This window comes from Wolbachia endosymbiont (group A) of Dendrolimus pini, from assembly GCF_964026835.1.
In the GTDB taxonomy this organism is placed as follows: domain Bacteria; phylum Pseudomonadota; class Alphaproteobacteria; order Rickettsiales; family Anaplasmataceae; genus Wolbachia; species Wolbachia pipientis.
On the sequence record NZ_OZ034702.1, the window covers coordinates 346029 to 461371 of the forward strand.

Here is a 115343-nt window from a genome sequence, read left to right on the forward strand (position 1 = left end):
CTATAATTCCACACCTTGCGTAAGTTGATTTACCAACACAAATGACCAGTACATTCCTTGGTATACGAAAATATTCCACTGTACTTGCAAGTACGAAACTATTTGGTGGAATTATGCATACATCTGTTTCCTTATCTATAAAACTATTCTCAGAAAAATTTTTAGGGTCCACGATAGCTGAATTAACGTTAGTAAAAATTTTAAATTTATTATCCACTCTTGCATCGTAACCATAAGATGATAGTCCGAAAGATATAACACCTTTGCTGCTTTTGTGATTCACAAAAGGCTCTATCATTCCAAAATTTTCAGCTTTTTCTCTTATCCATTTATCTGGCATAACTGCCATAATTGCCCCTTAAAGTTGTGTAATACTTACAATAATATAAAATAAAATTTAAATGTAAACTGTAGCTTTTGTCATGCAATTAAAGCTTTTCAGTTTGATTTTTGTTATAATAATTAGATTTATGTTCTTAACTAAAAATAATGCTTAGAAACTTTCTCCTGATTTTTGTATTCGTATTATTCACGCCGCTATCAAATGCTGATGCCAGGAAATACATCAGAATTGTTGGATCTTCAACTGTTTTTCCTTTTATCTCGTTTATAGCCGAAGAGTTCAACCGTGTATTCTCCTTTAAGACTCCAGTTGTGGAATCAATAGGAAGTGGATCAGGGTTCAAAATGTTTTGCTCAGGAATAGGGGAAGACACGCCAGACATCACCACTTCATCTCGCCCTATGAAGGAAGTAGAAAGAGAACTATGTAAAAGAAATAAAATTAATGAAGTGATAGAGATCATCATTGGCTATGATGGAATTGTCATTGCAAATTCAAATCAAAGCCATAGATTTGATTTCACAAAGAAGGACTTATTTGAAACTTTATCTGCATATTCTCAAGAAAATGATAAATTAGTAAAAAATAATAAGAAGTTTTGGTCTGATGTAAATCAAGCCTTACCAAAAACAGAAATTGAAATTTATGGTCCACATCAAAATACAGGCACATACGAAACTTTGGTTAATTCTATTATGCTTGATCAATATTCATGCATGAACTCGAGAATTTTCAAAGAGAATTATAAAGATCAGGAAGAAAGAAAGCAAGCATGTGGTAATATAAGGGATGACGGAAGGTATATAGAAGTTGGAATTAATGAAAACATAATAATACAAAAATTGAAAAGTAACAAGAACGCCTTAGGGATATTTAGTTTTAGCTTTTTAATGAGAAATCAAGATAAAATACAAGGGAGCACAATTGCAGGAATTGAGCCAACTTACGAAAATATATCATCGGGAAAATATATATTAGCAAGACCTCTATACCTTTATATAAAGAAAGAACACCTGGATACTGTTGATGGATTAAGAGAATTCATAAAAGAAATTATAGATTCGATCGGCATTGAAGATGGGTACCTATCTAGGCTTGGTCTAATTCCACTTTCAAGTGAAGATATAAAGAAAGCTTCAGCAAAGGTTTATGATATAACGTGACGGCAACGTTTCTTTTATATTCTTTGTTCTAGCGTAGTCAGACCCAGCGCGGCGCGCTGGGATGACAATGGATTACTAATTAGACAGTTCTGCGTTGTTGCAACACCCCAGAAACAACCGGGTCCGAGCTTTTCGTATTTGGGCTTTCTGATTTCTCACAAACTCCTCCAATATAAGCTAGTACAGCCAATGCTGAAACTGCTAAAACTTCTAAAACTAATGCAACTACAGGATATGCCAGCACATAGGCTGCAATAGCACCAACTACGCATAGTCCAACAACGCCCAGAGCGATCTTCCCTTTGTGTTCACTCCAGAAGTTTGTATCGTTTTTTTCTGGGGTTTTGTTGTCTGCAGTTGGTGCAGAGTTTACGGTGTTTTGATCTAGATCAGTGTCATCTATAAAGTTAAGATCATCATTCTCAGACGGATCCTGATTGATTTCTTGTGAAAATCGAGTCGCATACTCTTTATCCCATGCTATCTGATCATTAATCTTGGCATTATCTAGTTCATTTTTACTAAGTTTTTCCTCAAATTCTTGAATCAAATCTTGAAAGCATTGCTCACCTACTCCAGGTATTTTAGCAAAACGTTTTTGTGCACATGTAAGTTTATCCATTACATAGTTATTTCCATTGGGCTCGAACCCAAGGAGCCCTGGAGAAGCAGCATCAAACATTAATTTAAAGCTTTCTTTTATCTTTTTCACATCTTCTTGGTTCAATTCTCTATCATAGTTAACCAGCAGAGGATAAACTAAAAGGGCATCTACGCTTCCATCATCCCAATATACACATCGCTCTAAAACCCTTGCTGCATTTTCACCACAATTCTCTAATGCTGCTTTAACTTGATTAACATCAAGGCTTTTTATTGCATGTCTTAGTGCCATATCAAGAATTCCCATCTTGCACTCTTCCATTTCTTGAATAACTGTTTTAAGAGCAGGTATGTTATAAAGGCCAAATCCTTGAAAACTATCTATTGCACGACAACACAAAAAATCACGAGTTTCTTTATTAGCTTTCTGCCAAATTAGTTCAATGATCCCTACTTTAGTGCTAACGCTAGCATTAGAACAGTCAATAACATCATTTAAAATGGTACCTTTGTCACTAGTCAGAGTCCCCTCGTGGCTCAAAACTGCTTGTATATCCTTATGTTCCTTATGTTCCTTATTGTCGAGTACGTTCTGGACTTCTTGAAAATTGTCATTCCTGACTGCCTGTCTTAATGAACCTAGAATTTCTTCTTGTGCATCAGTTAATTCAACCATATCTTACCTCTAATAAAAATTTAATTATCACACATATTTACAAGTAAATCAAGTATATTGTTAATAACTGTTAATAAAGGCCAACAAAATGCTTGACGTTAGAGTAGCTTTTATGGCTTTGTATAGCGAGGAAGTAACTCTATGAAAAATCATCAACGTTTACAAAATTTGCGTTCAATTGTATTTATTGTGGGAATATTCCTATTGCTGTTTAGCTTAGCAATGCTTATTCCTGCTATTACCAATAAGTATCTCAGCTACGAATGGAAAAATTTCCTCGCTGGATTCATAATTACCTGCACATCTGGCGCAATTTTTATTTTACTCGGTAAATTAAGTAGATTGCATGGAATGCCAGCAATTTTTGCGATTACTAGTTGCACCTGGATTGCCTTGTCTCTGTTTGCAGCTATTCCTTTCTATTTTGATAATCTGAGCTATGTTGATGCATTGTTTGAAACGATATCTGGCATCACAACCACAGGAGCAACTATATTTAATGATATTGAAAAACAATCTCCAGGAATACTGCTATGGAGAGCAATGCTACATGGCATGGGGGGTTTTGGTGTAATCACTTTAGGAATTGCAGTTTTTTCCATGTTTAAGGTTCTCAGCCTAAATAATTTACTTTATTCTGAATATTCAGATGCTACCAAAAGGAAGTTGCCGAATACGCGAAGCGTAGTAATTCATGTTACGGCAATATATTATGGCCTAATTTTGTTATGTATATCTTCCTATTATCTAGCTGGTATGCCACTGTTTGATGCAATATGTCACGGAATGTCCGCTGTATCAACTGGCGGATTTGCTAACTATAATGATTCTATAGGGCACTACAATAACCCTATGTTAGAAGTCATAACGATCATTTTTATGATTTTGGGTTCTCTGCCTTTTCTTAGCTATTTAAAAATTATAAGACGATTAGACATTTGCTATGATGAGCAAGTCTCTTACTTTGTTAAGATAGCTACTATCTCATCTTTATTTGCTTGTTTTTGGTTGTATAAAAATGTTGATTTAGGAGTGTCATTATCATTTAGATGCAGCACATTTACCATCACTTCCTTGATTACGTCAACTGGTTATGCAATCTGTAATCATATAGATTGGAGTTTCATTTCAGTCTTAGCTTTTTTTCTCACCTTTGTTGGTGGATGTAGTGGTTCTTCAAGTGGTGGTGTCAAAATCTTCCGCTTGATTGTTCTTTTAAGGTCTATAAGAAATTACTTTTACCTTTTATTAAACCCTGATGCAGACAATGGAGTAAAATTCAATGGAAAAACCCTGGAGAATGATGAAGTTCACTCTGTCTTTATATTTTTTGCAATTTTCATGTTAACGTTTACCATTTCATCAATAGTGATGTCTTACTTAAGCAATGCAGACTTTATAACTAGCATCAGTTCAGTCTCTGCAACGCTTACAAACTCTGGCCCGGGATTTAGTAATTTAATAGGTCCTTCGGGTAATTATTCCTCTTTCAGTAATGAAGTAAAATTATTTCTATCGTTTTTAATGCTGCTTGGCAGACTTGAAATATTGCCAATCTATTTTTGTATAGGCAATTTATTCTTATTTAATAGAAAGAAATAGTTGGTAAAATTTGATATTATAGCTAAACTGACTTACGACAATTTGAAAAACCGTCATTCCGCTACTCGTTAGCGGAATCTATACCGCGAATAAATCCACAGATGTACGAACATTGTGATTTGGGCACACCAGGAAGAATGTCATCCAAGTAGCCCCTTTCTCGTCATCCCGCTACTTGTTAGCGGGATCTATGCTAAGAGATACCGCGAATGAATCGCGGCATGACGGTTCGCGGCGGTATAGCTATAGATAGTATTAGCTATTTAATAAAAAGATCGTAGCTAAACCAAGAAATATAAAAGCTGAGAGAATATCAGTTGTTGCCGATGTTAGGATTGAAGAAGAAACTGCAGGGTCAGACTTTAAACGGTGAAGCATTATAGGAATGAAAGTTCCGATGAACGTTGCAATAATTGACATCATAATCATGGAGACCACAAAAATCATCTCCACTTTGAAGTTGTGAAACCTTATTGCTAACACTACTAATGAAATAGTAGATAAGATCACCCCGTTTATAAGACCTATTAAAAATTCTTTCATCAGTATTCTTTTTGCATTTTGCTCAGTTAGATATTTTGTTGCGATTGCCCGGATGGTTAGCGTTACTGTTTGGGATCCTGCATTTCCGCTCATTGATGCAATTATCGGCATGATTATTGGCAGCACTATAAAACTTTTTATTACATCATCGAAAAAGCCAACTACTATGGAACACATTGTTGCAGCTAAGAGGTTAAACAGTAACCAAGGTAGCCTTTTAATTATAGTTTTATGTATAGGGGCATTTATATCGGCTTTAGAAGATACACCGCTTATTTTGAGTACATCCTCTTCTGTTTCTTGTTGAACAACTTTTATCACATCTTCAATTAAGATCACACCAATAATTTTACCATTCTTATTTACTACCGGAGCCGATAATAGAGAGTAATCTTTAAATATTCTTGCTACTTCCTCTTGGTCTATTCCAGTTTTAATGATTTTTATGTCATGATCCATTATCTCTTTTATTATTGTGTCTCCTGAGTGAGATATTACCTTATTTAAATTAACACTGCCTATAGGCTCTAATTTTGAGTTGATAATGAATATCTGGTGAAATTTTTCTGGTATTTTTTTATAGTTGCACACAAATTCTGTCAGTTGATTTATTGTCCAATAATATGGAGCTATAACCATATCTTTATGTATTAACCTTCCTGCACTTTCTTCTGGATATGATAGCAACTCCTCTACCGATTTCTGAGTTTTGCTGGGCAAATAGTAAAGTATATTTTCTACAGACTTTCTATCTAAATCTTTCACTATGGTTACTATATCTTCTACATCAAGGAGCATTAGTAACTTTGCTGTATTTTCTATTCCCAATGTTTCTATGATCTCTATTTGTAAATCTGGCACTACATGCACTAGGGCATCACTTAACAAATGTTGATCGAGGATATTAACTAATTTCTCCCTGTGATCACTGATCGAAGTAGATAAAAAATAAGCTAACTGAACACTGTCTATCGTTTTTACAATATTACGAACATTCTCTAGCTCCTCGTTATCAAGTGACTCTATTAAGTCATCAATAGCCTTTTTGTCTAAACCATAATGGGAACTTATTTCAATATTCATTACTTTACCTTGTTTTTTAATAAATATACGCGCTTGATTTCCTTAAACATTAAAGTATAATGAAATTATTTAAATTAACTATCATATGGTTAAATTTCTATTTTGTTTACTGTTATTGTTATTGATAGTAAATATATTAAAATCTAAAGTATAATGAAAACTTATCCAGAAATTCTTGAACACTTTCAAAGCTTAAATAAAAGTATTTCTCTTATCAGGAGGTGTCTTTGACATAGAAAAATTAAAGTTGCGTCTTGAAGAGCTTGACTCCCAAGCGTCGAATGATGACCTATGGCAAGATAACCAAAAAGCACAAGAAGTTTTAAAAGAACGTTCTAAAATTAAGAATGACGTAGAGTCGTTTTTAAAGCTGGAAAGCGATTACAACGATGCCATCAGCTTAATGAAGTCTGCTATTGATGAAAATGATGAAGAATTTTTCTCTGAAGTTGAAAATGAATTAGCTAAGCTAGAGAAATTAATCAAGTATAAAGAAACAGAGTCCTTATTTACTGGTGAAGCAGATAATAATAACTGCTTTTTAGAAATCCACTCAGGAGCTGGCGGAACCGAGAGCAATGATTGGGCTGAAATGCTGATGCGCATGTATATAAGGTGGGCAGAAATTTATCACAACTTTAAAGTTGAAGTTGTAGAAAAATTAGAAGGAGAGTCAGTTGGTATAAAGTCTGCAATGATAAAAATCGTTGGAGAAAAAGCTTATGGGTGGGCAAAAAGTGAAAGTGGAATTCACAGGCTGGTTAGAATATCGCCATTTGATGCAAATGGTAAACGTCATACCAGTTTTGCAAGTGTAGGAGTAACTCCAGTGATCGAAGATTCAATTGATATTGCTGTGGATGAAAAGGATCTAAAGATCGACACCTACCGAGCTTCTGGAGCAGGCGGTCAGCATGTGAACAAAACTGAAAGTGCAGTACGCATTACGCATATTCCAACTGGTGTTGTAGTTCAATGCCAAAATGGTCGTTCTCAACATAGAAATAAAGATGAGGCGTTAAAATTACTTAAAGGACGTTTATACCAAATTGAACTGGAAAAAAAAGAACAGAAAATGGCTGAAGAGTATGGTAAAAAATGCGATATAGGCTGGGGTAATCAGATCAGATCGTACGTTATGCATCCATATCAAATGGTGAAGGATTTAAGAACCGGACATGAAGTGGGCAATATAAATTCTGTTTTTGATGGTAATATAGATTGTTTCATAGTTAGTGTGCTTACTAAGCAAAATTAGGTAGGGTTGACTTTCTTGCCATAATATATGATAATTAAAATATTGTTAAAGTAGGAGTAAAGTTATGGCGATTAAATATGATCAGTGGAAAAGTGACCTTACCCAGAAAAAGTGGAGAGAAAGTTTGGAATGTTTTTTACAAAAAGAATGATGCATCAAATTGTTCTGGAATGCAATAGTTAATAGTGACGTTGTTTGTTATAAAAAATTTCTATGTATTCAAATATTGCAGTTCTAGTTTGTTGAGCAGAGTGTTGTGAAGTATCAATAAGTATTTCTCTTTTCAATGAGCTAAAGAAGCTTTCTGCAACAGAATTGTCGTAACAACAGCCTTTATTACTCATCTATATTCTTTACAGCTAAGAGATATTGATACCCTTGCGCAGTATATTGTGAACCTTGGTCACTGTGCAGCAGTAGATTTTTAACAGGTTTACGCCTATTAATGGCCATTAATAAAGAGTTCATAACCAATTGTTTATTTATTGCACTACTCATTAACTACCATACGTGAGAATTATTGCTGCCAAATATAGCCATCCCTCCTTGGTTTTGATGTAAGTAATCCCATACTTTATTTGGTTGATCAACAATAAAGTTTTGATCTAGTATATTGGGAGCTACAGCTCTATTATCTGTTTGTTGTTTTTTAATTTTAAACTTTCTTCTCAGTATAGCCCTGATGTCATTTTTCTGCATAATACTTTGCACCGTTTTCAAATTGCAACTTTTACCCAAAGCCTTCAATTCAGCATGAATTTTAGGAGCTCCATATCTACATTTAGAAACTTGATATATTTTTTGAATAGCTTCGAGTAGCTCTTTATTTGCTGATTCTCTACTGCTTATTTTTCTTGTGGTCCACTTATAGTAGCCACTAGCAGAAAATCCTACATAATTCCTGTACTTTATAGCAGTTACTATATAAAAAAATATTTTACTCCTTTTGACTGGCCAGGGCTTTTTTTTAAATGTCTCTTTCCCTTGTTACTCTTGCTTTGTAAATCAAACCTCTCTTTGTCATAAGGTGCTACATCTGGAAATGCATTTGCCGCTGACTTTTTTTCGTTATATTTCTTCATCCATTTTCCTAATACACTATCCCTTATTCCTAGATCTCTTGCTACTTTTGCAACTGGTTGACCTACCTTTCTTTGTTCATTTGCCAGCTTAACAGCTTCCAATTTGAATTCTGCCGTATATTCTCTTACCATTTCTAATCCTCCAAAATTTTATTTTACCCGAAAAAACTCCTTTCTTTCTCTCCACTTTTTCTGGGTAAGGTCAGAAATTTAATGATCCAGGATATACTCCTTTGTTAAGGGAGATTGAGCATTTTCGAATATTTCTTGAGTGCTTCCAGACTCAACAATTCTGCCATTATGAAAGAAAATCACACTATCAGATAACTTCTTAGCTTGCTTCATTGAATGAGTTACCATAATTATAGTAAATCTTAATTTCAGCTCTTGTATAAGATTTTCGATTGCATTGGTTGCCATTGGATCAAGAGCGGAGCACGGTTCATCCATTAATAAAATAGTTGGCTTCACTGCAATTGCGCGAGCAATGCATAGTCTCTGTTGTTGGCCACCGGATAAATTGAGTGCGCTATCTTGCAATCTGTCCTTCAATTCTTCCCATAAACCAACCTTGGTTAAACTATTTTCCACCATCTCATTCAATTTTTGCTTATCCTTCGCCATACCATGCAATTTTGGCCCACAAGCAACATTATCATATATTGATTTTGGAAAAGGATTTGGCTTTTGAAATACCATACCAACTTTTGCTCTAAGTAGTACAACATCCATATCGCGTGAATATATATCACCCAGCCCATCGATATCTAATTCACCAACAGTTTTGCAACCTGGTACATAGTCATTCATACGATTAAAACAACGCAAAAATGTTGATTTACCGCACCCGGATGGTCCGATAAAAGTAGTAACTTTTCTTTTATAAATATTCAAATTTATATCGAATAAAACTTGCTTAGAGCCGTACCAGAGATTTAAATCTTTAACAGAGGCACGTGTATTGCTCATATCACATCCTGCATTGAATAGAGCCCCGGAATTTCTCTTTTATTTTCGTATAGCCATACTGCTGCTTGAACAGCTCCTCTAGCAAATGTTGTGCGATCAATTGCTTTGTGGTTTAGTTCTATCCGTTCATCAGAATTAACAAACATCACGCTGTGATCTCCTATTACTCCACCTCCACGAGATACTGCAAAACCTATTCCCCCCTTTTTCCTTATGTTTGAACCACTATGTAAATATTGATTGGACTGAAAATCCACTTTTGAAGCGTTAGCAATTGTTTTGCCAAGTTCTATAGCTGTTCCAGATGGTGAATCCTTTTTTAAGTTATGATGCATTTCCCAAATCTCAACGTCATATTCATTACCTAAAAGCTCAGCAGCTTTTTTTACCAATTTCAGCAACACATTAACCCCAACACTCATATTTGCTGACCATAATATTGGAACTTCAGCAGCATATTCTTTCAAATCGACACCTTCTATTCCAGTTGTGCCACTAACCAGCGGTGTTTTAAATTTTACAGCTGCTTTAAGGCAGTCTAACATACATTCTTTAGTTGTAAAATCTATTACAACGTCAGATGACTCAAATATGCCACTAATAGAACTTGTAACTTTAATTCCTAGATTGGCTATAATTGGTCCAATATCTGAATCTATGTACTTACTGCCTGAACGGGCAACAGCACCTGCTATTTCCACTTTGGTATTTGTAATTAATTCATTGAGTATTTTTTTGCCCATTCTGCCTAAGCAGCCTATTACTCCAACTCTGATTTTCATAAAGCTTTTTACGTTTATTAAGAATGTTAGGCCTTTTTTTAAGCTCTGTCACTTCTGATCTATATTCTATAGCTGTACGAACACTGCAATTTCAGATCCCAGTGCCTTGACCACAACTATTGCAATATGGTACATAGTGAACGATGTCATTCCAGTCTGGAATCTAGCCTTTCTGCAATCTCATCGAAAACGTTTTTCTATGCTAGTTTGCTTGCTTACAAGCAAACTTTTCTGGATCCCAGTGTCTGGGCACTGGGATGACAGGAGAAGGCACTGGGATCTAGTGGGCTCAAACTACAATGTTTGTACAGTTGTGATCTATATTCTATAGCTGAATAATTTAACAATTCAAAATGAATACATATCCTATTGAGCTCTATATTACATACCAGGTTGCTTTGCCTTTTCCATGCTGAGTGATGTGATTACTCTTTACGAGATTAGATACGTGCTTCTTTAAGGTATTGCAGTTTGCTTTAGTAATATTTTCCAAATCCTTAATTGTAAGACGTCCATGTTTGCTGAGTAGTGCTAATACTTTAGCAGAAAGTGGTGGTAAATAGAGATTTAACACTTTTTCATGTGACACCTTTTGTTCAAGATGAAATTTTTGCTTTTGTAGTGACCTTAAAAAGAATATAAGCCATGGATTAAAATCATAGCTGCTCGTCTTCAAGGATTGTTGAGTACGACGCAAAGCTAAGTAGTAACTCTCCTTATTACTTTCAAGGGAACTGTAAGGTACATAGATATACCCTAACTTTAGTAACAAGAAAGTTGTGAGAATGCGTGATAATCTGCCATTTCCATCCTGGAAGGGATGAATAGCTAAAAAAGTAACTATAAAAATGCCAATAATTAATAGAGGGTGTAACGATTTCACCTCTAATTGCTGGCTAGTCCAATAAATAAGTTCTTGCATTTGTGTTGCTGTCTCAAATGGAGAGGCTGTTTCAAAAACTATGCCCAAGCTTTTTCCAGATTCATCAAACGCTTCAACATGATTGGGGAATTTTTTATATTCTCCCATGTGCCTTTGATCTTTATATGAAAATTGTAAAAGCCAGATGTGAAACTGTTTTATAGTGTTTTCTGTAAATGGCATCTTGTTAAAGTTTTGAAATACTTCTTCACACACATACGCATATCCGGCTATTTCTCGTTCATCTAGAGAACGAAATGAGCGTGTATCAAGTTTGGATAGTAATTGCTCAACTTCACGGTCTGATAATCTTGCCCCTTCAATACGAGTAGAAGAACCAATACTTTCAATTGTTGCAATTTTCTTGAGCATTTGTAAACGTTCTGGAGCTAAATTACCAAACAATTGCCATGTTCCTTTAAATTCATCAATTTCAGCAACTAATTTTAACATTTCAGGTGTTATTACAATTTTTGAAATGTCAAACATATCTGTATTTTTATCTAGTTATATTCAATTATATTCGAAAATATCCTATTAGCAAAGAATACTTGTGAGACACACACTAAAGAATGAATTTTGGTAGGCATAAAAGCAGCTATTTTATGTTAAAATACAACATTTTGATGAAATTATAAGAAAGGCTGGATCCGAGTAGTCAGCTACCCGTCAGTGCATGTTGAAAAATCATTTTATGATCTAAATCAGTTTTTTTACAGGTAACTTCTAAGCTTATCAATTTTTCCAAGATCTTCTTAAGTTCTGAAAGTTGCAAACTTTTCAAATGAGATTTAAAACTCTGCAATTGTTTAAAAAACAATGGAGGGCTTAGCTGATCAATCGCAGCCTGCTCACTCATTCCACCTTGCACTGACAGCAAAACGTTTTCAAGGCGTAGGAAATAATTTGATATAATGCGAATTAGCGCTATCGGTGAAAAATTTTCTTGCGATATCAATGCATCAGAAATTCTAATGAAGCGCGACATATCTTTACTTGCTATGGCAGAGCATAGATCATCAAGTGTAGCATAGTCGTTGCCGGAAGTTGAAAAGCATAATTCTATATCAGTAAGTTTTAGGTCTTTTCTCTCCCCTAAGTACAAAACTAACTTCTCAAGTTCTGAACATATAGGCAGCTTGCTATGATTAAAGTAAGATTGCAAATGGTAGATTATCTCATTTGTGCATTTTATATCATTTTGTTTTAAGTAACTTGATATAATATCATAAAGATTGCTGTTGCTGTCTTTATAGCAAGCAATCACACCAAAAATTTTTGAACTCTCCATATAACTTTTAGTCGCAGAATTATATGGAAGATCATTTGCTACCATCATTACATAATGACCACTTGCGTTATAATCCAATACATTTTTTAACTCCTTGGATATACCTCCACTCACATTTATCAGCTTAATTAATTTTTTGCTGGTAAACATCGAAACGTTTGCCAATTCAGAAAACAGTAAACTGGGTGACTTATTCACTATTGCAAAACCCATCACCTGAACTGAATACTCACCCAAATTAGCAATTATTTCTTGTACATAAAAATCAACCCTACTGTTATCACTTCCATGAATTAACACACCACGTAAAGCATCAGGTTTCTCTAGGAATTTTTTAACTTTGGATGGTGTGACCCTCATGCTATCTATATGATATCATTCTCATTTGACTGTACATGAGTATCCAAAGACTCTGAGTCTCCTTGTGCAATATTATGCACATCACCTGCTACATCATCTGACTCTTCTGTTTTTCCTGTAATATAATTATAAAATTTTTTCACAGGTTGAGATATATATTTGGAAAAAAATCCTTCTTCGCTCATATTGCTTACTCCATAAAATTAACAACTTATCATTAGCATATAAATAATAGTATAGCAAAAACTATTTTGTGCTAAGATAGTGATGTTTTATAATGAGTATATTACAAAATTATTAACATTCGAGATCAAAATTAAGCCAACCTGCTTAATACTAGCCTTATAAAATAAGCGATAATTAAATATACCGCTGCAACAAGTATAATTGCAGGTCCAGTTAACAAATCAAAACTTGCAGATAACATGAGACCTGATATCCCAGAGATCACAGAAAAAACTGTTGCAACAATAATCATCTGCATTGGAGTTTTCGAAATGAGCCTTGCAGATGCTGCTGGTATTAGCAAAAATGCAGCAATGAGTAATATTCCTATTAGTTGGGCAGCAATTGCTATAAATATAGCAAGAGTGATTAAAAATTCTAGTCTAACAAAGGTAACATTAATTTTTTCAACTACTGCTAAATCTTGATTAATTGAAATCATTAACCAATAACGCCATCTAAATATTAATATCAAAGTAACTACTGCAGAGGTTAAAAAAATCAATACTATATCACTTTGATCGAGCGTTAATATATCACCAAACAGTGAGCTAATAATACTATTATTGCCAGATGGAAGAAAAGACATAAGTATTAAACTCGATGATAAAACTACATTGGTAACAATGTTCAATATCGTATCAGCAGAATATAATCTGTTAAAATTAAGAGAAAGTAGTATAGCAAATGTAATTGCAATGAGCATTATGCTAAGCGATGGGCTAATCTTAAAGATTAAAGCAAGTGCAACACCAAGCAACGAAGAATGGGACAAACTATCACCAAGATAAGATAACCTTTGCCATATCATAAACGATCCTAAAGCGCCTGTTACTAGGCTAATTACAACTACTGCAACTAGACTATTGATGAAAAAGTCCTGGGTAAACATTTCAAACATGCTATATGGCTATTAGATAACTGACAACAAATCTATCTTCGGATATTAAAACGTTATGGGTTCTGCATGCAGAACCTGTTGTCATAAATTCAAAATTTAAACCTTTTTGTTCCATAAGATAGGACTTCACTGAAGAACTTGGTATATTGCGTGTTTTACCAGTACCTATTAACAAAATTTCTATTTCCTCTGTTAAAAAAGATTCAAAATACTCCTTGCTGTTTATATCACTTTCTTTCAATTTTATCACCTTTTCAGGAAAAATTATAATTGAGCCATAATATTCTTGATTGTTTACCAAAAATTTTCCTTCCCTGTAACCATTTATAAGATTTTTATTCTCGGAAATTAAGGGCATAAGTCAAACTATTAATTGAGTGTCACATACCCACCATTCTGGTTGCTTTTTTCCGATATTAACTGCAGCAGCTTTTGCATTTTCCTCACTATCGAATATTCCAAAACATGATACACCACTGCCTGACATGCGAGAAAGTATAGAGCCTTCTTGTGACTCAAGTGTTGATATCACATCCTTAATTTCAGGTACAAAGCTTATTGCTATTTCTTGAAGATCGTTTCTCGTCTCTTTAAGAAGCTTCAACAAATCCTTTTCAGCGTCATCGCTCCATTTAATTGGCTCAGAAAATTTTCCTTCATGTTTGGAAAATACCTCTGGTGTACTCAAAAACCTTTTTTTCGGTTTCACAAGCACCACATTTGTAGGTAAAGAGAATTTTTTAATGTGGCATAATTCTTCGCCAATACCTCTAACAAAAACTGGCTTGCTATCTACGCTTGCGGGAACATCAGCACCAACGTTTAAGGCTATTTCATTTAAAATCGTCCTATCAATCTCCCACAGCTTCCCTAGCGTACGTACCACAGCTCCAGCATCTGAGGATCCGCTACCAAGTCCTGCAGCAATTGGTATGTTTTTTACAACCTTTACAGTGACTTTAGTGCGTACAGGAGCATGCCTAAGCAGCAGATTAACCGCTTTCATTACAGTGTTATATTGGTTATTTATTTTAGACTCGGAGTTTATAAATTCAACTGTAGAGTTATCGTATCTAGAATCCTTCTCACCTACTTTTATTTCCAAAAAATTAGAGAGATTAGCAAAGACAAATAAACCTTCAATCAAGTGATACCCTGTTTCTTTTTTGTCTACAACATGCAAAAAAAGATTGATTTTTGCAGGCGCCTTTACACAAAAACTTTTCATTATATATCTTCACTAACACTATTTTTACATTATATGTATAATGCTATTCTAGTCAACTTTTATAAGGTTCTCGCACTTCTGATGAGATCAAATGCCATAAATCCTAATTTCTCTGTGTGGGTAAATGCGTCCGCTGGTACAGGCAAAACAAAAATCTTAATAGACAGAGTATTGAGACTTTTATTAGAAAACAAAAGAAATATTCTTTGCTTAACATTCACCAATGCTGCAGCAAACGAAATGGAGAATCGCATTCACAGCATACTCAGTAAGTGGGCAATATGTTCAGAGAGTGAATTAATAATGGATCTGGAACAACTAGACCTATTGCAAATCAGAAAAAAAGAAACCTGGATCCCAGTGTCACGCACTGGGATGACAGGGGATGGCGCAGAAATAACGGAGAATGATGCTGAGGTGATAGCACCACATAACCACGATTTAAGTGAAAATCCAGTAGCCCACCCTTCGATGTCATCCCAGCATCCCTACTTGTCATCCCAGTGCGTGACACTGGGATCCAGAAAAAATAAAGATTATTTAACCAAAGCAAGAAGGCTTTTCTCTGAACTGGAAAATCTTGGTCTAACTATACAAACCATACACGCTTTCTGTTACAAATTAATCTCCAGCTTTCCTATAGAAGCTGGCATTGCTCCAAATTGCACGCTGAGTGAATGTAAAGAATTACATTCCATCATATTCAATAAAGTGCTTCATAACGAAACTGTGCAGGATGATCTCAACCTTATTGCAACTGAAATTGATGAAAATAAACTACGCGATTTGCTTTATACTTTATGTATAAAAAGATCGATATCAGCAAATGATTCGAAATATATCAAAGATAAATTGAGCGCCCCAGATGAAATTCATGACTTACAGAGTGAAACAATCGAGCACGTGGAAAGACTAGCCGAGATATTAAGTGAAGGCAGTAAAAGAGATCAGAGTTATAGTGAAATACTTTATTCTACTGTCATCCCAGCTGGGATCCAGAAAAAAAGAACCAGTGTCAGCTACTCGGATGATACCGGAATAAAGTGGAATGACACCAAAATAGAAAACCTAGCCAAGGTATTTCTAAAATCAGAATCGCACGAAAAAAAGAGCATATCATCCATTGCAACAAAAAGTATTTTGGAGAAATTCAAAGATGCAGAGCAAATAATAGAGAGCGTTCAGAATGTAGTATTTACCCATATAAGAGACATGAACTCTTATCAAATATTCAAGAGAACCAGTAGCTTACTTGGTATATTTAAAGTATATGTTGATCTATACAGTAGCGAAAAATCAAAAAATGCACTGCTTGATTACAATGATATAATTGACTTAGCAACAAATCTTCTCAGCAACCCAGATCATAAAGATTGGGTATTGTTTAACTTAGATCAAAAAATAGATCACATCCTTGTTGACGAGGCACAAGACAATAGCATCAGTCAGTGGAAAATTATAACAAATCTCTGCGATGAATTTTTTGCCGGTAATGATGAAAAGCGAACCTTATTTGTTGTTGGTGACGTAAAACAATCCATATACAGATTTCAAGGAGCAAATCCCCATCTATTCAACTATATGCAACAATACTTTCATACGAAAACTGGTGGTAGAGATTGGATATCATGCCAACTTGAAAAGTCATTTCGTTCAACTCCAGAAGTTTTGATGCTTGTAGATAGAATATTTAATAACTTCCGCGCAGAAATATCTTTTAATGATAATGAAATAAAACATGTTCCACATAGAGAAAATGACCAAGGATATATTGAAATTTGGCCAGCGTTACCAAGGCGCAAAGAGAAAGAACAGCAAGCTTTACAAATTCCTCTGACATGCAGGGAAAATTATATAATAGCAGACCGATTACTTGCTCAAACAATAGCCAACAGAATTCACAATTGGTTAAATGAAGGGCGAATTTTAGTCGCTAAAGATCGCCATATAGAACCAAGAGACATTATGGTTCTGGTACGACAACGAAACGTGTTAGTTGATTACATAATAAGCGAACTTAAAAAAGCAAACGTGCCAGTTGTAGGCCGAGATTATTTTAGAATTATGGACTATATAGCCGTGCAGGACTTAATAGCTTTGGCCGAATTTTTACTCCTCCAGGCAAATGATTTAGCTCTTGCAAATGCTTTAAAATCACCGCTATTTAATTTCACCGAGGATGATTTATTTAACATTGCATACGACCGTAAAGAGCATTCACTATGGGAAAGAATTCAGGATTATTGTGTGGTTATCTATAGTGAATTAAACTATCTCATTAACTTATCTCGCACAGAATCCCCTCTCGCATTATTCACGCATATACTGCGCACAGGTAAGAAGAAATTTGCTGCAAGGCTAGGTCTTGAGTGCTTCGAGGTTCTAGACGAATTTATGAACCTTGTGTTGCAATTTGAGAACCCATCTCTTCAAGCATTTGTTCAATGGATCAAGGAGAATAACCCAGAGATTAAGAATGATATGCAATCAGAACGCAATGCTGTGCGAATAATGACAATTCACAAATCAAAAGGTCTGCAAGCTCCAATAGTATTTTTGGTTGATACAAACACAGTGCCAAGAAACAGTGAAAGCATTATCTTTGATGGAACGGAAGCACCATTTTGGTGTGGAAAAAACAACAACGCTTATTGTGATCAAGTAAAAAGAGAGAAAAAACTAGAGGATTATAATGAATATTTGCGTTTATTATACGTAGCACTCACACGTGCTGAAGATGAGTTATACATCTTAAGTAAAGAGCCAGTGCAAAAGGGCTCTTGGTATGATCTAATCACTAAGTACGGAGAGCCATATGAAAAGAAACAAAGGAGTTTACAGCCAATATTTAAAGAAAAAGTTGAAGTGCTATGTGTGAACGCAAACTACCCTTACATTTATAAAAAACGTGATTACTTTGACGTTCCGGTCATTTCCCTTCCACCAGCTTTAGCCTACTCTTCGGTGTCATCCCAGCGCGTGACGCTGGAATCCAGTGAAAAAGAAGGAGCAGAATGGATCCCAGTGTCAGCTACTTGGATGACAGATGGTTATACAAGAGGCCTAATAATTCACAGCATATTGCAGTATATGCCCAAGATAGAAAAAGAAAGGAGAAAAAACTGGGTCAGAAAATACCTTGATAACATCAGTGAAGATAAGGATGAAATTTACAGTAAAATATTAGCCTTTAATGAAAAATATGGCTATTTGTTTGACTTGGAAGGCAAATCAGAGATTACACTGAGTGGAACAATTGATGGCAAGTCAGTATTAGTACGACTAGATAGGCTATGCATAACGCAAGATAAAGCAATCATAATTGACTACAAATCACACCGTAACGTTTCTGTTTCCTTATTAAATGAAATAAAAAAACAGATGTTAATCTATAAAACCTTAGTACAAGAAATATATCCAAACAAGCAAGTAGAGTGCGTGGTTATTTGGGTGGAAGATTTAACCATTCAATCTGACTTTTAACGAAACTTGATTGCAAGAAATAGCTACTACGTCATACCACCGCGAACCGTCATACCGCCACTCCTTTCTCGTCATCCCGCTACGTGTTAGCGGGATCTCAGCATAGCTATCTTAAAGCTAAGTAATATAAGTCAACCCAGCTAGGATTCTTTTGATTGATCAAATTAATTTTCCACTGCCTTGGCCATTCTTTCAGGCGCCTTTCTCTTGCAATAGCTAAACTTATATCTTCAAACTCTTCAAAATATACAAGTTTATTTACATTATATCTTGATGTAAAACCTGAAACAATTTTGTTTTTGTGTTCCCAAATCCTCTTGATCAAATTTGCAGTTACACCAATATATAATGTGCTATTAGCTTTATTTGTAAGTATATAGATATATGATAACTTCATCTTAATCGTTTATAGCTAAAGTAACTGAGGTTTACCAACATTATACTACACCATCATACCACAATAAAACTTACCGTCATGCCGCCGCAGATAGATCCCGCTAACACGTAGCGGAATGACGATTGTCGGTAAATCTAAGTTACTGTAGCTATAAAGGCTTTCACAACAACCTATTTTCCTTGAAACTAAAATAGCTACTGAATGTAATAATAATGTGATCTATTAATTCTATTCCTATACTTTGGCAAGCTTCTGCTAGTTGTCTAGTGAGAGATATATCGCTATTTGAAGGTTGTGTATCTCTGCTTGGATGATTGTGAGATATTACAATGGATGTTGAACCAATCAAAAGTGCGCGCTTGATGATCTCTCTGACATAAAGAGGAGTTTGATCTACTGTACCAATATTTTGCAGGTCTTCCGCTATTAGACGATACTTTTTATTCATATAGATGACGCGAAAATTTTCCTTATTGAGGCTTCCTATACTTATTCTTAAATAATCAAGCAATTTTTCCCAGTTATCGATTATAGGCAGGTCTTTTATTTCTTCTCTTGCAGAACGAACAAAGGCTTGTTTTACACAAAAGATGGCAGATATCGCTGCATTGCTGACACCATCAACGTTTTGCAGCGCTTCCAGGTCAGCATTAAAAACTTTATTCAAACTGCCAAAATTTTCTATCAAACTCTTTGCTATCGGCTTTACATCAATTCTACTGTATGCTGAATATAAAATGTGCTCTAAAACCTCATAATCAAGTAATGATTGTCCATTATCTAAAATAATTTTCTCCCTTAGGCGCTTTCTATGCCCCTTTTTGTAATTTTTCATCATCAATGAATTGCTTATCTCTTGTATAATAAGAAATTAGATTTTTAAGTAAAATATTTAATAAAGCGCATGACGCACAATTGTAAGAACATTCATTTTTAAAGACAGCAAATGGTGTCATGAAAGTAGCTGAGACACTGTCCTCCTTTGTCATCCGAGTAGCTGACACTGGTTCCTTTACGACGGCAGTGCCCAGAGGTGTCATCCCAGTGCGTGCACATAGTGCAAAAAATTAAAAATAAGACGCCAATACGTAATACTGTTGTCGTTTAATCTGCACAGATTGAAGATAAATGAATACCTTCAGTATCATGATAAAGGGGCTGGCGAAGGGTGTCAAGTAGTTTTTAGCTCTGCCTTCTAAGGCTTTTACTCGTGACAACCACTGTGCCTGCGATCTTATCGTGCCAAGTTTGACAGCGTTTGTTGAAATTTGACCATAAAAAGCCCAAGAATAATGGTGCAACTGACAATATAAAGGAAAAAAATCTCTTTGTTGCTTGTCTTAAAGTTATCTTTTCGAAAGTTTGTGCATCCACAACTCTAAGCCCAAGTAATAGTTTTCCAGGTGTAGCAGCAAACCTTACCCACATATATATTACATAGCAAAAGAGCATAATAAACTGGACTATTTGATTTAGGATTAGTAATTTTATAAGTCTACTCTGCGTTGTCTTTTCTTCCGCAGACAGTGGTGCTTGCATTGGGGATTTTGCAGCAATTTGACTTAATATTTTGCTATCCTCTGAGTTCATAAAGAGCTGATTTAAGGCTTGGCTGCAAAACTGCAAGAACAAAACGATAATAATTAAATCAAGCAATACTGATATATAGCGCCTGAGGCCCGTTACATAACATATCCCATTTTCATCTTTCTTTACCTTTTGAATAACATTTATAGAAGAAAAAATAGAAAATAAACGATCAAAAAATTTATGTAACATATATACACTTTCCAATATTTAACCTGCCCCTGGCCGGACTTGAACCAGCATGCTTTTGCAAGCAACAGATTTTGAGTCTGCCGTGTCTACCATTCCACCACAGGGGCATTAAGTTTTAATGCTATAGGCAACACGGAATTAGTCAAATTTTTTTGCCTTTACATCTTTCAAATGAGGACTAAATATTCTACAATAATCAACAGTTACTCTCAAAACTTAAAATGAATGAATTAGCTAGTCTCTTGGGTTCAAGAAGTGTAGACAAGGAAATATGTAAATTACCGCATAATCTAGAAGCTGAACAGATGCTTATTGGTGCAATGATTCGTGATAATAGAATCTGTGATGCAGTTGAAGACACAATTACAGCAGAAAATTTCTATGATCCACTGCATCAAAGTATTTTTACGCAAATATCTAAAACCAGGAAACACGGTATAGTTGCCAATGAACTGAGCCTTAAAATGTTTTTTGAAAACGACCAAGCATTTACCGAGTGTGGTGGGGTAGAGTACTTAGCAAAGCTTGCAGCGAAGGCAAGTATTGCACTTGATATTTATAGTTTGACTAGAATAATCCGTGATACTTACTTAAGGAGATGTTTAATCAAGCTCGGGCAAGAAATAGTTGGTGATAGCTACAACTACGATATTGAAAATCCTGCACAGGCGCAAATTGAACAAGCAATGACAAAATTGTTCAATTTGGCAGTAAAAAAACAAGGTGAGAAAACATATATAAAACTTGCAAGTTCAATTAAAGATGTAGTTGAGAAGATCAGCACACTGAAAAATAATCCAGAAGCGCTAGGCGTTACAACCGGACTTCAAGATCTAAATCAGCTTCTTGGTGGTCTACAAAAATCTGATTTATTAATTTTAGCTGCAAGGCCTTCTATGGGTAAAACAGCATTGGCGCTAAACATCGCACTTAATGCTTGTAAGATGTTGCAAAAAAGAGCAGATAAGCAACACCATGTAGCGTTTTTCTCACTTGAAATGTCAGCAGAACAATTAACGGCAAGATTGATTACTATAGATTCAGGAATTAGTTATTATAAGGCATTAACCGGGAGAATTAGTGATTTTGAATTGCATGAGTTTATCAATACTAGTACAGAATTATCTGAACTGCCTTTCCTCATAGATGACACCCCTGCACTATCAATTAGCGCACTTCGCACCAGAATACGTTTGTTATATCAATTATATAATGTAGAAGTGGTATTCATTGATTATCTGCAGCTAATCAGAGGAACAACAAAAAGGAGTAATGAAAATAGAGTGCAAGAAATCTCGGAAGTGACGCAGGGTTTGAAAGCAATTGCAAAGGAGCTAAATATTCCCATTGTTGCACTATCTCAGCTCTCTCGTTCTGTTGAGCAGAGGGATGATAAAAAACCACAACTTTCTGATTTACGTGATTCAGGGAGCATAGAGCAAGACGCAGATATAGTAATGTTTCTCTATAGAGAAGAGTATTATGAACTAAGAAAACAGCCAAATGAAGGAAACAATAAACATCGGGAATGGCAAGAGAAAATGGAAAAAATTAGAAACATTGCAGAGCTCATTATTGCAAAGCAGAGAAATGGACCAATTGGCAGTATGAAGCTATATTTTGACTCTAACAGAGGTGCATTTAAAGATTACACGGAAAGGCATAGTTCATAGCTTGACAGCAATCTTCTTGTTCCCAAGTTTATCAATTATTTTTTTTATGTAAAGATAGCTTGACAACTTCTTAAAAATCCTTTTATAATGGTATTATATTTTATAATACGTGAGATGATGAATAAAAACAATGTACCCTATTATATAGCTGGAACTCTGGCTGCTTTAACTTTATTAGCATCTGGAGTGTTTGCTGCAGCTCCTTATATTGGTTTCTTAGCTCCAGTTGCAGCATTAAGTGTTGGCCTTCCATTTATTATTGGTGGTGCTGTATTTTCTGCTGTAGCTATTGCACTTTCGTATGCAGCAGTTAGTAAGAACAAAACTATTTCTGAGAAGGAAGCTCAGCTTTCTGATGAAAAAAGTAAAGTAGAAGCTAAAGGTAAAATAATTTCTGAGAAAGTAAAAGAAATATCCGAAAAAAATACTCAACTGGCTAATCAAGCAAAAGAGATAGAAGATAAAGATAAAACTATTTCTGAGAAAGATCGGGAGATTTTTAGAATGAAAAATGAGTTGGCTGCAACCAGAAGGATTAATGCTTCTCAGCCAGGTGATGCGGTAGAAATTGGTAGCGTAAACCAGCAGCTTACTAGGAAAGAGGTCGGAGTACAAGCTCAAGAGCAAAAAACTTCTGAGAAAAATACTCAACTACCTGAGAAAGAAAAAGAAATAGAAGAACTTAAACGAGGAAATGCTTTTGTTCCGCAAGCAAAGGATATCAAAGAAGTATTTACATCTGTAGCAGAAGCGTACAATAGTGGGCGCATTTCTGGTATTGTTAAGCGGCGCTGTAGTGATGTTGCGAATGACTTAAAAAATATCGTAGGTAGTGCGAAAAATGCTTATGGCACATCAATTGAGTATGTAAAAGGGAAATTTAATAATGCTGGAAATAAATTAAAAAATTTTTATGATACATCAGTTGAGTATACAAAAGGAGCACTTAACAGCGTTGGAAGCAGCTTGTACAGTAGGATTTATGGTACTAAGGTTTCTAGTCCGGAAGAGCAGTTTAAGCGTGAAGATGGATCTAAACCTAGCATGCAAGAACTAACTCGTTTGGATTATTTAAATCTTGAGGTTCTTTCCAGTGAGCAAAAGCAACGAGCTAATAGTTTGGATTATTTAAATATTGATAACGTTCCTAAGCAACCTGATCATTTAAATGTTGATGCTGCTAAAAGTTATTTAATGAGTCTTTCTGAGGATCAGGATGTATTTTATGATGCAGAATCTGGTGATGAAAAAGGTACTGAGATTTCTAGCCCAGAAAGTCAGCCAACTAAAGAAGAAAATGGTCAAGGCTGGTTTGCATGGAGCCTAGGAAAGGTTAAGTCGGCAATGACTGAAGTAGTAGTGATAGGTGCTGATGTTACTAAACCATATTGTGCTAAAGTAACTAAGGCACTTGCCACCTAACTTGAATATGTAGACAGCGGTGTGCACCGTCGTTAACTAAAGATAATCCCATCCAGGAGAAATAGTTTTTACACTATTTCTCCTCTTTAGCATCAACCCTCAAAAAAACCGGCGTAGGTTTAGGCAGCGTAATGCCTAAGCTTACGCATGCGTTGCACAGAGATTTTAAATCTCGTTGTTCTTTCGGAATTTGCAGTTGATTTAGTATCATCTCTGCTGACTTGGGAACGATTGGCTGCAATAAAATGCCTATTATCCTGATATATTCCAGTAACTTGTAAATTACTAAATTCATGCGCTCTCTGTCAGTTTTGCTTAGTGTCCAGGGTGCACTTTTGTCTATGTAGGCATTTGCTTCAGAAGAGATGTTGATGATTAGAAGTATGATATGGTTAAATTCATACTTTGATAGGTGATTCATCACTTGATCGAGTATAGCTTTGCAACCTGGAAGACTTTCTTCACCTTTAAGTAGGCTTTGATCGATTGTTGGTACAATTCCAGAACATTGCTTGTGTAAAAATGAAATTGTTCTTTGCACTAAATTGCCTATGTTGTTTGCCAGTTCTGAATTTATCCGGCTGATCATATTTTTCTTACTAAAGTTGCCATCTTGGCCGAAGCTTGCTTCCCTGAGGAGAAAATAGCGTAGCTGATCAACACCAAACTCTTGAGCGAGGCCAATTGGATCTATGACATTACCAAGGGACTTGGATATTTTCTCTCCCTCGTTCAACCACCAACCATGAACTGCAATTTGTTTTGGCAGTGGCAGGTCTGCTGCAAGGAGAATCGCTGGCCAATATACAGCATGAAAGCGCAATATGTCTTTACCGATTACATGAACGTTGAAAGAGTTGTCAGCTAGGTTTGCAGCGCTTGACACTGGAATCTGCGTTTTCCCTTGGTTTGGTGTCATTCCAGCGCGTGACGCTGGAATCTGCGTTTTGGATTCTGCCCAAAATCTTTTATATTCCTCACCTTCAGTACTAGGGAAACCTATTGATGTAAGATAATTGGTTAATGCATCTATCCAGACATAGATTACGTGTTTGTCATTACCTGGTACTTTTATTCCCCAGTTAAAACTAGTACGAGAGATTGAGAGGTCAATGAGCCCTGATCTTACAAACGATATCACTTCATTTCTTCTGCTCTCAGGAAAGATAAAACTTGGCTGATTTTTATAGAGTTCCAGTAATTTGTCTTGCCAGTTTGACAAGCGAAAAAAGTAGCTCTCTTCTTTTATCCACTGAACTTCTGCGCCTGTTGGTGCTTTGCCATCTATCAGCTCTGATTCCTGATAAAATGCTTCATCACGAACTGAATACCAACCCGAATAGGAATCCAAATATATTTGCCCTCTCTCTTCAAGTCTATTCCATAAAGCTATAACTGCTTTTTTGTGACGTTCCTCCGTAGTGCGAATAAAATCGTCATACTCAAAATTCATGAACTTAGCCAATTCTTTAAATGAAACGCTCACATCATCTGTAAATTCTTTTGGCTGCATTTCCTTTGCTTTAGCTGCTTTTTCTATTTTTTGTCCATGTTCATCTGTACCGGTGGTAAATTTGACATTTTTCCCAGCTAGTTTCATGAACCTTGCCACCACGTCACACAAGAGAGAAGTGTATGCATGACCAATATGCGGCTTATCGTTTACGTAATATACTGGCGTGGTGATGTAAAAGTTCTCGAATTGTTCCATGGTTTCGCATTTTGATAAAAATCAACTGAGTTAATTATAGTATTAAAAAGGCAGTAATAAATAAATATTGATTGGGTTAAGCATAATTTTTGAAAAAAGCTATTTACTGAAATTTTATTAAAATAAGAAACAATCAGGCATGATTATTGAAAGAACAATGAGAAATTTTCTTGTAATTCTATTTATAGTTTTCTATGCATTTGATGCACACGCTGATGGAGCAACAGATGTAATGTGTAATGTAATAGGTTACGTTCATGGAATAGGTGGACCAATGATTACAGTGGTAATAATTGGTTCAAGCTTACTTGCAATATTTGGCAGAATGCCTTGGCCTGCACTTTTCGCACTGGGTATGTTTGTTGCTATGTTTTTTGGTGCTCCTCAAATTGTAACAAAGGTAACAGAAAAAGAAGTTTGTTGTCTTTTTAAAGGTCAAACCTTGGAGAATGGAAAGTGTGTTGCTGCTCCTGGATATGAACGTGTAGGTACAGGTTATGCTTGTCGTTCCGGTTGGGCGCTAACTAATAAAGGCTACTGTATAAAAGCTGGCCAAGATCCTTCAAAGTATTGGAAGTGAAAATGGTGCTTTTATAGAGTTAAATCTAACAAACCGCAGAGTATATAATTAACATCCACGCCTTTAGTTAGATTCCACTCACGCTTTATTACGTTGTACTCCATGCCAGCCATGTTTTGCAGCGTTACATTATTTTCTCTTAAGTGATTTGCAATTTCTGACGGCTTGAGAAATTTATTCCAGTTATGTGTACCTTTTGGCAGCCAATTTAATATGTACTCTGCACCAATTATTGCAAGACAAAAGGATTTAATAGTTCTATTTATTGTGGATATAAAGATTAACCCCTCCGGTTTTAGCAGTTCTATCGCTTTTTTCATGAAAAGCTCTAAATTATCCACATGTTCAACTACTTCCATCAACAGAACCACGTCGTACTTCTTGTCATTGCTTAGCTCTTCAATGCTGGTGTGTATATATTCTATATTTAACCCTACTTTTTTTGCATGTGAATGAGCTACTTTTATGTTTTCTTCACATACATCTATTCCCACAACGTTAATGCCAACGCGTGCCATTGACTCTGACAAAATGCCACCACCACACCCGACATCAAGCAATGATAATTCTTTTAAATTGCATTTTTTTAACTCTTTTATTTTCTCAATAATGTAAGATACTCTAACAGGATTCATCATGTGCAATGGTTTGAATTTGCCGTTCTCATCCCACCACTGGCCTGCCATTTTAGCGAATTTTGATATTTCATCTTCGTTATAAGTTTTTGTTTTTTTTTTCTTAGAGGTTATATTGCTGAGTTTATCAAGGCGTTTTTTATGTCTGCTTTCTTTTGAAAATTCTGTTTCGAGGAATTGTTTGACTATGTCTTTTGCTAATCCACTCGCAGTAAACCCTGCACCAAGACACAGTACATTTGCGTTGCCATGCTCGCGAGCTAATTTTGCGATCTCAACACTGTTACATAAAGCAGCGTAGATTCCTTCAAAACGATTTGCCACAGTACTCATGCCCAAACCTGTACCACAAATTAATATCCCATAATTTGCTTTTTTGCTTGTTATATCTTCTACAACTTTAACAGCATAGTTTGGGTAATCTACACACTTTTGCTTAGCAGTGCAGCCTTGATCTACTACTCTGTAACCTAGGGCTTCCAGGTAAGGTTTTATTTCTGATTTTAATTCATAACCAGCATGATCTGAGGCAATTGATACTATACCTAACATATAAGAAATAAGGACATTTTATATGGGTTTGAACTTTCTGTCAAGTCATTCAATGCTTCTGACCTTTTGGGAGTTCTAAAGCTATAGCTAAGGTTTTCCTACGTCATACCGCAATTCATTCCACAACTGTACGAACATTGTGATTTGAGAATAATCTCCGCCAGGAAGGGTGTCATCCCAGTGCTTTGGCACTGAGATCCAGAAAACTTAATTTTAAATAAGTACACCAGATAGCTGTATAATAAGAACTGGATTCCAGTGTCAAGCACTGGAATGACACCTTCTGTATAAATATTAAGAAATTTACCAAACGAAAAAAAAGGCAAAAGAAGCCCCGTGGTTGGCTAATTACTTACATTATACTTTCAAGTATGGCGTTTTTTTATTCTAAACACTTAATAACCGCGATTTAGCTGCTTTTAAGCCGCAACTAATCTAAATTATAAACGTTAAGAAATTTACTAAACAGAAAAAAAGGCAAAAGAAACCCTAGGGTAGCTAGTTATTCACTATCCATTTTTTAAGTTGGCGTTTTTTAATGTTTTAAATGCTTTATAAGCGTATTTCAGCTTGTGTAGGTCAAAACCCGGAAATTTGATAAAGACATAAGGTGCACATAGTGCAAAAAATTAAACATGAGACGCCAGATACGTTGAGTTTTTTTGTCATTTAATCTGTACAGAGAAGATAAATAAATAGCTTCAGTTTCATGATAAGGGCGCTGGCGAGGTTTGTCAAGGAAGTTTTTTGTTTCTGTGGGCTACCTGGATGACAGGATTGCTCTTGAATTTGTATAGCTACATTGTCGGTAAATCTAAATTGCTTTAGTTATAGAAATAAATTTCGAGTCAGATGTGTATAAATTCTATATAATTTTTATCCTACTACTAATTTAACAAGATGGATCATATAGATATTATAAAATCAAAATTATTATTATCCGACATAGTAGGTAAAAAAGTCAGATTAATAAAAAGAGGAGATAGTTTTGTTGGGCTCTGTCCATTTCATAACGAAAAAACCCCATCTTTTTCGGTGAGCAATACTAAGGGGTTATATTACTGTTTTGGTTGTTCAGCTAGTGGTGATGCATTTGAATTTATTTCACAAACTGAAGGATTAAGCTTTAAAGAAGCATTGGAAAAATTAGCATCGGTTACAGGTGTTGAACTGCCCAAAAATCTTAGTATTACAAAAGAGAACAATAAACTATTTTTAGTGCTTGATTTAGCTGCAAATTGGTTTGCACAAAAAAATCAGGGCGTTGTAGATTATTTAAAGCAGCGTAAGATTTCACCTAAAATCATAGATAAATTTAAGATAGGTTATGCACCAAGCTCTGGTTTGAAAGAGTATTTAAACTCTTCAGGTATTGAAGACAGAATTTTGATTGATATTGGATTAGTAAACAAAAATTTTCGTGATTATTTTTATGACCGGCTGATATTTCCTATACAGAGCATTGCAGGGAGAGTTATTGGTTTTGGCGGACGTGCGCTAAGTTCTGAGCAACAGCCGAAATATTTAAACAGTCCAGAGAGTCAGCTCTTCAAGAAGAGGGAGAATTTATACGGATTAAACTTTGCTTTAAGCGAAATACGTAAAAAACAGCACATACTCGTTGTTGAAGGATATATGGACGCTATAGCGCTACATCAAGCAGGAATTAGTAATGCAGTTGCTCCGCTTGGTACCGCAATTTCTGCAGAGCAGATAAAAAATCTATGGAGATTTGCTAAAGAAATCTCCATCTGTATGGATGGCGATAGTGCTGGACGTCATGCTGCTACTCGAGTTGCAGAACTTGCTCTGCCAATATTAGAGCCTGGATACACGTTAAAATTTGTGACTTTGCCGAGTAATAAAGATCCATACGATATATGTAACGAACTGGAATACAAGAAAGAAGACGTATTGATTGCGCTTGATCACTCAACAAAACTTCATTCTGAATATTTATGGCATCACATAATCGATAGCAATTTGCAAAATTATGAAAAACTTGCTCCGGAAAAATATTCAATTCTTGAGCACAAGTTCATGGAATATGTAAATACTATTAGCAACAGCAGTATTAGAAGGTATTACAGAGATTATTTTTACAATAAGGCTAGTGAACTAAGAAGTAGCTTCAAAAAACAGATTTTTAATAGTAAAACTAGAGCAACAAAAGGTGAGTATCTTCATAACAAATCTCCAGAGCTAATTGAAGCAGAGCAAAATCAGGCCGTAATTTTGCGTATAGCCGTAGAATTTCCTGAAATCTTGAACCGTCCTATATTTTTTGAGCAATTTTCTCATTTTGAATTTACTAATGAGATGAAAAGATTACAACAGCGTATAATTGATGTAATAAGTAACAAAAGCAAACTCGATAAAGAGGCTTTGTTACAAGAATTGAAACAGTTTAACGTTATAAAGTATGTATTTGAAAAAACTAGTGTACTAAATAGCCAACTGAACGAGAGAAAATCTGCAGAAATTGTGTGGAATAATATAGTGTTACTAAAAGAGTTAAATGCATTACGAAAAGAAAGAACCGAAGCGAGGCTGAGCGGTAATCTTGACTTAGAGGAAAGGTTGATAGAACAAATAAAGCAAATAGAAAGCAGTATACAAGAAATGCAAATGGAGTTTATTGAAAAGTAGATATCGTCTCGTTAGTCAACAAGAAAATTACAAAATAAGACAATATTTTACATAAGATTGAAATTTTTAACTAATTAAGCCTTCCTCTAACAGCTTTGCCCTGTAGTTTTTGATATGGTTAGGATCACTTGAAAATGTATAATTTTTGTAGTTAGCTCTGCTGTGCATATAAAGTTTACTATTGACTTTTATCACATTATCTCACATTATCTCACATAATATGCATGTGAGAAGAATATGAACTGGAAGAATTTTCGTCTTAGTACGCGTCTCAACCTAGAAGGGCCTGTAATTGAGCAAGTGTACGAGTTAATTACTGCAGTTGATAGTGTTAAAAATAGCTGGCAGATAACGAAAAAACTACTACCACAAACAATTGAAAGATTAACTCATTCAGTTATTGTTACATCTTCTGGCGCTTCTAACCGTATTGAAGGAAATCGTCTAACCGATAAAGAAGTTGAGGATCTATATAAAAACCTACGTGTCAAAAAATTTAAAAATAGAGATGAGCAAGAAATTGCTGGCTACTTAGAAATGCTTAAACTAATATTTCATGATTATACGGATATTCCAATTAGTGAGTCATCAATATTGCACATTAACAACCAGATGCTACTTTATAGTGAAAAAGATTTGTATCATAGAGGAAAATACAAAGCAAGTTCTAATAGAGTTGAGGCAAAAGATCAGAATGGAAAAGTTGTTGGTATAATTTTTGATCCCACACCACCTTACCTTGTTAGAAAGGAAGTACAAGAGCTTATTGATTGGTATCACTGGTCCTTAAATAATAAATTTAAGCATCCTCTTATTATTGTTGCTAACTTTGTTTTTGAGTATTTGGCAATACACCCTTTTCAAGATGGAAATGGCAGAACTAGTAGATTGATAACTAATTTAATGCTGTTGCAGCAGGGTTATGATTTTGTATCTATTGTATCACATGAAAAGATAATTGAAACTAACAAACTTGATTACTATTTAGCGCTTAATAAAACACAAAGTAGCTGGAAAAGTGGCAAAGAAGATATTTCCCCATGGTTAATATTTTTTCTTAATGTGCTCAAAACGCAAGCAAATGAGGCGCATTATATTCTTGAGAGGGAGAATACTGAATATTTATTATCAAGAAAACAATTATTCTTCTGGGAGTGGGCACTTAGCCTTGCAGATAAAGAATTTAGTAGAAAAGATGCTATAGAAGCTCTAGGATTTCCTCCAAGAACAGTAGAGGCAATTACAAAGAAACTGCTAGGGATGAAATACTTACAGCGTCTTGGAGAAGGCAAAGCCACTAGATATAAAGTTATTATTTAAAAGTTTTAGTATGTTTTTCGAGATTTTTTTAAATCCAGTCTTATGCACAACTTTGTTTGCAATTTTATTCGATTAAAAATTGCATTTTAGCAATAAAAAACTTACTTATTATAGGAAAATCTTGTGTTTGTTCTCATATAAAACTATTTATGGAGTGACAATGGTACATGTATTATACTTACATTTCTGATTCGAAAATTTATGCAGTTGTTTCTAACAAGATTGGTCAACAAATTCTATTGTTTAAAGATGAGAAATAAAGTAATCATCATTTCCAGTATTGCTTTTATTCTACTGTTTTTTATCAGCAGTGCATTTTTAAAAAAAGATCAGGCGGTTCATAGCGATAATGCAACTAGTAGCTTTTCAGTAAAAACTCAAGAATGTGCGCCGCAAAACCGCACTATATATTTAAATTTTTCTGGTACAGTAAATCCCTTACATAGAGCTAGCCTTGTCTCAAAAATAAGTGGTAAGATTATTGCTATTTATTTACCTGATGGTGAAAAGGTAAAAAGAGATGATGTAGTGTTAAAGATAGAAGATTATGACAGGATTGAGCAAGCTCAGAAAGCCAAAGCTTTATTAAAGCAGCGTGAAATTGAGTATGATTCCTCTCACAAACTGAATAAAAAAGGCTATGGGGCACAAATACAAGTAGAAGCAGCTTTTACTGCGTTACAAAGTGCAAAAGCTGACCTAAAAAGGCTAGAATTGGATTTAGAAAATACTGCAGTCACATCTCCTATAGATGGTTATATTGATAAAATCAATGCAAACGAAGGGGATTTTGTTAATGCTGGGCAAAAAATAGCTGACGTGGTTAATTTCGATCAAATTCTTGTAGTGTTATACGTTTCGGAAAATGAAGTAAATAAAATAGAGCTAGGCAGCACAGCTCAAATTAATTTGCTGGACGGAAAAGAATTGGCAGGTGAAGTAAGTTTTATTAGTAAAATTGCTGAGCCTAAAACTGGGTCTTATAGGGTAGAAGTAAAGGTAACTAATAATAAAATGATATCCTTGCAGGGACTAACTGCCAACGTAAGGCTACCTTCAGGCGAAAGATTTGCATATACAGTTCCTTCTTCAGCCCTGAGCTTAAGTGACGAAGGTGCTCTTGGAATAAAGATTGTTGATGATAATAATTATGTAGTATTTGCACCAATAGAAATTGTTGATCATGAGAGCGATGGGGTTTGGATAGTAGCAAATAACGAAGGTAAACCCATAAAGTTAATAGTATTGGGCCACCTATTTGTTAAGCCTGGTGATAAGGTTTAAGACATAAGATCCTTTGACCTTACCCAGAAAAAGTGGAGAGAAAGTTTGGAATGTTTTTCACAAAGAGAATGATGAATCAAAATGCTCAGGAATGCAATAGTTATAGCTCTTTTTACAATAATCCGAACAGATCATAATATGCTACTGCTCTACTATAGCCATAAGCACATATCTTATCCTATTCGGACTATTGCGAGAAGTGCTATAATAGTGACGTTGTTTGTTATAAAAAATTTCTATATATTCAAATATAGCAGTTTTGATATGCTGTTTAGAGTGCCGAGAGGTGTCTATTGGTAACTCCCTTTTTAGAGAACTGAAGAAGCTTTCCACAACAGAATTGTCGTAACAACAGCCTTTATTACTCATCTATATTCTTTACAGCTAAGAGATATTGATACCCTTGCGCAGTATATTGTGAACCTTGGTCACTGTGCAGCAGTAGATTTTTAACAGGTTTACGCCTATTAATGGCCATTAATAAAGAGTTCATAACCAATTGTTTATTTATTGCACTACTCATTAACTACCATACGTGAGAATTATTGCTGCCAAATATAGCCATCCCTCCTTGGTTTTGATGTAAGTAATCCCATACTTTATTTGGTTGATCAACAATAAAGTTTTGATCTAGTATATTGGGAGCTACAGCTCTATTATCTGTTTGTTGTTTTTTAATTTTAAACTTTCTTCTCAGTATAGCCCTGATGTCATTTTTCTGCATAATACTTTGCACCGTTTTCAAATTGCAACTTTTACCCAAAGCCTTCAATTCAGCATGAATTTTAGGAGCTCCATATCTACATTTAGAAACTTGATATATTTTTTGAATAGCTTCGAGTAGCTCTTTATTTGCTGATTCTCTACTGCTTATTTTTCTTGTGGTCCACTTATAGTAGCCACTAGCAGAAAATCCTACATAATTCCTGTACTTTATAGCAGTTACTATATAAAAAAATATTTTACTCCTTTTGACTGGCCAGGGCTTTTTTTTAAATGTCTCTTTCCCTTGTTACTCTTGCTTTGTAAATCAAACCTCTCTTTGTCATAAGGTGCTACATCTGGAAATGCATTTGCCGCTGACTTTTTTTCGTTATATTTCTTCATCCATTTTCCTAATACACTATCCCTTATTCCTAGATCTCTTGCTACTTTTGCAACTGGTTGACCTACCTTTCTTTGTTCATTTGCCAGCTTAACAGCTTCCAATTTGAATTCTGCCGTATATTCTCTTACCATTTCTAATCCTCCAAAATTTTATTTTACCCAAAAAAACTCTTTTCTTTCTCTCCACTTTTTCTGGGTAAGGTCACTACTGCTATTCCACGTCAAGAACAACCATAAGTTCATTAGGGTTCACATAACCTAAAGCATTTTTTGCTTGCTCATCAAGCAGATCTAAATCTAAGCTTTTTTCATATAAGCCAAATACTTTGTTGTCCAACTTTTCCTTTTCAGAAGAGACATCCTTTAGCAAAAGTTTATTGTACTCGATTTCTTTTTTTAAATCGATTAACTTCAATAAGCCACGTTTACCTGTAATTGTGCTAATGCTGAAATATAATGTAAGGGAAGAAATGAGTAAGGCTGCGCTTAAACACAGTAACTTTTGCTTCTTTTTAGATATAAGCACCGTACTTTCACATATAAAAAATATATAACATGAAAAGGTGAACAAAAAGCTAAGAACCTTGACGCGCTTTACACCTTGGCTTTACCTTATTTATAATGTAAATCTTACCACCCCTTTTCACAACTTTACAATTTTTATCTCTGTTACGATGAGATTTTAGCGACCCTTTGACTTTCATATCTATAGTAAGAATTAAATTACTTTACATTATAATCACTTATCAAGAGTTAGTCAATTGATAACATTTTATTAAAATATTGTATAATTGTTGCTGATACTTCTTCGATCGACTTTTGCGTGACATCGATAATTGGCCAGTTATTCTGTTTAAAGAGCTCCTCTGCTTCTTTAATTTCCTTTTCTACTTTCTCAGGGTTAGCATATATATTATTATCTTCGTTGTTAATTGAAGTAAGTCTATTTTTGCGTATTTCTATTAGCCTACTTACGTCTATTGTTACCCCTATCGTTAGTTTATTTTTTAATTTTGCCAAGTCGACATAAAAGGGTACCCCACTAACAAAAGGAATATTTGCAACCTTATAGCCTCGGTAAGCTAAATACGTACTGGTGGGAGATTTTGATGTACGTGAAACTCCAACCAAAATTATATCTGCTTTATCAATATCTTGAATATTTTGTCCATCATCATGATTAATAGTGTAGTTTATTGCCTCAATGCGCTGAAAATATTCGTTATTTATCTCAGTATGCAAGTCAAGCTTTTCGTCTTTTTCAATTTCAAGATAAGACGAAATTTCTCTAATAATATGTGATAATATTGCTCTATAGGGAATTTTCAACTTTATACAGTTATCTTTTAGATATTTTCTTAGCTCATCATCAGTAATAGTGCATATAACAAAATTATGCTCATCATTTTTCCTATTAATTTCCTCCAGAATTTTGTCAATCTGCTCTTCTCCTTTTACAAAAGACCAAACATATTCGATCGTTTCTACAGAACGAAAGTGTTTCAGAGCTGATTTTGCAACTGATATAACAGTTTCACCACTTGAATCTGATACTAAGTGTAGATTAAGCTTTTTAAGGGTCATATACTAAAAATAATAGCTAGCAATCTGCTACTGAAATTATGCTAATTTGTTGACCTACGTAAATATAGAAAAACTATCCTGTTGATAAAACTCAAACTAATTGGTAAATTCTTAACACAATTATTCTCAAAACGAATGTTTTTATTAAAGCCTACAAATTTCTCTTATTTTTCTAAGAAAGCTCTACCTTGGCTTGGGGTTATTTGTTTCGCATGTTTTTTAATTGGAATGTCTTTGGCGTTATTCTTCTCTCCAGAAGATTATAAACAAGGAGAAATTGTACGAATCATGTACATTCATGTGCCTTCTGCATGGCTTGCTCTTGGAATATATGGATTAATTGCATCACTTGGTTTCATTTCATTGGTATGGAACAATAGCATTGCTAGTGTCTTGGCACATGCTGCTGCTCCTGCAGGGACAGTCTTTTCGGCAATATGCTTAATCACAGGCAGCATCTGGGGAAAAGGAACCTGGGGCACTTGGTGGGTATGGGATGCAAGGCTTACTTCAATGCTGATTTTATTTTTCCTATATGTTGGCTACCTTTCATTGTGGAGCGCTTTTGATAATGAAGCGAGGGCAGAAAAATCAGCAGCAGTATTTGCCATCTTTAGTGCTATAAATATTCCTATAGTAAAATTTTCCGTGAATTTATGGTCCACTCTCCATCAGCCAGCAAGCATTTTGAGAAAAGGTGGAATAGCAATAGAAAGTTCCCTGCTGTTGCCACTGGTTGCAATGTTTATGTTTTGTGCCACATTTTTTTTAGTAGTGTGGATACTGTATTCACTTTACTTAATTAATTTATATAAGATAAAGAGAGAAATCAGTATGCGGTATTAGGCCGAGAGATGAAAATAGAACACACCACATCACCAAGTAGCAAAGACATTGAATTCCTACTCAAAAAGATTAATGAAGAAACCGTTGATAAAGGTACGTGTAACCCATTTGCTTTTTTTATTCGCGATGATACTGAACAAATTATTGTAGGTTGTAGCGGTTTTGTTATCTATGGTTCAATTTACACTGACTTGCTTTGGGTGCACTCTGATTATAGAAGAAAAGGTATGGGAAAGCAGCTAATGGAAGAAGTTCATGATTATGGTCGTGAGATGCACTGTAAAATAGCAACCGTTGCAACCATGAATTTTCAAAAAGCGAAAGTATTTTATGAAAAGCTTGGGTATAAGTGTGATCTTGTACGTCCAGGGTATGTTAACATGTATATTTTTGAAGAAAGTGTTGTGAGATGCACTGTAAAATAGCAACCGTTGTAACCATGAACTCTAAAATATTTAAAGAGCCTACTAATATCTTTAAGGTAAATGTTCATGTGATTCCGCAGAATAATTCTGTTTTTTGATTCTATCTGTCCATTTATCATTTTCTATATCTTGTTTGTTGGTTGCTTTTTTTTCTTGCTCAACAATTGCCTTATCTATCTCCTTATGAATTGCATCAATTGCATTAATCGCACCTCCTTTTTTGTATACTTCGCTTTTCCCTTCAATAATTAACTTAATAAAAGTATTTACAACAGACTGCACTTGATTATGATTAACCTGACCTTTTGTCAAAGAAGGTAAAGAGCCTAATTCCATCAATACTTCTGGTGCTGTTTTATCTTGAGTGGAAAGTCCTAAATTATCTGCTACTTTACTTATTAATAACTCTCTGTGTTCTTTATTATCTTCCAATTTAGCATAATCACTCAATAGATCTATAACGGTAGATACTCTGACTTCAACAACATCATCAACATCTTCATCTTCTAGAGCAACTCCTGACCCCAATAACCTCTCTCTGAGATTTTCGCTTAAAAGATTGATAAATTCTTCATTTGCATCTGATCCTGTGGTTGATATTGTACCATCTAAATAGTTACTTTGAGCACCGAAGCCATGCTCTATTTGTATTTTTGTCTCAGGTTTAAATCCTAATTTTGCACAGAATTTCTGAAAATATTCTTTAATAATGTCAAACAAGCTCTTGCCATTATCTTTATAATTTTTTAACTCTTTAGGAATAGTAAGTGACAATTTACCATCTCTGTATGTTACAAAGTCTTCACCATTGTGAGATTCAATTGTAAATTCCAATGAACTAGACAGATTACATATCTTATCGCCATGCATAACTTGATTTTTAACAGAGAGTATTGGTAGCCTCATATCAGATCTAATTCTCACATTATTTTGGTTAGCACAATCAATGTTTATTACTTTTTTAGGATTTTCTACTATGAACGACTGTCCAAGTGCAAGTTGGGTTTGTATAAATGGAGCAGCCTCATACCCTGCTTGATTACAATTGGTAACTAGCTCTTCTAAAATAGCATCACTTGGAACTTCTGCCCCAGCGTATCTGAACATTTTTTTGAAAACTTCTTTTGCAAAGGAACGGTAATCCTTGTTTTCATCTTTCTCTGTTGGTAATAGATGGATATACCTTTGGCCAGCATTGTAAAATTCTTCAAATTCTTTCTTATATGAATCGGTTTTTTGATGATTGGCAGTTTTGGAATTTTCACAGTGATTTTTCCATAGCTCACCCAATGCATTACTTACAAGCTCTTTCTCAATATCTTCGAGTACTGAAGCAACAAAAGCTTTGCCATGATCCGTATCTATTTCTCTTGTTCCTTTTTTGTTAAATATTTCGTCATTATATATATCATCACTATTAAAAAGTTCGCTTTTGCGGTGCTTAGCTCCTTCCTTAAATGCAATAATAAGATTTTTATCTATTTCTTTTCCGTTAATAATAAAATTCATCCTTTGAAAATCTAAGAACATTGTTTCACCGGAATTCGCTAATTTATTATCTTGATCTGCTCTTAATTTACTAAAATTGAACTCTTTAGCTGTGGCCTTTAATCTAACTACTGGACTCTTATTATTTTTTCCTTTTGTCTCTTTCATAAATAACACCTTACTGTAAATATGCTGTAAGTTATATCATATAATGATGAATAATTTGGTAATATATTAAGAAAATCGACAGTATATTTCTTTATTTAAGGGGTGTAGGAAAGGCGTAGATTTCTCTTTCCATTTGTAGCGTACTGCATTAATATTTATGTATTAATCTAGAAAATAATGATGAATAACATTGTAATTGTTGGTCTGCAATGGGGTGACGAAGGCAAGGGTAAAATAGTAGATTATCTTTCTGAGAATGCAGATGTAGTTGTGAGATTTCAGGGAGGAAATAATGCAGGGCACACTATAGTAGTAGATGATGAGGTTTATAAATTAAATTTACTGCCCTCTGCTGTTTTGAGGCCAGGCAAAATATCTATCATAGGAAATGGCGTTGCTCTTGATCCACACGCTCTAATCTCAGAAATAGAGTCATTGAAAGTTAAAGGAGTAGACGTAAACTATAACAACTTGATGGTATCCGAGAGCTGTCCATTAATACTTAGCATACATAAGGACAAGGAAAAGCTATTTGAAGATTTAAATGGAAATCACAAAATTGGTACAACAAACAAAGGGATAGGGCCATGTTATGAAGATAAAGTTGGAAGGAGAGCTATACGCCTTTGTGACTTAGAAAACGCAGATGAGCTCAATAAAAGAGTGGATACTCTTTTGAATTACCACAATGCTATCAGGAAAGGCCTTAACTACCAGGTGGTTAAAAAAGAAGAAATATTAAAGGAAATTCAAGAGATTTCAGAAAAAATTCTTTCATATAAAAAACCTGTGTGGAAGATATTAAATGACTTGATGAAAGAAGGTAAGAAAATAATATTTGAAGGTGCCCAAGGCGCATTTTTAGATATCGACCACGGAACTTACCCTTTTGTTACTTCAAGTAATACTGTAGCATCGCAAGCAATAACAGGCTCAGGGTTATCCTCCAATGCTTACATTATTGGTGTGGTAAAAGCTTATACAACAAGAGTGGGCAATGGCCCATTTCCTACTGAGCAGAAAAATGAAGTAGGAGATAGCTTGTTTACTATAGGTAAGGAACTTGGAACAGTGAGCAATAGAAGAAGGCGTTGCGGATGGTTCGATGCAGTTTTAGTGCGCCAGGCCGTACAACTCTCTGGAGTTTCAAGCATTGTATTAACCAAATTAGATGTGCTTAATTCTTTTGATACAATTAAAATATGCACTGGTTACAAGTATAGCGGAAAAATGTATGATTATTTACCCGCATCGCATTCAATACAAGGGGAATTAGAGCCAATATATGAAGAGTTTCCTGGCTGGAAAGAAAACACTCAAGGTAAAAGGTCGATTGAAACATTGCCTATCAATTTAATAAAATATATAGAAGGGTTAGAAAAATTAATAGGTGTACCAATTCATCTAATCTCAACTAGTCCAAAGAGAGAGGATGTTATTAAGCTTAAAGATTTCTGAAAACGTCTTTGTATCTTAGAGCCTGTACGTAATCTCAAAAAAGAGATAAAGTGAGAGGATAAAGTATATAAAGTAGGATATGCGAAGTTTATAACCAAGTGACATAAGTCGAGAAAAGTTTGAGATTATTGTAGCAGATCTGGAATCTTGCAGAAAGAAGACAAAACCAAGAACACTTGATTTACATGATATATTTTGTGGAGTGTTATACGTGTTAAAAAGTGGTTGCCAGTGGAGAATGGTATCAAAAGAGTTCCCAAAATGGCGCAATTGTTACGACTATTTTAAGAAGTGGAGTGAAAAACCAGATGTAAATAAAGAAAGTGTTCTGGAGCTGGTATTAAAAAAAAATAATTGCGACAAAACAATGGTCGGAAAAGCTTCTGCATAATTGATGCACAGAGTATAAAAAATGCAGATACTGCTGAAGCTATGATGCAGGCAAGAAGATTTCAGGGCCGTATTGCAGTAGATACGCAAGCATGCAATTTATACAACAACAGCAGAGATAACTGACCGTAGCAGTGCTGTGAGAATGGTCGAAAATGCAAAAGAAAACCTCTCGGGAGTTAAAAATGTACTGGTTGATGCAGGCTATACTGGAGAGAATTTTGTAACTCAAATAAAAACGATTATTGGTGCAACCGTTGAAGTGATCAAAAGAAATGAATTACGTTCCTTTGTTGTATTGCCCAAAAGATGGGTTGTGGAGCGATCTTTTGCTTGGTTAGAAAAATGTAGAAGATTGTGGAAAAATTGTGAGCGAAAACTCAATACTAGCCTACAAATGGTAGTTCTGGCTTTCACTGCCTTACTTCTGAAAAAATTATGAACAGGCTCTTACTAACTCTTATCTAATAAAAAAAATACTTGTGTAACTTCGAATAGTCTATTATGCAAGACAGCAGTATAAACATGTAGTAAGAAATGTATAATGAAAAATAAAAGCTCAAGTTTAACACTTGCAGTTATTTTTACACAATTAAGTAATCATAAAAGTTAGTGTAGGGCGAGGTTATACAGTTTGATTTCTTTTAATATATGTTAATTGGTATAATATAAATATAGTTAAGGAGGTGTATTATGATTGGAAGTTTGGCTAAAGAAGAAAAAACAGCAGAGGCAGGAAAAACAGGTGATCAACTTGAAAAGTGTATTGGACCAACTTCACTGAATGGGGAGGTTTATTACTCTACGCTTATCTACTATACATTAAAAGAGTTATATTCACAATTAGGTGATATCTCTTATGCTAATAAAACAAGATCAGAAAAAGAAATAATCAATTTTTATGTTCTACCTCAATTTGCACGCTTTAAAGAAATTATTGATGAAGATATAAAAAAAGATCCTTCGTTTGCAAATTCTGCTATTGTAAAGTTTTGCTCCTCAATTATAAAAAATAACAAATTACTTAAAGAATTAGAAGAAGTTAGTATTCCTGCCAAAAACTCTAGTGTAAAGGCAAGGGTAAGCTTTCAACTGAAAAATCTGAAAGAAAAGGTGTGGTTCTTAGGAAAACTAAAGGAAAAAAAGAATTTCACTTACGTGCAGAGGGCTTTTGGGGATAAGTGGAGTTTTTATGACCTAATAAATGATGGAGATTTTAAAAAAACGTACATAGATAAAGCAGTAACAGAGTCTGCTAATAAGAGCTTTAAGGAAGATATAGATAAATGCATAAAGTGGGCAGAGCAGGGAAAAGAAGCTGCAAGTAAATATCTTGGAGAGAAAGGCGTAGAGTTTCGAGCTTATTACACAGAAACTGATAACACTCATAGAGTTTTGAATATCAATCTTATTAATTACAATAGAAGTGAGCAAACCAGGATTAGTGACATTTTACAGCAAGAGAAAGATATTAAAGAGCTGAATATCTATTGCAATAAAAAACATGAAATACACGCTCATCGGAAAGGTAAGGAAAGATATTATGAATTTAAAGAGGGCGCATATTATGAAATGAAAAGCACTTGGCCTGTAAAGGATGGATCCGAAATGTGTACCATGATTATGAATGTGAGTAGCGATGGCATAACTGAAGTACTAAAATTTAATGATGAAGATTTTGTGCTATCGGATGAGATCTTAGAATTAATAAAGCAAAACGATGAATTATATATTCAAGGTCTCTCCTTATATGATGCTGTACTAGAAAAAGGTAAGGCTGCTGATGTTGTACCTACTGCTAATAATAATTTTCAAAATGAGTCTATAGCGGCCTATCGCGAGGAACCAGAGGGGGAATTAGACCCTAAAGTTGATGCTGACAATAGCCTTCCTCCTTCTATTAATAGCAATGCATCAACTCAAACGGAAGTCAATTTACAACACACTGAAACTCAAACAGAAGTTGCTTCACAACAAATCGAAACTAAAACGGAAGTCAATTTACAGCACACTGGAACTCAGACAGAATTTGCTTCACAACAAATGGATGAATTGATTTTAAATAATCAGATGCTGTCCGAAAAAAACGTTGAATTGAAGCAAGAAATGTCAAATTTGAAAAAAGAAGCTGTTGAATTGAAGCAAGAAATAGAAGCAGGGTTGCAAGTGATAAATAAAAAGCACCATGAATTAATACAAGAAAATCAGCGACTACAGGAGAAACTAGAAACAACCCAAGCAGAAGCTAATCAAACAATTGTAAAGTTAGAGAAGCAGAATAGCAATTTACAAGACAGGTTTGAAAAAGAGGAGCAAAAAAACACGGAATTGCAAACTGAACTGGCACAAAAAAATGAAGAATTAGCAGGTGTGTTAAAAGAGCTACAAGGGAAAGCACAAGAACTTAAAGGTGTATATGAAGAAAAAAGAAAGCTAAAGGAAGAGCTGAAAATTGTTAATGCAGGAAAGAAGAATTTGGAAAAAGAGCTAAATCAAGCACGAGAAGATGCGGAACAGATAATGGTTGAACGACGCCAGCAGAAAGAGCGCTTGAAAGATCAGCTAAGAGAATTAGATCAGGAATATAAGGTACAAGTAGAAATTGAGCAAAAGATTAAAGAATCAGATAGGCAGGATAGCGATTTACAAGATACACTTGGAGAAGAGAGACTAAAACTCAACATTGAAGAACTAGAAAACGAGTACGAGGAATTTCCAGGAGATAAGGTGCTTACACTTGAACTCACTAAAGATGAAGATAAAGTCGAAGAGTTAAGAAACGAGCTAGGCAGTGTCGACATTTATTTTAACCAAAGATAAATGCCAGCAATGTGAACAAAAGACAGAAAAGCTATAGCCAATTTGTCGTAGCGTGTAGCAACTCTGCGGAAGTGCTTGATTTTGTTGAACATCCTTTCGATTAAGTTTCTCTCTTTATACAATTCTTTGTCATATTCTCTTGGTGTTTTTCTGTTGGAACGCGGTGGGATTACTGGCTCAGCATTTACAGCTTCTGCAGCCTCAATCATATAATTTGCGTCATACCCTTTATCGGCAATAAGTGCCTCCATGTTCTTGCCTTCTATCAGGTCTAAAGCTTTTACGTAATCCGATCTTTGCCCTGCAGTAACAAAGAATCTCAGTGGGTTGCCCAAAGCATCACAAGCAGCGTGTAATTTGCTTGAAAATCCTCCTTTGCACCGTCCCAGCTCTTGTTCTTGTCTACCAGTTTCCACATTTTTTTCTTGCACCAGCAGCATGTTGATGTGCCCTGATTATTGTTGAGTCTATCATGAGCCACTCTGTGTCTCCATTAACAGCTAATGTGTTGAAAATCATCTGCCAAACACCAGATTTTGCCCACCTTATAAAACGTTTATGTACACTTGACCATTTTCCATACTCAGCCGGCAATGCTCTCCATGTTGCTCCTGTTCTACCTATCCACATTATTGCAGCTACGAATCTCCTGTTATCTTTTGCGCTTCTTCCTCTATCTCCTTCCTTACCTGGCAGACTGTTTTTTATTCCATACGCGTCAAGTTAAGAGATTGTGAGCAAATTTAGAGAGGTTAAAGTGGATACTCTAGCCCTTCTACGTTTGTCTTTTAATGAAAATCGCGACCAAGTTATAGTGAGTTTTTTAAGAAATGCTTTTAAACTATTAATTTTGGTTAATACTAAAAATAACTCTCTAACCCGCCTTTTTAGCTCAATAAATGCCTTTGTTAAGCTAAGTTCTGTATTCTTTTTCACTTCTGTGCAACCAACTATGCCGTGAAATATAAGAATTGCGCACAATTTAGCATATAGTTCACATAATACTCTGCATGGCTTTCCTTTTAGCTTATCAAGCCTGATATGGCTTTTATACAATTTAAATAATAACTCAATTTGCCACCTTACTCTGTAAATCGTTAATACTTGCTCAGCACTAATTTTATTTTCTGGAACATTAGTTATAAATATTGACCAGTTCAACAATTTTTGATTTCTTTTAGAGGATGTATATCCCTGCGATCTTGCTAATCTATTAGCTTTCCTTCTTCTGGCCATAGACTGTTCTTCAGTTAGTTTCTGACATATAATTCTTACTCTAATTTTTGCTTCTTTTCCTAACAATACCTCGTTTTCTAAAAATAACTTATCCTCTAAACATTCTAATAACTCCATTTTTTGATTTGTTTCTACATCATATATGTTGGTATCGGATTTATAACGACTTATGAAATAAGCTCCTATTTCATTGATTTGTTTAAAAGAACTTGGCACAAAATAACCGAGATCAGATATTAGCAAATCATTGCTTAATATATTACTTAAATGTTTCCTATATCCCTGGTCTGATCTTACCCCCTCCGTTAAATTAAGTTGGTCTATTATCTGATTCATGTAGTCGAAAACTAATTGTAACTTTATTCCAGACTTAGTATTGCTTTCATAGCCACTGTAGCTAGTACCATAACCTTTATACATCTCTTCCATACTGTTAGGTAGAGTAATATAGCTACTGTCCAATAATTTAACACTATTAAATTGCTGTAAGATTTTGCAATCAACTTGCAAGATATTTTTAAAGAGAATCACAGATTCATTATACATCCTTTTCATAAATTCCACTGCTTCTTCAGTAAATCTAAAATCCAAACCTTGTTTTGTTATATCTATCGAGTCCTCGTTTAGTAATTGACACATTGTTTCTACGCTACAATTATCAACTCCTATATTACCCAAGACCATGGCTTTTACGAATGATGAACCTTTTAGCTTTCTCTTTCTTTTTATAAACCTTGTTGTAATTGAGATTTTCTCTGCTTTTTCATTAAAAAATTCTTTGAGCTTTTTTGATAAGCAAGTTATTTTATTCATTGGTTCTCTCACTAAAAGTATATCTGGGAGAACTTATACCTTATTATTCTATCTCTTTCATACCTTTATTTCCTTAACTTGACGCGTATGGTTTTTTATTCTCTCCCATTGCTCATCTTTTAAATCATATAGCATTCTCTTTACCTATTAATAAAGAGTACTCTATATCACTATTTTTTTATGTCGACAAGACCTAGAGCGTGAGAAAGAAAAGTGTAAACAATTATTAGAAGAAGAAAATGAATGGGGTGATGAATTGGTAGGAATGCTTGATGGACTGGAAGAAAAAATTCGTGCTGATGAACAAAGGAGCTCCAACAATCAATTAACGGGAGAAATTTCTAATGAGTCTGGTAATGCTCCACGACAGAAGAAAAGGTTATCCAAATCTTCAAGCGTTGATAATGAGTCTTATGTTCCACTGAGAGAGAAGACAACATTACTCAGATCTTTAAGCGTTGATAGTGGACTTGATAGCGATGAAGAAAATTGTGATAATGATTTATCTTTCAACATAAGTCCTATAAGTTCTATTGAGAAGGTGGCAGAGAGTAGAAACGTAGGTAGGGTATCATTGTGAAGATGGTTGGGGTTAAGTTGCAACTTAAGTGGGGCGCAAAAGGTCTTTTGTGTTGATAATAATTTAAAATCTATAGTAGACTAAAAAAGATTATTAAATTATAATATAACATATGATAAAAGACGAGAAATCGAAAACAATTTTTGAAGTGGAAGGGGCAGTAACTGCTTTACTACCTGCAGCAGAATTTAGAGTGAAACTGGACAATGAACATGAGATTATCTGTCATGTATCAGGGAAAGTGAGAAGAAGTAAAATACGCATCATTATAGGGGATAGGGTGTTAGTTGAGATGAGCATTTACGATAGGAATGCGAGAAAGGGTAGGATCATTAGAAGGCTTAAAGGTACAAGTGACAGAACGATCTCTAAATAATCTTATTCTTGCTTCATCATCGAAAAGGCGTATAGCTTTACTAAAACAAATAAACATTGAGCCAGGTTTAATTTTGCCAGCAGATATAGATGAAGCCCCTTTAAAAAAGGAACTTCCGAAGGATTACTCAATCCGTATGGCAAAAAGTAAAGCTGAGAAAATACAAAGTTTAAATCCAAATTATTTTGTGCTTGGTGTTGATACAGTTGTTGCTTGTGGTAGAAGGATATTGCTCAAAGCTGAAAACGTTGAGCAAGCAGAAAAATGTATCCGCTTGTTATCAGGAAGAAGGCATAGAGTATACACCAGTGTATGTCTATTAACTCCCGATCAATCTAAACAACATATCAGGACTGTGGTTACAATAGTGAAATTTAAACGTCTCAGTGAACAAGAAATTAAGTATTATTTAGCATCAGAAGAGTGGAAAAATAGGGCGGGGGGATGCAATATACAAGGCCTAGCTGGAGTGTTCGTATTGTTCTTACGCGGCTCCTACTCTTCCGTTATAGGGTTACCATTACATGAAACCTATTGTTTGCTAAGCAATTATTTTAACTTCAATTTATATTGAAATACCTTTATTAGTATCTTTTTTTTGTTGTGACTCAGCAACCTGTTTAGCCCAATCTAGTGGTCTTTTATTTCTGTTAGCTAATGCAATTCTATTGCGATCATAACCATCAGTGTGTTCTGTTAAAGTATCTCCTCTTTCTTCTTCTATTACTCCAGCTTTCAGTTGTGCTTCATCTTTCTCTAGTAATTTATATAGTTCGCTATTTTTATCTACAGTTGGATTAGTGTCATTATTTTCTCGTTCTGCCACTGTTTTTTCTAACCACTTACGTATAGGGTCATATTGTTTACCTTCTCCTATCTTTTCTAAAATGTTTTCTGAGAATGAATCTTTAGGAATATTTTCTTTAGTAGCCTGTTGTGCCGGTTCTCTTAACCCTTTATCCGGGTTTCCCAATGCTCCTTTTAACTCACTCGTATCTCCGATTTCTTTTGGTTCAATGTTTTCTAAGCTCTTCTTTAACTGTTCAGGATTTACTTGAGATTGTTCATTATTGTCATGAGTTGGAGATGAATAGCCCGAATCGTTTGCTTTTATGTCTGTTGAGCTGTCTTTTAGCAACCCAACTTCTCTCAAGCGTTTTTTAGTTTCTTCGCTAATCTGACTCTGATCAGCTGGTTTTAACCCGAGATTTTCTTGACCTAATGTATTTTTAAGTTCTTCAAATAGAGTTAGATTACTTTGTCTAATATGTTCTTCTAATTTCCTTCCTACCTGTTTTAAATCTGTTTGAGATTTACTATCACTATTAGTTGGAGATATATAGCCTGAATCACTTATACTATTTGGTGTTGAAGCAGAGACACTAATAGTTGGACCTTCCACTATTTTTACATCTGCTAAATCGTCTTTTTGCAATCCATCTTCTTTATCTTGTGACAGTTTATCAGTAGGATCAACTTGCCTTAATCCTCTATTATCCTGCTGTGATCTATCTCTGATTTCTTTAAGAAGATTTTCAGGTGGAGTTTGATCACTTTGTTCAATGTTCTCTAAGCTCTTCTTTAACTGTTCAGGATTTACTTGAGATTGTTCATTATTGTCATGAGTTGGAGATGAATAGCCCGAGTCACTTTTATTATTGAGTGCTGTAGCAGAGAGCGGCTGTTCACTTTCTTTCCACTTAGCATCACTAGCATCTTGGTTATCACTGTTATCTGGAGAAGATGAATAAGGAATTATGTCCTTTAATGTCTCTAACGGTGATGGGTTATTTTTTCTACTTCCTGCAATTGATGCTTTTCTATCATCAACATCAATGTGCCGTAAGTTGTTTTTCTTGAAATTTCTGATGTCTTGTAACAGATCGCCTTTGCTATTTCCTTCTTGTTGCTGGGTTTTAGGTTGTTGCTGATCATTAGGTGTTTGCTCACTTCTATCTGGTTTTTGGCTTCCAGGTACAGCATGTCCAAATGTAGGATTGTCATACCGTTCATCTTCTTGCCTATTATCTTGATTGTGGCTTACAGACTTGGTGAAAGTAGAACTATCTGAAGAATCAGAAGTTGCACCTTTTTGCTGATTATTAGGTGTTTGCTCATTTTCGCGCAAGTCATCTGGTTTTTGGCTTCCAGATTTGGCTCCCCCTTGCTCATCGAAAACACCTTTTTTAGGTGGTAGTGAACTAGTTCTAGGTGGAAGTGGCGGAGGAGTTTTTTTGTTCTGAGGATTCTCCTCAAAAAGCGATTGTAGGTTATAAACTTGACCTCCCGAATTTGCTTCTCGTGCTGCTTGTCTAAGCTCACGCTTTTCTTTAGCCTCCTGAGAATTAATTTTATCGTCAAAATCTTTTCCAATTCCGCTATCGTAAGACTGCCTTCTGCTGTTAGATTGTAGTCCAAAATGTGAATGGTGGTCTTCTTTTTTTTGAGTTATATCAGTAGCTTGAACGCTAACACCTCTATTAACATCAATTCTTGTTGTAGTTTCAGATGATAGCTCGTTACTGTCTTTATTATGTTGCATCTCATTCGCTTTTCCTTGTCCTTTCTCCCTGAATTGTATTTCATGCAAGAATAAACCACCTATTTTTACATCTCTGTTTACTTCTAACCGTTCTAGAGAAAAATCATCACCTTTAACAAGGTCTACACCGTTAGCATCAATCTTAATTTTGATCTTACATTCCTTCCCCTCCGCATACCACTTTAAAGTCATTTCATATGAACCATCAGTTACGACATAATGTCTTATTTTTTTCCCTTCTTCCTCGGCAACAAAACCATGCATTCCGCTCTTTCCATCACTATGCAATGTTGAAAATCCCGAGATTTCATTCTTCTCACAAAAATCACTGTTTAAAAATTCGCTGATTTTAAACTCTTTTTTGTTATTTCCCAGCGTAATACTTGCGTGATTACCGTATATTGAAACTCCTGCAACATCATCAACATACTCTTTCAACCTTTCTTTAACTTCACTTTCAAGGTCTTGTCCAGCTTTCTTTGTCTTGTCGCATTTCTGAAGAATAACTCCATATGCTTTATCTTTGTTTTCTTCTTCGTCCCAATTCCAGTTGGCGCGTTTTGTTAAAAACTTTACTGTGTTAAAATCAACTCTAGCATTATAAATTGGGTCGTCTTCCTTTTTTATTTTATCAAATAAAGGAAAATTTTCTTGAATGCGCTCATTATAAATGTGTTCTTGTTGTGTATCGTTAGTGCCCATATATCCCTCACTAATAACCCTCTGCCTTTAGTTCTAGCTAATACTAGCTAATATAATTATCACAAGCATTGGTTGAATTTTTATTAAGGAAGGTTGTGTTACTAATGTGATGACACAAGCTATTTTATGGTAACATCAAACGATTTAAGTTGTCATTCCAGTCTGGAATCCAGCCTTTCACGAACCCCATCAAAAATGTTGTGTTTTAACATAAGATTAGCTACTTTTATGCTCACTAACTTAGTGCCAATCAAGATTCCTGGATCCCAGTGTCTGGGCACTGGGATGACATCCTTCTTGGCGGAAATCACTCTTATATCACAACAGCTGCATAGCCTAAATTGCTTTAGCTATAGCTCTGTTTTTGCAACTTCAAATATCTGCTACTCATAGTAAACACTTCTGGATCTTGAGAGGTTAGCTTGAGTATAGCGAGTATGTTGATAAACAACAAAGCAGCAATCGAGATATCAGCAACATCCCATAGCAACCGGACTTTACCTATCGCAGCAAGCGGAATGATCATGGTAAAAATTACAATCCAGATTTTAGTGTATTTATTATCCATAGACACATAGCGTATTGTCTGTTTTGAGCAAAAAAACCAAGTAAAAATAGTAGTAAAGGCAAAACAAAACATTATGGCCATAATTAAATAGTCAATATAGGGCCAATTCATAGCTTTTCTAAAAGCAAATATGCACATGTTAGTACTCTCTAAATCAGTGACCCAAGAATCTGTGACAAGCAGTACCATTGTTGTAATAAACACTATGAATGCAACTATAAAAGGCGATATTATTGTGATTAGGCTCTGTTCAATAATAAATTTATTATTATTTTTCTTAGGAACAATTGAAGAATGTACGATTCCTTCGAGGCCAAGCCCTATATCTGTTGCAAAAATACCTCGCAAAGTTCCAACTTGAATAATAGTCAACATTTCTAAAATCAAACCTAGAGATAAACCAGAGTTAAAGCTACTAGTTGTAAAAAAACTGCTTGTTATTAGTTTTAGAGAAGGAAGAATATTTTCACTAAATTTAAATAATATGATACCGCAAAGTGTGAGGTAACTTACCGTCATTATCGGTATCATAGCCGATATAAAAATTTTAATTTTTTTTAAGCTGAGAGCTGCAACAACAAAAAATATTATGGCCATTACAATGCCACCAATGACTACAGGCACATCTATCATGTTAAGTGGTATTGATAGAGAATTTACCTGAACAAGGTTACCAACTGTTATTGAAACCATTATCATAACAACTAGAAACACAATTGTAGCTTTTCTAGAGTTAAATGCATCAGCCATGTAGGCTACAGGACCACCTATAAACCGTCCGTTCTTTTCCTTTCTGGTTTTTATACTTAGATAACAAGTGACATATTTTATCACAGAAGTGATAACAATAATTATTGCCATCCATAAAATAGAGCCCGGTCCTCCGGTTTTTAGAGCAACAGCAGTTCCTGAAATATTTCCTACTCCTAAATTTCCCCCTAAAATTGTAAACAGAGCGGCTATAGAAGAAAATTTATTTTCTCCTTTTTTAGCTCCAAGGAGTGAAAGGGCGTATGGTAATCTAAATACCTGTAGCCATTTTAGTTTAATCGATAGGTAAACACCAGCAACTAGCATGAGTAATATTGTTGGCAGTAATAAAACAAACTTTACTGTATCCATCTGTAAAAGTGAGATTTTTATTTGAGTATACAACAAAAATTGAAAATACCTAACCTATTTTCTATGTATGACTTCGTTTCCGTCATTCTAGAAACCTTTTCTTGTCATCCAAGTAGCATGACACATAACTGTACGAACATTGTAATATGGTACAATGTTAAGACGATGTCATTCCAGTGCTTGACACTGGAATCCAGCTTTTAATGCAACCCCTCACCAAAAATATTGTGTTTTAACATAAGGTTAGCTACTTTTATACTCACCAACTTAGTGTCCAATCTGGATCCCAGTGTCTGGGCACTGGGATGACATCTTTTTTCTTGGTACAAATTACTCTTATATCTCAATGTTCGTACAGTTAGTGCGTGACACTGGGATCTAAATTTTTTATGCGAAACCATTATGTTTATATACTTGTAGGCCCAAGTTCCTCACATAGTGAACAAAAAAGTAAATGAGATTCCAGTGTCACGCGCTGGAATGACACCTACCCCATGAGAACTCTATTTTTCATACCACTCATTTATAAGTTTATTGATATCAGAATCTATAAAATCCTTTAATGGTTGCCTGATTTTTATCTCAACATTTTTAGGGATGCACCTATCTTTACATATCGCATAATTTATATGGAAGTTAAGGTCAATATACCCTTGATTTAAAAATATATTCATCTTAAAGGGAAATAATACCATATCCTCATATACGTTACTTACAAACGTCTCTCTCCCTACTTTATCTTTATGTTCCTTTGGAATAGGCCAGTGAATATTTATATCTGATGCATTACCTTTGTAACTAATAGACGTGGGAAGGCCAAAATCTCCAGGATCTTTATAATACATGTGCCAGCCTGGTTCTACTGTAACCTTTATTGCACCTTTAAGAGTGAAGCTTGCTTCATTTATCTCGCCAATAAGTAAATCAAATTTTGCAATTTCCTCGTCAGCATATAGTTGAGTGCAAGAAAAAAATAAAAACAATATTAAATATATATGTATTTTCATTAAGGTAAATTTCTCCTTTTATAGAGAAAGTAATTTAGATTTTAATTATTATATTTAATAGTATTATATAGATTATTTATTAATATAGCATTATGCTATAGCTAAACTGACTTACGACAATCTGAAAAACGACAAATTCGTCATTCCGCTACTTGTTAGCGGAATCTATGCCGAGATACCGCGAATGAATCCACAACTGTACGAACATTGTGATTTTGGCCCATAAGGAGGGTGTCATCCCAGTGCTTGACACTGGGATGGCTTTGTTGCATCACACTTTATGAGATGGTGATTTATGGTAAATTCATGTAACTATCTCAAATTTAGCCATACCAATATCAGTGAATTTATTAAGCAAATAGCATTTGATTAGCAGTTCTTTTTCTCGATTTATCTCAGATTTATTCCTAAAACTAAATCCGAATATTTGCTTTAATCTTGAGAAAAACCCTTCAATATAAGATCTTTTCCCATAATTTACTTCTTTTTTCCATTCTTTCATGCCATCTTCACCGTATAATTTTATTAACCTAATAGCAGCATTCCTGTCAGACATATAATCTATTTCTGGATGTTCTGCCGCATTGTTTATTGGTGGAATTTTTGTCTTTATATCATATTCGTTACACAACTTATAAAACTTGTGCCTATCACATGCCCTATCTGCATATAGTACTTTTATGGCATGCTGAAAATCAACTTCTTTTAGCAAATCACAAGCTCCATAGTGATCAGAGTAGACACCGTTACTGTATTTTACAGCTATGGCTTTTTTGTTGTTTATATTCAACATTACGTGCAATTTTCTCGTTTGCTCATAGCCACGATATTTTCTGTCAGTGCTATTTTCCTTGCTGTGTGTTGTTGTATATACTAATTCCTGTACTGTCTATAGCAATTTCGATATCTTCCATATTATTTTTATCAATTCTGCAATCATTTATCTTAATATTAAGTTTCTTAAACCTTCTTGATGCTTGTGAATAGCTGATAACTGCCAAATCTCTTCCTATTTGTTGCAAATACCCTTTTATAAACCCGACTGTTTGTCTTAAACCAATTCTAAAGAAACTGACGATTATATGCACCAAAATCACAACTTTATCACTATAAATATAGTTGCCGCCCTGCATTTTTGGACAATTCTCGTACCAATTTTCTATGGCGTCATTGATATAACAAAAAATGCTTCCTCTTTCTTGGAGAAATTTGTTATATTCATGGCAGTTACTGACTCTCATTTTTTGTGGCATATTTTTTCTTCAACAGTTAAATGGCTATTTATAATGAATTTTGTCAGTAACTGCCAGTTCTTTTCACTTGAGCGATGCAACAAAGCCCACTGGGATCCAGGAATTTTATTAAGTTGGCAAGCATAAAAATAGCTGTTTTTTGTTAAAATACAATGTTTTGATGATTATGGAAATGCTGGATTCCAGTGTCAAGCACTGGAATGACATCACAGGGGCACTGGAATTTTTGTTTCAATATTTGTACATTAGCCATGCATCTGAACAGATACTGTAAATTAGCTATATTACATTAGCCCATCAGATGAGTTGTAATGGTTATAATTGTCTGATAAGTGATCTCTAACATCGTGACCTAACTCATTGGCATCAGGCTTAACTTCGTGATCTAACTCATTAGCATCGAGCTTAAACAAAGAAGGATTATCATCAGATTGTTGATTAGACTCTTTCTCTTTCGACCCAAATAACCATGAAAAGAGTGATGAGATAGAATCAATAATGGATTTAATTGCTGAAAAAATATTGGATAAGAAATTACTGGGTTGCTGAGTATCCTCTTCGGCTGATTCTGGTTCAGGCTCTTTTCCTGCTGTGTCATCCACATCTTGTTCAGGCTTACTTCTGCTTATGAGTGTCTTATCTAACCATTTGGACATATTCTTGTCTGGATTATGAAAATACATTTTCTCTATGTCCTTGTTTTCATCAACAAAAATTACTACAGTTGCATTCTGACTTAATGACCCTTCATTTAATCTATAACGTTCACTAACGAGCGATTCATGAGAGTTCTTTATATCTTGAATCAATCGAAGTTTTTCTTCTTCTACTAAAAGGTAACCTCTGTGTTGTATAGCATAATTGGTCCCTTTGTACTTAAATTGCAACATTCCTGTAACCTCTGTGTAGTCATCACCTTTTTGTTCTTCTTCTGGCTCTGGATTCGTGCGGTTTTCATTTACCTCTTCTTCAGACTTACTTCTGCTTATAAGTGTCTTATCTAGCTGTTTGAATATATTTTTGTCGGAGTTTCGAAAATACATTCGACTTATCTCCTTATTTTCATCAACGTGAATCGATAAAACTGTATTCTCATTCCCCAATCCATCACATTCACTAACGAGCGATTCATGAGAGTTCTTAATGTCTTTGATAAATTGAAATTTTTCTTCTTCTGAAAAGTACTTGCATCTTACGTTATAAGTGGTGCCTTTGTATTTAAAACTAAATATCCATCCATGGTCTTTATATTCATCTACTAGTTCATGAATATTCTTGACATTTTGTATAGCTTTAAATTTTTCATCTTCTGAAAAGTCCTTGTATCTTACGTTATAAGTGGTGCCTTTGTATTTAAAACTAAATATCCATCCATGGTCTTCATATTCATCTAGTCCAGAATTCTTGACACGTTGTATAATTTGAAATTTTTCATCTTCTGAAAGGTCCTTGAGGTATATACTACCAGTTGTATCTTTATATTTAAATTTAAACATCCATCCATGATCTTCATATTCATCTACTAGTTCACGAATATTCTTGACATTTTGTATAGCTTTAAATTTTTCTTCTTCTGAAAGGTTCTTGTGATATTTATAAAGTGTACCTTTATATTTAAATTTAAACATCCATCCATGGCCTTCATATTCATCTACACCCATCTGCTTGCAAATAGCTTTATAATTTTTTTCTTCTACCTCTCGTCCAATGACATTCGCTATGAGTTCAGTATCCAGAATATTCAAAGTTTGGACTGTTGCCGATGGTGAAAAACGCAATTGAAATATGTGGCCTAGCTCATGACCTAGAACAAAATCCATGGCACTTTGCTTATATGTCAGAATATTCTGACAATCTGTTACTCCTCGTGTAATATATCCTGGACCACCATCTTCATCTATGCCGAGAAGATTGTTATACTTTGTATAATCGCTTCTATTATTAAAAATGTGAACCGTTATATTGTAACTTGCATTACTATTTTTCAAGCAAAACTTTTCTTTAAATGCTTCATAGGCAGTTTTAATGTCTGTTTCTATTTGGTTTTGTTCCTGCTCAGATAAGTTGTCGTATTTTATAGTACAATTTATATACCCGTATTTAACGGTAAAGCTGTTAGACAAAACATCATGTATATTTGTGGAAAAATAATTGAACTGCTTTGACTCAGCTTCCTTATACAATTGATGCCCATATTTATCCCTAGAATACTTTGGTAGTTTAGGTACTTTGGCAATTAAGTTTTTGTTACTATCAAAAAAAGAAATATCAGAATTACCAATCCTAAAATCCTTTATAGATTGCCCGCAAGTGCCATCATTTGCACAATCATGATTATCTTTCTTATTAAACCATGCGTTGGTGTATTTTTCCATTTTGATACCTCACTACCAAACCTTACTATATTATTATCTTGGTAAAAATCATAATAATTCGTTAACTTGTATTTTAAATCTGTATCAAATGTGCTTTTCTCGTAAGGTATCAATTGTGAAGTAATTAACTTTATTTGTTTAAAATTTTGCTAAAATAGCTCTTTTTATACTATGTTTTATATAGCTAAACTGACTTAGATTTACTGACAATTTGAAAAACAAAAATTCGTCATTCCGCTACTATAGTATTTTCTAAAACGAATGATAAACGTCTAAAATGGTATTACCAACTAAAAGGTGTAAGTTTGTACATTAATGCATTAGAGGTCTGAGGCGACTTTTGATGGTGTGCCAACAATGCTCTATCGGATTTAGATCTTACTATTACCCACAAATATAAATGTTTGTTGCATAGCTCTTAATGGCATAACTTTTGCTTGAAATAACTGTTTATATGGTGCAATTTACAGCTTTTAGTTGCTAAAATTATAACTCTTAGTTTAATAATTTTAATCTAATAAGCTTTCAGGTTAATAAAATTAAATTATTTGAGTAAATACAATACTATGTTTTTATTTGTGGGTAATAGTAAGGCTTAAAGCAAAATGTAGTACGAACGGTAGGTGGATCTAAAAGATCGAATTACAATCCTGTATACAGCATTTTGCATTATTGTTTGATTATATTTATAGGTACAAAAATGGCTAGAATAATTTTCATGGGAGTAGATGTTTCCAAGGAAGCATTGGACATCTCAATTAATGGCAAGCATAAGCGCATAGCAAACGTGAGTGATGCTATATCTAAGTTTATAGAAACAAATATAGTCGATTTACCCATCAAGTTATGTGTAAGCTGGTGGCTATGAAAAGCTCATTATAAAATTGTTGCAAGATAACTGTCCATAAAGCTCACCCGAATCGGGTATATGCATTTGCCAAAGCTTGCAATCATTTTGCAAAAACTGACAAGTTAGATGCTAAATTACTGGAAAAATACGCTGAATTTGTCAGTAAAGACGGTGAAGTAAAAGGATGTATAATTTCACAAAAGCAAGAGGAATTAAAGGAGCTGGGGGCAGTTGAGCGTAATTTAAATGATGCAATTCATGCAAACAAGTGTCGCCTGCAAAGTGCGACGGGAAAAGCTAGAGAATACATAGAAAGACAGATAGGGTTTGCTGAAAAACAATTGAAAGAAATTAGGCAAGACATAGAAGACGCAATAGCTGAATTGAAAGGAAAAAATGAGCTTTTAATCAGCTATAAAGGTATTGGATCAAAGACGGCGAGCGTTCTACTGACAGAGGTGCCTGAGCTTGGTAGATTAGAGAATAGAGAAATTGCATGCTTAGTTGGAGTTGCACCTAAAACTAGTGAAAGTGGAAGAAAAGTTGGCAAAGCTCAAATCAAAGGAGGCAGGTTTTATGCAAGGAAAGCACTATACATGTCAGCTCTTGTTGCTATGCGCCACAACAGAAAAATGAAAGCGTTTTATCAGCGTTTGGTTGATTCTGGCAAAGCTGCTAAGGTTGCATTAGTTGCTGTCATGAGAAAAATTATCGTTTGTTTAAATGCCATGATAAAAAATAACAACTTTTATCTTGACTCTTAAGACGGTAGATGACAGACCATTGATTGTATGGGTTCCATCTGTTATATATAATCTTTTTGAATACGAAGAAAACTGATGAATGAGTATGATATTACGGTTATAGGTAGCGGTCCTGGTGGTTATATAGCGGCAATTAGGGCGGCACAGCTTGGGTTTAAAACTGCAATTGTGGAAAAAGAAAAAAATTTAGGCGGTATATGCTTAAATTGGGGATGTATACCAACAAAATCACTGCTTAGAGCATCTGAGGTTTATAGGCTAATAAAAAGATCAAAAGAGTTTGGTATAGAAGTAAAGGGAGCGAATTTTGATATACAATCAATAGTGAAATACTCAAGAAACGTTGTTGATAAATTGTCAAGCGGTGTTGCATATTTGATGAAAAAAAATAATATCAAAGTTCATCAAGGTTTTGGTAAACTTGCAGGCAATGGTACTATAAAAGTCGTTAGCGATAAGGAAGAACAAGAAATTGTTTCCAAGCATATCATTTTAGCAACAGGCGTGAGGGCACGGAATCTGCCTGGAATAGAGGCAGATGGAGATTTAATATGGAATGCGCAGCACGCTATGACTCCAGAGAGATTACCAAAATCGCTACTAATTATAGGGTCTGGTGCAATTGGAATAGAATTTGCAAGTTTTTATAGTACTTTGGGTGTTGATGTAACAATCATAGAGATAAAGAGCACTATTTTGCCGCTGGAGGATAAGGACATTTCAGATTTAGCACAAGAAATATTCACAAAACAGGGGATAGAAATATATACAAGCAGTAGCGTAAAAGCTCTTACTAAAAGTAAAGACTCTGCTCAAGTGCTACTAAGTAGTGGTGAGAGCAAAGAATTTGAGAGGGTGATTGTTGCGGTTGGAATTCAAGCAAATATTGAAAATATAGGTTTAGAAAATACAAAAATTAAATTAAGCCCTTCTGGCTTTATTGAAACGAATGAATGGTATGAAACTAGTGAATCAAATGTGTATGCAATAGGTGATGTAGCTGGCCCACCATGTTTAGCACATAAAGCGAGCCATGAAGCCGTGATCTGCATTGAAAAGATTGCTGGTAAAAATGCTCATGCGTTAAAAAAAGAATGCATACCAAATTGCACTTATTCTCATCCACAAATAGCGAGCATCGGCCTTACTGAGGAACAGGCAATAAAAGGTGGGTATGATATAAAAATAGGAAAATTTCACTCTAACTTTAATGGTAAGTCTGTTGCACTCAGTGAAACTGAAGGGTTAGTGAAAACGATTATAGATAAAAAAACCGGAGAAATTCTGGGTAGCCACATGATAGGTGCAGAAGTAACGGAGTTAATTAGCAATTTTGCTCTTGCAAAGCAACTAGAAGGAACAGACTTCGACATAAAATCTACGATTTTTCCTCATCCAACCATTTCAGAGATGATACATGAATCAGTGCTTGCTGCAGATGTTAAATAGTTGAACTAACGTTCCATCGTTTTAGAGTTGTCAATGTCTTGAGTAGTAGTTTGATTAGGCACTTTAGTTTCAATAGATTGATTACCACCAGCATCAGAATTCTGTAACTCTTCTTTCAATCCCTTAGCTGCTTCTTTAACTTCAAGCTTTGCCTTTGGATGAAGATCTTCTGGGCCTTTTCCTTTAGTATCCAAACCTTGTTGTAGATTAGTGCTTTTCATTTTATTATGCTGCTCGTGCTCAGGTAGGTCAACGACCGAATTGAAAAGAATTTTTATTATATTTTTTAGCAGTTCTAAAAAACCTCCGCTTCTGCCTTCTCTTTGTTCTTGAGGTTTATTTTTCTCATTAGGTTCTTTTTTACTATTACTTTTAGGCATTTTTAACTCAACTATCATAACGCTTAATAAAATTCTACGTGCAAATTGTTAAATAACAGTTAACAATCTAGGATTTATTATTTACAGATGGATATTATTTTAGCAACAGGTGGCACAGGCGGACACATTTTTCCAGCTATAACTTTAGCAAGAGCACTAAAGGCACAAGGATATAGTTGCATAGTATTTACTGATAAAAAAACAAATAAAAATACTGACGTGGGAAACTACACCTTGCCATTATGTAAACCAAGCAGCAACAAATTTAAGTTTTTCCTTTTCTTGATATACAGCTCTATGTTAGCACTGTATCAAGTAAGAAAATTAAAACCAAAATCGGTCATTGGTTTTGGTAGCTATGCTTCTTTTCCAACTCTTCTTGCAGCAAGAGTTCTTTCTATACCTATAATTTTACATGAACAAAACACAGTTTTAGGGAGAGTAAATAGATTCTTTTTCAAGAGTGCAAAATTAATTGCAACCAGCTTTCCGGAGACTAAATATGCAGAGGGCAATAAATGTATTTTTACAGGAAATTTTGTTGATATAAAAGCACAGAGCCATTCTAGCACTGAGAAAATCCTAAATATATTGGTCATAGCAGGCAGCCAAGGTGCAAATTTTTTTGATGATGTAGTAAGCAGCGTAATTTGTGATTTACCTATTAAAATGAAAAAGAAAATTAGAGTGACGCAGCAATGTACGAAGAAAAATGTAAACAAGGTCAAAAGTCTATACAAAAGTGAAAAGATCGATTGTGAATTGAGTGAATTTTTTGATGATATGGAGAATAGACTGGCCAATGCTCACTTGGTAATTAGCAGAGCAGGAGCAACTTCAATAGCAGAGATCACTCTTGCTAGGCGTTCTGCTATATATATTCCTTACCCTTACTCAAAAGATAATCACCAATTTTATAACGCAAAATATATTGAAGACTCGAGAGCAGCTATAATAGTTAAGCAGAATAGTGAAGCAAAAAAAAATCTAACAGAGGTACTATTTGATCTATTAAATAATTCTCAAAAATTGCGTGATATGACCAATAGTACAGAAAAAACAGGGATAAAGAATGGGACTACTGAGTTTGTTAAGGTGATTGTTCACAGGTTTAGTTGATGGCTGCTTGCTTTTTCTTCAAACACGTCCCAAAGATCCTTTTCTAGCGATATATTATACAATTTATTGATATAAACTACTCCCGTGGGTGAAGTTGTGTTAATTTCGAGCAGGAAGTCATCTATAATATCAATACCAACAAATATTAGCCCTCTTTTCTTTAATTCAGGACCAATTTTGTTACATATTTCATTGTTTCTATCGTTCATTTGAGCGGGCTCAAAACTTGCTCCAAGTCGCATGTTTGTTCTGATCTCTCCACTGATTTTTGGAATTCGTTTCATTACACCAATTGGTTGGCCATAAAGTAGCAATATTCTTTTATCTTTATCTATGTTTTTACAAAATGATTGTGCAATCACAGGGCATTCGTATTTTGCTATCATGAGATCCACTACTACTTGAATACTATTCTCATCTTGTATTCTTATCACATCGTTTCCTCCATAACTATACAATGGCTTCAGAATAATATCTTGATAGTTGTAGTAGAAATCTCTAATCATTGATATATTTTCAGTAATCAAAGTTGGCGGAATTAGCTCTGGAAATAATGAAGTTATCAATTTTTCAGGACAATTTCTTATTTCTGTTGGATTGTTAATTACCAATGCGCTGGTTTTTTCTAAGATATATGTTGTTGTAATATAACGCATATCAAAGGGTGGATCCTGTCTGATAAATATGATGTCCATTTCATTCAAGTTGATTGCTACATCATCTTTAGAGATAAAACTAAAATCATCAACGCTGACTTTCTGAGCCAGAGCAATTGGATGGTTTAGCTTTAGTGCTAAATTGTTAGGAGCATAGACAAAAACTTCGTGCTTCCTCCTTTGTGCTTCCTTTATTAGCACGAATGTAGTGTCAGTTTCAAAATTTATATTTTCATCCATCTGAAAGGCAACTTTCATTTATGTTCTCTACCTATTGTCACAATTGTACAAATGTTATAATTTGAAAGCGATTTTTGCCTAATGGCGTAACTTACTGTACCTATATCGTACATAACTTACAACTTGTTTTACTCCCTTTACTTTTCTTGCAATTGCTATTACAGCTTTTAATTCCGCTTTATTTTGGGCTATACCCATCAAATAAACAACTCTATCAACCGTATTAACGCTATAATTAATTGACTTAATATTTCTTTTTCCCAGGAGTCTTGTTCTTATTTCCGCTGTTATCATGCCATCTACAGTGGTGTCTAGCATGGAAGCCATTTGAATTGGTATTACTCTTATTTCATTTATCACTTCTTTAATTTCTTTTTGCTGCCAAGCTATTTTTTCTGCTGTAAGTTGTTTTTCAGGAGTGTCAACACTTCCAATGAGCAATACTCTTCCTTCACTTACTTTAACCTTTATGGATGAAAATAGCCCATGTTTTAAGAGCCCCTTATTAATTCTGATGACCATAGTCGTATCATCAATGATATTTCCCAAGGATTTGTCCTGCATTGTTATTGCTGTTGCTGTCGCTGTAGCCACCACACCACCTATTATAAGGGTTGTGCAACCACTTTGTGTAATCAAAAAAATTGCGAGTAAGAAGCTTGTTATTAATCTCATTATTGATTTTCAGGGTTTAGAGCTTTCATTAAGAAATGTTAATAAGCTTTTTTGATTGTGTAAATACCATAAATTAAGTAAGACTTTAAACCTTGAATATTTTTAATGGAATACCTATAATAGGGTACTGAAAATTTCTTGCGGATATGGCGGAATTGGTAGACGTGCCAGGTTTAGGTCCTGGTGAGCTTGCTCGTGGGGGTTCAAGTCCCTCTATCCGCACTTTAAAGTCATGTAACTTAGGTTTTAAGGGAAAATTTATAATCACTAAATACACTTTTGTTTGTGTAAAAACCTGTTCTTAAGGATTGTGTTTAACTTAAATTCTGGTAAAATGACTCTATTAAGATATGAATTAAAATGTTAATAAATGAATTATGATGTCTAATAATATACCTCAAAATACAGTCGAAGTAAGTAGCGTATATACCTACAAAGAGCTTAGTATAGATAAACTAAAGTATGAGTATGAAATCACAGTTGGTAGTGATTATATAAAACAAAAGGTAAATTCCAGGTTGCAAGAGATAGCAGAAAATGCAAAATCACCTGGATTTAGGGCTGGAAAGATGCCCTATGACCTTGTTGTTGCAAATTATAAAAACGAGGCTTTGGAATATGTGATAAATAATACAATTGATTATTGCTCAAGTGATTTGATGAAAAAAATTGAAGTCAAGTCTCACATTTATCCTAAGGTTGATGTTATATCATTACCAGATCTGGGCAAAGAAAATGAGGAGGGCAATTTTGTATACAAGCTATCTTTTGAGTCGATGCCTGAAGTACCGATGATAGATCTTGACAAAATAAACTTAAAGAAAATTGAAGCAAAGATTGAAGAGGAAGATATAAAAGAATTTATTGATTCTATCAAAACAAAGTTCCCCAATTTTGCCTCTGTTGATGATGCTTCTTATCAAGCGAAAGATGGGGATAAATTGATAATTGATTTTGAAGGGCGGATTAGGAATAAGCTCTTTCAAGGTGGAAGTAGCAAAGATTTTGCCGTTAATTTAGGGTCTGGCACATTTATTAATGGTTTTGAAGATCAATTAACTGGTATGAAAAAGGGAGAAACAAAGAACTTTAAGTTGAAATTTCCTGAAAATTACCAAGCCATTTCCCTTGCAGGACAGGAAGCTGATTTTTCTGTGCGAGTTAATGAGATTCAAATTGCCAAAGATTTTGAAAATGATGATGAAATAGCTAAGAGTATTGGGTTTAAAGATTATTCTTTGCTAATAAATCATGCAAAAAAAATGATTGGTGATCAGTGCACCGAAATGAGAAATCTCTTAATTAAAAAGGAGCTGTTTGATTATTTGGATGCTAATTATAGTTTTGATTTACCCACAGACATAGTAAAACAGGAGCAACAAAGAATGGAAGGAGAATTGGGTGCTCAAAATGATTCTCGTAAAGAAGCTGAAAAACGTGTAAAGCTTGCTATGTTATTTATGAAATTTAGTGCAGAACATAAAATATCATTAACTCAAAATGATGTTTTGAGTGTTATTGTAAATCAATATGTCAGTAAAGATGTGCAATTTGACAGAGTACTTAAGCATTTTGAATCAAATAAACAATTTCAAGAATTAGTTAGAGGGCAAGCGCTTGAGTATAAAGTGACAGATTATATAATAGAAAAAGTTAGTAAAGAAGAGCAGATTGTTTCTGTGAAAGAATTAAAGGAATTATTTGATAATATTTAATAGGAAAAGGTATGACTCTTATACCAATTGTAGTTGAACAAACTAGTCGCGGTGAGCGCGCTTATGACATATATTCAAGACTAGTGAAAGAAAGAATAATTTTTGTAACAGGTCCTATTGAAGACAATATGGCCAGTGTAATAGTAGCACAGCTTTTATTTTTAGAATCGGAAAATCCCGATAAAGACATTTGTATGTACATCAACTCACCAGGTGGTGTTGTAACTGCTGGTTTGTCGATCTACGATACAATGCAGTATATAAACCCAGACGTTTCAACTTTATGTATAGGTCAAGCTGCATCTATGGGTTCTTTATTGCTTGCAGCTGGTACAAAAGGTAAGCGCTACTCTCTACCTCATTCAAGAATTATGATACATCAGCCATCTGGTGGTTATCATGGTCAAGCAACTGATATAGAAATACATGCTAATGAAATTTTGCGGGTTAAGAAAAAACTAAATCAAATTTATGAAAAACATACTGGAAATTCACTGAAGAAAATTGAAGGAATGATGGAAAGAGATAAATTCATGGATCCTGAAGAAGCAAGGAAAATTGGCTTAATTGACAGGGTGATAGCTGAGCGTACAGATATTGAAATTGAAAATATTAAAGTTAAACAAAAGGTGGGTTAATGGATAACAATAATGATTTACACTACTGTTCTTTTTGCAACAAGGCGCAAGATGAAGTAGATAAATTGATTACTAACTCTTCGGATGGTTTAAAGGTGTTTATTTGTAATGAGTGCATAGAATTATCCCATAAAGCAATAAGTCAAAAGAAAGATAGATCTTTTAATTCAGATCGTATATCTGATATGAAGCTATTACTAAAGAAACCTGAGGATATAAAAAACTTTCTCAGCAAGCATGTTGTAGGTCAAGAACACGCGCAACACGTTTTATCTGTAGCTATGTATAACCATTGTCAATCCATGGTACAATTTCATGCTATAAGTGATATTGAAATCGAGAAGTCAAATATAATGCTTATTGGTCCCACTGGTTCTGGTAAGACTTTGCTAGCCAAAACACTTGCTAAAGTTTCAGATGTGCCATTTGCTATGGCTGATGCGACAACTTTAACTGAGGCAGGTTATGTGGGTGATGATGTAGAAAGCGTGTTGTCGCGTTTATTACAAGCTGCAAATTATGACGTTGTAAAAGCACAGCGTGGTATAGTGTTTATAGATGAAATAGACAAGATTACAAGAAAATCTGAAAGCACTTCAATAACCCGTGACGTTTCAGGTGAAGGGGTCCAGCAAGCTCTGCTTAAGATTATGGAGGGTACAGTTGCTTATGTTCCGCCACAAGGAGGGCGAAAACACCCACAACAAGAGTTTATACAAGTGGATACTAGTAACATACTGTTTATTTGTGGAGGAGCTTTTGAAGGCCTCGATAAAATTATTGAAGCGAGAAAAAAGGGAACGTCAGTTGGCTTTGGAGCAGATATAAGTCAGTCTAAAGAGCAAAAGAAAAAGAATGCTTTACATGATGTTCAACCTGAAGATTTAATCAAATTCGGTTTAATACCCGAATTTGTAGGGCGGGTTCCAATAACTGCTGTTTTAGATGAGCTGGATCATGAAGATTTAATACATGTGTTGACAGAGCCAAGGAATGCACTAATAAAACAGTACAAAGCATTGCTTGCGTTTAGCAAAGTAAACCTTGAGTTTTCAGATGAAGCAATATCAGCTATTGCTAAAAAGGCTATAAGCTACAAAACAGGTGCAAGAATGTTACGTGCTATCTTGGAGTCACTTTTGCTTGACATTATGTATACATCTGGAAACGGAGGCTTTGAAGGTAGCACTATAGTAATCACTAAGAAAATGGTAGAATTAGGAAAAGCAACGGTTAATCATAATAACAATGGCAATGTTATAACGGTTAATGATTAATTTGAGGCATATATTATGAACATTGAACGTGCTGTAAGCTCTAGTTTTACTGCATTGCCAGTATTACCTTTAAGAGATGTAGTAATTTTTCCAAATATAATGGTGCCTTTATTCATAGGCAGAGAAAAATCTGTTAATGCACTAGAGTATGCAATAAGTAGTAGTAATCACCAAAATGAGATTTTTCTTGTAGCACAGAAAGATGGCTCTGTTGATAATCCAGAGCCTGAAGATCTTTATGAAGTAGGTGTGTTAGCAAGCATTGTACAACCGTTAATAAAATTACCTGACAATGCAGTAAAAGTTATAATCCGGGGGATAAGAAGGGGAAGAGTTGTAGAATATATTAGCTCTCATACTTTATTACAAGCCAGGGTAGAGTTAGACAGTCATTATAAAGAAGATGAAGACAATATTGACTTAGAAGCTTTAAGGCGATCTGTTGTAGACGCGTTCGATAGCTGGTGTAAGCTAAACAAGAAAAATCAGCCCGAGGTTGCCATTAACTCCATTGATCAAATCAAAGAAGTTGATCAACTTGTAGACACGGTAGCTTCACATTTAAATATAAAAGTATCAGATAAACAAAGCATACTTGAGGCTTATGACCCAGAAGAGCGTTTAAAAAAAGCTTTTGCTTTTATTGAGAGAGAAATGAGTATTTTGAACGCACAAAACCGTTTATATAAGACAATTAAATCGCAAGTTGAAAGCACTCAGAAAGTTTACTACCTTAACGAGCAATTGAAAGCTATACAGAAAGAATTAGGCGAATTTGAGAATGGTGATGAAGGGAATATACTCAATGAATTTGAAAAAAAGATAAATGAAACAAAGCTTTCTCAGGAAGCAAGAGAGAAAGCTATAACTGATTTGAAGAGATACAAGAAAATGAATCCCATTTCTCCTGAAGCTACAGTTATATCTAGTTACTTGCATTGGTTGCTTGAGTTGCCATGGGGAAAGTACAAAGATGCAAAAATTAACTTAAATGCAGCTAAGAAAATCTTAGATGAAAATCATTATGGCATAGAGAAAGTAAAAGATAGAATAATAGAATTTTTAGCGGTATTAAAAAGAGTAAAAGAGATAAAAGGTCCTATACTTTGCTTAGTTGGACCGCCAGGTGTTGGTAAAACTTCTTTAGCTAAGTCTATGGCAAGAGCAGTAGGAAGAGATTTTGTTCGCATAGCTCTTGGTGGTGTGCGTGATGAGTCTGAGATACGAGGGCATAGGAAAACTTATATTGGCTCAATGCCTGGTAAAATCATTCAACACATGAAAAAAGCTAATTCATGCAACCCGCTTTTTCTGCTTGATGAAATAGATAAGATGGGTTCTGATTCGCGTGGCGATCCTGCGTCTGCATTACTTGAGGTTTTAGATACTGAGCACAATAAACACTTTACGGATCATTACTTGGAAGTTGAGTTTGATCTTTCAAGTGTAATGTTTGTAGCTACGGCAAACAGCTTAAATTTACCACATCCTTTGCGTGATAGGATGGAAATTATACAATTGTCCGGGTATACTGAAGATGAAAAAATCAGTATTGCTACACACCACCTTATTCCGAAGTTAAAGAAGGAGCATGGTTTGTATCAGAAGGAATGGGACATAACTAATGAGGCGTTATACGAGTTGATACGTTTATATACACGTGAAAGTGGTGTGCGAAGTATGGAAAGGGAGCTTGCAAAGCTCATGAGAAAGGCAGTTAAAGAAATATTGACTGATAAAAATAAGAAAATATCCGTAGGGGTTGACAATTTACAAGATTATTTAGGGGTACGTAAATATACCTTTGGCATTGCGGAAAATGAGAGTTTAGTAGGAATAGTAACTGGGCTCGCCTATACTGAAACAGGTGGTGATATTTTGATGATAGAATCAGTCCTAATTCCGGGCAAGGGAGAAATAAAATACACAGGAAAGCTTGGAGAGGTTATGCAAGAATCTATAAAAGCTGCGTATAGTTATATTCGATCAAATTGTTTGTTTTTTGGTATAAAGCCCGAAAAATTCCAAAATAATGATATACATTTACATGTACCTGAGGGTGCAGTACCAAAAGATGGCCCTTCTGCTGGCGGCGCGGTATGTACGTCTATTGTTTCTCTTATGACGAATATACCAGTTAACAAAAATGTTGCTATGACAGGCGAAGTGACATTGCGTGGTAGAGTTTTAGCTATTGGGGGCTTAAGAGAAAAATTGCTTGCAGCGCTCAGAGGATCAATCAAAACTGTGATTATACCAAGTGAAAATGAGAAAGATATGCAAGAGATTCCGGCAAGCATCAAAGAGGGGATCAACGTAGTTTTTGCTAAGAATATTGATGAAGTTATGAAAGTTGCTTTAATGCACCCTACTACTCCAATTGATGGTGATGATAATCAAAATAGTGTGCCTTCCTCTATAGAAAGTAAAGATGATACTTTTCCTATGTCGGAAACATTGAAGCATTAGATTAAAAAAATATTATCAATCTCCATTTCTCTTTTATCCGGCAAAAATCCACCAACTTGTGCATCCCATAAGGATATGACTTGCTTTGTTGTTATGTCATTCATATTTTTTACTTATTCTATCTCCCAGTTTAATTCAAGTAGATGATATATTATAATAGTCCTTTTCATGGAAACCTTTTCTGGTAGATTGCTTTCTAGAAAAACATTGGTCAAGGTGCCAACTGTGGTTTATAATAATATAAATTATATCATAGTTGATTTGCGTTTATCAGAGCTGAGGTATGTTTTATTTTACAAATTTTTTGCCTATTTTACTGTTCCTATTTCTTTTTGTAGGAAGCGGCATATATTTTACTGTTCTTGGCGTGTCAAATGCTTTTTATCAGTTATCTCCACTGGTAGCCATTGTTCCTGCCATAGCTCTGGGTTGGGTTTTATACAAGGGCAATACTGAAGAAAAAATGTATGCCTTTCTAGATGGGGTAAGAGATCGTAATATTATCACTATGTGCATCATTTTTTTACTTGCAGGTGCATTCAGTGAAGTAACTAAAGCAATCGGTAGTGCTGATGCCACAGTTAATTTGGCTCTTTCATTTATACCAACACAATTTTTACTCATAGGATTATTTTTTGTAGCAGCTTTCATCTCCACTGCTATTGGTACATCAATGGGCACCATTGCAACAATTGCTCCTGTTGCAGTTGAACTGACACAAGCTGGGATTTCTCCTTCCTTAGGAGTTGCAACTGTTGTAGGAGGAGCAATGTTTGGCGACAATTTATCTATTATCTCTGATACTACAATTGCATCTGTGATGTCTCAAAAGGCTGATATAAAGAAAAAATTAAAACTGAATGCAAAAGTGGCACTAATTGCTTCTATATTCACAATAATTATATTATTTTATAGCTCAAGCAATAGTGCTGCTATTTCAGTTAAGGAGTATTCTTTATTGCTTGTGGCTCCTTACATCATACTTATATTGCTTGCAAACTTTGGAATAAATGTATTTACGGCATTGGTTTTAAGCATAACTTTTGCTGGAATCATTGGATTTATAAATAACAACAATTATGGTTTATTGTTTTTAAGCCAAAACATCACTAAGGGGTTTATGAGTATGCATGAAATTATGCTACTGTCATTGATGGTTGGCGGACTTTCAGGACTGGTAGGTAAAAATTCTAAGGAGTTTGCAGATAAACTTTCATCTTGGGTTATGATACAACGTGGTGGACAAAAAACTGCGCAGTTATTTATTGCAAAAATAGTCAGTATATTTGATATTTTACTTGCAAATAACACCATCGCTATAATTTTTAGTGGTGAAATTGCTAGAGATATTGCTAAGAAATATGAAATACCGCCTCACTATAGTGCAGCATGGCTAGGCATATTTTCTTGTGTATTTCAAGGATTAATACCGTATGGCGCTCAATTGCTTTTGGCTAGCACTATTGCTGGAGTTTCACCTTTGGCAGTCGTGCCACACGTATACTATTGCTATGTTTTAGGTATTATTGCAGTGTTATATATTGTATTGAACAAAATTGAGAAAAAAGATTGTGCTTAACATACAAGACAATGCTTCACTTTGTAAAAGATGGATATTCCTAGCAGTATGTGCCCTTGCTTGCTCTGGGTTACTGTCAATAATTGTTATTTTTCTACGATTGCCTTTTATCTCCTCTCTTGTTCCTTCTGCACAATATATTTTTGATAATGCGCTGGTGATACACGTGAACTTGTCAATTTTAGTGTGGATGTGCTCTATAATATCTCTGCTCTTTATCATAAACCTACAAAATACCAATAGTTGGTTTAACTTTTCATGGGTTCTATCAACCCTTTCGATGCTGCTCATGTTTATATCCGCATTCGTTCCAAACACTGAAGTTATCAAAAGTAACTATATTCCCGTATTACAAAACAAATTATTTTTACTTGGACTCAGTTTATTTATTGCCAGTATATTAGTAAATACAATGCTAGCATACACATCAAAAAAAGAGGTTTCATTTCTCTCTGTTGGGCAAATTGGGCTAGTTATTATACTTGTATCGTCATTTCTTTGCTTTGTTTTAGCATATAATAATATGCCTCCAGGTCTATATCACTCAGATAAGAATTTGTTTTACGAATATCTCTTTTGGGGAGGCGGACATTTATTGCAGTTTGCTTTTACTCAAGGAATGTTTTTAGTCTATTTAATAATGCTAAGTTCCAATGATATTAGTTTAGCTTCAAGCAATAAAATTACTATTTTACCACTATTTATAAACACGATTTTAGCTGTAGGCGCACCGTTTGTATATTTTGTTTATCCAGTTGATAGTGCCAAGTTAATACAGTTTTTTACTTGGCATATGAGGATTGCTGGAGCAGTTTTGCCGTGCTTTTTGATAATATTAGTGTGCTGCAACATCAGAACTTTTATTAATAATAAAAGCAACTATTTATTACATTCATTCTTGTTGTTCATTTATGGAGATGTGCTTGGAGTGCTGGCTATTGAAGGAAATGTCACCATTCCCGCTCATTACCATGGTTCTGTAGTTGGTATCACTATAGCTTTTATGAATTTTGTCTACTGGATGTTACCTAAATTAAACTTTAAAGAGATAAAAAGTTCCATGGTAAGATTACAGATTTATGCCTACAGTATAGGGCATTTTCTCCATATCACTGGCCTTGTGTGGCTTGGTGGATATGGTGCTTTAAGGAAGGTTGCAGATCTGCCAAGTATTTCGTCAATGTTAGCACGCACGTGCTTCATTATAGGTGGCGCTATATCAGTTGTTGGTGGAATGTTGTTCGTAATAATTGTGCTTTTACATCTGTTAAAAGGCAAAGCGCGTACCAACTGACCCATAGAAACGAAAAAACTTCCTTGACAAACTCCGCCAGCCCCCTTATCATGGTACTGAAGCTATTTATTTATCTTCTCTGTACAGATTAAATGACAAAAAAACTCACGTATCTGGCGTCTCATGTTTAATTTTTTGCACTATGTGCACTCTATGTCTTTATCAAATTTCTGGGTTTTTACCTACACAAGCTGAAATACGCTTATAAAGCATTTAAAACATTAAAAAACGCCAACTTAAAAAATGGATAGTGAATAATTAGCTACCTTAGGGTTTCTTTTGCCTTTTTTTCTGTTTAGTAAATTTCTTAACGTTTATAATTTAGATTAGTTGCGATTTAAAAGCAGCTGAGTCGTGGTTATTAAACGTTTAGAATAAAAAAACGCCATACTTGAAAGTATAATGTAAGTAATTAGCCAACCATGGGGCTTCTTTTGCCTTTTTTTTCGTTTGGTAAATTTCTTAATGTTTATGGCTAAAGATTGCACGAATGTTGCAATTACAAAAGCGTTTCTACTAGGAGGGTGTCATCCCAGTGCTTGACACTGGGATCCAGCCTTTCTGCAATCTCATCGGAAACGTTGTAACCACTTTCTATACTAGTTTGCTTGTGAGCAACCTGGATCCTAGTGTCAGCTACTCGGATGACAAAAAAAGGAGCACTGGGATGACAGGAGAGGGAGGCTACTTGGATGACATCATAGGGGCACTGGAATGACAAAAAAAGGAGGCACTGGAACGACAAAGTGGAGTGTCTGCTTCTGTCATCCTATGATAGCTAAAAAGACCTGGTCACGCGCTGGAATGACACCGAAGGGGCTACTGCCCTCTTGGATGGAGACCAGTGTCAGCTACTTAGATGATACCTTTTTTCTACTTAGTTTAGGTTATGCAGAAGTCTAATACAATTATAGAACAAGCTTAAAAATTCTGGTAAAGTAGTTTTATTTACAAAGAAAGAATATGCTACTTGAAATTGAAAAGCGCAGCATAACAAATGCATTGTGGAAGTTGCAAGAAGCAGATCAAAGGCAAATCTTAACTCTTACACAGAGATTTGAGTTACCAGAAATATTAGCAAGAATATTGGTTACTCGTGGTGTTAACATAGAAAATGCAAGCGACTTCTTATATCCACTAATCAGATCGCTATTACCAGATCCCTTTCACCTTCTTGATATGGATAAAGCTGTTTCTCGTATAATACGGGCAATAAAAAATGATGAAAACCTTGCAATATTTGGTGACTATGATGTTGATGGTGCAACATCGTCAGCATTGATTAACAGGTACCTAAGAGCAATCGGTATACACTCTATAATCTACATTCCAGATCGTGTTGATGAGGGTTATGGATTAAACACAGATGCTTTATTACAACTTAAAAAGAATGGAATTGATTTATGTATTTCCGTTGATTGTGGTACGCTTGCATATCAACCAATAGAAGATGCAAAGGCTTTTGGTCTTGATATTATAGTTGTTGACCATCACCTTGGTACGGAAAAATTACCAAGCGCCGTAGCAGTTGTGAATCCAAACCGCCTTGATGAGAGCTCTCCTTATAATAACCTAGCAGCAGTTGGAGTGTCATTTCTGCTAATTGTTGCTCTTAATAAAAGCCTACGTGAGCAAGGATTTTTTACCAATAAAAAAGAACCAGATTTATTTGATCTATTGGATTTGGTTGCTCTGGGAACTGTCTGTGATGTTATGCAGATCACAGGCCTCAATAGAGCACTTGTCTCACAAGGATTAAAAGTTATGTCAACAAGAAAAAACGTTGGCTTGCGTGTTTTATTTGATGCTTTGGGAATCCTTGAAAAACCAAGTGTTTCGCGGTTGGGGTTTAGCATTGGACCGTGCATAAATGCTGGAGGAAGAATTGGAGAAGCATCGCTCGGTGCAAGGTTGCTTTCCACCGATGATGAAGAAGAGGCACATTCAATCGCGCTAAAATTAATAGATTTGAATAATGCAAGAAAAGTGTTAGAAAATGAGGCTCTCTTGGAAGCTACAGCACAAGCGGAAGAGTCTACCCAATCAGGTGCGAATTTTATAATGATAAGTGGCAATTGGCACCAGGGAATAATTGGTATAATTGCATCAAGGCTAAAGGAGCAGTTTCACTTGCCAACAGTAGTGATATCTTTAAATAATGGAATAGGAAAAGCAAGCTGTAGATCAATTTTGGGAGTTGATATCGGTGCTGCAGTCCTTTCCGCAAAGTTTATAAATTTGATTATTGAAGGTGGTGGCCATAGTATGGCGGCAGGATTTTCAATTAAAGAAGACAAAATAAATGATTTGCATGATTTTTTTACTGAAAGATTTTCAAACTCTATAAATGAGAAAACTTTAAAAGCTGATAGTATAGTAACTGCTAAAGCAATAAATTTGTCTTTATGGAATCAATTGCAACGCTTGGGACCATTTGGAGTTGGAAATCCTGAACCAAGGTTTATTATCCAAGGAGCAAAGATAAGAAAGCCTGAAGTTATAGGAGTTGACCATATAAAATGTTTTATTGCTGATGATAATGTTATGGTAAAAGCTATTGCATTTCGTTCTGCAAATACTCATCTTGGCTCTGCTATCATGCAGGGTAATGTTAAAGCTATTTTGGGTAAAATCTCTATGAATTACTGGAATGGCAATGAATTTGTACAATTTTTAATAGAAGATGTATTGACCATTAGTTGAGTGTATCTGTTCAGCAGAGTGGCAAAATAGGTAGACAAGATAAACCAAAAAATCGAGAAAAAGTGAGTTTACAACAACTGGTGTCATGAAATTATCTGACACTGATTTCCATCCAAGAGGGTGTCATCCCAGTGCTCCTATAATGTCATCCCAGTGCGTGACACTGGGATGACACCCTACTTAACCGTCATACCGCGATTCATTCGCGGTATCTCTTAGCCGCTAACAAGTAGCGGGATGACGAGCTTATCGTCATGCCACTGCGAACCGTCATACCGCCGCGAACCGTCATACCGCGATTCATTCGCGGTATCTCTAGATCCCGCTAACAAGCAGTGGGATGACGAGCTTATCGTCACGCCGCCACGAACCGTCATACCTCCGCGAACCGTCATACCGCGATTCATTCGCGGTATCTCTAGATCCCGCTAACAAGCAGCGGGATGACGAGCTTATCGTCACGCCGCCACGAACCGTCATACCTCCGCGGCGCTAACAAGAGATCCCGCTAACAAGCAGCGGGATGACGGTTGTCGTTTAGCCATAAACATTAAAAAATTTACCAAATGAAAAAAAAGGCAAAAGAAACCCTAGTCATTGTCTATTTTCAGTATTGGCGTTTTTAAGTCTTAAACACTGCAATTTAGCTGCTTTTGAATGCAACTAACCTACGCTGCAAATGTTTAAGAAATTTACTAAGCAGAAAAAAAGGCAAAAGAAACCCCGTGTTAGCTAGTTGTCACTCTCTAATCCTGCAAATTGGCGTACTATACTGTCTTAAACGACTTATAAGCGCGTTTCAGCTTATATAGGTAAAAACCCAGAAATGTTGTGAAGACATAAGGTGCACATAGTGCAAAAAATTAAAAATAAGACGCCAACTACGTTGTTTTCTTGCTGTTTAATCTGCACAGATGAAGATAACTGAATACCTTCAATACCATGATAAGGGCGCTGGCGAAGGATGTCAAGCAAGTTTTTCGTTTCTATATGTGCTACCTTAAGACTTCAACGTCTTAACGCACCTAACTCCATCTGCATATAAATTTGCATGGCTCTTTCCAGTATTAAGCAATGCAAATCCAATGTTGTCTACACTAGAGCGCAGTTCCCCTATTTCTTCATTATTTTCATTTGTCATTTTAGTGCCAATATCTGGAAGTGCGTTATCCCCCTCAACAAGGTAAAGTTTTCTTCTGAATATTTCTTGTCTGCTCATTCGATTTACAACTTCCTGACCTATATAACACCCCTTATTAAAGCTTATACCGTTTACTTTATCGATTAAAAATTGCAGCGGAAACGATGAATTCTGCACCATATCTTTCGCTCCATCTGGAACGAGATTTTGAATTCTGACTTTTTCATACTGAGTAAAATCCCCAACCGGCTCTTTTATTTCATCTTTATGTATGATCCTCATTCCTAGCAGCTTGTGCCTTGGATCTTGAAAAATAACTTGTGACTTACCACTACACTCCGCCAACTTAGTATTAAACAAAACTCCAACCTTATATAGTGCGCTAATGTCTTTAATCTTCACTCTCAAGTAAGTTTTAAGCAAATCCAGTTTCTCGATTATTTGCTGCAAGTGCATGTTTTCGCACTCTAAGAGGGTGTATTTACCATATTCAATAAGAAAAAAATCATATAGATATTTTCCCTGAGGGCTAAGCAATAAAGAGTAAATGGCTTTTTGGCTATCCAACTTATTAATATCATTGGTTATAATACCCTGCAGAAAATCTCTAGTGTCAGGCCCATATAGCACTATCACACCACGACTTAAAAATGGTATATAACTCATGAAATCTCTATAAATAAATCTAAATTTTATTATATAACATTAGGCTCTTTTAGAAACTGCTTTTGGCGTGCATATTTTACAAGCTCCAGCCCTTGAAATCTAACTTACGAGTATATATATATAAACTTATAAGTTAATTTGTTGATGAGGAAAAACAAATGTCAAGTATAAGTTTAAATGTATTAGATGATAGCGTGCTGATCAAGCCTATTAGCGAAGAAAAGCAAGGTGGAATTGTGCTTCCATCAAGTGCTGAAAAGAAACCTACTAAAGGTGAAGTTATAGCAATTGGTGAAGGTTCACGCAATTCAAGTGGCGAACGCGTAACTTTAACTGTGAAAGCTGGTGATAAAGTGTTCTATCGCCAATGGGCTGGTACAGAAATAGAACATAATAATGAGAAGCTTATCGTGATGAAGGAATCCGATATACTTGCTGTCATTAAGTAGCAGTCTTTATTTTACTAAACTGAAACAAAGCGCAACATAGCGCATTGTAAATGGTTTTATTATAGTTTTCTAAATTTTTTATTAACAAGAGGTGATAAAAATGACTAATGTAGTAGTATCAGGTGAGCAGTTGCAAGAAGCCTTTCGTGAGGTCGCAGCAATAGTGGATTCAACGGTAGCAATAACTGCGGGACCTAGAGGAAAAACAGTAGGGATTAATAAGCCCTATGGAGCACCAGAAATTACAAAAGATGGTTATAAGGTGATGAAGGGTATCAAGCCTGAAAAACCATTAAACGCTGTAATAGCAAGCATCTTTGCACAAAGTTGTTCTCAATGTAACGATAAAGTTGGTGATGGTACAACAACGTGCTCAATACTAACTAGCAACATGATAATGGAAGCTTCAAAATCAATTGCTGCTGGAAACGATCGTGTTGGTATTAAAAACGGAATACAGAAGGCAAAAGATGTAATATTAAAGGAAATTGCGTCAATGTCTCGTACAATTTCTCTAGAGAAAATAGACGAAGTGGCACAAGTTGCAATAATCTCTGCAAATGGTGATAAGGATATAGGTAATAGTATCGCTGATTCCGTGAAAAAAGTTGGAAAAGAGGGTGTAATAACTGTTGAAGAGAGTAAAGGTTCAAAAGAGTTAGAAGTTGAGCTGACTACTGGCATGCAATTTGATCGCGGTTATCTCTCTCCGTATTTTATTACAAATAATGAAAAAATGATCGTGGAGCTTGATAATCCTTATCTATTAATTACAGAGAAAAAATTAAATATTATTCAACCTTTACTTCCTATTCTTGAAGCTATTGTTAAATCTGGTAAACCTTTGGTTATTATTGCAGAGGATATCGAAGGTGAAGCATTAAGCACTTTAGTTATCAATAAATTGCGTGGTGGTTTAAAAGTTGCTGCAGTAAAAGCTCCAGGTTTTGGTGACAGAAGAAAGGAGATGCTCGAAGACATAGCAACTTTAACTGGTGCTAAGTACGTCATAAAAGATGAACTTGGAATCAAGATGGAAGATCTCACGCTTGATGATCTTGGTACGGCTAAAAATGTTAAAATTACTAAAGATAATACCACAGTTGTCAGCGAAAATAGCGATTCTGACAGTGTGAAAGCTAGAATCGAGCAGATTAAATCTCAAATTGAAACTTCAACTTCTGATTATGATAAAGAAAAGCTAAGAGAACGTTTAGCGAAATTATCAGGTGGCGTTGCTGTGCTCAAAGTTGGTGGAGCAACTGAAGTGGAAGTTAAAGAACGTAGAGATAGAGTCGAAGATGCGCTGCATGCAACAAGAGCTGCAATTGAAGAAGGCATAGTTCCAGGTGGTGGAGTTGCGCTTCTTTATGCTTCATCTGTTCTCGACAAATTAAAAGGTGCAAGTGACGAAGAGCAAATAGGCATAAACATTATCAAGAAAGTTCTCAGTGCTCCAATTAGAAGGTTAGTTAAAAATGCTGGTCTTGAATCTGCTGTTATAATTGACTATTTGATTAAGCAGAATGATAAAGAGCTTATATACAACGTTGAGGCTATGAATTACGCTAATGCATTTACAGCTGGTGTGATTGATCCAGCAAAAGTGGTGCGTATTGCTTTTGAAACAGCGGTATCTGTTGCGAGTGTGCTGATAACTACTGAATCTATGATAGTTGATGTACCAAGCAAAGAAAATGCTTCATCTCCTATGGGTGCAGGAGAAATGAGTGGCATGGGTGGATTCTAAGTAGAATGAAACCGTGGAGCAATTGCTCCACGGTAGTTCCAAAAAATCTCACATTTTACTATTCGTTAAAGGTAATACGTTTGGTGCAGAAATGCACTACTGTTTGCATCCGTTTCACTCCTTTATATTGTGGTTGTCTAATAACAAAAAGGCAGCATAAGAAAACTATAACCCCTAGTATATTTATACTATAGCTGACCCAAGCAACACGTCATACCGCGATTCATTCCACAACTGTACGAACATTACAATATGGCACATAGTAAACGATGTCATGAAAGTAGCTGACACTGGAATGACACCCTTTTGGATGGAAACCAGTGTCACGCACTGGCATGACACCCATTTGTTCCTATAGTTGTCCTTTCTCGTCTACCTTATTTTGCCACTCTGCTGAACAGATACAATTTACAACCACCCCCCTACCCTTTTTAGTTGTTCAGCAAATATAGAGAGGTTAAAGGGAGTGGTATTACTTAAACAACTAAATAAAAAACCAGGTAGATCATTCTGAAATTCTTGCATTTTTGTCCATAATTTTGTTAAATAACTTCCCTTTTGGTCATATCGAACCAAATTTCTTTTTCACACCACCTTTTAAGCCACTTTCGTTAGTTTTTGTCATAATGCGATCAAACACTCCCAATAACCTCTTTAATAGGTTTGGAGTTAGCGAAGAGATAAGATCAACAGATACGTTATTGTTTTTGTCATCACCACTTGCTTTATAGTCTATTGAAACGATTCCCCTACTTTTCCCACCAGTAAGAAGTTTTCCAATTATAGGAATTTTTAACAAAGATTTATTAATTGAATATGCTGGTATTACTTGTCCTGCAACCTGGAATTTATAATCTTTAATATCGAGCTTACCACCAGTGCTAATACCTAACTCCGCCCCTTCAAGCCAAGATTCTTCAATTTCAATAGTGCCATCTTTGTATGAAAAAGGTGCATTACATTTGTAAAAGTATACACCTTCATTTTTTATGGCATTTACAATGCCAGGCAATGAAGACATCGACAATAAAGTAGTAAGTAGTGGAGCATCTTTGATGTAGAAATTGCTAATGGATAACGTACCATAATGTTCTCCACTTTCTCTCTGAGGAGAGAGATAAAAAGACAATTTGCCGTTTTTAATTGATTTACTAATGCCTAAGGAACGCAAAAGCATACCTGAATTATCCGCATATATTTCGAGCCCTATTCCACTGTATTCTGCTAGTATGTTGCTGCTATCTTCCAGAAACTGCCCTGTAAATTGACTTCCATTGCAATTACCTTTAGTACAGGTTACATTCAGCTTAGCATTTTTGATAACGATGCCTTCTTTCATAATTACATTGTCAACATTCATACTAATCTCTATATCTTTATTTAATCCATTACTGTTTTTGCCAAGCAAGCCTAAAATATCACTTAAGTTAATTTCCTCACCATAAATAGTTATGGCATTTTTCTCCTTACCTGATTCAATTTCTATACTAAAATCATTATCAGGCAATTTAAAGCTACTAGAATTTAAATATAAATTTCCATTTTCTACTCTTCCGCTGAATTTTATATCTAGGTCATTTCCTACAATGTCTAATTTATCTACTAACAATTCACCTGCTCCTTTTAACCTTGTAGAAAACAAAATTTTATTGTGATCTTCAAAGCGATTTTTCCACCCTAAGTAGCTTGAATGTGATTCAAATTCTGATAAATCTATATCACCATTAACATACCCCGTCTTATCTTGATTTATCACTGACTCTAAATTTGCACTGACATAGCCACTATCAAAATTAAATATTTGAGCGGGTAAATCTCCGGTCAAATTCCAGGCGAAACTTTCATTCCTATTGCTACTTTTCAGGTCAAATAATAGCTGTGTGTTATTCACCATACCACTACCATTTAAATCTATAAAGTCACTGCCAAAACTAAGCTTAATATCATATTTACCAAGACTTGCATTATAGACGGCCAAATTGTCAATTTCAGAATGAAAATTTGCTGAGAAGTCTACTTTTTTGTCATCAGCATTTAGATTAAAAATGCGAAAATTAAATACGGATTTTGCCATTCCACTTACTTTATCCCTTTCAACCTTCACCACATCATCCAGCTTAAATCTTATAGGCTCATATAAACCATACGCATCACTTACAGCTTTGCCATTAATGGTTAGAACTGAATCTTCCTTATTTAGAGATTTCATTTCAATATCACCACCATTAACAGTGAAATTCTGAAACTTAGCGCTATTTACAGTAATTTCAAGATCGTTATTCTTGATGATCAAATCACCCTTTAATTCCTTTACTTGCTCAAAATCTTCATCAAATTTTACGCTACCGTTTTCTATATCAGCAACAATTACAATGTCTGACAGATCGTCATCAACCAATTTGCCATTGAAACTTACAATGGTATTTAAAACATCCCCATCAATATTATTACAATACCAGCTTTTAAATTTACTATTTACTACACTATCTGGTATATAAGTACATAAATCCTTTGCAGCAAACTTACTAATATTAATTCTAAGCAAAGCATGACTTGTACCAAAGTTCATTTTGCCTATTAAAGAGAGATACGTGTCATTTAACTTAAAATGGAAGTTTTTTACACTAATAATTCCACTACTATATGTTAAATTTATATTTACATTAGTTAAGGCCAAATTTTTGTTCAAATAATTTTCTGTATTTAATACGTATATATTTCCATCTACAATTTCATCCTTTTTATTAATTTTCACTGAGAAGCTTCCTTTGAATCCTATATTTTTGTCCAAATTGTAGCTTTTAACTAATGTAGAAAACTTGCTCAATAGTCCCAATTTTAGATCATAAAATGTCCCGTACACATTTAGCAAATTGTTGCGATTTTTTATCGTAATTGATAAATCATCCAAAAATCCCTTTCCATCTTTTGTATTCACATGAATATCTAAAACATTAAAATCTTCCCCCTTCCCTATATATAATTTATCAATAAAAAATTCATCTTCTGTGCTTTTATCAATAGCGATGTTAGTAAATTCAATTTTTGAATCCGCATTTAAGTCAAAAAAAAATTCCCTTATTGTTTTTAATAGATTTTTTGCACTACTTTCTGTCATCTTGAAATTCTTCCCTGTCATCCCAGTATCTTTTTTTCCTGTCATCCCAGCACTCGTCCTTGTCATCCAAGTAGCTTGACTACTTGTTTCTTTTTTTCTAGATTCCAGCGTCACGCGCTGGAATGACACCGAAGGAAGGCGGTTACTACTTAAATAATGATTATCCAAAAGGTCTAATGAGTTTTGCGGATTAACATTAGTTTCTTCTCTCTTGATACATACATGCACATTATCAGCTGAAACCTGAGAGAGATTTGTGCTAGCTTTAAATAAGGAACTTAACTTAAAATGTACAAAAAGCTCAGGAACTTTTATAGTAAAATTAGGGTTTGCTATTGCCAAATCCGTAATGACTAAATACGGATCTTTGCCATCTTTCTGCCAAACAACTGAGGTATTCTCCATATTAACGCTTGAGCCAACAAATATTTTTGATATTTTATGTTTAACATAAAAATCAATATAATTAATATTGATTTCTAAAGGCTTAAAAAAAATAAAGAAGCACAATATGAATAATAAAGCTACGGAAAATAATATAGTAATTTTTTTAAGCATCGATTATTGCTTTTCTTGCTAAACTATCAGCCTCCTCATTATATTTATCGCCACTGTGTGCTTTAACCCACTTCCAATCAATTTCGTGTTGTGAAGCAACGTTGTCTAGCTCTTTCCACAATTCCATATTTTTTACTGATTTTTTATTACTTGTTTTCCAGCCATTCATTTTCCACTTATTTATCCATTCTGTTATGCCATGCTTAACATAAAGACTATCCGTATATAAATTAATATTACAAGAAAATTTCAATACTTTCAGCCCATTGATCACCGCTGTTAACTCCATTTTATTGTTTGTGGTATTTTCTTCTCTACCATAAATGTCTTTTCTGTAATCTTGAAATAATATGATAGCTGCCCATCCTCCCGCTCCAGGATTACCAGAACACGCCCCATCCGTATATATTGTCACTTCTTTTTTACTCATCTTTGTTTATATCGGTTAACAAAGTATATAGTTGCTTTTATGAAAGCACAATTTCTAAAGGTAGTTTAAGCTGCACCTTTAAATTTTATTATAGAAACAAAAAAAAGTGTGACAACGAGCATTACCAAAAGGAAAAGTAAAAAATAGTTTTTATGCTTCTGCCGTTCTTTCATAACTAAAATAAATCAATAGAACAAAAAATAATACTGGCGAATAGGGAAAATAGATAAGAAATTGAATAAGAAAACATTTTTTTCTGTGAGCTGTGATTCTTGAACTTCATAACAGATACAGCGTACCAAATAAAAACGCAACCTTCAAAGGTTGCCATGCTTAGATAAAGTAAAGCCTTTTTCAAAAATAGAGCCGGAAGCAAGCTAGTTAGCACCAGCAAAACACTATAAATTAATATATATTTTCTTGTTTTTTCCGGACCATAAACAATATTGAACATTGGAATTGATGCCTTTGCATAGTCTTCAGACTTATTTAAAGATAGGGCCCAAAAGTGTGGTGGAGTCCACATAAAAATTACTAAAAATAAAATGAAACTTTCCCAACTTACAGAATTAGTCACAACTGCCCAGCCAATCATTGGAGGGAAAGCACCTGCTGCACCACCGATAACGATATTCTGCGGAGTACGCCTTTTTAGCCAAATTGTATATATGAAAACGTAAAATAATATGCTAACAGCAAGCAAAGCAGCAGAAATATAGTTTACTGCTATTGCCATGATAAATACTGACAATATTCCAAGAGTTATACCAAATTCAAGCGCACTTTCTGCAGAAACTCTACCTGAGGGTATAGGGCGGTTTTTTGTCCTTTCCATGAGCAGATCTATGTCTCTGTCATACCACATATTTATAGCACCTGCAGATCCTGAGCCAAGAGCAACACATATAAGAGATATTAGTGCTAGAAAAGGGTGCATACTACCTGGTGCAGTAACCATACCAGCAACTGCAGTAAATACCACAAGATACATTATCCTTGGCTTCAGCAAACGCCAAAAATCCAGTATTGTTGATTCAACATTTAGCAAAACACTTGTGTACATTCTATTTTACCACTTGTGGTTTTTCGAAAGTATGAAAAGGCGGTGGTGAAGATACCGTCCATTCCAAGGTGTCACCTCCCCAAGGATTATCTCCAGCTTTCTTGCCCCATTTAAAAAGATGTATAACTATAAACACAAAAAACATAACTGAAACAAAGGACATATACGAACCAATTGAGGATATATAATTCCAAGGGATAAACGCATCAGGATAATCAGGTATACGCCTTGGCATACCAGCTAATCCTAAGAAATGTTGAGGTAAAAAAGTGATATTGGTGCTAATAAAAGTAAGCCAAAAGTGGATTTGACCTAAGCGCTCATTATATTGTTTACCCGACATTTTACCAATCCAATAATAAAAGCCAGCAAAAGCTCCAAATAATGCAGCAAGTGACATGACATAATGGAAGTGAGCAACAACATAATAGGTGTCGTGCAAGAGCTTATCTATTCCACCATGAGAAAGAATTATTCCCGTTATGCCACCGCCAACAAACATGAAAATAAAACCTAGTGCAAATAGCATAGGGGTCTTAAACTCAATTGCTCCACCCCACATAGTTGCAATCCAGCTAAAGACTTTTACACCAGTTATAACACCGATAAAAATTGTGGTAGTGCTAAAAAATGCAGCAGCGTCAGCACTAAGCCCAACAGTGAACATATGGTGAACCCAAACCATAAAGCCAAATACTGCTATACCTATCATTGCATAAACCATCCCTATGTAACCAAATACAGGTCTGTGAGAAAAAGTTGATACAACCTGACTTATGATGCCAAATGCAGGAAAAATAATTACGTAAACTTCTGGATGACCAAAAAACCAAAATAAATGTTGAAATAACACAGGGTCACCACCACCGGCAGGATCAAAAAAGGAAGTACCAACATTGCGATCAGTAAGAAGCATAGTTATAGCACCGGCAAGTACTGGTAAGGCAACAATCAACATAAATGCTGTTAGCAAGACAGACCAAACAAACAGTGGCATCTTAGTTAATGACATTCCTTTTGCGCGCATGTTAAATATAGTAACTATAAAGTTGATCGCCCCAACAATTGACGACATACCAGCAACGTGGAGTGCAAGTATAGCAAGGTCAACTCCTGCACTTGGATGGGACATTACCTGTGATAAAGGTGGATATAAAGTCCAACCCGTACCTGCACCTTCGCCAGCAAATGCTGAAAGAATGAGCAAAATAAAAGATGACACTAACAACCAAAAACTTAAATTATTCATACGAGGAAATGCCATATCTGGTGCGCCAATCATGAGAGGTACAAACCAGTTACCAAATCCTCCCATGAGGGCTGGCATTATCATAAAAAACACCATTATCAACGCATGCCCTGTAACCATTACGTTATATAATTGATAATTATTGTTAAGTATATTAATGTGCATTAGCTGAGTGCGAATAATCACCGATAATAATCCACCAATAATTCCAGCTAATATGGAAAAAATAATGTACAGTGTCCCTATGTCTTTATGATTAGTGGAAAACAACCAACGCTTTATGCCCTTTGGTACGTCACTCATATCTATACTCCAAATTTAACTCACTAATTTTCTATTTTCAATCCACTTATTAAAATCTTCTTTGCTTACTGCTTCAACAACAATTGGCATAAATCCATGGCCTTGACCACACAATTCGTAGCACTGCCCATAATAAACACCAGGCTTTTTGATATTAAACCACGCCTCATTCAGCCTACCTGGTATCGCATCAATTTTTACACCAAAAGCCGGTACTCCCCAACTGTGTATCACATCTCCTGCTGTAACTTGTAAACGAACGTTAGTATTAACGGGTAAAATGATGTTGTTATCAACAGAGAATAGCTTTAAATCTCCTTCGATAAAGTCTTCTTTTCCCTTAATATAACTATCAAATGACACACCTTGATATTCTGGATATTGGTAGCTCCAATACCATTGATGGCCAATAACTTTTAGTGTTATGTCAGCTTTCGGTATTTCTTCCTGTAGCTTCAGTAATTTAGCGTTTTCAAAGGCTAATATTCCAACAATGATAGTTGGTATAACAAACCAAATAATTTCTAAAGGAACACTATGGGTAGTTTTACTTATGTTTGTTACTTTGCTTTTACGAAAGCGAAACGCTATATAAGCAAGCAGCGCCCACACAAAAAGCATTATTGTAACCATCACAAGCATCACAAACGAATGTGACCTAACTACAGCCTCCATTACTTCAGTTGCAGGAGCAGGAAATCCAAATTGCCAGGAAGTAGGAGCAGAGGCAACAGATATATTTGAGTAAAATATTATCAATAGTGCAAATAACTTCACCATATCTTTTGTTTGTTTGCTATAAAACTAAGTGATATACTGTATAATAGTATATATAAACTTACTATGCAAATAGAGATTAGTGATGGTTAATAATTTTTTAGCATTCAACAAGTATAATAGTACAATACTAATTGAGGAAAAAAGCATTTACATAAATCTATTGTAAGTAAAAATATTATAATATTTTAAATTAAGTATTTACTTTAAGTAAATTCTATAATAAGTTTAATAGTGTCTGTTACTGCTAATAACCCTCTAGCCTCACACCTAAAAGCAGTAACAGACACTATTAAACTTTATGACAAGTTTATAATCTGTAAGATCAAAGTCTTACAAGTTTCTTTATTTCATTATACATTGCAGTTTGTTAATTAACTTTTAATGCCTATAGTGGCATTTACAGCTTGGACCAAAGGTTTATGTATTATAGAAAATAATTATAAAAAAAACACACTATTTGTATACCATACAAACTTTTTTTATTCTGCATAGCTGAGTTACTAGATTCTGTAAACGAAATCTTTAGAGAAGCCAAATGGGCAAAGTTTCATGAAGGTCTTTGGCATCTCTTAGCATAGATCCCTTACTTAACCATCATACCGCGATTCATTCGCAGTATCTCAAAGCATAGATCCCGCTAACACGTAGCGGGATGACGATTGTCAGGCTAGCTGTCATCCCAGTGTCAAGCACTGGGATGACAAGGTATAAACCTTATCGTCATGCCGCCACAAACCGTCATACCGCGATTCATTCGCGGTATCTCTAGATCCCGCTAACAAGTAGCGGGATGACGATTGTCGTTTAGCCATAAACATTAAGAAATTTACCAAATAAAAAAAAAGGCAAAAGAAGCCCTGGGGTTATTATCCGCTTTAAAATATTGGCGTTTTTTATGTTTTAAACGCTTGACAAGCGAAATTCAGCTGCTTTTAATTGCAACTAACCTACGCTGCAAATGTTTAAGAAATTTACTAAGCAGAAAAAAAGACAAAGAATCCCCGAGTTAGCTAGTCTTTTACTATCTCTGTCGAGTATTGGCATTTTTTGATGTCTTGTAACGCTTTATAAGCGCGTTTCGGCTTATATAGGTAAAAACCCAGAAATTTTTAAAGACATGCGATGCACGTAGTGCGAAAAATTAAACATGAGACGCCAAATACCCTAAGTTTGACTCGCGACATAATGTTGAACATTTTTTTTTGCATTTCCAGAGCAAGTTCTTGAAACCTAAACATTATATGTACATCATCATGATCAATTCTAATGCATCTAACTAATGCTATGATGACCTTACCCAGAAAAAGTGGAGAGAAAGTTTGGAATGTTTTTTACAAAAAGAATGATGCATCAAATTGTTCTGGAATGCAATAGTTAATAGTGACGTTGTTTGTTATAAAAAATTTCTATATATTCAAATATAGCAGTTTTGATATGCTGTTTAGAGTGCCGAGAGGTGTCCATTGGTAACTCCCTTTTTAGAGAACTGAAGAAGCTTTCCACAACAGAATTGTCGTAACAACAACCTTTATGACTCATCTATGTTTTTTATGGATAAGAGATATTGATAACCTTGCGAAGTATATTGTGAACCTTGATCACTATGTAATAGTAGATTTTTGGCAGGTTTACGCTTGTTAACGGCCATTAATAAAGAGTCCATAACCAATTGTTTATTTATTGAACTGCTCATTAACTACCATGCGTGAATATAGATCGATTATTGTTGCCAAATATAGCCATCCTTCTTTGGTTTTTATATAAGTAATCCCATACTTTATTTGGTTGATCGACAATAAAGTTTTGGTCTAATATATTGGGAGCTACAACTCTACTGTCCGTTTGTTGTTTCTTAATTTTAAATTTTCTTCTCAATATAGCCTGAATACCATTTTTCTGCATAATACTTTGCACTGTTTTTAAGTTGCAACTTTTACCCAAAGCCTTTAATTCAGCATGAATTTTAGGAGCTCCATATCTACATTTAGAAGCTTATATATTTTTTGAACATCTGCTAATAACTCTTTATTTGCTGATTCTCTACTGCTTATTTTCCTTGTAGTCCACTTATAGTAGCCACTAGCAGAAAACCCTACATAATTCCTGCACTTTATAGTGTTTACTATGCTCTTTTATGAAAAAATATTTTACTCTTTTTGACTGGCCAGGGCTTTTTTTAAAATGTCTCTTTCTCTTGTTACTTTTGCTAACTCTTTCTGTAAATCAAATCTCTCTTTGTCATAAGGTGCTACATCTGGAAATGCATTTGCCGCTGACTTTTTTTCGTTATATTTCTTCATCCATTTTCCTAATACACTATCCCTTATTCCTAGATCTCTTGCTACTTTTGCAACTGGTTGACCTACCTTTCTTTGTTCATTTGCCAGCTTAACAGCTTCCAATTTGAATTCTGCCGTATATTCTCTTGCCATTTCTAATCCTCCAAAATTTTATTTTACCCGAAAAAACTCCTTTCTTTCTCTCCACTTTTTCTGGGTAAGGTCAATTCGGAACTCTATTTCTTTTTTACGATCTTTACTTTTATTCTTATTGTTCATATAATATACCCTTCACTAATAATAAATTATTTTTAAATGTTTACTGTTATTTTCTTAGCAGTATTGGCATAAAGCCATAGCTTTTGGGTGAAGTCAAATCAAATTTTCAATTTTTTTTTGTTTATTTTTTTATGAAAAGGTAGAAGATATTAATAGCTGCTAATTTCTTTAAACGATGTTGTCGTAGATTCGTATTTTTATACACCAAAAAGGGTATCTTTGATGTCTCCTACAGCTCCAAACTCATAGCATCCATTTGCCAGCCTTTTAAGGCGCTTTATAGAAGGGTCAATAAAAGATGTACAAAGGACGTCTAAGGTGCGTAGTAGCATTCTAAAGCCATCTATGGGAGACATTTTTTTCATCAACGCATTCAAAACTTAAAAAAATAAAAAACTTGAACATTTCTTCAGAATTGTGTATAATTATTAATGCTTTTTAAGGTTCTTTCTTATGACTTTTTCTAAGTTTCTTGATCCCAAAAATGATGTATCGTTTAAGCGTATCTTCGGTACTGAAAAAAATAGAGATATCCTTATTCACTTCCTCAATGATATTCTTGGCTTTACTGGTAAAAATGAAATAAAGGATATAGAGTTTTTAAGTACTATTCAAGACCCCGATATCGCCGCTAAAAAGCAAAGTATTGTTGATGTTCTCTGTAGAGATTCTACAGGTGCTCAATACATTTGCGAAATGCAGGTCGCTAAAACTAAAGGCTTTGAAAAACGTGCCCAATACTATGCTGCTAAAGCTTACTCAAGGCAAGCTGATAAAGGTGACCAGTATCATAACCTTAAGGAAATTATCTTCATTGCTATAGCAGATTGTGTACTGTTTCCTAATAAATCTGAGTACAAATCAAAGCATACTATTCGAGATGAAGACACTAATGAGCATGATCTAAAAGATTTCTATTTTATATTTATTGAGTTGCCAAAATTTCCAAAGAATAAGGAAGATCAGTTGGAAAATATAGTTGAAAAATGGGTTTATTTTTTTCGATATGCAGATGAGACTAGTGAAGAAGAGCTGGAAAAAATAATAGGTAGTGATGTAATAATTAAAAAGGCCTATGAAGAGCTAAATAGATTCAACTGGTCAGAAAAAGAATTTATTGCCTATGAACAGGAAATAAAACGTATTCTTGATGAACAGGCTGTCCTCGCTCAAAAACTTGATGATGCTACTGAAAAAGGTAGAGAAGAAGGTAAAGAAGAAGGCATCCAAATCGGACATGAAAAAGGCAGAAAAGCAGAGAAAATCGAAGTGGCAAAGAACTCACTTAAGGCCGGTGTCTCTATTGATGTTATCGCTCAAATTACCGGCCTTTCGATAGATGAAATTCAAAAATTAAGGAATTAATACTTTACCTTGACCTCTAGCTTGAGTTAAATGACATTGAACAGAAGTATTATTTAGATAACTTTTAGGCTCCAAGCTTATTTGTTGTTCTTTTACGTCACTCACTTCTAATCTGCTTAACATTTGTTGCATTAATTGATTTATTACTGGGTCTATTCTTCTATTAAATTCAGCCATAAACTTATCAAACTTTTTCGGACTTAATCTACCGGGATCTTCGGGTTCTCTACCAGGCAATGCTTCCTCTGCGTATGATTTTAAAATCCCTGAAATTTCATTAAATTCACCACTCCTAATTTTTTCATTAATCTTCTCAAATAATTTCTCAAAATTAATATCTAAGCGGTGCATTTTTATACCACCTTTCGATTCAGCTTGCTTCTCTAATACTTCCTTGAACGACTTTATAATATCCGATGTGTAAAAAAGAGCCTTTACAGGATTAACATCAGAAAACTTAGGAAGAGGACACTTTTTATCTAGAAAAGCTTGTAACAAGAAAAACATCAAGCTAGCATTATTACTCGCACAAACTTCACGACTAAATTGGCTAGTATATTGGATATTTGGGTTTCTTACTGTATCAGAATGATTGGAGCTACTTCCTGCTGTACCAGAACGGCTAGAGCTATTTTCTGAAAATGAAGGCAACGCAGCCCTTAAAGGGGAAGAGATAAACTGAAAAACACCTTTAACAGCATCTATCCATGAAGACGGCTTACTTGCTCCGCTTGTAGCTCCTATTTTGTTATAGCCTATTTCGTCACTTTGCGATGAATTGTCTGATGCATTATCATAAGATAGATCACACTTAGCTTCTTTTGTAATACTATATTGTACATCACGCTTCTTGCGAGTAGATCCACAATCCTCAATTTTCCATTGACATGGACTATCTTTGCCCCTGGCCTCCAAGTAAATACTCTCCTTCTATCCCTATCATGGCTAAGATAATCACTAGCAGGATATAAATACTCATTACTATAGTAAACACTTTTAATACATACCTCCGATGAAAATACTGCATTCTTTACTGACTCTGGTAATTCTCCTTTTATCCTTTCAAGCTCAGATTTTTTTTCCGAATGAACATTATGGTAATTACTCATCTCCATAATTCTTTTTACATAACGGGCTAACCTAAACTCCGCATTTTCTACACCTTTAACTTCAATACTAGCTCCAATATTGAGAAGATTTGTAACTTCACTAACATTCCCACTTTCTACAGCAGCAAATAAAAGTCTATCATACTCACTTTGCTTTGGTCCTAAAAAGTTTACTACTTCTGACTGACGAGAGGTATTTGCTACATCTAAAGGTTTTCCACCATCCTTATTTTTAGCTCCAATGTTAGCCCCCTTATCTATAAGAAATCTAATTATCTCTAAATGACCTCCTTCAGCAGCCCTATGCAAAGATGTGTAACCATCACTATCTCTAGCTTCAATATTAGCCCCTTTCTCAAGAAGTTCTCTAACGTCACTAAGGCGTCCTGCTCCTGCAGCACTAACTAATAAATCATCATTGTTTAAAGTCATTTGTCCCTCCACATTTATAAAAACCTACCTAACTTAACTAAGCAATCACACTATAACAAGCCACTCTTACCCTGAGCTTTTTTCTTTCCTCAAGCAACACAGAAAGGACCATCTTCCCTCAAACAAGAATTCTGGAATGCCCTCACATAACATAGCCCGCTCACAAAAGTAAAATTACCTTAGCCATCACACACTTACATACCATAAAAAATTAGTAATCTAATGTATTTCAGGAATAGTACTCCACTTTTAAAACTTGTCAACCCCTAATTTAAAATTTTTTTGAAATAATTTTTGATGAAAATTTTTAATGAATTACTATTAATTTAATATTAAATATTACTAAGAACCTAAATAATACAACCACTTTCAGCAATAAAAACCAGCTAGCATGAGAAGATTTTTTTGGAAATCGATTGGTCTTGCAAATGTGCTTAAAATCTTCGTTTCAAGCCCTGGATGTAAATTTATTTGCCTTTTTTTGACTATTTGGGGTTCCTTCTCTATCTCTTGGTGTTAAAAGTTCAAATGAATCTGCACTTGTACGTAAAGCCTTTGCATTTCTCCCATTTTTTCTATTATTTTCTTCACTTTCAGCCAATAAGTGGTTTTCTATTTCACCTTTTTATATCAATTTATTACTTTCTTTTTGATTTGACACACTTTTTTGAACATCTCTATTGTGGAACAAACTTTCTCTTGGTTCTCCAATTTAGACACATGAGCAAAGATTGTGAGCTTTCTCCTCTTACTTCAAAAACCAATATCTTCTTTAATATGATTACTTCTATGTACTTACTAAATTAGGCTACTTAAATTCCTTAGGCAGGTTATAAACGGATACCTTTGCTGAGCTTTCAAAGCTCTTTATAGAGGTAGGTGATTCTAATGTTCCAGGTACGTCATCATAATCAGATAGTTGCGTAGAAATTGAATTCGTCCTAATACCCTGAGATGTACCTTCTTGAAAATGAAGTAATTTATTTTCCAACTTATCTCTTGCTTCTCTAAAACTGTCCAATTTTTTTTGCAAGCTAACACTTTCTTCTTTATACTTTGAAAGTGTTAAATCGATAAAATGATTACACAACACTATTAGACCTGTAGCACTAGAAAATAACAACAAGAGAGGATGAATGGTAACACCTGGCATATCTCCACTTCTTGCATCATGAAAATTTTTATACATATTAAGACAAGAGCCAAAAGCTGCAGAGCATACAAAAGCAAGTTTTGTTCTGCACAGGAAATACTCGACTTGCGCTAATTTTTCATTGCAATGTGCTAATTCTTTACGCAAATCATCAATTTTATCACTATAGTACCTAATAAACAATTGTTTTGTTTCTTCATTATTAACATATTTCCATGCTCTATAAGATCTTCCATCTATGAGCTCAACGTTTACATGCTCTGATTTTAGAAGCGCACTAATTGCGTTACTACTTCTAGAACGCACAGCTTCATGTAGAGGTGTGTAATCGCTTTTAACATCTTTCCTTCTGTTAATATTTTCATAAGTTAAATACTTGAAAAGAGCCGAAATACATTCTGGGTCATTACCTTCAATAGCCAGAGTAATTGCATCTTTTCCGTCTTTATCCTTAGAATTAATAACTTTAGAAAGCGGCTTTTCATTTTCTTGCTTACCTTCAAAATACTTGCACTCATACACCTTATTCGAACGATATGGCTCCTTAAGAATACACAAAAGTTCTTTTACAAGATCAACCTGATTTTCTTTAATAACCACATGCAAAAGTGTGTTTTGATTTTCCTCATCTTGTAACAGTAAAACATCATACAAATAAGCATTTTCATGTAGATAACTAATCTCTTTATTGAAACGTGTTTTATCTATACCTTCTCTTCCTCCTTTACAGATACTGAAGAGTCGTAAACTACCTTCCAAAGCATTGTGATCAATTGCAGAGGCACGTTGCCTTCTGTATAAAATTGGCGCTCCTTCTACGCAAACACTTCCGAAGTAACGAGCAATAGGGGAATGGATACATGCACTTAAAAAATTAGTAAGAGGGTTACAAGTGTTCACACCATTCCTACCTTCAAGCAGTCTAACTACATCTAATTTTTTATACGAATCAGCATAATATAAAGGATCCCGATCATAACAGTCCTTAGCATCAATTATAGCATCACATTCAAGAAGAAGTTTAGCTACATCTAAATGACCTTCCCTAGCAGCATAATGTAAAGGTGTTCTAGCTTTTTCATCCATGGCCTCAACTTTAGCACCTTGGCTTATAAGAAAGCTAACCATACCCTCTCTATTGTAGTAAGCAGCATAGTGTAGAGGAGCTATACCCAAACGGTCTTTAGCATTAATTATAGAATCATGGTCAAGAAGAAGTTTAGCTGCATCTAAATGACCTTCCCCAGCAGCATAATGTAAAGGTGTTTTATCTTCTTCATCCATGGCCTCAACTTTAGCATCTCGGCTTATAAGAAAGCTAACCACATCCTCTCTATTGTAGCAAGCAGCATAGTGTAGAGGAGTCATACCAAAACGGTCTTCAGCATCAATTATAGCACCACGGTCAAGAAGAAGTTCAGCTACATCTAAATGACCTTTCCCAGCAGCATAATGTAAAGGTGTTTTAGCCTCTTTATCCACGGCCTCAATTTTGGCATCTTGTTTTATAAGAAAGCTAACCATATTTTTTCTATTGTGGTAAGCAGCATAGTGTAGAGGAGCCATACCAAAACAGTCTTCAGCATCAATCATAGTACCACGGCCAAGAAGAAGTTCAGCTACATCTGAATGACCTTCCCTAGCAGCATAATGTAAAGGTGTTTTTCTACTATCATCTTGAACGTTAACCTTAGCATTTCTACTGAGAAGAAGTTTAAGGACATACAAATTACCCTTACAAGAAGCTACACACAAAGGCGTTTGATTGTTTATACCTTTAGCCTCAATATTAGCACCTCCATCAAGAAAATCACTAACCTTTCTAATATCTTTTCTTTCTATAGCAGAAAATAAATATTTATCTAGCTTTGCTCTCAAAAAGTTTGCTACTTCTGTGTTACCAAGCTCATTTACTATGCGTAAAGGTGTCTTAACATTATTATCCTTAGCTAAAATGCTGGCACCTTGATCAACAAGAAATCTAACCATATCGTATTGACCTGCACTAACAGCATAGTGTAGAGGTGTCCAATTTTGGTCACATCTAATGTCAATATCAGCACCAATACTAAGAAGAAGTTGAGCTACATTTACACTATTTTTACAGGCAGCCCAGGACAGCAAAGGCAACTTATCTAAAAGTTCACGATTAACATTATATTTATCAATATGTTGATCAATATATTCCTCCAACCGTTTAAAGTCGTCATTTTCTATAGCATGCGTAAAATCCGTTGTAAGGCTCGTTTGATCTTTCATAAACTATATAAAAAAAACTATTTTCCTACTCAGTACAATACTCCATTTTTAAAACTTATCAACCCCTATTTAGAAATTTTTTATGGAATAATTTTTGATGAAAGTCTTTAATATATTGCTACTAATTTAGCAATATATACTGTTAAAAACCTAAACAATATAACCATTTCCAGCACCCAAAACCAGCAAGCGTGAGAACAATTTTTCTTGGAATCGGTTGGTCTACCATATGTACCATACGAACTTTTTAATATAACAATTTAACTATACGCTAAAACTAGCTACATTAGCCCATTTCATCCATATCTACATACGAACTGTTTTGCCTAAGCTTATTGAAATAATTTAAATCTTCTATTTTTATAACCTTATTTTTACGCGGCTTGTTCTCACAAATATACGACCTTTTTTGCAATCTTAGGAAGAGTCAATAATTCAATTCTTTATAACACTAGCTAGCATGGTATCTTCACTAAAATATTTTTTAAAAAGTTAGTTGACTTATAAATAATTCTCTACTAATACTCGCATGTGTTTGTTTATTCTGCTGAAGTGGCTCCGCAGGTTACTGTATAAGCTTCAGCAGTTTTTGCACTCCTTTAAAGCATCATATTCCTATATATTAAATATCGCTAGTGCTTCTCAAATTTGTTGATCTATAGTAAAACTGGCTAAAACTTGGAGTCATAAACAACTTTTAACCTAGTAGTAGTACTCACCATAAAAACTTAACAAAAATATGAGCAGTAAAAATATTACGTTGAAATTAGCTTGACCAATATTATATATTATACATAATACATCCTATATTTAGAATTAGGGGGTAGCTATGGTTGAGACTAAAGAATTTGTAGAACATATTATAAAACTTACCAATCGGCAAAGTGATCAAACAAATGAGCAGGAACCGAAATGGAAACCAAGCACTGGGCAAAGATGGCCAAGCACAGATGACCAGGAATTAGAAATAACTCAATTACCAACAAGTAGTAAAGATGACTACTACGAACTCATTAAACAAAGTTTATTTTGGATTAATATGAACTTAATGGATAATACAAGTAATTGGAGCTTATTAGAAAAAGAATGGGTTATTAAAGCGCATAGATCAGAATTAACAAAGAATCAGGAGAAGTTAATTCAAAAGTTATTTCATATTATCAATAGTCGTGATACTTCAACACTCCAACAATTTTTACAGAAAACTAAGAGTAATCCAGATCTAAAAACTGTTCTCGATCTTAAAGTAGGGGCGTCAGAGTTAACATTGTTACATATACTTCCAACAATCCTAAATTCATTTGATAGTTGTACTTTAGTGGATTGTCTCTTAAAAGCAGGAGCTGAACCAAATATACAAGATTATAAGGGAAAAACACCTCTACATTACTATGCTGCTACTTATCCTGTTGAAAAGAAATATGTGGATTCTCTTGTAAGCTATGGAGCTGATTTGAATATAAAGGACAATAATGGAAAAACTCCTCTACAAATTGCAATTGATAAAGGTACTTTGGATGTTGCAGAGTGCTTCTTTAATTTAGAGCAAAAGAAATTGTATGAAGAATTAAACAAGCTAATTGAAGGTACATCTAAACTTGAGAATGGTTCTTCCAAATATAACGTTCAAGGTGTTGAGGACCTGAAAAAGTTCTTAGATAAAAATAAAAACAATGAAGATTTAAAGATGATTTTGAGTATTAGGGATGAAGAAAATAATTTAGAAATACTTAAAGATTATATGTATACTGAAGTGATAAATTTACTCTCGGCAACTCAATCACAATTAATGGTAACTGAGCAAGAGACAGAGGAAACTTATGTACCACATCAATGTTTATTGGACATTTGTTTAACAGATCAACTACGGCAACTAAATCAGTTTGTAAGTGAAATACCAAAAGCTGCAAACATAGCTGAATTACAGAAAGTTGTCGATAAGGCTATCATGTCTGGAGTGGGATTGAATCTTACTAAAGATGGAGGTCAGTGTTTCACAGATTACATACTAGAAAGAATTGACCAACTAGAAAAAAACCATGAAGTTGCTAGCAATATAGTATGTACATTAATATCAAAAGGAGCAAGGTTAAGTAACTGGAATAGTTTAAACGTTATTGATGAAATAGAACTGGAGTTTAAAGAGCACAAAGCTAATATGATAAAAGCTCATGAACAGTGTGTTGATCGTACTCATAAATTTCTGAAAATCGCAAAAAATGCGACCAACGGCAAGTTAAATTGTGCAAAAATGGATAACGCTACTTTTTACTTAGAATATTCAGAAGACAGTATAATAGATGTTGCGCAGATTACAGATGGAACAAGGGATTTAGGACTAACCCATGGAGATGTAAAGTGTGGAAGAAATATAGTAAAGATCGGCAATAGTGAAGTAGAAATTAAAACTGAAGATGGCAAAAGGAATTACACAGACCTTACAGAAGGCAGCGGTATAGTATTAACTTTTTATACTAGTTTAGGAGAATTAGAAGTTAGATTATATCCTGATGAGAACAATAAAAAATTGATAAGAGTAGAAGTGAGCGATGAAGATCTATTTGAAGAAATAGCAAGTCATGAAGAAATAGGGCAAAATTGCTTATTGGGAGGTTTATCGGTTATTGAAGCTATAGATCAAGGTGTTTTTGCTAGATCTGGTGGATTAATGCGTCCTGAAGTAATAAGCGAGTCTAACAACAAATGGACAGGACGTGAAGAGTTAAGAAGAACTTATGATTCTAGGGCTAGGTAGATTAATTTGCCATAAAGGTTAAAGATTATTATTTAAATATAAACTACTATAATTTATAGATTTTGGATCATTTTCTACCATTGTTGCATCCAGTATGCTAAAATCTTCATTATTTATATTGATATTTTTCGCATAATTGATTCTGTAACATTGACTTACTTTTCTATATCAATTTCAGCATCTTTTTGTGTGGCCCTTTGCAGTAGCTCCTTTTGTAATAACCTTTTTTAATTTTCTGGCACATACTTTTTTCGATGTTTTTTCATATTGTTACTTTTATAAACGTTACATTGCTAATCCATAAAATTTCTCCAATTGCTCACTCCACAGCATCGGTATTTCTCTCAAATCAACTAATTTCAAATCTCTTGGCTGTCTCCCATTTACTATGTCTTCTTTAATCTTTGGTGCTAAATAGTTCAACCTCAAAATTTGCTGTATACGTCTTGTACCTATATTAATTTTGGCACTCAGCTCTTTTATATTTGCGTATTTTCCTTCCTCTAGTTGCCGTTTCCACAGGTAGGCTCTTACCACTGCTTTGAGTAGCGCATTATTTGTTTTTCCTTCTGGTTCTACTACCGTGCATTTGTTTCCTTTCTTTTTTATTGGTATAAATTTTTCCTCTGATTCAGAGTGCACCTCTATTCCATCCCTTTTTACCATTACTCCCTTTATTAACTTTTTCACTACTTCTTTTTGCTTTCCAAAACTTAAATTTTTCCACTCTTCCGCTTTTTCTCCCCATTTTTCATATAGGTGTTCAGCTTTCTTCATCACTTCTTTTTCCACTTCTCCAGCAACTATTGTTCGGTTCACTGATCCACAATCCTTCCCCCTTAAATGGTTATTGCACACATAATATCGGTACCTTTTATTTTCTTTTTTTGAGTATGTCAGCGTCATATTTACATCACAGCTCTTGCACTTAATTATTCCCTTTAATAGCGCTTCCTCATATTTTGCTTTTCTATATGGCTGGTTCTTTATCAATTCTTGTGCTTTTTGCCACTTTTCCTCTTCTATTATTGCTTCATGCTTTCCCTCATACTCTTTCTCATAATGTCTGATTTTTCCCACATATATTGGATTTGTTATTATTCTTCTCACCGTTGCCTTTTTAAAGATATCTGATTTTGTTCTGTAACCTTGGCTATTTAACTCCCTTGCTAGTTCTGCCATTGACTTCAGCTCCAAATATCTTTCAAATATGTGCCCTACTATTTTCGCTTCTTTCTCATTTATTATTAATTCTTTATCTTTTATATCATACCCTAGCGGCAAAGTTCCACCCATCCATAGCCCTTGTTCTTTTGATGTTGCTATTTTATTTTTTACTCTCTCTACTATCATCTCTCTTTCTAATTGTGCTGCTCCTGATAACACTGTTTGTACGAACTTTCCCATTGGCGTATTATTATCAAATATCTGCGTTACTGCTATAAAATTTACTCGATGTCTTCTAAAAAATGATGTTACTTCAATGCTGTCTTTTGTTTCCCTTGATAGCCTATCCAGAGTATATACTACTACACAATCTACTTCTCCTCCTTTAACATCTTCAAATAATTCCTTTATCGCTGGTCTTTCTAAATTCTTTCCTGAATATCCGCCATCATCATACCTTTTGGCCGATGCTACCCAGCCTTCTCTGCTCTTTATGTACTTCTCACATGCTACTCGTTGCGCATCTAAACTGTTAAACTTTTGTTCTAGTCCATCCTCATTTGATTTTCTTGTATATATTGCGCATCTCACCTCTTTCAGCATTTTCAACTTCCCTTTTGATCACGCAAACCAAATAGGAGCGGCCCATTGTAACTCATTCCCATTATTTTTCCAGCTACTGCTGACAATGATGTATAAAACTCTTCTCTGTAGATTAAACCCTTATCTGTTACCATTACCGCATGCGTCTCTTCACCTCTCTCTAGTATTAATTCTGTCCCTTCTACTGGTAATTTATCGCTACTTATTCTTTTTCCCTTCTCTAGCCGATCTGCCAGATACTCTAGTCTTTTTAATCCTTTTCTTGACATTTCTCCATATACTTTTTCCTGCATTCTATAAGCTAATCTTGGTATCAGATATTTCTTTGAGTATCTAGGCGCTTCTTCTCCATATACCTTCTTCCATATTTTCCTCAGCTCTTCCAATGTTTTTTTCTCCAAACCTTTTACCTTTCTTGCTATTTCTTCCTCCATATTTTTAGCCTTTTATAATTTCTCAAATAACTTTTCAATTCTGTCTGTTTCTTTCTTCAATATTTCAGTTATCTCTTTGCTGTTTTTCGCATAATCCATCCCTGTCATTCCAAATTTATCTGCTTGCTCTATTTCTGCTCCTGCTTTTACTAGCTCCTCCACTATTTCTTTTTCACCTACCATGCACGCAAGGTGTAGAGGTATGCATTTATTTCCATATTCCTCAGCATTTACTTCTGCTCCTGATTTTATCAATTCTCTCACGATTTCTAGACGTTTCTCCGTTACCGCTAGGTGCAGTGCTGTATATCCTCCTACATCTGCTGCATTTACATTCACTCCTTTTTCAACTAATACCCTCACTGTTTTTGCGTTTATTGCATAATGCAGAGCTGTTCTTCCATTCTCGTCTCTTGCATAAATATTTTTATATGAGTTCTCTAATAATTCTTTTGCTGATTTATTAAATTTGCCAAGCTTTAACATAATCCACCTCACCTTTTCTTTAAATTTAAATCCCTCTTTTAAACCTTCCTTTTCGCTACCTCATCTATCATTTCGTTCACTTGGCTCATTATCTTGCTTGCTAAATTTTTACATTCTTCCTTTATTAGCGATTTGTCTCTCTTCCTTATTTCTCCTATCTCTATTATTTTTAGCTCCGGCATGTAGCTCCCATTCAACATGTCTGCTATTTCTCCCACTAGCCTCTCTATTCCATAGCATGTCAGTTCTCTACTTCTTGTTATTCCTCCTTGTTCTCTCAGAAATTTACTCGCCCTTTCACTCTCTTTGCTATCACATAGACGATACTTTTCACTTTCCCAAATGTAATACATTGGTGTTGCACCATATTTATTCAGTTGATTAACCTCAGCTCCTGCTTTTACTAGCTCTTTTATTATTTCAACTCCTGCTCCTCCTATTTTGCATGCAGAGTGTAGTGGCGTACATCCAGTGACATATTGAGTGGCATTTACTTCTGCTCCTTCCCTTAGCAGCACTTTTACATTTTCTAAGCTTTTCGCAAATACTGCACAGTGTAGTGGTGTATAACCATTTTTATCTCTTGCATTTACCTCTGCCCCTTTTTTTATTAATAACCTCGCTGTTTTGTAATCAGAGATTTCTACTGCTTGGTGCAATATCGTCTCTCCTTCTTCATTTCTTTTATTAATGTTTTTAAACCCGTTACTTGATACTTCTTTAAAAAACTTACTAAAAGATTCTCTCTTTTCTTCGCTAAACTTCATACTTACCTCACAAAATTAGCTTTTCTAGCGCCAGATAAATTTCTTATGTTTACCTGCTGCTATTTAATTCATGTCCTTTTTAGCATAAGAAAGCAAGTCCTTTTCTTTTTATTTCATACACTTTAAACTATTGTTAATATAATATATGAGGATCTAAATATAAGTACTTAACTTATTAGAGATATTACTTGACTATTTTTCCAACTTCTGTGCAAATGTCGATGTTCATGCCACTTTAGTACTCCTGGGTAAAATACTAAAATGTAATTTTCTAATTCGTGTATTGAGTCTTTTTGCTCTAAATCATTTTTATAGTAAACGTTGTGTTCTGCTAAAACATATTTTCTGACCTTCTGATCTGTATAATTTTTTGCTTTATAGTTGTGAGTAACGCTAAATCTTTCTAAAATTGGCTTGTGTTTTAAATTCCAATATTGCCCTGAAAGTTTATCGCTTCCCAATACAAATTTATTTCCTCTTTCTTCTACGCTACTAACTGGAAAGCACGTATTTATGTCTCCTAAATCCCAACTGTCTGATAATACTATCTGCGCTTTTGCAAATTTAATCGATGGTAATAAACTCTGTGGTAATGGATATAGTGCTTTTAAGTTGTACCACAAATGATTTCTTTCATAAATACCGTTATAATTCTTTGTGTGAGGCTCGGTTTCTCCAAGGATTGCTACATCTAGGCGATATATATCATTGCTTAAAGCTCGTTCATAATGATCGCGTAGATAGTTTTCTATAATCCTAATAACTGGACCACTAGACCTGAAAAAATTTACTCTTCCAAATGATAACACTGGTCCATCTTTTTCTATTTTTACCCCTGAATAATCAGAAAGAAGATCTCCAAATAAACTCTCATCCAATATAAATCTCTGCGCATTATAATAATCGTTAAAAATCCTCATCAATCTGGATCTTACAGGCAGTAATAGTTTTGCCAGCTCTACTACTGCATCTACGAAGAAGTCATTTGGTACCTCTTTTATCCCTACTTGCAACTCAAAAAAATGTTTACCAGGTGGTTCTTCGATAATTTTAATATCTTCTATATTTGCCCATTTTAGTGCTATTTTTAGTGATGCTGGAGTTCCTCTCAGTCTTTGAAATTTTACTCCTTCTACTACGGCTTTTCTTTTATCCCTTATCCAACGTAGAATTTCCCCCAATCCATATTCTTCAACTAACCACGGCAATGTTTCTTCTTTAAGACTAAACTTAAATCCTCTGATACAGCTCGGATCAACCTTATAATCTATTGCATTAACCAGCGCTTTTTCTTGCTTTGTTGCGTTTGGCGGTAATAAACTTTTCATTTGTCTTTTCTTTCAAGTTGCTTTAATTTCCTTTATTTAGGTAGCTTATGAGTAAGCAAGAGATCATTTCAGAACTGATCAAAAATAAAGATGTTCTTAATATCGAAAACACTTTCCATAATATTTGACCATACTATCCATACTTTAAAAAACAAGTTACAACTTCTGGAAGAAAATCAATACTTTCGTCTCCCTAACATTGGGCATTTTTATCCAGTAAACCTTAAACCACTTATTGAACGCAATCCCCTCACTGGCACAAAACAAAAAAATACGTTTTAAATCCTATCTAACTTGACGTGGCCAAGCACTGCACACTCATTCCCCAATACTACAACATCCTCTTTTGGCTCGATTAATTCTACGTTTTCTACACCCTCTACAAATAGGTTTGCTATTATCCAAGATCTTGTAACATTCCATCCTAATCTTTTTGCTAATTCAAACTTCTTAATAAACTGCTTCTTGATTTCCTCCTTCGATATCACAGGACTTATGCTCATTCTGCTGTGAATATCTATTTCCGTAATATTGCAACCTATCACTGTTAATGTATCGGTTAAAACCCTTATATCATCTCTAGTAACCTGCTTTTTTACAATTTTAAGTAGTTCTTCTGATACTATGCCAGTTGTGGATAATTGTGTTGATAAGATTGAAATTTGTACTTTTCCTGGTATAGGTGATTCTACTAATGCATCTTTTACTCTACTATCTGCTGACAGTGCATGATACCTATAATACTCCTTGCTTCCACACGTGCTTGAGCCTACTATCTTTGCTTTAATTCTTTTTCTAAATCGTTCATCATCTTCTTCTTTTTGCCTCTCCACTCCATAAAACTCAGCTAAATTATCAAGATCTTCTCCCATTGCAAATTTTAGTAAATTGCTCTTTACTGATTCATTTATTCTTTGTCTTAGTAACAATTCCCTCCATGCTGCTACTTCTAATACCTTCATCGCTGGGTCACTTTCTACTAATGCTGTAAAACTTGCATCACACTTCACTAACTCTTCCTTCATCCGAGACAGAATTTCTTCGAAGTTCAGTCGCTCAATAATGTTAGTCTGCTGCATCTTTATACTATAAAGCGAATGTTTTTCCCACTTGGTACGTATAATCCTTCTAGGTCAAGCGTTACTTTTCCTTCTTTCACCTCTGTTATTTTTACTTTTTCTAATTTAAATCTTTTTTCCCATTTCCCTAAAGCTTCTGCTGTTGCTGCATATATCTCAAGTGTTAAATCTCTACTGATTGGTTTATCCACTAATTCAAATAGTCTAGACCCATAATCCCTTCTCATTATCCTACTGTTAATAGGAGTGGTCAGTATATCAATTATTGATTGTTTCAGATGTTCTATTCCTTCTAATTCTTTTCCTGTTTTGGAGTCCATCCCTTCCATTTTTAGCCTGCAAACACGTTTTCACTGCCTTTTATTACTTTAAACCCACATGAAACTATATCTCCTACTCTTCCCGCTCCAAACCCATTTGCAAACACTGTTTTTGATCCTTCAGTTAATGCTCTTCCTTCACTAAATTTGTCTCCTTGTCTGCACATTGGCTTACCATTTACAGAAACATTGTTACTCCCACTAATGCAAAAATGCGGTGTTACTTCTACACAATAATCTCCTACTCGTACAACCGATTTATTCATTTAATTAAGGTTTATTCTATCTGCTTTCAGTTTTATTTCGCTCTTCGTCATCTCTATGCTCGATTCCCCAGCTTTCAGTGTTATTTTGTCTACTACTTCAATCTCTAAATGATGCTTCTCTTTATCATATAACAATCTTGTTCCATCCTGAAACTTCACACTATTTATTTCTTTTTTATCCTCTGGTGCAGAGTATTTTTCCTGATATATTCCTCCTAATACCACTCCTAATGATAGTTCACCAAGAGGAGAAAATACCATTACTTGTTCATCGATATCTGGTGGAGACCAATTTCTATCTTTTCCTGCTTTGCTTGTTATCCATGGTAAATAATCTGTTAAAAATTCTCCTATTTTCACTCTTACTTTTGCTTTTTCACAATCTATTTCTTTTACAACTCCTATACGGACAATATTGGCTAATTTCCTCTGTAATTCTGCAATCGCAAAATTATTCTCTAACATTTATTTCACCGATTTCTATTTTGTGTGGCATAAATTTTCCTTCTTTCCAAATAGATCGCCCTACGTGTATTGTATGCACCCATTCTACCATCCACACAAGATATGCATCTAATTCAGGTCTAAATTCGTCAACTTCTGCAGAGATAAATTCTCCTGGTGAAACATTTTTTACGTTCCAAGTATTTTTATCTACTACTTTTGCTACTTCTGCTGCTAATGACCTGACAATAATAGCTGCATTTTCTATTGTGCTATCAATCACAATCCTCGCTTCAAATCTTGCTTTCAGCGCTAATTCTTCTGTTCCAGGATCATGTCCTTTTTCAAATCCGCTAAGTTCCACAAACACCGCTGGCGCTACTAATTCCTTTCTTATCGATGGATAAATTTCACATGTCTGTATTGCTGGTATTTCTTTCTTCAGTGTGGTGCAAATTGCGTTATGCAAATCTTTAAAATTCATACACTTCCTGTAATATAACTTAATTCACGTTCAAAAAATTTTGTAAATACTTTCTCAACCTCATAATTAACAAGATTCCCTATTATCCTTGAAGCCTCAGGTTCGAGTGACAATTTAACTTCCTTTATTGGCAATGCTGCTCTTCCTTCACGTTTAAACATACCGCTATTTCCTTTTGGCATAACTGCTGCAAATCCTCCTATAAACTCATGCTTTCCTACTTTCGATCCTCTTCTTGTTTTTTGTATTTTGCCAATTGTCGATGCTCTAATGTCGTAGAGATTTGCTCTAATTAACACTTCTAATCTGCTTGTTTTTGCTTTAAAAATTCTTAATCTCTTTCTTATCAAACTTAATTTTATCTTCTTTTCCTCACTAATTTCTTTTGCTGTCTTCAATTTTAGCCATAGTGCTGTTCTATTTAGTGCTTTTATAGCTGCCAGTTTTACTTTCTGCTCTTTTTCGTCAATATTGTAGACTATTTCATTAATATTGTTACTAATTTTAATATCAAACACTTTCTATTGCTTCAATTTTCCATATTTCACTCGAAGAATCTTTTAACGGTGGTTCAAAAATCTTGTAGAACCTTTTTTCAATCTTGATATAATCGCCTATGCTAAAGGAAGTAACGTCCTGATCACGTATTTCTATAGAAGCAATTTGCTGAGTTAATTCTCCACCTGCACCTAAAGAGTACGTAGTCTCAGGACGTTTAATTAGCACTTTTATTCTACGAATGCCCTCCTTATTTTTATTACAATATGTGGCTTCCACTCCTAAATGCTTAAAACAATCCTCCAATAATCGCTTAATATTCTCTTGCATATTTCTTTTTGATATACTAACCTTTACATGCTAAGAAAGCGCATACCGGTAGAGTCGTTCTGTGCCTCACCAACTTGTAATTACTCTACCAGTATGTTATGCTATAGCGACTTTTACTAATACGCCAGGCCTATGGCACATTGGCAGAGGATTTGACTGTGTATGTAAATCGGTCCCTCTATCAAATCTTCTTGGCTCTTGTTTTGCATAGAGTGGTTTTCCTAGTGTATTTACTGTCTCATTAAAGTCTGCTGGTGCAAAATATGTCGTAAATGTACTTGCTGTTCCTACTGGAAAACAGTTTCCACTTTCTCTTTCTATAAACCTTCTTACATTTCCCTCAGGATCAGTTGCTTGCCCTCTATATTCCTCAAACGTGATTCCACAAAACGTAAATCCTGATCTCATATCATTCCTTAGCGCTGCTCCTTCTTGCCATCTTTCATATGCTTCTTTCACTTTACTATGCGAAGTTAATGCATCAAAAAATTCAGGGCTTACCAAGGCATGTACTCCTGTCATATATTCACCACTTAAGTTATCTTCTATATGCCGGAGTACTTCCAGACACTTACGCTTTACATCAGTTGTTGCAGTTCCTAGTGCAAAATTTACTACTTTTGGTGTGATTTCAAATTCGTTGTACAGATTTAATAATTCTGACCCATCAGCATCTAAAATTATTCCCTTCAGCGCTCCCATTCGCAAATGCTCTAATGTTATTGCGTGCTTGTTTCTCATTAGCTGTAAATGGTCAGTTATTACGTCTGCCAGCGCTTTAAGTTCACTCTCTGATCCAAATGCCCTTATTCCCTGTACTTCCTCTGGTAACACTACATCATCGTGAGGAATATGTGGAATCGTAAATGTTCTTATTTTCCGTTTTCCTCGTTTTCCCACTGTTGCTGGTGCTCCTGGAACTTGTGTTGGTAATAAACTTAAAACTCCGTTGTGTTCTTCTATGGTAATATGTCTAAATCTTACTGACCTAGTTGGAAATAAATTTAGATTTTCAACTCGTCCATAATTTATCGGCAATATATTTATCGCATTTGTTAGCGCTGTCATGCTAAATGCTGTATTTGTAAATGGATTTTGCATTCTTTTTCTCCTTATTAATTTTAGTTAAACTCCCTTGCGGATAATGATCCCTCGTGCTTCAAGTTGCTTTATTGCTTCAGCTTTCTGTTCTTCAGTGATATTTGCTGGCCACACAACTGCATGATCTGCTAGTATTGCACCACGAGTAATAATTACTGCTTTGGCATTTTCTGTCGCATTTACATCACTTACTATTGCACCTATTGCTGTTTGTGTGCCATCTGTTCCAGCAGGATTAAGTACTCTAATAAAACCATCTTCCGTCTTTTTGGCAACTACTGCACCAAGCTTAAGATTTTGACCTTTAGCTACTGTTATTTGGTCTCTTGAATATAGGTTGGACACTTCATATTTCAGAAGATCGCCTAAATTATTTCCTTCAGTTATACTTATCATGTCTTTTTCTCTCCTTTTTTTATTTTTTTACCGCCGCGTTTACAATTGCTATACACCGCGGTTATTACCTTATAATTAGCCATTATGGCGCATTTTGGACACTTATTTACCGCAGAGCACTATATACGGCGGTTATAAAAATACTTTAACTCCTACGACTTCTTGCTACCTGTGTCATCAAATCTTCCTGCGAATTCCGCGGTATTGCACTCAGTATCTCTGTCTTTTTCGTTCGCTCTGCAAGTAACTCCATTAAAACTTCCCGTGCTTGCTCAACACTTACGCCTTGCTCTATAAATTCTCCTATCTTTTCTGGCATCTTTGATACATTACATAATCTTATTATCTCTAAAATTTCTCTACGACAGTTCTCCTCAATAGTTGTCATACTAACACTCCTACTTTTATGATTGTTGATAAATTCAAAAAATGTTGTAACTCCATCTGCAAGACCTATTTCTACTGCTTTCTCGCCAAAATACAGCCCTGCTTCTGTTGATCGAATCTTTTCAATTGAAAGACCTCTGTTCCTTGCTATCAGCTGCACAAACATTTCATATAGTCGGTCTACTTCTTTTTGTAAGCTTCCCAGACTTTCAGACGTCATTGGCTCATGCGGGTTTAAATCATTCTTTCGACTACCAGCAAAGATTGTGGTGTACTTAATACCTTGCCTTTCATCAAACCTACTTTGATCTATGTGACTTGCTATTACTCCAATACTGCCCACACCAGAAGTTCTGCTCACAAATACCTTCTCAGCGCTAGAAGCTATAGCATATGCAGCAGAATATGCATCATCATTTGCTATTGCAATAATTCTCTTTTTTGTTCTTGATTCATAAATAAAATCAGCTAGGTCAAAGACACCGTTTACTTCCCCTCCTGGACTGTCTATGTCAAGTAGAATCGTCTCTATGCTTTTATCTCCTAAAGCACTCTCTATCTCTTCATGAATATTTTCATACGAAGTCATATCTAAAATATGATCAAAAGCTTCTGTTTTTTTTGTCAAAACTCCATAAATACGTATTATTGCTATTCCTTTTGGGTTTATATGAAAATGCTTTAAGTTCTTAAAGATAGGTTGTTTGCTGTTATATAATGATAGTAGTTCAAAGCTTCTTCTCTCTACCATTACTGGTTTATTTATCCACATCACCTTCCTTCCCTTTTATGATTAACATCAGAATCGAAACAAAGTCCAAAAGAATTAGCTCGCTTTTGATCTTCTGCTATTTCTTGGTCAATTTCTTCTACATCGTAACCCATTTCTGATACTACTTCTGCTCGACTCTTAAATCCATTTCTTACTGCCATTTGCTGTGCTTGCTGGTCTTTCAGTGGATCCACCCAATCAAATCCCTGTGGTATCCATTTTACTTCTTCTTTCGCTGCTTTTACTACTTTTTCATCTATACTCAGTTCTCCACAAAGTACTGCTAACTCTAGCCATCTACTCCATACTGGCCTGCAAAACTGAAATACTATAATGTTGTGTTGCAGCATAGCGCATCGACGACGAAACTCTATTAATCCAGCTCTGATTGATGAGTAATTAACACCTGTTAAATCTCCTGTTAGCTGCTCATATGTTATTCCTGTACCTATTGCTATTGCCCTCAGTTGCTGTCTCATGAATGCTTCATAACTTCCTCCAACATCTGATGGCTCTGAAAATTTTATGTCCTCTCCTGGGTCTAAAAGCTGCATTGTTCCAGGTTCCAGGCCAGATAGTGCTACTCCTTGCTCATTACTTTCACCTTCTCCCATGATATTTGCTTCTGGATCGAGTCTCGTAATAAATCCAGCAAACATTGCTGCTGTCTTTTTTCTCACTAATTCTGCATCATCGTATTGATCAAGTTCATAAAGCTTTAGCAGTATATTAGAAAGCCATGGCTCTCCTCTAATTTGCCCAGGTCTTAGTGGTCTATAGATATGTAAAACATCGTTTGCTGGTACTCTCACTGATTCTCCAAATGAGCCTTCTCCTGGATGTTCTCTAAATAAGTAATATGCTTCTCTTTGCCCAAGTCTATTGAACTCAATCCCGTTTCTTATTACATTACCATTTGCTAAAGTTTTATTTGTTTTATTTTCTAAATGTTCAGACTCAAGTACTTGCAGTTGTAATGGTACAGAAAATCTATCCTCTAGCTTTCTCGTTCTTAAACGTATAAAACATTCTCCTCCCTCTATCATACTTCTGCATACTAGAGCTTGTAATCCATAAAAATCACTTACTCCGTTACTATCTGCTTCATCTGTCCATCTTAGCCATAATTCTTGTACTTTCTTTCGAAATTCTCCATCTCTTGCTTTTGATTGCGGTTTTATTCCTGTTCCAATAGAGTTACTTACTATTGTATCAATAATATTTGCTGCATATGGATTTTTTCTTACCATATCACGAGAGCGGCTACGCAAGTGCTCAAGGCTTTGAGAAAGCAAATTATTTATGCTTCCTGCTTCTCCTTGCCAATACATTACCCTTCTTCCTGAGCCTGCTGCATCCCATGCAGAACTTTTGATTTTTGGCTTACCAAATAATTGTTTGAAGGTTTTTAACATCCTGATAACCAAAATTCTCTTAATTCTTTCAAAGTTCCGTTAAATTTGTTTCTGTCACATTTTCCGATTCCTTCTACTTCATGCGGCTTTGCTCCTGTTTGACCGTCGGTATATTGCCATAGAGTCCAGTTCCTCCATCCTATTGGTAATGTCAGTTTTGTTCCCCATTTTGCTAACCATAGTGGACATTCTGTTAAAGTTGGGGTGGCAAAATCCTTGAGAAAACTAGGGCTTCCATAAATTAACGGCAAACGTCCGGTTACTAAATAGACCCTATTTACAAAGTCCTCTGCTTGTTTTGGCATTATGCTTTTTCCATCTTTGTTTTCCTCAATGTCAAGGGCTAACAATATATTTGAACTATCACCAATTGTTTCGAGAAAATGCTCAGCTTGGTCTTTGCCGCTTTTTTCCCCGACACCAAAATGGTATGCACCCCAAAGCAATTCCTCTTTTTCAGCGGCTTTTTTCCTTTTTGTATATTCAGGATCTACGTACTTTACCCCCTGGGTGGCTTTGTGAATTATGCCTACTATGCCATCTTCTTTTGTTAATCTAAAATCTATCTCCTGATTCCAGTGCGACAAATCTATTACTGCATTTATAAGCATACCTGGTGTAGCGGTAGCTATCATATACCTCAAATGCTCTAGAAAATCTGGGTATCCATTTTCTATCATGCAACTTCTCATACCACTCCTTTATTCGTTGAAATAACAATCTTTCTTTTTGGTTTTTGACCTTCAACCTTGAGCTCAGCCTTGATTCTTTGTCTTAAGTTTAAAAGATCGTTTATTTGCACTTCAGCATATCTCACAACATGGTCACCATATGCAATTGATACTACTCGCTCTCCGCTTTGCAGCTTCTTTATTGCTTGTTCAACTTGAAACAAATACTCTTCGTTATACATTTTTCAACCACTTACTCTGTCTTACTTTTTTAGGTTTTTTACTTTCCATTTTCCCACTCAAACTATTCCATTTACTCTCTGGCCATCGATCGATTCCAAGCGCAATAGATGCAGCTCTCGCATAAATTCGGCAATCTAGTACTTCATTTCTTTCTCTTACCTTTTGCCACTCTTGTTTGGTATAACCTTTTACTACTTTGCTGACTAATTGCTCTGCCGTTAGCTGCTTAAAATATTCAGGTGCATACTCGGGAAAATGACAGTATCCTGCTGGAGCTTCTTCACCGTCCTTTAAAACATTAAGTAATTGAAAAAGTTCTGACTTTAAAATCGATACTCCCACTGGCCAGAGCTTTATTCCTCTTTTTAGCTTTTGACCACCAACTGTTATATCTACTCTACTTGGGCTGCTAAGTGGTACTAGAGCTTTATTTACACCTTTCACTGCCATTACTCTTCCAGAGCCTTGATGACCTCTTACCCAATTGTATACTTCTTGTGTCGCATACCCAGCATCAACCGCCATCATACTTATCATGTATTCAAGACCATTTTCACCGATAAAATGATGATTTAAGAGCTCAGAGAGTTTTCCCCATACTTCTCCTCTTCCAGTATCACCTTCAAATACTCGGTATTCTATTGACCAACTTTCGCGGCTTTTTCCCCATGCTACAACTTCTACTTCTAAACGATCTTTTTGGACATCTACTCCTGCAGTAAGCACCACTTCTCTCCTAGGTACTGTGCCTACGGGAAAAAATTCTCTCCTGTTAAATAATTGCTTCCAATCTGGTACTTCTCCTTTGTCTACCCAGGTTTCTCCAAGCGTAGTATTTATCCATACTTTTAGTAATTGTTCACTTTCTTTTGCATGAAGAAAATCTTCTACTGCTTGAGTCCAGCTATACCAGCCTACTGGACTATAAAGACTTGAAAGATGAAATCCTTTTTTCTCACCTTTTACTCTATTAGTAGGTCTCCATTCTCCACGCTCAAGCATCTCTGTCTTTTGATGATTTTCTATTTTGCCGCTACATTCAGTGCAGACATAATGTGCTGTTCTTGAGTCGTTGTTTTCCCATTTAATTTGTGACCATTTTAGAACTTGATAGTAATTACAATACGGACATGGTACAAAAAAGTACTGCTTATCTGTTGCTTCAAATTCTTTCTCAATTCTGCTTATTCCATGAATTGTTGGTGTTGATACTAAAAAAATCTTTCGCTGTGCAAATGTATTAGTTCGAGCAATACTAAGCAGTACTGGATCTCCTTCTCCTCCTGAATCTCCTGGGTAGGCATCTATTTCATCAAGAAAGAGATATTTTACTGGCATAGATCTCAGTGCTACACTGCTATTTGCTCCGGTTATTACTACTATTCCACCTGGAAATTCCTTACTTTGCACAGTATTGCCCGAATCTCTTGACCTTGGGTCTTTTACTTTATTTTTTAAACATGGCGTACTCTCTATTAACGGTGCAAATCTTCCCTTCGACCAACGTTTTCCCATTTCAACTGTTGGCTGTACTACTAGCATTGGACCTGGTGTTTGATCGATGATATAGCCTATCCAATTGTTACCAGCTTCTGTTCCTCCAATCTGCGCTCCTTTCATGAATACTACTTTTTCTGCAGTTGAAGACGGAGATAGTGAATCCATGATTTCTTTAAGGTATGGCGTTCTCTCTGTTCTCCATTTCCCTGGCTCTGATGCTGCAGTTGGCGCTAAAACTCGATACTCATTCGCCCACTCTGACACTTTAAGTAGTGGATCTGGCTTTAAACCTTCAGAAAAAGATGTAGCATATATCATATCGCTAGCTCTTCACCATCATTAGATGATACCTCAACATCACTTAAAATAGAACTGCACTCACTTGTTTTCTCACTTTCAAGTTCAATAAACATTTTCTTTTCAAGTGCTTCTTCTATGTACTTCTGAGTTAAATTACTCATTGTTATTGCAGCTATGAACGCAACTATTCCCACCATTACCGCAGCTATAATGTTAGGGTAAATTCCCACTATCACTATTGCACATACTGTTATAGAAACACAGACGATATTGATATATTTCTTTATTTTTTTGTCTGCTATTTTCCTTTCTTCAAAATATTTATTGCTCAATAAATGAAATGTTGGAAAGTTCTTCTGTCTTCCAAATAGCACTATTTCCTTCTCTTTGCTCAGTAATTTTATTAATTTTGCGTTGTTCGTTATTATTGCATACTGAAAAACATCCGTGGCATCTGCTCCTCTCTTTAGCAACAACTTTACTACGTTAAAGTGACCATGCTTTGCAGCAACATAAATTCCCGTTTTTCCACTCTCATCTACAGCATCTATTTCAACTCCTTCACCAAGAATACCGTCTATTAGGTCTTCATATCCTTTTCTGGCAGCTAAATGAAGCAAACTGTTTTTATCAGCTCCGTATCTATTACTTGCTAAAATCTTTACTATATCTAATCTATTTGCTTCTTTTGCATAACAAAATGGTGTCTTGCCATTATCATCCTTAATTAAAGGGTCTATATCTTCTCGCGTTAGTAAAACTTCTATTGTTTTCAGCCTTTCAGCATAATGTAGTGGCGTTTTATTTTCATAATCTTGTAAGTTAACCCCAGCATTAGGAACATTTATTAAGCATCTTACAATATCTAAACATAAGTCCCTTTCGTCGTAATTACTACTACTTATAGCTACGTGCAAAGAAGATAATTTCATTGCATTTCTGCCGCTACCAGCTATATTGACATTCGCACCAAGATTTGAAAGTAATTTTACTACTCCTAGCTTCTTGTTGTTTACTGCATAATGAATTGCTGCATGATTTCTCACGTCAAGAACATCCTTATCCGCGTTTCCTTCTCTAATTAAAATTTCTACTATTTCTTCATGTCCAGCTCCTGCCGCTAAGTGTAATGGTGTATGTAGTAAAGCATTCTGCTCATTAACATTAACTCCTTTGTTAAGTAAAAATCTTACAGCATTTGCTTCATTCAACATCGCAGCTAAGTGAAGCAAGCTATCTCCCTCTGATCCATATTTATGATTGATTAGTGCTTGTAATATTTCTTCTCTTGCACAAGAAAGCGCACTTTTACCATCATCATCAGCGATCAGTGGATTAATATTTTTCCTGTTCAGTAAGAGTGCAACCATACTAAGCTCGTTAATTTCTACTGCATAATGCAGTGGTGTCTTTCCGTTTGATCCTCTGACATTAACATCTAATCCAGGTTGATTAATGAGGCACTTTATTAATTCTAAACTTAACTTAGCAGACATTATTCAAATTTAGCGTTAGATAATTCTTGTAATGAGTTTGTAATCTCTTCGGTTAGCGCCATATGAATCTTTTCAGTGTCACTCAGTGATGCAAGCAGTGCTGAAACTCTATTTGGAATATTAAGCAAATTATTACGGACAACTCTTGCTACGTTAAATGCATCGCGCTTTACTTCCTCTACTGCTACAAGTTCTCCTATTTCAGCCTTAGCTTTTGCCTCAAGCAATTTACCACGTTCCATCTCATTTTTTATTCGCGTTTTTAGCAACATCGTGGAAAGGTTACTTGTATTTTCGTTTTCTGGATTTTTCCTCCTCAGTGGCTGACTTGGATCTCTTATTGCCGCTACTGCTTCATTTGCTTGCTCTCTATTGATCAAACCATCCTCCAACTTAACTATTCCTTTTTTTACTAAATAACAGACATATTGCTTTGATACTCCTATCTCTCTTGCCCATTCTGTTTGCGTGATTTTCACTTTTTTTTGCCTATTTTTTACGAGGTTTCTTCTTGAATCTCTGAAAAGGTTTTGCCAGTACCGGCTAAAATTGCATCTCTTCCCGTGTATACTTGCCAACGTTTTATGGTTACATCTACAAATTTTGAATCTAGCTCTATTGTCCTACAAATTCTTCCTGTTCTCTCACATGCAATCAGTGTACTTCCAGAACCGCTAAATGGATCAAGTACTATGTCTCCTGATCTGCTGCTGTTTACTATTGCTCTCTCCATTAGCTCTACTGGCTTCATTGTTGGGTGCAGTGAGTTATGTATTGGCTTATCATAAAACCACAGATCACTTTGATTTCTACCGCCATGCCACTCACGTTTATTGCCGCTTTTCCATCCATAAAGCATTGCTTCGTATTGTCTTTGATAATCTGATCTTCCTAGCGTAAAGTGATTCTTCGCCCAAATGATAAAAGTTGACCATTTTCCTCCCGCTTCCTCAAATGCTTTTTGCAACGTTGAAAACTCTGATGATGATGCACAGATGTAAATTGCACCTTTAGTATATGCTAAAATATGAGTACAAATATCATAGAGAAAAAGCTCATACTTTTCACCTTGATTATCGTTTAGTATCTTTTTATCCTCTCTTTCTTGACTGCTACCATAATCAACGTTATATGGAGGATCACAAACAGTAATGTCTGCCATTTTATCATCTAACAGCGCTTTATATGATTCAACTACAGAGCTATCACCACAATAGATTCGATGATCACCTAAAATCCAAAGATCACCTGGTTTTGTTATTTCTACCCTTTTTTCATCACCAACCAAGTCAGAAAAATCTTCTTTTTCACTATCTAAATCATCAAGGAAATGTTGAACTTTTTCTAATTCAAATCCAGTCATTTTAAGATCAAACTGTAAATCTTCTAACTCTTGAATTTCTACTTTCAAAAGCTCATCATCCCACTTTGCCCAATTAGCTGATTGATTTGCCAGTAATCGAAAAGCTTTAGTTTGTGGTTCATTTAAATTATCACTTAAAACAACAGGAATACTTTCCATACCAAGTTTTCTTGCTGCTTTAAGTCTTAAATGACCATCAACCACAGTTCCATCGCTTTTTGCAACTATTGGTATACGAAAGCCGAATTCCCTGATTGAAGCACACATTCTATTTACTACATCATCATTTTTACGAGGATTACGCTTATATTCGACGAGGTTTTCAACAGGATAGTAGTGGATTGCTAAATTCATATCTTAATAATTAAAAAGTTAATATTCAAAATATCTCTGACGCTAAAGAAGGCCTGGGGTCGAACCCACCAAACCCGCCAATATGGCCGAAAGGACCCACTTTTTATGGATTTTTCATCTTATTAATATCTTTACTAATATAGAACATTAATGCCAAAGCATCGGCCTCATTATCATCTCTAGGTGAAAAACTTTTTTCACGTATCGCTTCAATAACTTCACTCTTACTTGCATTACCTTTGCTTGCTATAAAGCGTTTGATAGTTTTAACATTAACACCTTGGTAGGGAATATTGTTCTCTTCACACCAAGCAGATAGAACGGCAAGAAAACCGCCATAGCAATGGGCTGCATCAGTTCCAAGGTGTCTTCTCACTTCTTCAAAATACACTGCAGTGAACTCATGTTTCAAAGAATTAAGCCAATTACGAAAATTCAAGAAGCACATGCCACCTCCACTGAAACGGCTACCATGAAAACTTTTGCTCCCACTTTCAATTATTCCATCTGTTAGAATTGCCCAGCCCGTTTGTTTGCCGAGGTCCAGTGTTAGGATTGACATTTGCTATAATTTAAAACTATAAGTAGCACTGATTCCAAAATATCGTTTGGTTTCTGCAAAATACATTAGCAATTCATAGGTTTTTGTTGGCCAACAACGGAAATTCGAGAATCATGTGCTACTGCAGAAAGTTGTTTTCTTGTTATATATATTCACCAAAATTACGAAAACTGTTCACTTTTTTTTTGCAAAGGATAAAAATCGTGTTAGACTTAAACGGAGATTTGTTCTGCAGTAGTAAGATTACCGAAAATG

Annotated in this window: 110 protein-coding genes, 2 tRNA genes and 4 pseudogenes (1 of these 116 only partly in view); 37 read left to right on the forward strand and 79 right to left on the reverse strand. The window is 35.0% G+C overall.

What is annotated here, in order from left to right; genetic code table 11:
- Window positions 1–349, reverse strand: partial view of a dCTP deaminase gene (gene dcd / locus AAGD66_RS01575; protein WP_006280485.1) — the 5' portion only. It extends 209 nt beyond the left edge of the window; the window shows 349 of its 558 coding nt (coding positions 1–349); its start codon is at window positions 347–349; the stop codon falls past the left edge of the window.
- Between the two features lie 140 nt (window positions 350–489).
- On the opposite strand from dcd, the gene AAGD66_RS01580 reads away from it, so the two are divergent.
- Window positions 490–1506, forward strand: a complete 1017-nt coding sequence (locus AAGD66_RS01580; RefSeq protein WP_264724103.1) for a substrate-binding domain-containing protein — start codon at window positions 490–492, stop codon at window positions 1504–1506.
- A gap of 79 nt (window positions 1507–1585) precedes the next feature.
- Here AAGD66_RS01580 and AAGD66_RS01585 read toward each other — a convergent pair whose 3' ends face one another.
- On the reverse strand, window positions 1586–2785 hold the full coding sequence (locus AAGD66_RS01585) for a hypothetical protein (protein ID WP_265024656.1): 1200 nt from the start codon (window positions 2783–2785) through the stop codon (window positions 1586–1588).
- Window positions 2786–2926: 141 nt separating this feature from the next.
- Between AAGD66_RS01585 and AAGD66_RS01590 the strand changes: the two genes are divergently transcribed.
- Complete coding sequence (locus AAGD66_RS01590) at window positions 2927–4387, forward strand: TrkH family potassium uptake protein (protein ID WP_264724100.1); 1461 nt, start codon at window positions 2927–2929, stop codon at window positions 4385–4387.
- A gap of 255 nt (window positions 4388–4642) precedes the next feature.
- On the opposite strand, the gene mgtE is transcribed toward AAGD66_RS01590, so the two are convergent.
- Window positions 4643–6013, reverse strand: a complete 1371-nt coding sequence (gene mgtE / locus AAGD66_RS01595) for a magnesium transporter (RefSeq protein ID WP_006280192.1) — start codon at window positions 6011–6013, stop codon at window positions 4643–4645.
- Between the two features lie 153 nt (window positions 6014–6166).
- Here mgtE and prfB point away from each other — a divergent pair.
- Window positions 6167–7271 (forward strand): peptide chain release factor 2 gene (gene prfB, locus AAGD66_RS01600; RefSeq protein WP_141456981.1). Its coding sequence is split into 2 segments (ribosomal slippage): window positions 6167–6241 and window positions 6243–7271, totalling 1104 coding nucleotides; the frame shifts between segments, so codons are not numbered across the junction.
- Window positions 7272–7450: 179 nt separating this feature from the next.
- Here the strand turns inward: prfB and AAGD66_RS01605 are convergent.
- The 12 genes from AAGD66_RS01605 to AAGD66_RS01660 form a co-directional block, all read right to left on the reverse strand.
- A complete protein-coding gene (locus tag AAGD66_RS01605) occupies window positions 7451–7615 on the reverse strand; it encodes an IS3 family transposase (protein ID WP_010082072.1) in 165 nt (54 codons plus the stop codon).
- Window positions 7608–7769, reverse strand: a complete 162-nt coding sequence (locus AAGD66_RS01610; RefSeq protein ID WP_010082071.1) for a DDE-type integrase/transposase/recombinase — start codon at window positions 7767–7769, stop codon at window positions 7608–7610. The genes AAGD66_RS01605 and AAGD66_RS01610 overlap by 8 nt, the downstream gene beginning before the upstream one ends.
- Window positions 7770–7772: 3 nt before the next feature.
- On the reverse strand, window positions 7773–8207 hold the full coding sequence (locus AAGD66_RS01615; protein WP_144078574.1) for an IS3 family transposase: 435 nt from the start codon (window positions 8205–8207) through the stop codon (window positions 7773–7775).
- On the reverse strand, window positions 8192–8485 hold the full coding sequence (locus tag AAGD66_RS01620) for a transposase (RefSeq protein WP_264723898.1): 294 nt from the start codon (window positions 8483–8485) through the stop codon (window positions 8192–8194). The genes AAGD66_RS01615 and AAGD66_RS01620 overlap by 16 nt, the downstream gene beginning before the upstream one ends.
- Window positions 8486–8563: 78 nt before the next feature.
- On the reverse strand, window positions 8564–9322 hold the full coding sequence (gene pstB, locus AAGD66_RS01625; RefSeq protein ID WP_006280935.1) for a phosphate ABC transporter ATP-binding protein PstB: 759 nt from the start codon (window positions 9320–9322) through the stop codon (window positions 8564–8566).
- A complete protein-coding gene (gene dapB / locus AAGD66_RS01630; protein ID WP_010962542.1) occupies window positions 9319–10104 on the reverse strand; it encodes a 4-hydroxy-tetrahydrodipicolinate reductase in 786 nt (261 codons plus the stop codon). Before dapB ends, pstB begins: the two co-directional genes overlap by 4 nt.
- A 376-nt stretch (window positions 10105–10480) precedes the next feature.
- A complete protein-coding gene (locus tag AAGD66_RS01635) occupies window positions 10481–11515 on the reverse strand; it encodes a Fic family protein (RefSeq protein WP_341814498.1) in 1035 nt (344 codons plus the stop codon).
- A 169-nt stretch (window positions 11516–11684) separates the two neighbouring features.
- Window positions 11685–12677, reverse strand: coding sequence for a DNA polymerase III subunit delta (gene holA, locus AAGD66_RS01640; protein ID WP_264724133.1), 993 nt, complete (start codon window positions 12675–12677; stop codon window positions 11685–11687).
- Window positions 12678–12682: 5 nt separating this feature from the next.
- Window positions 12683–12862, reverse strand: coding sequence for a hypothetical protein (locus AAGD66_RS01645; RefSeq protein ID WP_010082539.1), 180 nt, complete (start codon window positions 12860–12862; stop codon window positions 12683–12685).
- A gap of 131 nt (window positions 12863–12993) precedes the next feature.
- Window positions 12994–13803, reverse strand: a complete 810-nt coding sequence (locus AAGD66_RS01650) for a metal ABC transporter permease (RefSeq protein ID WP_049973644.1) — start codon at window positions 13801–13803, stop codon at window positions 12994–12996.
- 1 nt (window position 13804) lies between these two features.
- Window positions 13805–14161 carry an Mth938-like domain-containing protein gene (locus tag AAGD66_RS01655; RefSeq protein WP_285534872.1) on the reverse strand — a complete coding sequence of 119 codons (357 nt, stop codon included), beginning with the start codon at window positions 14159–14161 and terminating at the stop codon, window positions 13805–13807.
- 3 nt (window positions 14162–14164) lie between these two features.
- Window positions 14165–15031 (reverse strand): 4-(cytidine 5'-diphospho)-2-C-methyl-D-erythritol kinase, encoded by an 867-nt coding sequence (locus AAGD66_RS01660; RefSeq protein WP_006280386.1) that lies wholly within the window; start codon window positions 15029–15031, stop codon window positions 14165–14167.
- A gap of 81 nt (window positions 15032–15112) precedes the next feature.
- Here AAGD66_RS01660 and AAGD66_RS01665 point away from each other — a divergent pair, with 81 nt between their 5' ends.
- Entirely contained in the window at window positions 15113–18514 is a 3402-nt protein-coding gene (locus tag AAGD66_RS01665; RefSeq protein ID WP_341814499.1) for a UvrD-helicase domain-containing protein, read from the forward strand.
- Window positions 18515–18620: 106 nt separating this feature from the next.
- Here AAGD66_RS01665 and AAGD66_RS01670 read toward each other — a convergent pair whose 3' ends face one another.
- The 5 genes from AAGD66_RS01670 to AAGD66_RS01690 form a co-directional block, all read right to left on the reverse strand.
- Window positions 18621–18911, reverse strand: coding sequence for a GIY-YIG nuclease family protein (locus tag AAGD66_RS01670; protein WP_007549156.1), 291 nt, complete (start codon window positions 18909–18911; stop codon window positions 18621–18623).
- A gap of 160 nt (window positions 18912–19071) precedes the next feature.
- Window positions 19072–19746: a RadC family protein gene (gene radC, locus AAGD66_RS01675; protein WP_006280440.1), complete on the reverse strand. Its 675-nt coding sequence runs from the start codon at window positions 19744–19746 to the stop codon at window positions 19072–19074.
- Complete coding sequence (locus tag AAGD66_RS01680; protein WP_041573522.1) at window positions 19721–19951, reverse strand: hypothetical protein; 231 nt, start codon at window positions 19949–19951, stop codon at window positions 19721–19723. Before AAGD66_RS01680 ends, radC begins: the two co-directional genes overlap by 26 nt.
- 142 nt (window positions 19952–20093) lie before the next feature.
- Entirely contained in the window at window positions 20094–20690 is a 597-nt protein-coding gene (locus tag AAGD66_RS01685) for an RDD family protein (protein WP_064124935.1), read from the reverse strand.
- 24 nt (window positions 20691–20714) lie between these two features.
- Window positions 20715–20797 (reverse strand) — tRNA-Leu (locus AAGD66_RS01690).
- Between the two features lie 114 nt (window positions 20798–20911).
- On the opposite strand from AAGD66_RS01690, the gene AAGD66_RS01695 reads away from it, so the two are divergent.
- The gene (locus AAGD66_RS01695) at window positions 20912–22363 is read left to right on the forward strand and encodes a replicative DNA helicase (protein WP_264724130.1); all 1452 of its coding nucleotides are present in this window, start codon (window positions 20912–20914) and stop codon (window positions 22361–22363) included.
- Window positions 22364–22450: 87 nt separating this feature from the next.
- Window positions 22451–23785 (forward strand): hypothetical protein, encoded by a 1335-nt coding sequence (locus AAGD66_RS01700; RefSeq protein ID WP_264724129.1) that lies wholly within the window; start codon window positions 22451–22453, stop codon window positions 23783–23785.
- A 73-nt stretch (window positions 23786–23858) separates the two neighbouring features.
- Here the strand turns inward: AAGD66_RS01700 and metG are convergent, their stop codons facing one another.
- Window positions 23859–25496: a methionine--tRNA ligase gene (gene metG, locus AAGD66_RS01705; protein ID WP_264724128.1), complete on the reverse strand. Its 1638-nt coding sequence runs from the start codon at window positions 25494–25496 to the stop codon at window positions 23859–23861.
- Window positions 25497–25635: 139 nt separating this feature from the next.
- On the opposite strand from metG, the gene AAGD66_RS01710 reads away from it, so the two are divergent.
- On the forward strand, window positions 25636–26076 hold the full coding sequence (locus AAGD66_RS01710; RefSeq protein WP_264724127.1) for a TrbC/VirB2 family protein: 441 nt from the start codon (window positions 25636–25638) through the stop codon (window positions 26074–26076).
- An 11-nt stretch (window positions 26077–26087) separates the two neighbouring features.
- Here AAGD66_RS01710 and ubiG read toward each other — a convergent pair whose 3' ends face one another.
- The gene (gene ubiG / locus AAGD66_RS01715) at window positions 26088–27263 is read right to left on the reverse strand and encodes a bifunctional 2-polyprenyl-6-hydroxyphenol methylase/3-demethylubiquinol 3-O-methyltransferase UbiG (protein WP_015589098.1); all 1176 of its coding nucleotides are present in this window, start codon (window positions 27261–27263) and stop codon (window positions 26088–26090) included.
- Window positions 27264–27458: 195 nt separating this feature from the next.
- Here ubiG and AAGD66_RS06975 point away from each other — a divergent pair.
- The 4 genes and pseudogenes from AAGD66_RS06975 to AAGD66_RS01730 all read left to right on the forward strand — a co-directional run.
- Window positions 27459–27545, forward strand: a pseudogene (locus tag AAGD66_RS06975) (WPE palindromic element domain-containing protein); the annotation flags it as partial.
- Window positions 27546–28163: 618 nt separating this feature from the next.
- Window positions 28164–29912 (forward strand): DNA primase, encoded by a 1749-nt coding sequence (dnaG, locus tag AAGD66_RS01720; RefSeq protein WP_264724126.1) that lies wholly within the window; start codon window positions 28164–28166, stop codon window positions 29910–29912.
- A gap of 237 nt (window positions 29913–30149) precedes the next feature.
- A complete protein-coding gene (locus tag AAGD66_RS01725; RefSeq protein WP_213863077.1) occupies window positions 30150–31232 on the forward strand; it encodes a Fic family protein in 1083 nt (360 codons plus the stop codon).
- Between the two features lie 201 nt (window positions 31233–31433).
- Window positions 31434–32516, forward strand: a complete 1083-nt coding sequence (locus tag AAGD66_RS01730) for an efflux RND transporter periplasmic adaptor subunit (RefSeq protein WP_341814500.1) — start codon at window positions 31434–31436, stop codon at window positions 32514–32516.
- A 141-nt stretch (window positions 32517–32657) separates the two neighbouring features.
- Here AAGD66_RS01730 and AAGD66_RS01735 read toward each other — a convergent pair whose 3' ends face one another.
- From AAGD66_RS01735 to AAGD66_RS01765, 7 genes are all read right to left on the reverse strand, one after another.
- Window positions 32658–32885: an IS3 family transposase gene (locus tag AAGD66_RS01735; protein WP_341814501.1), complete on the reverse strand. Its 228-nt coding sequence runs from the start codon at window positions 32883–32885 to the stop codon at window positions 32658–32660.
- Window positions 32878–33039 (reverse strand): DDE-type integrase/transposase/recombinase, encoded by a 162-nt coding sequence (locus AAGD66_RS01740; RefSeq protein WP_010082071.1) that lies wholly within the window; start codon window positions 33037–33039, stop codon window positions 32878–32880. The genes AAGD66_RS01735 and AAGD66_RS01740 overlap by 8 nt, the downstream gene beginning before the upstream one ends.
- 3 nt (window positions 33040–33042) lie before the next feature.
- A complete protein-coding gene (locus AAGD66_RS01745) occupies window positions 33043–33477 on the reverse strand; it encodes an IS3 family transposase (RefSeq protein WP_144078574.1) in 435 nt (144 codons plus the stop codon).
- A complete protein-coding gene (locus tag AAGD66_RS01750) occupies window positions 33462–33755 on the reverse strand; it encodes a transposase (protein WP_264723898.1) in 294 nt (97 codons plus the stop codon). Before AAGD66_RS01750 ends, AAGD66_RS01745 begins: the two co-directional genes overlap by 16 nt.
- A gap of 79 nt (window positions 33756–33834) precedes the next feature.
- A complete protein-coding gene (locus AAGD66_RS01755; RefSeq protein ID WP_341814502.1) occupies window positions 33835–34038 on the reverse strand; it encodes a hypothetical protein in 204 nt (67 codons plus the stop codon).
- A 160-nt stretch (window positions 34039–34198) separates the two neighbouring features.
- Window positions 34199–34327, reverse strand: a complete 129-nt coding sequence (gene ykgO / locus AAGD66_RS01760; protein ID WP_006279631.1) for a type B 50S ribosomal protein L36 — start codon at window positions 34325–34327, stop codon at window positions 34199–34201.
- A gap of 49 nt (window positions 34328–34376) precedes the next feature.
- The gene (locus tag AAGD66_RS01765) at window positions 34377–35207 is read right to left on the reverse strand and encodes a pyruvate, water dikinase regulatory protein (RefSeq protein ID WP_265024651.1); all 831 of its coding nucleotides are present in this window, start codon (window positions 35205–35207) and stop codon (window positions 34377–34379) included.
- A gap of 135 nt (window positions 35208–35342) precedes the next feature.
- On the opposite strand from AAGD66_RS01765, the gene ccmC reads away from it, so the two are divergent.
- Together ccmC and AAGD66_RS01775 are read left to right on the forward strand one after the other, a co-directional pair.
- Entirely contained in the window at window positions 35343–36053 is a 711-nt protein-coding gene (gene ccmC / locus AAGD66_RS01770) for a heme ABC transporter permease CcmC (protein WP_010962525.1), read from the forward strand.
- Window positions 36054–36061: 8 nt separating this feature from the next.
- Window positions 36062–36478, forward strand: coding sequence for a GNAT family N-acetyltransferase (locus AAGD66_RS01775; RefSeq protein ID WP_083250453.1), 417 nt, complete (start codon window positions 36062–36064; stop codon window positions 36476–36478).
- 51 nt (window positions 36479–36529) lie between these two features.
- Here the strand turns inward: AAGD66_RS01775 and AAGD66_RS01780 are convergent, their stop codons facing one another.
- A complete protein-coding gene (locus tag AAGD66_RS01780) occupies window positions 36530–38134 on the reverse strand; it encodes a hypothetical protein (protein ID WP_174515883.1) in 1605 nt (534 codons plus the stop codon).
- Window positions 38135–38314: 180 nt separating this feature from the next.
- On the opposite strand from AAGD66_RS01780, the gene AAGD66_RS01785 reads away from it, so the two are divergent.
- From AAGD66_RS01785 to AAGD66_RS01795, 3 genes and pseudogenes are all read left to right on the forward strand, one after another.
- On the forward strand, window positions 38315–39592 hold the full coding sequence (locus tag AAGD66_RS01785; protein WP_070357042.1) for an adenylosuccinate synthase: 1278 nt from the start codon (window positions 38315–38317) through the stop codon (window positions 39590–39592).
- 103 nt (window positions 39593–39695) lie between these two features.
- Window positions 39696–40424 (forward strand): annotated as a pseudogene (locus tag AAGD66_RS01790) (IS5 family transposase).
- A 251-nt stretch (window positions 40425–40675) separates the two neighbouring features.
- Window positions 40676–42802, forward strand: coding sequence for a hypothetical protein (locus AAGD66_RS01795; RefSeq protein ID WP_265024649.1), 2127 nt, complete (start codon window positions 40676–40678; stop codon window positions 42800–42802).
- Here the strand turns inward: AAGD66_RS01795 and AAGD66_RS01800 are convergent.
- Window positions 42784–43510: pseudogene (locus tag AAGD66_RS01800) on the reverse strand (IS5 family transposase). The gene AAGD66_RS01795 and the pseudogene AAGD66_RS01800 overlap by 19 nt on opposite strands.
- 15 nt (window positions 43511–43525) lie before the next feature.
- The gene (locus AAGD66_RS01805) at window positions 43526–44851 is read right to left on the reverse strand and encodes an IS4 family transposase (protein ID WP_264339118.1); all 1326 of its coding nucleotides are present in this window, start codon (window positions 44849–44851) and stop codon (window positions 43526–43528) included.
- Between the two features lie 265 nt (window positions 44852–45116).
- Here AAGD66_RS01805 and AAGD66_RS01810 point away from each other — a divergent pair, with 265 nt between their 5' ends.
- The 3 genes from AAGD66_RS01810 to AAGD66_RS01820 all read left to right on the forward strand — a co-directional run bounded on the left by AAGD66_RS01810 (window position 45117) and on the right by AAGD66_RS01820 (window position 46381).
- Window positions 45117–45431 (forward strand): hypothetical protein, encoded by a 315-nt coding sequence (locus AAGD66_RS01810; RefSeq protein ID WP_265024648.1) that lies wholly within the window; start codon window positions 45117–45119, stop codon window positions 45429–45431.
- Window positions 45432–45543: 112 nt separating this feature from the next.
- A complete protein-coding gene (gene infA / locus AAGD66_RS01815) occupies window positions 45544–45807 on the forward strand; it encodes a translation initiation factor IF-1 (protein WP_007550159.1) in 264 nt (87 codons plus the stop codon).
- Window positions 45785–46381 (forward strand): Maf family nucleotide pyrophosphatase, encoded by a 597-nt coding sequence (locus tag AAGD66_RS01820; protein WP_010082554.1) that lies wholly within the window; start codon window positions 45785–45787, stop codon window positions 46379–46381. Before infA ends, AAGD66_RS01820 begins: the two co-directional genes overlap by 23 nt.
- Here AAGD66_RS01820 and AAGD66_RS01825 read toward each other — a convergent pair.
- The 6 genes from AAGD66_RS01825 to AAGD66_RS01850 all read right to left on the reverse strand — a co-directional run bounded on the left by AAGD66_RS01825 (window position 46373) and on the right by AAGD66_RS01850 (window position 55376).
- Window positions 46373–49051, reverse strand: coding sequence for a hypothetical protein (locus AAGD66_RS01825; protein ID WP_265024646.1), 2679 nt, complete (start codon window positions 49049–49051; stop codon window positions 46373–46375). The two genes, AAGD66_RS01820 and AAGD66_RS01825, sit on opposite strands and share 9 nt — an antisense overlap.
- A gap of 346 nt (window positions 49052–49397) precedes the next feature.
- Window positions 49398–50741, reverse strand: a complete 1344-nt coding sequence (locus AAGD66_RS01830) for an alanine:cation symporter family protein (RefSeq protein WP_341814503.1) — start codon at window positions 50739–50741, stop codon at window positions 49398–49400.
- Window positions 50742–51244: 503 nt separating this feature from the next.
- Window positions 51245–51748 (reverse strand): protein-disulfide reductase DsbD domain-containing protein, encoded by a 504-nt coding sequence (locus AAGD66_RS01835; protein WP_264724122.1) that lies wholly within the window; start codon window positions 51746–51748, stop codon window positions 51245–51247.
- 304 nt (window positions 51749–52052) lie between these two features.
- Window positions 52053–52541 (reverse strand): transposase, encoded by a 489-nt coding sequence (locus AAGD66_RS01840; protein WP_341814421.1) that lies wholly within the window; start codon window positions 52539–52541, stop codon window positions 52053–52055.
- Between the two features lie 49 nt (window positions 52542–52590).
- On the reverse strand, window positions 52591–53001 hold the full coding sequence (locus AAGD66_RS01845) for a transposase (protein ID WP_151807722.1): 411 nt from the start codon (window positions 52999–53001) through the stop codon (window positions 52591–52593).
- 284 nt (window positions 53002–53285) lie between these two features.
- Window positions 53286–55376, reverse strand: coding sequence for a hypothetical protein (locus AAGD66_RS01850; protein ID WP_155968374.1), 2091 nt, complete (start codon window positions 55374–55376; stop codon window positions 53286–53288).
- Between the two features lie 700 nt (window positions 55377–56076).
- Between AAGD66_RS01850 and AAGD66_RS01855 the strand changes: the two genes are divergently transcribed.
- The 3 genes from AAGD66_RS01855 to lpdA all read left to right on the forward strand — a co-directional run bounded on the left by AAGD66_RS01855 (window position 56077) and on the right by lpdA (window position 58439).
- Window positions 56077–56244 (forward strand): hypothetical protein, encoded by a 168-nt coding sequence (locus AAGD66_RS01855; protein WP_155968863.1) that lies wholly within the window; start codon window positions 56077–56079, stop codon window positions 56242–56244.
- Window positions 56245–56567: 323 nt separating this feature from the next.
- Window positions 56568–56990, forward strand: coding sequence for an IS110 family transposase (locus tag AAGD66_RS01860; protein WP_049973639.1), 423 nt, complete (start codon window positions 56568–56570; stop codon window positions 56988–56990).
- A 75-nt stretch (window positions 56991–57065) separates the two neighbouring features.
- Window positions 57066–58439 carry a dihydrolipoyl dehydrogenase gene (lpdA, locus tag AAGD66_RS01865; protein ID WP_151807945.1) on the forward strand — a complete coding sequence of 458 codons (1374 nt, stop codon included), beginning with the start codon at window positions 57066–57068 and terminating at the stop codon, window positions 58437–58439.
- A gap of 5 nt (window positions 58440–58444) precedes the next feature.
- Here lpdA and AAGD66_RS01870 read toward each other — a convergent pair whose 3' ends face one another.
- Window positions 58445–58837 carry a hypothetical protein gene (locus tag AAGD66_RS01870; protein WP_006279962.1) on the reverse strand — a complete coding sequence of 131 codons (393 nt, stop codon included), beginning with the start codon at window positions 58835–58837 and terminating at the stop codon, window positions 58445–58447.
- A gap of 69 nt (window positions 58838–58906) precedes the next feature.
- Here AAGD66_RS01870 and murG point away from each other — a divergent pair, with 69 nt between their 5' ends.
- The gene (gene murG, locus AAGD66_RS01875) at window positions 58907–59938 is read left to right on the forward strand and encodes an undecaprenyldiphospho-muramoylpentapeptide beta-N-acetylglucosaminyltransferase (protein ID WP_155968867.1); all 1032 of its coding nucleotides are present in this window, start codon (window positions 58907–58909) and stop codon (window positions 59936–59938) included.
- Here the strand turns inward: murG and gshB are convergent.
- Window positions 59923–60852: a glutathione synthase gene (gene gshB, locus AAGD66_RS01880; protein ID WP_264724119.1), complete on the reverse strand. Its 930-nt coding sequence runs from the start codon at window positions 60850–60852 to the stop codon at window positions 59923–59925. The two genes, murG and gshB, sit on opposite strands and share 16 nt — an antisense overlap.
- Window positions 60853–60912: 60 nt before the next feature.
- On the reverse strand, window positions 60913–61509 hold the full coding sequence (locus AAGD66_RS01885; protein ID WP_006279461.1) for a BON domain-containing protein: 597 nt from the start codon (window positions 61507–61509) through the stop codon (window positions 60913–60915).
- Window positions 61510–61649: 140 nt separating this feature from the next.
- Here AAGD66_RS01885 and AAGD66_RS01890 point away from each other — a divergent pair.
- The 10 genes from AAGD66_RS01890 (at window position 61650) to recJ (ending at window position 73184) form a co-directional block, all read left to right on the forward strand.
- Window positions 61650–61731, forward strand: a tRNA-Leu gene (locus tag AAGD66_RS01890).
- Window positions 61732–61889: 158 nt separating this feature from the next.
- Entirely contained in the window at window positions 61890–63224 is a 1335-nt protein-coding gene (gene tig / locus AAGD66_RS01895) for a trigger factor (RefSeq protein WP_155968869.1), read from the forward strand.
- An 11-nt stretch (window positions 63225–63235) separates the two neighbouring features.
- Complete coding sequence (gene clpP, locus AAGD66_RS01900) at window positions 63236–63862, forward strand: ATP-dependent Clp endopeptidase proteolytic subunit ClpP (RefSeq protein ID WP_006280254.1); 627 nt, start codon at window positions 63236–63238, stop codon at window positions 63860–63862.
- Window positions 63862–65139 carry an ATP-dependent Clp protease ATP-binding subunit ClpX gene (gene clpX / locus AAGD66_RS01905; protein ID WP_006279985.1) on the forward strand — a complete coding sequence of 426 codons (1278 nt, stop codon included), beginning with the start codon at window positions 63862–63864 and terminating at the stop codon, window positions 65137–65139. Before clpP ends, clpX begins: the two co-directional genes overlap by 1 nt.
- 15 nt (window positions 65140–65154) lie before the next feature.
- Window positions 65155–67608: an endopeptidase La gene (gene lon, locus AAGD66_RS01910; RefSeq protein ID WP_155968871.1), complete on the forward strand. Its 2454-nt coding sequence runs from the start codon at window positions 65155–65157 to the stop codon at window positions 67606–67608.
- A gap of 283 nt (window positions 67609–67891) precedes the next feature.
- Window positions 67892–69187: a Na+/H+ antiporter NhaC family protein gene (locus AAGD66_RS01915; RefSeq protein WP_265024642.1), complete on the forward strand. Its 1296-nt coding sequence runs from the start codon at window positions 67892–67894 to the stop codon at window positions 69185–69187.
- A complete protein-coding gene (locus AAGD66_RS01920; RefSeq protein ID WP_264724197.1) occupies window positions 69180–70481 on the forward strand; it encodes a cbb3-type cytochrome c oxidase subunit I in 1302 nt (433 codons plus the stop codon). The genes AAGD66_RS01915 and AAGD66_RS01920 overlap by 8 nt, the downstream gene beginning before the upstream one ends.
- A gap of 535 nt (window positions 70482–71016) precedes the next feature.
- Complete coding sequence (locus AAGD66_RS01925; RefSeq protein ID WP_265024640.1) at window positions 71017–71199, forward strand: hypothetical protein; 183 nt, start codon at window positions 71017–71019, stop codon at window positions 71197–71199.
- Entirely contained in the window at window positions 71196–71384 is a 189-nt protein-coding gene (locus AAGD66_RS01930) for a hypothetical protein (protein WP_264954149.1), read from the forward strand. Before AAGD66_RS01925 ends, AAGD66_RS01930 begins: the two co-directional genes overlap by 4 nt.
- 60 nt (window positions 71385–71444) lie before the next feature.
- Window positions 71445–73184, forward strand: a complete 1740-nt coding sequence (recJ, locus tag AAGD66_RS01935; RefSeq protein ID WP_265041206.1) for a single-stranded-DNA-specific exonuclease RecJ — start codon at window positions 71445–71447, stop codon at window positions 73182–73184.
- Between the two features lie 1000 nt (window positions 73185–74184).
- On the opposite strand, the gene AAGD66_RS01940 is transcribed toward recJ, so the two are convergent.
- Window positions 74185–74991: a folate-binding protein gene (locus tag AAGD66_RS01940; RefSeq protein ID WP_341814504.1), complete on the reverse strand. Its 807-nt coding sequence runs from the start codon at window positions 74989–74991 to the stop codon at window positions 74185–74187.
- Window positions 74992–75158: 167 nt separating this feature from the next.
- Between AAGD66_RS01940 and AAGD66_RS01945 the strand changes: the two genes are divergently transcribed.
- Window positions 75159–75440 (forward strand): co-chaperone GroES, encoded by a 282-nt coding sequence (locus AAGD66_RS01945; protein ID WP_173862895.1) that lies wholly within the window; start codon window positions 75159–75161, stop codon window positions 75438–75440.
- A 100-nt stretch (window positions 75441–75540) separates the two neighbouring features.
- Window positions 75541–77190, forward strand: a complete 1650-nt coding sequence (gene groL, locus AAGD66_RS01950) for a chaperonin GroEL (RefSeq protein ID WP_155968879.1) — start codon at window positions 75541–75543, stop codon at window positions 77188–77190.
- Window positions 77191–77373: 183 nt separating this feature from the next.
- Here groL and AAGD66_RS01955 read toward each other — a convergent pair whose 3' ends face one another.
- From AAGD66_RS01955 to AAGD66_RS02000, 10 genes are all read right to left on the reverse strand, one after another.
- Complete coding sequence (locus tag AAGD66_RS01955) at window positions 77374–77517, reverse strand: hypothetical protein (RefSeq protein ID WP_264705617.1); 144 nt, start codon at window positions 77515–77517, stop codon at window positions 77374–77376.
- A gap of 235 nt (window positions 77518–77752) precedes the next feature.
- A complete protein-coding gene (locus AAGD66_RS01960) occupies window positions 77753–80866 on the reverse strand; it encodes a DUF3971 domain-containing protein (RefSeq protein WP_264724203.1) in 3114 nt (1037 codons plus the stop codon).
- Window positions 80859–81296, reverse strand: a complete 438-nt coding sequence (rnhA, locus tag AAGD66_RS01965) for a ribonuclease HI (RefSeq protein WP_151807582.1) — start codon at window positions 81294–81296, stop codon at window positions 80859–80861. The genes AAGD66_RS01960 and rnhA overlap by 8 nt, the downstream gene beginning before the upstream one ends.
- A 175-nt stretch (window positions 81297–81471) precedes the next feature.
- Window positions 81472–82359: a heme o synthase gene (locus AAGD66_RS01970; RefSeq protein WP_182309217.1), complete on the reverse strand. Its 888-nt coding sequence runs from the start codon at window positions 82357–82359 to the stop codon at window positions 81472–81474.
- A gap of 1 nt (window position 82360) precedes the next feature.
- Entirely contained in the window at window positions 82361–83911 is a 1551-nt protein-coding gene (gene ctaD / locus AAGD66_RS01975) for a cytochrome c oxidase subunit I (RefSeq protein ID WP_341814505.1), read from the reverse strand.
- 15 nt (window positions 83912–83926) lie between these two features.
- On the reverse strand, window positions 83927–84691 hold the full coding sequence (gene coxB, locus AAGD66_RS01980; protein ID WP_010962498.1) for a cytochrome c oxidase subunit II: 765 nt from the start codon (window positions 84689–84691) through the stop codon (window positions 83927–83929).
- A 1374-nt stretch (window positions 84692–86065) separates the two neighbouring features.
- Window positions 86066–86230, reverse strand: a complete 165-nt coding sequence (locus AAGD66_RS01985; protein WP_264724206.1) for an IS3 family transposase — start codon at window positions 86228–86230, stop codon at window positions 86066–86068.
- Window positions 86220–86384, reverse strand: coding sequence for a DDE-type integrase/transposase/recombinase (locus AAGD66_RS01990; protein ID WP_156768661.1), 165 nt, complete (start codon window positions 86382–86384; stop codon window positions 86220–86222). Before AAGD66_RS01990 ends, AAGD66_RS01985 begins: the two co-directional genes overlap by 11 nt.
- Window positions 86384–86632: a transposase gene (locus AAGD66_RS01995; RefSeq protein WP_341814506.1), complete on the reverse strand. Its 249-nt coding sequence runs from the start codon at window positions 86630–86632 to the stop codon at window positions 86384–86386. Before AAGD66_RS01995 ends, AAGD66_RS01990 begins: the two co-directional genes overlap by 1 nt.
- 206 nt (window positions 86633–86838) lie before the next feature.
- Entirely contained in the window at window positions 86839–87123 is a 285-nt protein-coding gene (locus AAGD66_RS02000) for a transposase (protein WP_038198869.1), read from the reverse strand.
- 579 nt (window positions 87124–87702) lie between these two features.
- On the opposite strand from AAGD66_RS02000, the gene AAGD66_RS02005 reads away from it, so the two are divergent.
- A complete protein-coding gene (locus tag AAGD66_RS02005; protein ID WP_015589128.1) occupies window positions 87703–88614 on the forward strand; it encodes an Rpn family recombination-promoting nuclease/putative transposase in 912 nt (303 codons plus the stop codon).
- Here the strand turns inward: AAGD66_RS02005 and AAGD66_RS02010 are convergent.
- The 4 genes and pseudogenes from AAGD66_RS02010 to AAGD66_RS02025 form a co-directional block, all read right to left on the reverse strand.
- Window positions 88603–89442, reverse strand: coding sequence for a hypothetical protein (locus AAGD66_RS02010; protein WP_341814555.1), 840 nt, complete (start codon window positions 89440–89442; stop codon window positions 88603–88605). The genes AAGD66_RS02005 and AAGD66_RS02010 overlap by 12 nt on opposite strands.
- Window positions 89370–90155: an ankyrin repeat domain-containing protein gene (locus AAGD66_RS02015; RefSeq protein WP_246165624.1), complete on the reverse strand. Its 786-nt coding sequence runs from the start codon at window positions 90153–90155 to the stop codon at window positions 89370–89372. The genes AAGD66_RS02010 and AAGD66_RS02015 overlap by 73 nt, the downstream gene beginning before the upstream one ends.
- Before the next feature lie 405 nt (window positions 90156–90560).
- Window positions 90561–90780: pseudogene (locus AAGD66_RS02020) on the reverse strand (transposase); the annotation flags it as partial.
- Between the two features lie 183 nt (window positions 90781–90963).
- The gene (locus AAGD66_RS02025; protein WP_264339138.1) at window positions 90964–93567 is read right to left on the reverse strand and encodes an ankyrin repeat domain-containing protein; all 2604 of its coding nucleotides are present in this window, start codon (window positions 93565–93567) and stop codon (window positions 90964–90966) included.
- An 829-nt stretch (window positions 93568–94396) separates the two neighbouring features.
- On the opposite strand from AAGD66_RS02025, the gene AAGD66_RS02030 reads away from it, so the two are divergent.
- On the forward strand, window positions 94397–96322 hold the full coding sequence (locus AAGD66_RS02030; protein WP_250120162.1) for an ankyrin repeat domain-containing protein: 1926 nt from the start codon (window positions 94397–94399) through the stop codon (window positions 96320–96322).
- Window positions 96323–96607: 285 nt separating this feature from the next.
- Here the strand turns inward: AAGD66_RS02030 and AAGD66_RS02035 are convergent, their stop codons facing one another.
- From AAGD66_RS02035 to AAGD66_RS02145, 23 genes are all read right to left on the reverse strand, one after another.
- Window positions 96608–98092: a recombinase family protein gene (locus AAGD66_RS02035; RefSeq protein ID WP_264724093.1), complete on the reverse strand. Its 1485-nt coding sequence runs from the start codon at window positions 98090–98092 to the stop codon at window positions 96608–96610.
- Between the two features lie 2 nt (window positions 98093–98094).
- Entirely contained in the window at window positions 98095–98526 is a 432-nt protein-coding gene (locus AAGD66_RS02040) for a DUF2924 domain-containing protein (RefSeq protein WP_250120144.1), read from the reverse strand.
- Between the two features lie 12 nt (window positions 98527–98538).
- On the reverse strand, window positions 98539–99012 hold the full coding sequence (locus AAGD66_RS02045; protein WP_264724092.1) for an ankyrin repeat domain-containing protein: 474 nt from the start codon (window positions 99010–99012) through the stop codon (window positions 98539–98541).
- 38 nt (window positions 99013–99050) lie between these two features.
- Window positions 99051–99779 (reverse strand): ankyrin repeat domain-containing protein, encoded by a 729-nt coding sequence (locus AAGD66_RS02050; protein WP_341814507.1) that lies wholly within the window; start codon window positions 99777–99779, stop codon window positions 99051–99053.
- A 167-nt stretch (window positions 99780–99946) separates the two neighbouring features.
- Window positions 99947–101107, reverse strand: coding sequence for a phage tail protein (locus AAGD66_RS02055; protein WP_341811540.1), 1161 nt, complete (start codon window positions 101105–101107; stop codon window positions 99947–99949).
- Window positions 101108–101385: 278 nt separating this feature from the next.
- Entirely contained in the window at window positions 101386–102186 is an 801-nt protein-coding gene (locus tag AAGD66_RS02060; RefSeq protein WP_341811539.1) for a baseplate J/gp47 family protein, read from the reverse strand.
- 2 nt (window positions 102187–102188) lie between these two features.
- Window positions 102189–102515, reverse strand: coding sequence for a GPW/gp25 family protein (locus AAGD66_RS02065; RefSeq protein ID WP_264704365.1), 327 nt, complete (start codon window positions 102513–102515; stop codon window positions 102189–102191).
- A gap of 2 nt (window positions 102516–102517) precedes the next feature.
- Window positions 102518–102772, reverse strand: coding sequence for a PAAR domain-containing protein (locus AAGD66_RS02070; RefSeq protein ID WP_264704364.1), 255 nt, complete (start codon window positions 102770–102772; stop codon window positions 102518–102520).
- A complete protein-coding gene (locus AAGD66_RS02075) occupies window positions 102773–103237 on the reverse strand; it encodes a phage baseplate assembly protein V (RefSeq protein ID WP_264685225.1) in 465 nt (154 codons plus the stop codon).
- Window positions 103224–103700 (reverse strand): hypothetical protein, encoded by a 477-nt coding sequence (locus AAGD66_RS02080; RefSeq protein ID WP_264685224.1) that lies wholly within the window; start codon window positions 103698–103700, stop codon window positions 103224–103226. The genes AAGD66_RS02075 and AAGD66_RS02080 overlap by 14 nt, the downstream gene beginning before the upstream one ends.
- The gene (locus tag AAGD66_RS02085) at window positions 103697–104191 is read right to left on the reverse strand and encodes a phage tail protein (RefSeq protein ID WP_410529790.1); all 495 of its coding nucleotides are present in this window, start codon (window positions 104189–104191) and stop codon (window positions 103697–103699) included. The genes AAGD66_RS02080 and AAGD66_RS02085 overlap by 4 nt, the downstream gene beginning before the upstream one ends.
- Before the next feature lie 19 nt (window positions 104192–104210).
- Window positions 104211–104528: a hypothetical protein gene (locus AAGD66_RS02090; protein WP_250120149.1), complete on the reverse strand. Its 318-nt coding sequence runs from the start codon at window positions 104526–104528 to the stop codon at window positions 104211–104213.
- 96 nt (window positions 104529–104624) lie between these two features.
- Window positions 104625–105629, reverse strand: a complete 1005-nt coding sequence (locus tag AAGD66_RS02095; RefSeq protein WP_341814508.1) for a major capsid protein — start codon at window positions 105627–105629, stop codon at window positions 104625–104627.
- A gap of 24 nt (window positions 105630–105653) precedes the next feature.
- Window positions 105654–106025 (reverse strand): head decoration protein, encoded by a 372-nt coding sequence (locus tag AAGD66_RS02100; RefSeq protein ID WP_265024421.1) that lies wholly within the window; start codon window positions 106023–106025, stop codon window positions 105654–105656.
- Between the two features lie 145 nt (window positions 106026–106170).
- Complete coding sequence (locus AAGD66_RS02105) at window positions 106171–107184, reverse strand: S49 family peptidase (protein ID WP_265024422.1); 1014 nt, start codon at window positions 107182–107184, stop codon at window positions 106171–106173.
- Complete coding sequence (locus tag AAGD66_RS02110) at window positions 107184–108599, reverse strand: phage portal protein (RefSeq protein ID WP_341814509.1); 1416 nt, start codon at window positions 108597–108599, stop codon at window positions 107184–107186. Before AAGD66_RS02110 ends, AAGD66_RS02105 begins: the two co-directional genes overlap by 1 nt.
- Complete coding sequence (locus AAGD66_RS02115; RefSeq protein ID WP_341814510.1) at window positions 108593–109234, reverse strand: glycoside hydrolase family 25 protein; 642 nt, start codon at window positions 109232–109234, stop codon at window positions 108593–108595. The genes AAGD66_RS02110 and AAGD66_RS02115 overlap by 7 nt, the downstream gene beginning before the upstream one ends.
- A gap of 53 nt (window positions 109235–109287) precedes the next feature.
- Entirely contained in the window at window positions 109288–109512 is a 225-nt protein-coding gene (locus tag AAGD66_RS02120) for a gpW family protein (protein ID WP_230609214.1), read from the reverse strand.
- Window positions 109505–111331 carry a phage terminase large subunit family protein gene (locus AAGD66_RS02125; protein ID WP_341814511.1) on the reverse strand — a complete coding sequence of 609 codons (1827 nt, stop codon included), beginning with the start codon at window positions 111329–111331 and terminating at the stop codon, window positions 109505–109507. The genes AAGD66_RS02120 and AAGD66_RS02125 overlap by 8 nt, the downstream gene beginning before the upstream one ends.
- Entirely contained in the window at window positions 111328–112809 is a 1482-nt protein-coding gene (locus AAGD66_RS02130) for an ankyrin repeat domain-containing protein (RefSeq protein WP_341814512.1), read from the reverse strand. The genes AAGD66_RS02125 and AAGD66_RS02130 overlap by 4 nt, the downstream gene beginning before the upstream one ends.
- Window positions 112809–113288: a hypothetical protein gene (locus AAGD66_RS02135; RefSeq protein WP_341814513.1), complete on the reverse strand. Its 480-nt coding sequence runs from the start codon at window positions 113286–113288 to the stop codon at window positions 112809–112811. The genes AAGD66_RS02130 and AAGD66_RS02135 overlap by 1 nt, the downstream gene beginning before the upstream one ends.
- A gap of 17 nt (window positions 113289–113305) precedes the next feature.
- On the reverse strand, window positions 113306–114526 hold the full coding sequence (locus tag AAGD66_RS02140) for a DNA modification methylase (protein WP_341814514.1): 1221 nt from the start codon (window positions 114524–114526) through the stop codon (window positions 113306–113308).
- Window positions 114527–114629: 103 nt separating this feature from the next.
- Window positions 114630–115088 (reverse strand): Holliday junction resolvase, encoded by a 459-nt coding sequence (locus AAGD66_RS02145; protein ID WP_341814515.1) that lies wholly within the window; start codon window positions 115086–115088, stop codon window positions 114630–114632.
- Between the last annotated feature and the right edge of the window lie 255 nt (window positions 115089–115343).

Bases quoted from the DNA above. Each gene is read 5' to 3' on its own strand.
- AAGD66_RS01605 (WP_010082072.1), bottom strand. From the start codon at position 7,615: ATGAGTAATAAAGGCTGTTGTTACGACAATTCTGTTGCAGAAAGCTTC.
- AAGD66_RS02030 (WP_250120162.1), top strand. From the start codon at position 94,397: ATGGTTGAGACTAAAGAATTTGTAGAACATATTATAAAACTTACCAAT.
- AAGD66_RS01835 (WP_264724122.1), bottom strand. From the start codon at position 51,748: ATGAAAATACATATATATTTAATATTGTTTTTATTTTTTTCTTGCACT.
- AAGD66_RS02140 (WP_341814514.1), bottom strand. From the start codon at position 114,526: ATGAATTTAGCAATCCACTACTATCCTGTTGAAAACCTCGTCGAATAT.
- AAGD66_RS02090 (WP_250120149.1), bottom strand. From the start codon at position 104,528: ATGCAAGAGAATATTAAGCGATTATTGGAGGATTGTTTTAAGCATTTA.
- AAGD66_RS01700 (WP_264724129.1), top strand. From the start codon at position 22,451: ATGGTATTATATTTTATAATACGTGAGATGATGAATAAAAACAATGTA.
- holA (WP_264724133.1), bottom strand. From the start codon at position 12,677: ATGAGGGTCACACCATCCAAAGTTAAAAAATTCCTAGAGAAACCTGAT.
- AAGD66_RS01985 (WP_264724206.1), bottom strand. From the start codon at position 86,230: ATGAGTCATAAAGGTTGTTGTTACGACAATTCTGTTGTGGAAAGCTTC.
- AAGD66_RS01725 (WP_213863077.1), top strand. From the start codon at position 30,150: ATGAACTGGAAGAATTTTCGTCTTAGTACGCGTCTCAACCTAGAAGGG.
- dnaG (WP_264724126.1), top strand. From the start codon at position 28,164: ATGGATCATATAGATATTATAAAATCAAAATTATTATTATCCGACATA.
- AAGD66_RS02105 (WP_265024422.1), bottom strand. From the start codon at position 107,184: ATGTGGATAAATAAACCAGTAATGGTAGAGAGAAGAAGCTTTGAACTA.
- AAGD66_RS01810 (WP_265024648.1), top strand. From the start codon at position 45,117: ATGCTTGATGGACTGGAAGAAAAAATTCGTGCTGATGAACAAAGGAGC.
- AAGD66_RS02035 (WP_264724093.1), bottom strand. From the start codon at position 98,092: ATGCTGAAAGAGGTGAGATGCGCAATATATACAAGAAAATCAAATGAG.
- AAGD66_RS02060 (WP_341811539.1), bottom strand. From the start codon at position 102,186: ATGCAGCAGACTAACATTATTGAGCGACTGAACTTCGAAGAAATTCTG.
- AAGD66_RS01730 (WP_341814500.1), top strand. From the start codon at position 31,434: ATGCAGTTGTTTCTAACAAGATTGGTCAACAAATTCTATTGTTTAAAG.
- AAGD66_RS01870 (WP_006279962.1), bottom strand. From the start codon at position 58,837: ATGATAGTTGAGTTAAAAATGCCTAAAAGTAATAGTAAAAAAGAACCT.
- AAGD66_RS01680 (WP_041573522.1), bottom strand. From the start codon at position 19,951: ATGACACCTCTGGGCACTGCCGTCGTAAAGGAACCAGTGTCAGCTACT.
- AAGD66_RS01610 (WP_010082071.1), bottom strand. From the start codon at position 7,769: ATGAGTAGTGCAATAAATAAACAATTGGTTATGAACTCTTTATTAATG.
- coxB (WP_010962498.1), bottom strand. From the start codon at position 84,691: ATGGTGAAGTTATTTGCACTATTGATAATATTTTACTCAAATATATCT.
- AAGD66_RS02000 (WP_038198869.1), bottom strand. From the start codon at position 87,123: ATGGCAAGAGAATATACGGCAGAATTCAAATTGGAAGCTGTTAAGCTG.
- AAGD66_RS01685 (WP_064124935.1), bottom strand. From the start codon at position 20,690: ATGTTACATAAATTTTTTGATCGTTTATTTTCTATTTTTTCTTCTATA.
- AAGD66_RS02075 (WP_264685225.1), bottom strand. From the start codon at position 103,237: ATGTTAGAGAATAATTTTGCGATTGCAGAATTACAGAGGAAATTAGCC.
- AAGD66_RS01735 (WP_341814501.1), bottom strand. From the start codon at position 32,885: ATGAGTAATAAAGGCTGTTGTTACGACAATTCTGTTGTGGAAAGCTTC.
- AAGD66_RS01845 (WP_151807722.1), bottom strand. From the start codon at position 53,001: ATGCCACAAAAAATGAGAGTCAGTAACTGCCATGAATATAACAAATTT.
- AAGD66_RS02015 (WP_246165624.1), bottom strand. From the start codon at position 90,155: ATGACTTTAAACAATGATGATTTATTAGTTAGTGCTGCAGGAGCAGGA.
- ubiG (WP_015589098.1), bottom strand. From the start codon at position 27,263: ATGTTAGGTATAGTATCAATTGCCTCAGATCATGCTGGTTATGAATTA.
- AAGD66_RS01670 (WP_007549156.1), bottom strand. From the start codon at position 18,911: ATGAAGTTATCATATATCTATATACTTACAAATAAAGCTAATAGCACA.
- AAGD66_RS01775 (WP_083250453.1), top strand. From the start codon at position 36,062: ATGAAAATAGAACACACCACATCACCAAGTAGCAAAGACATTGAATTC.
- clpP (WP_006280254.1), top strand. From the start codon at position 63,236: ATGACTCTTATACCAATTGTAGTTGAACAAACTAGTCGCGGTGAGCGC.
- AAGD66_RS01580 (WP_264724103.1), top strand. From the start codon at position 490: ATGCTTAGAAACTTTCTCCTGATTTTTGTATTCGTATTATTCACGCCG.
- tig (WP_155968869.1), top strand. From the start codon at position 61,890: ATGTCTAATAATATACCTCAAAATACAGTCGAAGTAAGTAGCGTATAT.
- AAGD66_RS01960 (WP_264724203.1), bottom strand. From the start codon at position 80,866: ATGCTTAAAAAAATTACTATATTATTTTCCGTAGCTTTATTATTCATA.
- gshB (WP_264724119.1), bottom strand. From the start codon at position 60,852: ATGAAAGTTGCCTTTCAGATGGATGAAAATATAAATTTTGAAACTGAC.
- AAGD66_RS01840 (WP_341814421.1), bottom strand. From the start codon at position 52,541: ATGTTGAATATAAACAACAAAAAAGCCATAGCTGTAAAATACAGTAAC.
- AAGD66_RS02025 (WP_264339138.1), bottom strand. From the start codon at position 93,567: ATGAAAGATCAAACGAGCCTTACAACGGATTTTACGCATGCTATAGAA.
- AAGD66_RS01850 (WP_155968374.1), bottom strand. From the start codon at position 55,376: ATGGAAAAATACACCAACGCATGGTTTAATAAGAAAGATAATCATGAT.
- AAGD66_RS01855 (WP_155968863.1), top strand. From the start codon at position 56,077: ATGGCTAGAATAATTTTCATGGGAGTAGATGTTTCCAAGGAAGCATTG.
- recJ (WP_265041206.1), top strand. From the start codon at position 71,445: ATGCTACTTGAAATTGAAAAGCGCAGCATAACAAATGCATTGTGGAAG.
- AAGD66_RS02145 (WP_341814515.1), bottom strand. From the start codon at position 115,088: ATGTCAATCCTAACACTGGACCTCGGCAAACAAACGGGCTGGGCAATT.
- AAGD66_RS02080 (WP_264685224.1), bottom strand. From the start codon at position 103,700: ATGAATTTTAAAGATTTGCATAACGCAATTTGCACCACACTGAAGAAA.
- AAGD66_RS02045 (WP_264724092.1), bottom strand. From the start codon at position 99,012: ATGTTAAAGCTTGGCAAATTTAATAAATCAGCAAAAGAATTATTAGAG.
- ykgO (WP_006279631.1), bottom strand. From the start codon at position 34,327: ATGAAAGTCAAAGGGTCGCTAAAATCTCATCGTAACAGAGATAAAAAT.
- AAGD66_RS01885 (WP_006279461.1), bottom strand. From the start codon at position 61,509: ATGAGATTAATAACAAGCTTCTTACTCGCAATTTTTTTGATTACACAA.
- radC (WP_006280440.1), bottom strand. From the start codon at position 19,746: ATGAAAAATTACAAAAAGGGGCATAGAAAGCGCCTAAGGGAGAAAATT.
- AAGD66_RS01695 (WP_264724130.1), top strand. From the start codon at position 20,912: ATGAATGAATTAGCTAGTCTCTTGGGTTCAAGAAGTGTAGACAAGGAA.
- AAGD66_RS01590 (WP_264724100.1), top strand. From the start codon at position 2,927: ATGAAAAATCATCAACGTTTACAAAATTTGCGTTCAATTGTATTTATT.
- AAGD66_RS01805 (WP_264339118.1), bottom strand. From the start codon at position 44,851: ATGAATAAAATAACTTGCTTATCAAAAAAGCTCAAAGAATTTTTTAAT.
- dapB (WP_010962542.1), bottom strand. From the start codon at position 10,104: ATGAAAATCAGAGTTGGAGTAATAGGCTGCTTAGGCAGAATGGGCAAA.
- AAGD66_RS01915 (WP_265024642.1), top strand. From the start codon at position 67,892: ATGTTTTATTTTACAAATTTTTTGCCTATTTTACTGTTCCTATTTCTT.
- AAGD66_RS01645 (WP_010082539.1), bottom strand. From the start codon at position 12,862: ATGAGCGAAGAAGGATTTTTTTCCAAATATATATCTCAACCTGTGAAA.
- AAGD66_RS01655 (WP_285534872.1), bottom strand. From the start codon at position 14,161: ATGCCCTTAATTTCCGAGAATAAAAATCTTATAAATGGTTACAGGGAA.
- AAGD66_RS01765 (WP_265024651.1), bottom strand. From the start codon at position 35,207: ATGACCCTTAAAAAGCTTAATCTACACTTAGTATCAGATTCAAGTGGT.
- AAGD66_RS02120 (WP_230609214.1), bottom strand. From the start codon at position 109,512: ATGTATAACGAAGAGTATTTGTTTCAAGTTGAACAAGCAATAAAGAAG.
- AAGD66_RS01660 (WP_006280386.1), bottom strand. From the start codon at position 15,031: ATGAAAAGTTTTTGTGTAAAGGCGCCTGCAAAAATCAATCTTTTTTTG.
- AAGD66_RS01940 (WP_341814504.1), bottom strand. From the start codon at position 74,991: ATGAGTTATATACCATTTTTAAGTCGTGGTGTGATAGTGCTATATGGG.
- AAGD66_RS02100 (WP_265024421.1), bottom strand. From the start codon at position 106,025: ATGATAAGTATAACTGAAGGAAATAATTTAGGCGATCTTCTGAAATAT.
- AAGD66_RS01970 (WP_182309217.1), bottom strand. From the start codon at position 82,359: ATGTACACAAGTGTTTTGCTAAATGTTGAATCAACAATACTGGATTTT.
- AAGD66_RS01620 (WP_264723898.1), bottom strand. From the start codon at position 8,485: ATGGTAAGAGAATATACGGCAGAATTCAAATTGGAAGCTGTTAAGCTG.
- AAGD66_RS02125 (WP_341814511.1), bottom strand. From the start codon at position 111,331: ATGATATATGCTACATCTTTTTCTGAAGGTTTAAAGCCAGATCCACTA.
- AAGD66_RS02110 (WP_341814509.1), bottom strand. From the start codon at position 108,599: ATGTTAAAAACCTTCAAACAATTATTTGGTAAGCCAAAAATCAAAAGT.
- ctaD (WP_341814505.1), bottom strand. From the start codon at position 83,911: ATGAGTGACGTACCAAAGGGCATAAAGCGTTGGTTGTTTTCCACTAAT.
- mgtE (WP_006280192.1), bottom strand. From the start codon at position 6,013: ATGAATATTGAAATAAGTTCCCATTATGGTTTAGACAAAAAGGCTATT.
- AAGD66_RS02055 (WP_341811540.1), bottom strand. From the start codon at position 101,107: ATGAAAAGTTTATTACCGCCAAACGCAACAAAGCAAGAAAAAGCGCTG.
- AAGD66_RS01750 (WP_264723898.1), bottom strand. From the start codon at position 33,755: ATGGTAAGAGAATATACGGCAGAATTCAAATTGGAAGCTGTTAAGCTG.
- AAGD66_RS02115 (WP_341814510.1), bottom strand. From the start codon at position 109,234: ATGATAGCTACCGCTACACCAGGTATGCTTATAAATGCAGTAATAGAT.
- AAGD66_RS02005 (WP_015589128.1), top strand. From the start codon at position 87,703: ATGACTTTTTCTAAGTTTCTTGATCCCAAAAATGATGTATCGTTTAAG.
- lpdA (WP_151807945.1), top strand. From the start codon at position 57,066: ATGAATGAGTATGATATTACGGTTATAGGTAGCGGTCCTGGTGGTTAT.
- AAGD66_RS01930 (WP_264954149.1), top strand. From the start codon at position 71,196: ATGACAAAAAAAGGAGGCACTGGAACGACAAAGTGGAGTGTCTGCTTC.
- clpX (WP_006279985.1), top strand. From the start codon at position 63,862: ATGGATAACAATAATGATTTACACTACTGTTCTTTTTGCAACAAGGCG.
- AAGD66_RS01780 (WP_174515883.1), bottom strand. From the start codon at position 38,134: ATGAAAGAGACAAAAGGAAAAAATAATAAGAGTCCAGTAGTTAGATTA.
- AAGD66_RS02095 (WP_341814508.1), bottom strand. From the start codon at position 105,629: ATGCAAAATCCATTTACAAATACAGCATTTAGCATGACAGCGCTAACA.
- pstB (WP_006280935.1), bottom strand. From the start codon at position 9,322: ATGAGCAATACACGTGCCTCTGTTAAAGATTTAAATCTCTGGTACGGC.
- AAGD66_RS01710 (WP_264724127.1), top strand. From the start codon at position 25,636: ATGATTATTGAAAGAACAATGAGAAATTTTCTTGTAATTCTATTTATA.
- AAGD66_RS02050 (WP_341814507.1), bottom strand. From the start codon at position 99,779: ATGAAGTTTAGCGAAGAAAAGAGAGAATCTTTTAGTAAGTTTTTTAAA.
- rnhA (WP_151807582.1), bottom strand. From the start codon at position 81,296: ATGAGTAAAAAAGAAGTGACAATATATACGGATGGGGCGTGTTCTGGT.
- AAGD66_RS01665 (WP_341814499.1), top strand. From the start codon at position 15,113: ATGAGATCAAATGCCATAAATCCTAATTTCTCTGTGTGGGTAAATGCG.
- AAGD66_RS01635 (WP_341814498.1), bottom strand. From the start codon at position 11,515: ATGTTTGACATTTCAAAAATTGTAATAACACCTGAAATGTTAAAATTA.
- infA (WP_007550159.1), top strand. From the start codon at position 45,544: ATGATAAAAGACGAGAAATCGAAAACAATTTTTGAAGTGGAAGGGGCA.
- AAGD66_RS02130 (WP_341814512.1), bottom strand. From the start codon at position 112,809: ATGTCTGCTAAGTTAAGTTTAGAATTAATAAAGTGCCTCATTAATCAA.
- AAGD66_RS01585 (WP_265024656.1), bottom strand. From the start codon at position 2,785: ATGGTTGAATTAACTGATGCACAAGAAGAAATTCTAGGTTCATTAAGA.
- AAGD66_RS01830 (WP_341814503.1), bottom strand. From the start codon at position 50,741: ATGGATACAGTAAAGTTTGTTTTATTACTGCCAACAATATTACTCATG.
- AAGD66_RS02070 (WP_264704364.1), bottom strand. From the start codon at position 102,772: ATGAATAAATCGGTTGTACGAGTAGGAGATTATTGTGTAGAAGTAACA.
- AAGD66_RS02040 (WP_250120144.1), bottom strand. From the start codon at position 98,526: ATGGAGGAAGAAATAGCAAGAAAGGTAAAAGGTTTGGAGAAAAAAACA.
- ccmC (WP_010962525.1), top strand. From the start codon at position 35,343: ATGTTTTTATTAAAGCCTACAAATTTCTCTTATTTTTCTAAGAAAGCT.
- metG (WP_264724128.1), bottom strand. From the start codon at position 25,496: ATGGAACAATTCGAGAACTTTTACATCACCACGCCAGTATATTACGTA.
- AAGD66_RS01825 (WP_265024646.1), bottom strand. From the start codon at position 49,051: ATGGGCACTAACGATACACAACAAGAACACATTTATAATGAGCGCATT.
- AAGD66_RS02065 (WP_264704365.1), bottom strand. From the start codon at position 102,515: ATGGAAGGGATGGACTCCAAAACAGGAAAAGAATTAGAAGGAATAGAA.
- AAGD66_RS01990 (WP_156768661.1), bottom strand. From the start codon at position 86,384: ATGAGCAGTTCAATAAATAAACAATTGGTTATGGACTCTTTATTAATG.
- AAGD66_RS01650 (WP_049973644.1), bottom strand. From the start codon at position 13,803: ATGTTTGAAATGTTTACCCAGGACTTTTTCATCAATAGTCTAGTTGCA.
- AAGD66_RS01740 (WP_010082071.1), bottom strand. From the start codon at position 33,039: ATGAGTAGTGCAATAAATAAACAATTGGTTATGAACTCTTTATTAATG.
- AAGD66_RS01795 (WP_265024649.1), top strand. From the start codon at position 40,676: ATGATTGGAAGTTTGGCTAAAGAAGAAAAAACAGCAGAGGCAGGAAAA.
- lon (WP_155968871.1), top strand. From the start codon at position 65,155: ATGAACATTGAACGTGCTGTAAGCTCTAGTTTTACTGCATTGCCAGTA.
- murG (WP_155968867.1), top strand. From the start codon at position 58,907: ATGGATATTATTTTAGCAACAGGTGGCACAGGCGGACACATTTTTCCA.
- groL (WP_155968879.1), top strand. From the start codon at position 75,541: ATGACTAATGTAGTAGTATCAGGTGAGCAGTTGCAAGAAGCCTTTCGT.
- AAGD66_RS01785 (WP_070357042.1), top strand. From the start codon at position 38,315: ATGAATAACATTGTAATTGTTGGTCTGCAATGGGGTGACGAAGGCAAG.